This window comes from Trichocoleus sp. ST-U1 (genome assembly GCF_039961835.1).
In the GTDB taxonomy this organism is placed as follows: domain Bacteria; phylum Cyanobacteriota; class Cyanobacteriia; order Cyanobacteriales; family FACHB-T130; genus FACHB-T130.
In genome coordinates this window covers 1-115,343 of record NZ_JAMPJZ010000007.1, presented here as the reverse complement: position 1 = coordinate 115,343, position 115,343 = coordinate 1, and the positions used below count along the sequence as shown (strand labels likewise).

At 45.6% G+C, this 115,343-nt stretch carries 80 protein-coding genes and 1 pseudogene (1 of these 81 running past the window's edge); 47 read left to right on the top strand and 34 right to left on the bottom strand.

The window, feature by feature from the left end:
• Both NDA06_RS04845 and NDA06_RS04840 read left to right on the top strand, forming a co-directional pair.
• Nucleotides 1-1,839, top strand: partial view of a PAS domain S-box protein gene (locus tag NDA06_RS04845; protein WP_190984807.1) — the 3' portion only. 957 nt of this gene lie to the left of the window's left edge; the window shows 1,839 of its 2,796 coding nt (coding positions 958-2,796); its start codon lies off the left edge, out of view; the stop codon is at nucleotides 1,837-1,839.
• A 212-nt stretch (nucleotides 1,840-2,051) separates the two neighbouring features.
• On the top strand, nucleotides 2,052-2,528 hold the full coding sequence (locus tag NDA06_RS04840) for a hypothetical protein (protein WP_190433538.1): 477 nt from the start codon (nucleotides 2,052-2,054) through the stop codon (nucleotides 2,526-2,528).
• 362 nt (nucleotides 2,529-2,890) lie between these two features.
• Here the strand turns inward: NDA06_RS04840 and NDA06_RS04835 are convergent, their stop codons facing one another.
• Nucleotides 2,891-3,730 carry a hypothetical protein gene (locus NDA06_RS04835; RefSeq protein WP_190984808.1) on the bottom strand — a complete coding sequence of 280 codons (840 nt, stop codon included), beginning with the start codon at nucleotides 3,728-3,730 and terminating at the stop codon, nucleotides 2,891-2,893.
• A gap of 554 nt (nucleotides 3,731-4,284) precedes the next feature.
• Here NDA06_RS04835 and NDA06_RS04830 point away from each other — a divergent pair.
• Nucleotides 4,285-6,681, top strand: coding sequence for a PhoX family phosphatase (locus NDA06_RS04830; protein ID WP_190984809.1), 2,397 nt, complete (start codon nucleotides 4,285-4,287; stop codon nucleotides 6,679-6,681).
• A gap of 366 nt (nucleotides 6,682-7,047) precedes the next feature.
• A complete protein-coding gene (locus NDA06_RS04825) occupies nucleotides 7,048-8,292 on the top strand; it encodes an RNA-guided endonuclease TnpB family protein (protein WP_190984810.1) in 1,245 nt (414 codons plus the stop codon).
• Here NDA06_RS04825 and NDA06_RS04820 read toward each other — a convergent pair.
• Genes NDA06_RS04820 through hisG form a run of 3 tightly spaced genes read right to left on the bottom strand, consistent with a single transcriptional unit; the run spans nucleotide 8,281 to nucleotide 11,075 of the window.
• A complete protein-coding gene (locus NDA06_RS04820) occupies nucleotides 8,281-10,155 on the bottom strand; it encodes an ABC transporter ATP-binding protein (protein ID WP_190425955.1) in 1,875 nt (624 codons plus the stop codon). The genes NDA06_RS04825 and NDA06_RS04820 overlap by 12 nt on opposite strands.
• Before the next feature lie 27 nt (nucleotides 10,156-10,182).
• Nucleotides 10,183-10,416: a hypothetical protein gene (locus NDA06_RS04815; protein ID WP_190531446.1), complete on the bottom strand. Its 234-nt coding sequence runs from the start codon at nucleotides 10,414-10,416 to the stop codon at nucleotides 10,183-10,185.
• A 14-nt stretch (nucleotides 10,417-10,430) separates the two neighbouring features.
• Complete coding sequence (gene hisG / locus NDA06_RS04810) at nucleotides 10,431-11,075, bottom strand: ATP phosphoribosyltransferase (RefSeq protein ID WP_190414808.1); 645 nt, start codon at nucleotides 11,073-11,075, stop codon at nucleotides 10,431-10,433.
• Nucleotides 11,076-11,161: 86 nt separating this feature from the next.
• On the opposite strand from hisG, the gene rppA reads away from it, so the two are divergent.
• Nucleotides 11,162-11,869 carry a two-component system response regulator RppA gene (rppA, locus tag NDA06_RS04805; protein WP_190425964.1) on the top strand — a complete coding sequence of 236 codons (708 nt, stop codon included), beginning with the start codon at nucleotides 11,162-11,164 and terminating at the stop codon, nucleotides 11,867-11,869.
• Nucleotides 11,870-12,400: 531 nt separating this feature from the next.
• Here rppA and NDA06_RS04800 read toward each other — a convergent pair.
• Nucleotides 12,401-13,804, bottom strand: a complete 1,404-nt coding sequence (locus NDA06_RS04800) for a hypothetical protein (RefSeq protein WP_190984811.1) — start codon at nucleotides 13,802-13,804, stop codon at nucleotides 12,401-12,403.
• Here NDA06_RS04800 and NDA06_RS04795 point away from each other — a divergent pair.
• Nucleotides 13,803-14,036 (top strand): hypothetical protein, encoded by a 234-nt coding sequence (locus NDA06_RS04795; protein WP_348251686.1) that lies wholly within the window; start codon nucleotides 13,803-13,805, stop codon nucleotides 14,034-14,036. The genes NDA06_RS04800 and NDA06_RS04795 overlap by 2 nt on opposite strands.
• A gap of 103 nt (nucleotides 14,037-14,139) precedes the next feature.
• Here the strand turns inward: NDA06_RS04795 and NDA06_RS04790 are convergent, their stop codons facing one another.
• From NDA06_RS04790 to NDA06_RS04755, 8 genes are all read right to left on the bottom strand, one after another.
• Nucleotides 14,140-14,922 carry a DUF72 domain-containing protein gene (locus tag NDA06_RS04790; protein ID WP_190984813.1) on the bottom strand — a complete coding sequence of 261 codons (783 nt, stop codon included), beginning with the start codon at nucleotides 14,920-14,922 and terminating at the stop codon, nucleotides 14,140-14,142.
• Between the two features lie 229 nt (nucleotides 14,923-15,151).
• Entirely contained in the window at nucleotides 15,152-15,697 is a 546-nt protein-coding gene (locus NDA06_RS04785) for an NUDIX hydrolase (RefSeq protein ID WP_190984814.1), read from the bottom strand.
• A 190-nt stretch (nucleotides 15,698-15,887) separates the two neighbouring features.
• The gene (locus NDA06_RS04780) at nucleotides 15,888-16,283 is read right to left on the bottom strand and encodes a hypothetical protein (protein ID WP_190984815.1); all 396 of its coding nucleotides are present in this window, start codon (nucleotides 16,281-16,283) and stop codon (nucleotides 15,888-15,890) included.
• Nucleotides 16,284-16,484: 201 nt separating this feature from the next.
• Entirely contained in the window at nucleotides 16,485-18,185 is a 1,701-nt protein-coding gene (gene hflX / locus NDA06_RS04775; protein ID WP_190531460.1) for a GTPase HflX, read from the bottom strand.
• 499 nt (nucleotides 18,186-18,684) lie between these two features.
• Nucleotides 18,685-20,310 (bottom strand): glycosyltransferase family 39 protein, encoded by a 1,626-nt coding sequence (locus tag NDA06_RS04770; protein ID WP_190984816.1) that lies wholly within the window; start codon nucleotides 20,308-20,310, stop codon nucleotides 18,685-18,687.
• A 654-nt stretch (nucleotides 20,311-20,964) separates the two neighbouring features.
• Nucleotides 20,965-22,533 carry a response regulator gene (locus NDA06_RS04765; RefSeq protein WP_190984817.1) on the bottom strand — a complete coding sequence of 523 codons (1,569 nt, stop codon included), beginning with the start codon at nucleotides 22,531-22,533 and terminating at the stop codon, nucleotides 20,965-20,967.
• Nucleotides 22,533-28,559 (bottom strand): hybrid sensor histidine kinase/response regulator, encoded by a 6,027-nt coding sequence (locus NDA06_RS04760; protein WP_190984818.1) that lies wholly within the window; start codon nucleotides 28,557-28,559, stop codon nucleotides 22,533-22,535. Before NDA06_RS04760 ends, NDA06_RS04765 begins: the two co-directional genes overlap by 1 nt.
• 334 nt (nucleotides 28,560-28,893) lie before the next feature.
• Entirely contained in the window at nucleotides 28,894-30,348 is a 1,455-nt protein-coding gene (locus NDA06_RS04755) for an NCS2 family permease (RefSeq protein ID WP_347276999.1), read from the bottom strand.
• A gap of 90 nt (nucleotides 30,349-30,438) precedes the next feature.
• On the opposite strand from NDA06_RS04755, the gene NDA06_RS04750 reads away from it, so the two are divergent.
• A complete protein-coding gene (locus NDA06_RS04750) occupies nucleotides 30,439-32,049 on the top strand; it encodes a phospholipid carrier-dependent glycosyltransferase (protein WP_190410422.1) in 1,611 nt (536 codons plus the stop codon).
• An 82-nt stretch (nucleotides 32,050-32,131) separates the two neighbouring features.
• On the opposite strand, the gene trmB is transcribed toward NDA06_RS04750, so the two are convergent.
• Nucleotides 32,132-32,767 (bottom strand): tRNA (guanosine(46)-N7)-methyltransferase TrmB, encoded by a 636-nt coding sequence (gene trmB / locus NDA06_RS04745; protein WP_190984819.1) that lies wholly within the window; start codon nucleotides 32,765-32,767, stop codon nucleotides 32,132-32,134.
• A gap of 283 nt (nucleotides 32,768-33,050) precedes the next feature.
• Between trmB and NDA06_RS04740 the strand changes: the two genes are divergently transcribed.
• The 4 genes from NDA06_RS04740 (at nucleotide 33,051) to NDA06_RS04725 (ending at nucleotide 36,504) form a co-directional block, all read left to right on the top strand.
• A complete protein-coding gene (locus NDA06_RS04740) occupies nucleotides 33,051-34,151 on the top strand; it encodes a metallophosphoesterase (protein ID WP_190984820.1) in 1,101 nt (366 codons plus the stop codon).
• Nucleotides 34,152-34,292: 141 nt separating this feature from the next.
• A complete protein-coding gene (locus NDA06_RS04735) occupies nucleotides 34,293-34,421 on the top strand; it encodes a hypothetical protein (protein WP_277877460.1) in 129 nt (42 codons plus the stop codon).
• Between the two features lie 415 nt (nucleotides 34,422-34,836).
• Nucleotides 34,837-35,592 (top strand): acyltransferase, encoded by a 756-nt coding sequence (locus tag NDA06_RS04730; protein ID WP_190984821.1) that lies wholly within the window; start codon nucleotides 34,837-34,839, stop codon nucleotides 35,590-35,592.
• Between the two features lie 117 nt (nucleotides 35,593-35,709).
• Entirely contained in the window at nucleotides 35,710-36,504 is a 795-nt protein-coding gene (locus NDA06_RS04725; protein ID WP_190984822.1) for an acyltransferase, read from the top strand.
• 116 nt (nucleotides 36,505-36,620) lie between these two features.
• On the opposite strand, the gene NDA06_RS04720 is transcribed toward NDA06_RS04725, so the two are convergent.
• On the bottom strand, nucleotides 36,621-37,871 hold the full coding sequence (locus NDA06_RS04720) for an FIST N-terminal domain-containing protein (protein WP_190984823.1): 1,251 nt from the start codon (nucleotides 37,869-37,871) through the stop codon (nucleotides 36,621-36,623).
• 411 nt (nucleotides 37,872-38,282) lie between these two features.
• On the opposite strand from NDA06_RS04720, the gene NDA06_RS04715 reads away from it, so the two are divergent.
• The 10 genes from NDA06_RS04715 (at nucleotide 38,283) to hpsP (ending at nucleotide 50,506) form a co-directional block, all read left to right on the top strand.
• Nucleotides 38,283-38,504, top strand: a complete 222-nt coding sequence (locus NDA06_RS04715) for a Calvin cycle protein CP12 (RefSeq protein ID WP_190410417.1) — start codon at nucleotides 38,283-38,285, stop codon at nucleotides 38,502-38,504.
• Between the two features lie 457 nt (nucleotides 38,505-38,961).
• A complete protein-coding gene (locus NDA06_RS04710; RefSeq protein ID WP_190410416.1) occupies nucleotides 38,962-39,561 on the top strand; it encodes a DUF3177 family protein in 600 nt (199 codons plus the stop codon).
• Nucleotides 39,562-39,653: 92 nt separating this feature from the next.
• Nucleotides 39,654-39,953, top strand: coding sequence for a hypothetical protein (locus NDA06_RS04705; protein WP_190531479.1), 300 nt, complete (start codon nucleotides 39,654-39,656; stop codon nucleotides 39,951-39,953).
• Between the two features lie 153 nt (nucleotides 39,954-40,106).
• Nucleotides 40,107-42,080 (top strand): ATP-binding protein, encoded by a 1,974-nt coding sequence (locus NDA06_RS04700; RefSeq protein ID WP_190984824.1) that lies wholly within the window; start codon nucleotides 40,107-40,109, stop codon nucleotides 42,078-42,080.
• 73 nt (nucleotides 42,081-42,153) lie between these two features.
• Nucleotides 42,154-43,617 (top strand): phosphoglucosamine mutase, encoded by a 1,464-nt coding sequence (gene glmM / locus NDA06_RS04695; protein ID WP_190410413.1) that lies wholly within the window; start codon nucleotides 42,154-42,156, stop codon nucleotides 43,615-43,617.
• 103 nt (nucleotides 43,618-43,720) lie between these two features.
• Nucleotides 43,721-45,403, top strand: a complete 1,683-nt coding sequence (hpsL, locus tag NDA06_RS04690) for a hormogonium polysaccharide biosynthesis protein HpsL (protein WP_190410412.1) — start codon at nucleotides 43,721-43,723, stop codon at nucleotides 45,401-45,403.
• Between the two features lie 67 nt (nucleotides 45,404-45,470).
• Nucleotides 45,471-46,448 carry a hormogonium polysaccharide biosynthesis glycosyltransferase HpsN gene (gene hpsN, locus NDA06_RS04685; protein WP_339380834.1) on the top strand — a complete coding sequence of 326 codons (978 nt, stop codon included), beginning with the start codon at nucleotides 45,471-45,473 and terminating at the stop codon, nucleotides 46,446-46,448.
• A gap of 2 nt (nucleotides 46,449-46,450) precedes the next feature.
• Nucleotides 46,451-48,046 (top strand): glycosyltransferase family 39 protein, encoded by a 1,596-nt coding sequence (locus tag NDA06_RS04680; protein WP_190984825.1) that lies wholly within the window; start codon nucleotides 46,451-46,453, stop codon nucleotides 48,044-48,046.
• A gap of 49 nt (nucleotides 48,047-48,095) precedes the next feature.
• Nucleotides 48,096-49,271 carry a hormogonium polysaccharide biosynthesis glycosyltransferase HpsO gene (gene hpsO, locus NDA06_RS04675; protein ID WP_190531486.1) on the top strand — a complete coding sequence of 392 codons (1,176 nt, stop codon included), beginning with the start codon at nucleotides 48,096-48,098 and terminating at the stop codon, nucleotides 49,269-49,271.
• Between the two features lie 35 nt (nucleotides 49,272-49,306).
• The gene (gene hpsP / locus NDA06_RS04670) at nucleotides 49,307-50,506 is read left to right on the top strand and encodes a hormogonium polysaccharide biosynthesis glycosyltransferase HpsP (RefSeq protein ID WP_190531488.1); all 1,200 of its coding nucleotides are present in this window, start codon (nucleotides 49,307-49,309) and stop codon (nucleotides 50,504-50,506) included.
• An 84-nt stretch (nucleotides 50,507-50,590) separates the two neighbouring features.
• On the opposite strand, the gene chlG is transcribed toward hpsP, so the two are convergent.
• From chlG to NDA06_RS04655, 3 genes are all read right to left on the bottom strand, one after another.
• On the bottom strand, nucleotides 50,591-51,583 hold the full coding sequence (gene chlG / locus NDA06_RS04665) for a chlorophyll synthase ChlG (protein WP_190410408.1): 993 nt from the start codon (nucleotides 51,581-51,583) through the stop codon (nucleotides 50,591-50,593).
• A gap of 90 nt (nucleotides 51,584-51,673) precedes the next feature.
• The gene (locus NDA06_RS04660; RefSeq protein WP_190531490.1) at nucleotides 51,674-52,771 is read right to left on the bottom strand and encodes an ArsA family ATPase; all 1,098 of its coding nucleotides are present in this window, start codon (nucleotides 52,769-52,771) and stop codon (nucleotides 51,674-51,676) included.
• 6 nt (nucleotides 52,772-52,777) lie between these two features.
• The gene (locus NDA06_RS04655; RefSeq protein WP_190531546.1) at nucleotides 52,778-52,972 is read right to left on the bottom strand and encodes a DUF2862 domain-containing protein; all 195 of its coding nucleotides are present in this window, start codon (nucleotides 52,970-52,972) and stop codon (nucleotides 52,778-52,780) included.
• Between the two features lie 438 nt (nucleotides 52,973-53,410).
• On the opposite strand from NDA06_RS04655, the gene NDA06_RS04650 reads away from it, so the two are divergent.
• The 15 genes from NDA06_RS04650 to NDA06_RS04580 all read left to right on the top strand — a co-directional run bounded on the left by NDA06_RS04650 (nucleotide 53,411) and on the right by NDA06_RS04580 (nucleotide 74,270).
• Nucleotides 53,411-54,256, top strand: a complete 846-nt coding sequence (locus NDA06_RS04650; RefSeq protein ID WP_190531492.1) for an ABC transporter permease — start codon at nucleotides 53,411-53,413, stop codon at nucleotides 54,254-54,256.
• Nucleotides 54,257-54,297: 41 nt separating this feature from the next.
• A complete protein-coding gene (locus NDA06_RS04645) occupies nucleotides 54,298-55,668 on the top strand; it encodes an ABC transporter ATP-binding protein (protein WP_190984826.1) in 1,371 nt (456 codons plus the stop codon).
• A 56-nt stretch (nucleotides 55,669-55,724) separates the two neighbouring features.
• Complete coding sequence (locus tag NDA06_RS04640; RefSeq protein ID WP_199323979.1) at nucleotides 55,725-59,303, top strand: glycosyltransferase; 3,579 nt, start codon at nucleotides 55,725-55,727, stop codon at nucleotides 59,301-59,303.
• Nucleotides 59,300-60,106 (top strand): methyltransferase domain-containing protein, encoded by an 807-nt coding sequence (locus NDA06_RS04635; protein ID WP_242047360.1) that lies wholly within the window; start codon nucleotides 59,300-59,302, stop codon nucleotides 60,104-60,106. The genes NDA06_RS04640 and NDA06_RS04635 overlap by 4 nt, the downstream gene beginning before the upstream one ends.
• A 127-nt stretch (nucleotides 60,107-60,233) precedes the next feature.
• A complete protein-coding gene (locus NDA06_RS04630) occupies nucleotides 60,234-61,160 on the top strand; it encodes a glycosyltransferase family 2 protein (RefSeq protein ID WP_190531496.1) in 927 nt (308 codons plus the stop codon).
• Between the two features lie 19 nt (nucleotides 61,161-61,179).
• The gene (rfbC, locus tag NDA06_RS04625) at nucleotides 61,180-61,722 is read left to right on the top strand and encodes a dTDP-4-dehydrorhamnose 3,5-epimerase (RefSeq protein ID WP_190984850.1); all 543 of its coding nucleotides are present in this window, start codon (nucleotides 61,180-61,182) and stop codon (nucleotides 61,720-61,722) included.
• Nucleotides 61,722-62,621 (top strand): dTDP-4-dehydrorhamnose reductase, encoded by a 900-nt coding sequence (rfbD, locus tag NDA06_RS04620; RefSeq protein WP_190531498.1) that lies wholly within the window; start codon nucleotides 61,722-61,724, stop codon nucleotides 62,619-62,621. Before rfbC ends, rfbD begins: the two co-directional genes overlap by 1 nt.
• A complete protein-coding gene (locus NDA06_RS04615; RefSeq protein WP_190984827.1) occupies nucleotides 62,593-63,666 on the top strand; it encodes a glucose-1-phosphate thymidylyltransferase in 1,074 nt (357 codons plus the stop codon). Before rfbD ends, NDA06_RS04615 begins: the two co-directional genes overlap by 29 nt.
• Complete coding sequence (locus NDA06_RS04610; protein ID WP_190984828.1) at nucleotides 63,663-64,508, top strand: glycosyltransferase; 846 nt, start codon at nucleotides 63,663-63,665, stop codon at nucleotides 64,506-64,508. Before NDA06_RS04615 ends, NDA06_RS04610 begins: the two co-directional genes overlap by 4 nt.
• 2 nt (nucleotides 64,509-64,510) lie before the next feature.
• Nucleotides 64,511-65,584 carry a glycosyltransferase family 1 protein gene (locus NDA06_RS04605; RefSeq protein ID WP_190984829.1) on the top strand — a complete coding sequence of 358 codons (1,074 nt, stop codon included), beginning with the start codon at nucleotides 64,511-64,513 and terminating at the stop codon, nucleotides 65,582-65,584.
• Nucleotides 65,585-65,748: 164 nt separating this feature from the next.
• Nucleotides 65,749-66,639 (top strand): lipid kinase, encoded by an 891-nt coding sequence (locus NDA06_RS04600; RefSeq protein ID WP_190984830.1) that lies wholly within the window; start codon nucleotides 65,749-65,751, stop codon nucleotides 66,637-66,639.
• Between the two features lie 65 nt (nucleotides 66,640-66,704).
• Nucleotides 66,705-69,551: an HAD-IC family P-type ATPase gene (locus NDA06_RS04595; protein ID WP_190984831.1), complete on the top strand. Its 2,847-nt coding sequence runs from the start codon at nucleotides 66,705-66,707 to the stop codon at nucleotides 69,549-69,551.
• A gap of 106 nt (nucleotides 69,552-69,657) precedes the next feature.
• Complete coding sequence (recF, locus tag NDA06_RS04590; RefSeq protein WP_190433608.1) at nucleotides 69,658-70,818, top strand: DNA replication/repair protein RecF; 1,161 nt, start codon at nucleotides 69,658-69,660, stop codon at nucleotides 70,816-70,818.
• 197 nt (nucleotides 70,819-71,015) lie between these two features.
• Nucleotides 71,016-71,498 carry a hypothetical protein gene (locus NDA06_RS04585; RefSeq protein ID WP_347277000.1) on the top strand — a complete coding sequence of 161 codons (483 nt, stop codon included), beginning with the start codon at nucleotides 71,016-71,018 and terminating at the stop codon, nucleotides 71,496-71,498.
• A gap of 483 nt (nucleotides 71,499-71,981) precedes the next feature.
• Nucleotides 71,982-74,270 carry a CBS domain-containing protein gene (locus tag NDA06_RS04580; protein ID WP_190984852.1) on the top strand — a complete coding sequence of 763 codons (2,289 nt, stop codon included), beginning with the start codon at nucleotides 71,982-71,984 and terminating at the stop codon, nucleotides 74,268-74,270.
• Nucleotides 74,271-74,326: 56 nt separating this feature from the next.
• On the opposite strand, the gene NDA06_RS04575 is transcribed toward NDA06_RS04580, so the two are convergent.
• Both NDA06_RS04575 and NDA06_RS04570 read right to left on the bottom strand, forming a co-directional pair.
• Entirely contained in the window at nucleotides 74,327-76,951 is a 2,625-nt protein-coding gene (locus tag NDA06_RS04575) for a CHAT domain-containing tetratricopeptide repeat protein (RefSeq protein WP_190984832.1), read from the bottom strand.
• Between the two features lie 158 nt (nucleotides 76,952-77,109).
• The gene (locus NDA06_RS04570) at nucleotides 77,110-78,717 is read right to left on the bottom strand and encodes a HAMP domain-containing sensor histidine kinase (RefSeq protein ID WP_190984833.1); all 1,608 of its coding nucleotides are present in this window, start codon (nucleotides 78,715-78,717) and stop codon (nucleotides 77,110-77,112) included.
• Between the two features lie 60 nt (nucleotides 78,718-78,777).
• On the opposite strand from NDA06_RS04570, the gene NDA06_RS04565 reads away from it, so the two are divergent.
• From NDA06_RS04565 to NDA06_RS04555, 3 genes are all read left to right on the top strand, one after another.
• Nucleotides 78,778-78,921, top strand: a complete 144-nt coding sequence (locus NDA06_RS04565; RefSeq protein WP_190410387.1) for a hypothetical protein — start codon at nucleotides 78,778-78,780, stop codon at nucleotides 78,919-78,921.
• Nucleotides 78,922-79,098: 177 nt separating this feature from the next.
• Nucleotides 79,099-79,263, top strand: coding sequence for a hypothetical protein (locus NDA06_RS04560; RefSeq protein WP_190426155.1), 165 nt, complete (start codon nucleotides 79,099-79,101; stop codon nucleotides 79,261-79,263).
• Nucleotides 79,264-79,325: 62 nt separating this feature from the next.
• Complete coding sequence (locus NDA06_RS04555) at nucleotides 79,326-80,747, top strand: general stress protein (protein WP_199323981.1); 1,422 nt, start codon at nucleotides 79,326-79,328, stop codon at nucleotides 80,745-80,747.
• Between the two features lie 99 nt (nucleotides 80,748-80,846).
• Here the strand turns inward: NDA06_RS04555 and bioF are convergent, their stop codons facing one another.
• From bioF to NDA06_RS04525, 6 genes are all read right to left on the bottom strand, one after another.
• On the bottom strand, nucleotides 80,847-82,019 hold the full coding sequence (bioF, locus tag NDA06_RS04550) for an 8-amino-7-oxononanoate synthase (RefSeq protein ID WP_190984834.1): 1,173 nt from the start codon (nucleotides 82,017-82,019) through the stop codon (nucleotides 80,847-80,849).
• A 304-nt stretch (nucleotides 82,020-82,323) separates the two neighbouring features.
• Nucleotides 82,324-83,007 carry a DUF2834 domain-containing protein gene (locus NDA06_RS04545; protein WP_190984835.1) on the bottom strand — a complete coding sequence of 228 codons (684 nt, stop codon included), beginning with the start codon at nucleotides 83,005-83,007 and terminating at the stop codon, nucleotides 82,324-82,326.
• A gap of 180 nt (nucleotides 83,008-83,187) precedes the next feature.
• Nucleotides 83,188-83,871: a hypothetical protein gene (locus tag NDA06_RS04540; RefSeq protein WP_190410383.1), complete on the bottom strand. Its 684-nt coding sequence runs from the start codon at nucleotides 83,869-83,871 to the stop codon at nucleotides 83,188-83,190.
• 14 nt (nucleotides 83,872-83,885) lie between these two features.
• A complete protein-coding gene (locus NDA06_RS04535) occupies nucleotides 83,886-84,572 on the bottom strand; it encodes a DUF2834 domain-containing protein (protein ID WP_190984836.1) in 687 nt (228 codons plus the stop codon).
• 119 nt (nucleotides 84,573-84,691) lie between these two features.
• The gene (gene hrcA, locus NDA06_RS04530) at nucleotides 84,692-85,804 is read right to left on the bottom strand and encodes a heat-inducible transcriptional repressor HrcA (protein WP_190984837.1); all 1,113 of its coding nucleotides are present in this window, start codon (nucleotides 85,802-85,804) and stop codon (nucleotides 84,692-84,694) included.
• Between the two features lie 124 nt (nucleotides 85,805-85,928).
• On the bottom strand, nucleotides 85,929-86,120 hold the full coding sequence (locus NDA06_RS04525; RefSeq protein WP_190410380.1) for a hypothetical protein: 192 nt from the start codon (nucleotides 86,118-86,120) through the stop codon (nucleotides 85,929-85,931).
• A 114-nt stretch (nucleotides 86,121-86,234) separates the two neighbouring features.
• Between NDA06_RS04525 and NDA06_RS04520 the strand changes: the two are divergent.
• A pseudogene (locus NDA06_RS04520) lies at nucleotides 86,235-86,942 on the top strand (IS1 family transposase).
• Nucleotides 86,943-87,066: 124 nt separating this feature from the next.
• On the opposite strand, the gene NDA06_RS04515 reads toward NDA06_RS04520, so the two are convergent.
• From NDA06_RS04515 to dxs, 3 genes are all read right to left on the bottom strand, one after another.
• Nucleotides 87,067-87,447, bottom strand: a complete 381-nt coding sequence (locus NDA06_RS04515) for a type IV pilin-like G/H family protein (RefSeq protein ID WP_190986902.1) — start codon at nucleotides 87,445-87,447, stop codon at nucleotides 87,067-87,069.
• A gap of 294 nt (nucleotides 87,448-87,741) precedes the next feature.
• Complete coding sequence (gene mtnA / locus NDA06_RS04510; RefSeq protein WP_190986903.1) at nucleotides 87,742-88,800, bottom strand: S-methyl-5-thioribose-1-phosphate isomerase; 1,059 nt, start codon at nucleotides 88,798-88,800, stop codon at nucleotides 87,742-87,744.
• Between the two features lie 250 nt (nucleotides 88,801-89,050).
• On the bottom strand, nucleotides 89,051-90,958 hold the full coding sequence (gene dxs / locus NDA06_RS04505; RefSeq protein ID WP_190986904.1) for a 1-deoxy-D-xylulose-5-phosphate synthase: 1,908 nt from the start codon (nucleotides 90,956-90,958) through the stop codon (nucleotides 89,051-89,053).
• 219 nt (nucleotides 90,959-91,177) lie between these two features.
• Here dxs and NDA06_RS04500 point away from each other — a divergent pair, with 219 nt between their 5' ends.
• Together NDA06_RS04500 and NDA06_RS04495 are read left to right on the top strand one after the other, a co-directional pair.
• Nucleotides 91,178-92,773 carry a serine hydrolase domain-containing protein gene (locus NDA06_RS04500; RefSeq protein ID WP_190986905.1) on the top strand — a complete coding sequence of 532 codons (1,596 nt, stop codon included), beginning with the start codon at nucleotides 91,178-91,180 and terminating at the stop codon, nucleotides 92,771-92,773.
• Nucleotides 92,774-92,965: 192 nt separating this feature from the next.
• A complete protein-coding gene (locus tag NDA06_RS04495; RefSeq protein ID WP_190524616.1) occupies nucleotides 92,966-93,718 on the top strand; it encodes a peptidylprolyl isomerase in 753 nt (250 codons plus the stop codon).
• A 531-nt stretch (nucleotides 93,719-94,249) separates the two neighbouring features.
• Here NDA06_RS04495 and NDA06_RS04490 read toward each other — a convergent pair.
• On the bottom strand, nucleotides 94,250-94,486 hold the full coding sequence (locus tag NDA06_RS04490) for a hypothetical protein (RefSeq protein WP_190426718.1): 237 nt from the start codon (nucleotides 94,484-94,486) through the stop codon (nucleotides 94,250-94,252).
• A 37-nt stretch (nucleotides 94,487-94,523) separates the two neighbouring features.
• Between NDA06_RS04490 and NDA06_RS04485 the strand changes: the two genes are divergently transcribed.
• The 5 genes from NDA06_RS04485 to NDA06_RS04465 all read left to right on the top strand — a co-directional run bounded on the left by NDA06_RS04485 (nucleotide 94,524) and on the right by NDA06_RS04465 (nucleotide 111,294).
• Nucleotides 94,524-98,120, top strand: coding sequence for an endonuclease/exonuclease/phosphatase family protein (locus NDA06_RS04485; RefSeq protein WP_199324217.1), 3,597 nt, complete (start codon nucleotides 94,524-94,526; stop codon nucleotides 98,118-98,120).
• A 538-nt stretch (nucleotides 98,121-98,658) separates the two neighbouring features.
• Nucleotides 98,659-106,638 carry an esterase-like activity of phytase family protein gene (locus tag NDA06_RS04480; RefSeq protein ID WP_348251685.1) on the top strand — a complete coding sequence of 2,660 codons (7,980 nt, stop codon included), beginning with the start codon at nucleotides 98,659-98,661 and terminating at the stop codon, nucleotides 106,636-106,638.
• Between the two features lie 108 nt (nucleotides 106,639-106,746).
• Nucleotides 106,747-109,620, top strand: a complete 2,874-nt coding sequence (locus NDA06_RS04475) for a right-handed parallel beta-helix repeat-containing protein (RefSeq protein WP_190987141.1) — start codon at nucleotides 106,747-106,749, stop codon at nucleotides 109,618-109,620.
• A 404-nt stretch (nucleotides 109,621-110,024) separates the two neighbouring features.
• Complete coding sequence (locus tag NDA06_RS04470) at nucleotides 110,025-110,294, top strand: ChaB family protein (RefSeq protein WP_190411133.1); 270 nt, start codon at nucleotides 110,025-110,027, stop codon at nucleotides 110,292-110,294.
• A 448-nt stretch (nucleotides 110,295-110,742) separates the two neighbouring features.
• Complete coding sequence (locus NDA06_RS04465) at nucleotides 110,743-111,294, top strand: hypothetical protein (RefSeq protein ID WP_190987142.1); 552 nt, start codon at nucleotides 110,743-110,745, stop codon at nucleotides 111,292-111,294.
• Nucleotides 111,295-111,343: 49 nt separating this feature from the next.
• Here NDA06_RS04465 and NDA06_RS04460 read toward each other — a convergent pair whose 3' ends face one another.
• The 4 genes from NDA06_RS04460 to sufU form a co-directional block, all read right to left on the bottom strand.
• A complete protein-coding gene (locus tag NDA06_RS04460; RefSeq protein WP_190987143.1) occupies nucleotides 111,344-112,561 on the bottom strand; it encodes an aspartate aminotransferase in 1,218 nt (405 codons plus the stop codon).
• Nucleotides 112,562-112,698: 137 nt separating this feature from the next.
• Nucleotides 112,699-113,883 (bottom strand): iron-containing alcohol dehydrogenase family protein, encoded by a 1,185-nt coding sequence (locus NDA06_RS04455; protein ID WP_190426732.1) that lies wholly within the window; start codon nucleotides 113,881-113,883, stop codon nucleotides 112,699-112,701.
• A 205-nt stretch (nucleotides 113,884-114,088) separates the two neighbouring features.
• Entirely contained in the window at nucleotides 114,089-114,610 is a 522-nt protein-coding gene (locus NDA06_RS04450; protein ID WP_190987144.1) for a Ycf51 family protein, read from the bottom strand.
• 6 nt (nucleotides 114,611-114,616) lie between these two features.
• Nucleotides 114,617-115,099 (bottom strand): Fe-S cluster assembly sulfur transfer protein SufU, encoded by a 483-nt coding sequence (sufU, locus tag NDA06_RS04445; protein WP_190426735.1) that lies wholly within the window; start codon nucleotides 115,097-115,099, stop codon nucleotides 114,617-114,619.
• Nucleotides 115,100-115,343 lie beyond the last annotated feature (244 nt).

Genomic DNA, 115,343 nt, shown 5'->3' with positions numbered 1-115,343 from the left:
TTAGAAGGAATTTGGGTGATCGACGCTGAAAACAAGACGATTTTTGTCAATCGCACACTGGCAGAAATGCTTGGCTACAGCATTGAGGAGATGCAGGGTAAGTCGCTATTTGATTTCATGGATGATGAAGGGAAAGCGATCGCGGCTCGCCAAGTCGAGCTTCGCCGCCAAGGTATCGAGGCCAAGATTGATTTTAAATTATGTCGCAAAGATGGCTCGTTTCGATGGGCAATTGTTTCGACCTCTCCCATCTTCGACTCAGCAGGGAATTATGCTGGAGCCTTTGCGATGATTACGGATATCACCGATCGCCGACAGGCAGAAGAAGCACTGCGCGAAAGTGAGGCGCGACTAAGAGAGCAAGCAAGGCGGGAAAACTTGCTCAACCGTCTCGCTAGCCAAATCCGTAACAGTCTTAACTTAGACAAAGTTTTGGAAACAACCGTGCAAGAGATCCGCAATTTGTTGCAGATTGAGCGGTGTCATTTTGCCTGGTATTACCCTGACAGAGAGGAACCCGGTTGGGCAATTGTCAAGGAAGCTCGCAATTCGGAGCTTTCCGATCTCAGAGGTTATTACCCGATTGCTGCTGTCGGATCGATGGGGCAAAAACTTTTGAACCTGGAAATGCTGCGGATAGATGATATCGAGAAACTGAGCCAGAAGCCGCGAAGCGCAGCTCAGCCAAGCGAGAAGCCGCGAAGCGTGGCATACGCTAGCGATCGCCTGTGGCGTAAATTTCTTCGTTCGATGGGCTTCGCCTCTATCTTGGTGCTGCCCATTCAAACTCGATCGGGTACCATTGGTATCCTGAGTTGTTGCCAGAGTTCTGCACCCAGACCTTGGAGAGATTGGGAAGTCGAACTGCTGCACGCTGTAACCGACCAACTTGCGATCGCGATTAACCAAGCCGAACTCTACGCCGCCACCCGCACCACTGCCAAACAATTCCAAGAACAAGCCGCCAAACTCGAACAAACCCTCTCCGAACTCCAACAAACCCAAGCTCAACTGGTACAGACAGAAAAAATGTCGAGTTTAGGGCAGTTGGTTGCCGGTATTGCCCATGAAATTAATAATCCCGTTAACTTTATCTATGGCAACTTAGCTCACACAGACGAATACACCAAAGACCTCCTGAATCTACTACAGCTCTACCAACAGCACTATTTCCATCCAGTCCCTGAGATTCAAGATGAAATGGCAGCTATCGATCTAGATTTTCTGATCGAAGACCTTCCTAAGATGCTAACTTCCATGAAAGTAGGTGCTGAGCGTATTCGTCAGATTGTCTTATCGCTGCGGAACTTCTCCCGCCTGGATGAAGCAGAAATGAAGGCGGTTGATGTTCATGAAGGGATTGAGAGCAGTCTCCTGATTCTACAAAATCGCCTGAAGACAAAACCTGACCATCCTGGCATTCAACTAATAAAGGAATACGGCGACTTGCCGCAGGTAGAATGCTATGCCGGACAATTGAATCAAGTCTTTATGAATCTACTGACGAATGCAATCGATGCCTTAGAAGAGAGAATAGAGCGTGGGGAAGAAAATACTAAGTCCTACATCCCTAAAATTTGCATTCGCACCTCTGTTGTCAACTCCGATCGGGTATTAATTAGCATTGCCGATAACGGTCTAGGGATGACGGAAGCCATGCAAAAACAGCTATTCAATCCCTTTTTTACAACCAAACCCGTAGGCAAAGGTACGGGGTTAGGTTTATCGATCAGCTATCAAATTGTGGTAGAAAAACACGGAGGTCAATTGCACTGCCTTTCCGAACCGGGGCAAGGTACAGAGTTTGCGATCGCAATTCCCATTCAGCAGCACAGTTAGGCTCCATTGGAGAAGATTTTTACTTAAATTCACTATACCTAACTACCCGCTTCTATTTTTCGTCTTTACTGAGAATTAACCTTCGCTTAGTGGCTGATTAATTCTACGAGTGTTAGTCTGTTAGTGCTGAAGTGCGATCGCAAAGATAAGCTGTGTCAAAAAGGACTTTCAGTAGAAGGAATAAAGCGATAAAATTTTAACGAGTAACAGCAATGGGTATCCATCGCGGCATCGTTTCAGCCACATTTTTAATTTTTACAGGATTGAGCGCGATCGCTCCCCCTGTTTTCTCTCAAATTCAGGAGTTTACAACTCAACAACCGGAACGCCAACAAATCGATCTAATTTTTAGCCCGAACACCAATCAAAGTTTTGAAGACGTGCTTGAGCAAGCAGAATCGATTGCTAGCAATTCTGTCGAGCAGGGATTCGCACAAAATCCGGAGGTTACACAAATTTATATCAGAATTTTCGGTGATGTCAAAGGACAAGTAGCCCCGCTTCTATTTTCAAAAGTGTATCGTTCTGATTGGCAGACAGAACCTAAAATTGATCGTTGGATTCGATATTTTGATAATTCTGGATTGCTACTAGGCTTTTATAATAATTCATCTAATTCCTCGTCACCTCCGATTCCACCGACATCCACTTTCAGCCGCGAAGACGATCCGGGTTTTCGGGATGATTAATCTACAGGTAAATATACACGGCGCAATTATTCGCGCATCTAGTACATTTCAGTTAAAGTTTGAAGACAAAACTTCAGCATCTCTCAATCTTGCTCTTCCCAAAGTGCAAGAAAACGTAAGAAGTTGCTTCGATCCCCTTAGCCTCCCCTTTTCAGCGGGAGAATTTTTTCAAAGTCCCCCTTTTGAAGGGGGATTTAGGGGTATCTCTACTGTTTCAGCGTCTCGATTATGAATTTTCAGACATCCTCTAAGCTGCTTCTTTGCTCCCACTTAATGAGCCTTGGAGAGAATCTAAGAATTACAGAAATAACCGAAAATTATTCATTGCGTCTCTAAGTATAAAAAACGCTAAAATAATCTTTTTAAGACAACAAACCTGAATTTTTCTTTCTACCCTTTAACCTGGTTACTGCTGCTAAAGTTCCAAAAAGAAGTATACCCAATGTAGGAGTATTTTCAGGAACAACTGCTGCCTCTGCCTCATCAACCACTAAGGCAGAAATCCGTGTTCCATCCCCAACATCCACAACCCCAATCCCTAAAGTATATTCCCCTGAGGCTGGAAGAATATAAGAAAAAGCTTGCCATCCAGTTTCTTTATTAAAGACACTTGAAGAGTTACTGAATTTTGAAATCGTATCCGCTAAATTAAAGAATTGAGTACCAGAATCTGACTGAAGACTTACAAAAGCAAAGTCATTAAAATCAGGATATGTAAAGTCATCAACCGCAGATTGCTCAACAGCCTCATTCGTGAGGAAGTTCCAAGAAAAAGATAACTTTTGCCCAGCACTGCCTTTAAAAGTTTGCTTAATGGCAGATCCCTCAATCGGCTCTGCGGTCGCTAGAGCGTATAAAGATTGATCGCCCAAGAAAGTTGAGAAACCCAAGAATCCTTCTAAAGTTTCTTCTTCAGCAAAGCCAGAAATGAAAGTGACGGGAGCAGCATTACCGCCAATAATCGGATTAGAATTATTGTCGAGACTAAAAGTTTCTTGGTATGCAGTTGAGAGAAAAGCCTGGTTTTTTCCTTGGAATGGCTTAATTCCAAAATCTGAAGTTTCTATTCGATAATCGCCTAGGGCTTTCCAACTCTGAAACCCTTGTTCAAATCCTTTATTCAGAACAGCAGCCTTTACTGTAGATGGAAAAACTACACTTACACTGATAGCCAGTGCTGCAAGACTAATTGTTTTTATCATTAAGTTAACTCCTAATTTTTTTTGCCAAAAAGGTCATTTTAAAGTTCTGCTAATTTTTAAAAGCAGGCTTAGTTTAGCTTTTTAAGTATTTTCACTGATATCTCTATTAAAAGCATTTTTGGTTAAGCGAACATTAATAGAGGAATAAGACCTGCTAAAATTTTGCTTAACAATCTTATTGACAACTTCTTGATAAATTTATATTTTATTAATCTTTTATTAACCCAGAGATTAAAGAAGCTTAATTCTACGTCAGTAGTATTCCAGAGGGTGCGTAGAAACACTCAGATTTGGCGGTGGAAGTCGAGTATGAGGGAGCCGCCCATTCGACTAAAGAGAACAAAAAGCAGGCAGGATGCTACAGGTATAGATACTTATGCCGATGGCTTGAGGTAATGCTGCGTTGACTAGCCGTTGACATGAATGCTGTGGCTTAGCTGTCGCAGCATTTTTGGTTGACTGTTTAAGCTTTATAGAGGTTAGCTCGGCTAAATTCCTGTCAAATAATGACTCAAAATTTTTGATTATTGCGATCGCAAAAAGAGAGGAATTTAATGTCTAAGTTCAGTCGGAGGCAGCTACTAATTTTTTTTGGGGCGAGTGCGGGTACTGCTGTACTAGCTCCTACTTTGGGGAGACAGCATTTTGGCAGCAATCCTAACGTTGCCCAAGCGGTTCTACCACTGAAATTTACCCCAGTGCGATTGCCGCATCCTTTACCGATTTATCAAGAGCAAAAAAGCTTCTACGCCACAGCCATTAATTATCAAGGAAGCGTAATTAATGCTTCTACCGATACTCGGTTAAGCACCTACAACATCGTTGATGATGTAGTGGTGCCCCCAGAGTACGAACGTTATGTGATTGTACGTTGGGGCGATCGCGTTTATCCCAACCCAGAAGAATACTTTGGCTACAACAACGACTACACCGGCTTTGTTCCCCTGGATGGCAGAAATCCCAACGACGGCTACCTTTGGGTAAATCACGAGTATGTCTCCTACCCGTTTACTTTTACACTCCCTGAAGTCCCAGAGGATTTAGCAGGATTACCTGAGTCTTATCCCTTAGTCGTTGGGCAGAGTTTACCGGCTGACAAAACCGATCTTCTCCTGTTGGGCGAAATCATGTACAACATGGGCGGTTCGGTTCTGCGGATGGCACGCCAAAATCGCGCCGGACGCTATTCGATTGTGAAAGATCCCAACAATCGACGCCTTCATGGTCTTTCCGGTTTAGGGATTAACAGCCAGCGTTCCGATCAGTATAAAACTATTACTTCTTGGGGTTCCAAGAGCTACCAGAAAGGCGATCAAAACTACCTGTTGAGTACGGGACCCGCTGCCACCCAAGTATTTCCTCTCAGCGTAGATGGGCTGGGTAACAAAATCATTGGCACTGCCTACAACTGCTCTGGCGGCACTACTCCCTGGGGAACCATCCTCTCAGCGGAAGAAAACTTTCAGGCAAGCACAGCCTTTTTTGTAGGAGTCACAGAATCTGTAAAATCTGATGGCACTCAGACTAGCTACACCGCCGGTACCAGCGGGGAAAAATTTGGTTTAGTCGGGGAAAAATACGGCTGGATGGTGGAAATCGATCCCAGTAACCCAAATTTCCGCCCGCGCAAGCACACTGCATTAGGTCGTTATCGCCATGAAAACATCGCCATGCGGGCGGAAGCTGGGAAAAAATTAGTTGCCTACATGGGTGATGACCGGCGCGGCGGACACACCTGGAAATTTGTTAGCAAAGGCACTGTTTCTGCCCCGAATAGCAAGAACAACAGCGCTTTATTTGAGGAGGGGACGCTGTACGTCGCCCGTTACAATCCTGACGGGACAGGAACGTGGATTCCCCTGGATTTGAATGCTGCTACCAATCCGATTCCGCCCTCCGTCCTCGGTTCTCAAGAAATTGCCGCTTTGGGCAAAGCGAGCCGGAATGGTTTGATTAAACTACCCAGACGGAACGGTGTTGCGGGTCAAACTACAGATGGCGGTGCATTCAACCTAGATACCACCAATGAAGCCACAGCTCTGCCAGGTTATCAAGGTAAGAAGCTGTCCAACTTCTATACCAGCCAAGGGGCTGTCCTCGTGGATGCCTTCTTAGCTGCCAACCTCCTTGGCGGAACTCCTACCGCACGTCCCGAAGATATCGAAGTTCATCCCCGCACCAAGGATGTATTTATTGCTTACACGGATGGTGCGGCGGGAAGCGATGGCTACCCCGATTCTCGAATCTTTGTGGTTTCTAAGTACAGCCCTGCCGTCAACGCCGGACAGCCTTCGGGTGAGCTGTTCAAGATTATGGAAAACAGCTCAGATGCTACGGGTACAACTTTCCGCTGGCAGCGATTTGCTAAAGGTGGGGAAGCGGGAGCAGAACCGGGTTCGGGTTTTGCCAATGTAGATAACTTGGCATTTGACCCCCAAGGAAATATTTGGGGCGTCACGGATATGTCTACTAGTGCTCACAATGGTTTCGATGTTGGTGCTGCCGCAACGCCATTAGCGATAGACCACAGGGTCGTGGGTTCTAACTCTCCTAGTGTGGATGATTCTAATCTCAATGTTCAAACTTCTAACCTGATTGGGGTTTTTGGCAATAACTGGCTCTTTTTCATTCCCACCACTGGCCCGGATGCTGGAGAAATCGTCCCCTTTGCCTACGGTCCTCCACGTTGCGAGTTGACAGGGCCTACTTTTATCGGGGATACGCTGATTATTTCGGTGCAGCACCCTGGTGAAGATTGCCCGTTCAATCCTCAGCAAACTCTGAGCCGAACGATTGAGATGCTGGACTTAAATGGCACTCTCTTTAACCAACAACGCACGGTTCCGCGTGGTAGTAATTGGCCTAGCAATATTGAGGGAAATCCTCAAGGACCACCGCGTCCTTCAGTGATTGGCATTCAACGCAAGCAGTCAAATGGCACGTTTGTTTAACTTATATCTTCCACCAGGCGGTAGAAACCGCCGCTACACAAACGAAACCTGCCTACGCAGGTTACAAAACTCTTGATTTTCGGTTAGTACGCTCCGGCGGACTTCGTTTATGTAGCCCCAGAATAGAATTCTGGGGGCTTGGTGCAAGATATCAGTTTAATTAGATCGGCGTAAGTCCCCCACGCTCATTTGGTACTCCGAATCAATGGCGGGATATAAGGCGGGTGGTGACGATTGTATTTTTTGCCAATGCCGTGAGGCGAGGAAAAAGATGCACGAGGAATCACCCATTATTTTATTTGATTGAACTACTTTGCCACAATATTGATTGATGGTAAAGTATTTTTGCCAAGGAGGTGATGCTGAGTGTTACACAAAGCGGTCCTTGTCCGTTTATATCCAACCAAAGAACAAGAAATACTATTAGCGCAAACATTTGGATGTTCGCGTTGGTGGTGGAACTATGCTCTGAATAAATCTATTGAGACTTACAAGGAGACGGGTAAAGGACTTGGACGTGCAGCACTCAACGCATTTCTTCCAACACTCAAAAAAGCTGAAGATACAGCTTGGTTAGCTGAGTGTTACAGCCAAGTTTTACAGGCGACAACGCTTAATCTAACCACAGCGTACAAAAACTTTTTTGAGAAACGTGCGGGGTTTCCTCAGTTCAAATCCAAGCATGGCAAACAGTCAGTTCAGTATCCTCAAAACGTCAAAATTGTAGACGGCAATATCAAGCTCCCCGGCAACATTGGGATAGTTAAAGCCAAAATACATAGACAAATTGAGGGGAGAATCAAGACGGTTACTGTGAGCAAAACACCATCAGGGAAATACTTCGCGTCTATCCTGACTGAAGTTGCAGGAGAGAAACCACCTACATCGGAAGGTAAAATTTACGGAATTGACTTAGGATTGAAACATTTCGCGATTGTTACTGACGGCGAGAAGGTTTCTAAATACGATAATCCTAAGCACCTCGCCAAACATGAGAAAAACCTGAAACGCAAGCAACAAAAACTAGCCCATAAACGAAAAGGGAGTAATTCAAGACACAAGTATAGAAAAGTTGTCGCCAAAGTGTACGAGCGAATCACTAATTCGCGGCAAGATTTCCTACATAAACTTAGCCATAAGTTGGTCAGCGATAGCCAAGCTGTCATCGTAGAGGATCTTCATGTTAAAGGCATGGTACGCAATCATAAATTGGCGAAAGCAATCTCTGATGTTGGGTGGGGAACATTCACCAACTTTTTAGCCTACAAGCTAGAACGCAAAGGCGGAAAGTTGATTGAGATTGATAGATGGTTCCCTAGTTCCAAACTTTGTTCCAATTGTTTCTATCAAATAGGTGAGATGTCATTGGAGGTGAAGGAATGGACTTGTCCTCACTGCAATACTCATCATGACCGTGATGGAAACGCAGCGATAAATATTAGAGCAGAGGGGATCAGAATGCTAAAGGCGGAAGGTTCAGCCGTTTCTGCTGTAGGAGGGGAGATAAGACCAAGGTTAGGGCGAAAGTCCAAGCTGCGGCACTCCCCTGTGATTACAGAAGCCCACGCTGACTTGGAGTTCCAAGTCAGCGTGGGTAGTTCACGCGCCTAACATTTGCAACTGATACAAACTGGCGTAGAGTCCGCCTTGGCGCAACAATTGATCGTGGCTGCCCGACTCTACCAGTTGCCCTCGCTTCAGCACCAAAATCCGGTCTACATTGCGGATGGTTGAGAGACGGTGCGCGATGATAATAGCGGTGCGTCCCTCCAGCAATTTGTCGAGGGCATCTTGAATTAAGGCTTCTGTACCTACGTCTAGACTGGCTGTTGCTTCATCTAGCACTAAAATACGGGGATTGCGGATAGCAGCACGGGCAAATGCTAAGAGTTGCTTTTGTCCGCTAGAGATATTAGTGCCTCGTTCTCTAAGTTGGGTATCGTAGCCTTGAGGCAGTTGTTCGATAAAACTGGCAACATTGGTTTTTTCGGCGGCTTGTCGAATTTCTTCAAAGGAGTAAGTATCTCCTAGAGTAATGTTGCTCTTCACGTCACCGGCAAACAGAAAGCCATCTTGAAGGATGACGCCTAGGTGTTCCCGCAGTTCTCTTTGGGGTAAGTCCCGGACATTGACACCATCGAGGAAAATGCGACCTTCGGTGGTTTCGTAAAGGCGACACAGCAGGCGAATAATCGAACTTTTACCGGCACCTGTGGGGCCAACGAGAGCGACTTTTTCGCCGGGATGGATGGTGAAGTTTAGGTCTTTGAGGACGTATTCATCATTTTTGTAGGCAAAGGAGACATTTTCAAAGCGAATTTCACCTTTGGCGGTTGGGGATGGGGAATGGGAAATTCTCCTGGGTTCCTCTGCTACAGACGGGATAATTCCCCTGTCTATAAGCTGTTTTTGTGTCCCTTCAGGATCGCGAATTTCAATTGGTTCGTTGAGAATATCGGTGATGCGTTCGACGGCGGTGAAACCAGATTGCAGGGAGGTGAATTTTTCAGCAAATTGTCGCAAGGGATCGAAGAGACGCTGGGCATACAGGATAAAGGCAGAGAGGGTGCCAAAACTGAGGGCTTTGCCCATGATCATTTGTCCGCCTAACCAGAGTACGCCCGCGATCGCTACCAGTGCAATCCACTCCAAGGTGGCTGATACGGCTGAGTCGTGAAAAATGGTTTTATCCACTTCCTCGATGTACCGCTGATTCGTCACCCGAAACAGTTCTGAGTTGAATTTCTCTCGCCGGAATAGCTGCACGACGTTCACCCCTACGATGTTTTCTTGCAGCGTTGAGTTAAGTGCAGACAGTTCTTCTCTGGCTTTGTAATTGGCTTTGCGATACTGCTGTTGGAAGTAAATAATCAAAGCCGTGACTGGCACCAACATCAGTGTCAGCATCAATGCCAGCTGCCATTGCAGCAAAAACATGGTGACAGCGATCGCTAAAATCGATACCAGATCGCTGACAATGCCAATGGCACCTGTGGAAAAGACATCCCCCAGTGCTTCGACATCGCTGGTGAGGCGGGTAATCAATCGTCCTACAGGGGTGCGGTCAAAAAATCGCACCGCCAAGGAAGTGACATGATGAAATAAATCAGTGCGAATCTCGGCGGTAATTTGCTGCCCCACCTTCTGCACGGTGTAACCTTGGGCGGCGGTGAACACCATCCGAACGATCATCGTTAGCAGGAGTAAAACGGCGAGAAGATTGATTCCTTCCAACAAGCCTTTACCTTGAAGAAAAGACCAGACTTCTTCCCCGCGAATCAGCGAAATTGCTTGCCCCACGATGATCGGTTGAATTGCCCCGGCGACTGACAGCGGCACCAACAACAGGATGGAAATTATCAGCAGACGACTGCTTTTCCGCGCGTAGGGGACTAAGCGCAGGAAGAGTCGCCAGTCGCTTTCACGAACGCGCGATCGCTCTCTAGTTTCCGTCAGAGGCGGGGATTGAGTCATGCTGCCACTATCTTCTTTCTACTTATTTCATTGTTCCCCTTTCACCAGTGCTGTAGCAGCTGCCTGTAGAGATAGGTAAGCTGTTTCAGGTTGCCCATTGATGTAGGATTTGCCATCTACCGATTCGCACAGAGTTCCGACTTTCTCGCCATCAGCGCCATATACTTCTAGCACATCTTGGAGAATATTCGGGTCAAAACCTTGCACAATTGAACTCCAAGCATTTTTATCAACCGAGCAAATCCTAATTGTTTCGTCCATTTGATCGCCTTGCGCTAGCAATTAATTAGAACAGCGCTTCTGATATCTTCGACCCATTGATGGATATCGCCCGTATTCAGGCGATAACTCCGAGGGTGGGCAATTAACCGCGCTGTACTTTCAAATAGTGTATCAATCTCGATCAAGCCATTTTCGCTCAGGGTGCGACCTGTGGAAACTAAATCCACAATCGCCTCGGACATCCCGGTAATCGGCCCTAGTTCTACGGAACCAGACAAAGGCACAATTTCTACGGGTAAATCTAAGCTTTCAAAGTATTCGTAGGCACAGTGAACAAACTTAGACGCGACTCGACCGTGGGGCGGTAGTTGTAAGACTGACCGATAAAGGCTAGAAGACTTTACCGCCACTGACAGCCGACAAGAACCAAATCGGAGGTCAGCTAGATGAGCAACCTGGGGGTTTTTCTCCCGCAGAACATCGTAACCGACTATCCCTAAATGTGCTTGCCCATATTCCACATAAACTGGGACATCTTGCGCCCTTACCAGTAGGGCTTGGGCGGTGCCGGTGGGGTCTTGTATTTGCAGTTGGCGGTTGCCAGAATCTTTAAAGGCGCTAAAGTCGAGTCCGACACTTTGCAGTAGACGAATGCTATCAGATAGGAGTGCGCCTTTGGGCAATGCAACGGTAAGCATAGAATAGAGTTCTGAGTGTTAAGTATTGAGTTCTGGATGTCACAAGGTAACTCATAACTCATACCTCATAATTCATAACTTTTGTGATGCGAATTCTCTTGGTGGATGATGAAGTTGAGCTGACTGAACCGCTGAGTCGCGTGCTAAGTCGTGAAGGCTACAGCGTTGAGTTGGCTTATGATGGGGCGTCTGGCAACCAGATGGCGCTGCAAGGAGGCTATGACTTGCTGATTTTGGATTGGATGCTGCCGCAGATCAGCGGGTTGGAAATTTGTCAGCAGATGCGATCGCGCAAAGATGCTACACCCGTCCTCTTTCTCACTGCCAAAGATACCCTAGACGACCGCGTGCTGGGTTTGGACGCCGGTGCGGATGACTACCTAGTGAAGCCGTTTGAATTGCGAGAGTTACTCGCACGAGTCCGCGCCTTGCTGCGTCGTTCCGCGACTGATGCGCCTGCTAGCGCGACGATAGAAGCGCACTACCATCCTCACTTACTTCAGATTGGAGATTTAGAACTAGATTGTGAAAACCAGCTAGCCTATCGTCACGGACGCACCATTGAGTTATCGGAGAAAGAAACTCATCTGCTGGAATATTTTATGCGTCACGCGGGGCAGTTGCTCACTCACGCCCAAATTCATCAACATTTGTGGAACCCAGACGAACAACCCAGCAGTAACGTTTTAGCCGCTTTGATTCGCCTTTTGCGGCGCAAAATTGAGGCATCTGGAGAGACAACTTTGATTCACACTGTCTATGGCAAAGGCTATCGCTTTGGAGATGGCGGCTAAGGCGGCTTTCTGACTTGCTTTCTAACTTTCAGTGGCGATATTCAAAAGGCAATCTTTTGATATTTGTCAACTATCATTAGTAGTATTTCAACACCATTGTCTATATTCGCTTTCCTAACAGTAGCGATCGCTTGGTATCGTCTACACAAAACTATGTGTTTAGCTGTTGAGCTGTCTATTGATATTGCTTAGAATAAGCCTAAATTACAAGGAGCTATTTTATATGATGCTTGGAGATTTGGAAGACCCCTTGATAGCTTGGGATTTAAGAAACTTACAAAGAATTGCTACTACTATTCTTTTTCTCCTTTTAGTATTCTTCTTTAGTTGGTTGAATCGAAAAAATCGATATGTTTTATGGGCTATTTTTTCTGGTGCTATCTTGACATTTATCTTCTTATTGGTTACGCGCAATAATCACGGATTAGCTTTTTTTACTTTTAAATTTTAATGATCAGCATATCGCCTGTGCTTGGGAAGAGATTGTCAGGCGATATTTGCTGGCTATTCTTTTCTGGAAGAGAAACCACTTTAAACAGAGAATTGCAACTCTAACGGCTGGGATGGAATGATGTACATTAATTCTGCACCGTCGGGTTTAGATTCTGTAGAGGGAGCTAATTTTAGCCAGTCATGGAAGCTAATGCCCAATTGCGCGATCGCTTGTATTTCTGTCTGATACGCTTCAAAACGGCGATTGGTTTCCACCATAGATTCCATGACTTCCAGCACTTCGGGAAGCCGTTTATCAGCCTCCCGCTTCAAATCTCCTGCATTTGGCCCAAACCAACCTCCTGCAACCTCAACGCGACTTAGAATTGCCGCTGGTAGAGATTCAGCCCATTTATCAGGATCTTGCGCTATCTTGAGCAAATTCTCACGTTGAAGCTCAAACACAGCATTTTCATCCAAAGCTGGATCGATCCACTGGTAAATCCGGGTTAGCCGCCGCAAATCTATCTGACCTTTAAACTGAGGCTGTAAATAGGCTGCTGGGTTAGAAGTAAGTAGAAGATCAACATATTTCTGAGTACGAGAACGGACAACTTTCGCGCCTTCTTGGAAGCGACTTAGTGCTGTTTCGGGTTCTCCTAACTCAAGATGACAGCGTGCTTCAGCAATATAAGCTAGAGATAACGTCAAAAGATATTCATCAGCAATCTGGCTACCTTGCTCAAGTTCTTTGTCTGTGTAGTCAGTGTAAATATGTTCAGCTTCTAGAAAACGGTTTATAGCTTCAATCGCCATCCGTTCTCTGTTTTCCACTTTGGTCATTGTAAAGGCATTCATCGCCAGACCAATAGCAGCTTTGAAGTTAGCATAATATCCAATGTCAATTTTGCGATTAATTTTGTTTAGCAGTTCCTCACTTTGTTTTAGGCGTTGTTCCAGTTCGTTGAGACGCTGGTTTAATACAGCAAATCCCATCACCGCAACACCTAGATTCAGTACGCTAGCAGCAGAAGCCACTTGCAAAATTCCTTGAGCTTGTTGCAAACCCTGGTGGATATTTCCTACTTGCTGCTCAATTCCACCTAGCCGCTGGTTCACATCAGCTAATCCTTTCCCTGTAACAGCGGCGTTAGCCACTGAAGCGACCAAAGTTACCCCTGAAACAGCGAGATTACCGAAACTGGCTTGTTCAAGTCCACCCAGACGCTGGTTAACAACACCTAATCCTTTCCCTGTCACTGCTGCATTAGCAACTGAACCAGCTAGATTTGCCCCTGAAAAAATAAGGTTGAGTAAATTGGGAGAAGAACCTGTTGGTGTTGGCATTTGAGAAGAATTTGCTGTTATATCCTTTAACCAAGTAACAACGTGTTTCGTCCCTACTTCCCGGATCACACCTCCAAACCGCTCAAAGGTTCCATCTGCAAGTCCTTTGGCGATCCAATCAGCAAGCATAAATGTTGCTGTAACTGTTAAACTCATGATTTTCTCCTGGTTGCTAAAACTTAAGCAGCGCGATCGCATCCTTTCTCAGTATTCCCACGACACAGCTAGCGCTAACAATTTAGCTGCATCACAGAAAACGAGCGATCGCATTCTTTCTCAGTATTCCCACGACACAGCCAGCGCTAACAATTTCCCTGCATCACAGAAAACGAGCGATCGCATCCTTTCTCAGTATTCCCACGACACAGCCAGTAAAAAGGGCGAATAGAATTCGCATCTACACAGACTAAACCCGCCTATGCGGGTTTCAATAGTCCGCGAAGGCGGACTTTGTTTGTGTAGCCGCGATTTCCAATCGCCAGGTATATTTGCTAAAAGGTTGAGCAATTCATGGACAGTAATGCTTTCAGGCGTTCAGCATCGTGGATAGCATGACCATCTGGGTCGTTGTTGAAATACACGTACACGTCAATCTTTTGTTGAAGAAATGAGCGGATATGGGAAGCCCAGGTAGACAATTCTTCATCGCTGTAGCCAACGCCCCATTGCCCGCTGTGCATCCGGATATAAGTCCAGGGCGCAGTCAAACGAATATCTAGCGGAACCGTGGGACTGACTGGCAAACAAAGGGCTGCACCCGCACGCTCTAATAGTTCGTACACCTGTGGAATTAGCCAACTTTGGTGTCGAAATTCAAATGTATAACGTTGTTCTGGATAAGAAGAAAGCAATTCTAAAAATGGCTGAAGGCGCTCCATATTAAGGGGCCAAGTATGAGGAAATTGGAACAGAATTGGGCCTAGTTTTTCTTGCAAGCCGCTCGCTCGTTCCATTAAGCGAGATAGCGGTTCATCTGGCTCTTTTAACTTTTTCATGTGGGTAAGGTAACGGCTACCTTTCACAGCAAAAAGAAATCCTTCCGGCGTTTGTTCTCGCCACGTTTCAAATACAGACCGCTCTGGCAGACGATAGAAAGAAAAGTTGATTTCTACAGTTGGAAAGTGCTGTGCGTAAAATGGTAGTTGTTGGCTTCCAGGCATCTGCGCTGGATAGAAGATTTCCATCCAGTGCTTATAAACCCAACCGCTAGTACCAATTTGCAGCAGCGGAGCTGCCGTAAAAGGTTGAGATTCCTGCTCTTGTTCTTTACTCATTCAGTTGTTCCATTTGAACTGAATCATTATCTCTTGCAAATCACCAAGCCCAAGTGACTAAAAGTGCTTGAAAAGGAAGCCGCAACCAAAGTCATAGCTACTATTGCGAGTCACATTTGCCAGCCACATTTGCCATTAGCTGAGTTTGAGTACGTCCCAACCGTGAGACTTATTCATAAGTTCCAAAGTTTTTGGTGATATGTTTAGCCAGTGTCAGCGGGATCGCCTATTATTCGCCAAGTACCTTATTCGCTTTCAGAATCAGCACACAGCTTGGCGCGTGTGTGATTACGCTATCCATGACCATTTGCACCGCTTCACTTAAGGGAATCCGAACTGTTTCTATCGTTTCCGTTCCTTCTTGATGGGATTGGGTGAATGTTAATTGCTTTGCTAGAAATAGACGCACTGGACAACAGACAATTGATGTATCTAAATCAAAAACTCCTAGATCGAGCCATTCTGAGGCTTTAATTCCCAGTTCCTCTTCAATTTCTCGTTGTGCAGATTCTAGGTGCGGTTCATCCTCTTCAACACCACCAGCGACAACTTCAATGCTTTCTTTGCCAAGCGCATAACGAAATTGCCGGGTAAGATAGACTACGCGATCGCTATCGATTGGCAAAATAGCAACGCCAGATTTCATCGTGACGGTAGCATACGTACCCGGTTGTCCATCAGGTTGGAGAACTTGGTCTTCACGAACATTGATAAATGAATTTTGGTACTTTCGATTCGTTTCTTGGATTGTCCAAGGGCCATGTTTTTGGGTCATGTTGCGTTCTCTCCTATTTGAGTTGTCAGATGTGAGATTCAGATACCCGACTTCTTGGAGAAGTCGGGTATCTTGCGTTCAGGAATTATTTATGACTGCTATAATTTCCCGTTGACATAGGAAGGTAAGATTTCTCCTTCCCCGTGAACGGGTAGGGGTGGGGTTCTAAGTTACATATACTCGACTCTAATTACTCTAAAGCTGGTTTAATCCGCTCATAAGAGGAGAGAAATAAACTAAAGAGAATCGCAAAGGTAAGGTCAATGACACCCGGAACTAAATAAAATGGGTGAAGACCACCGATTAAGGTGTGATAAGCCAAAACGATAAAGACAGAAACTTGGGCGCAAATTCCAAATCTTATAAGATCGTGATTTCGAGAGATATCCTTACCAACCCACCAATAACCAATCCCGATTGTAAATACCAATGCGCCAAACAGATGTAAATATTCAGGATTGGTGAGCGGTTCTTGACCTAGCATTTGGCGAATCCATTGGTCAGATAACAACAAAGCTATAGATTCGATCCAGTTAATGATAGCTTTGGTTGGAAATACGTACTTCCACGTTATTGGATTGTTCATGATTGCAAATAGTGTGTGAATTCTTGTTTGCTTAGCTTGCTGGTTCTTGACTTAATTGGGCGTCCTATACACTCGATCCCCCTCTCCCCAGAGGAAACCCCGAATCCCCCTTAAAAAGGGGGAAAATGCTTATAACCCCTTTTTAAGGGGGACATTGCCAAAAATAGACACCGTAATTACTGGCTTCTTGTCACATTTTTATTAGTGCGGTTGTGAAACTGCTTCATCAACCAGTTGCACCATCCGCTGGCGTAGGGTCTCTAAACCTAAGCGTTGAGTAGCTGAAATAAACACAGCTTCGGGATACTGTTGTTGAGCGAAGGCTAGCGTTTCGCTATCTACTTGATCGACCTTGTTAAAGGCAATCAAAGCTTTACCTGGAAGGGCAGGCATTTCTTCAAGCACTTCCATGACCGACTGGATGTGGCTTTCCCAAGCGGGATGGGATAGATCGACGACATGAAGCATGGCATTCGCCTCCGTTACTTCCTCCAGGGTGGCTCGGAAGGCATCCATGAGCGGTGGCGGGAGTTCGTGAATAAACCCGACCGTGTCTGTCAGAAGAATCGTCCGCCGCTCTTGGGTTTCGGGGTTTGTAATGACTAGCTTTCGAGTTGTGGGGTCGAGGGTGGCAAATAGTTGATCCGCCGTATAAACTTCGGCGTGGGTTAACACGTTCAGCAGGGTGGACTTCCCAGCGTTGGTATAACCAACCACGGCAATCGAGGGAATTTCTTGCTCTTGCCGTTGTTGTCTAATCCGGGAGCGATGCGCTTGTAATTGGTTGACTTCCTGCTGGAGTTGGGCAATTCGGCGCTGAATGGTTCGCCGCTCTGTTTCTAGCTTGGTTTCACCCGGTCCTCTCGTACCAATCCCGGCTCCTAGTCTGGACATTTCCCGACCCCGACCCCTCAGTCGAGGCAGCATATATTCCAGTTGCGCCAATTCCACTTGCAATTTACCCGCTTGGGATTGAGCGCGTTGAGCGAAGATATCGAGAATTACTTCAGTCCGGTCTACGACAGGGATACCGATCTCGGTTTCTAGGTTACGAGCTTGAGAGGGAGAGATATCTCGATCAAAGACAATGATATTGGCTCCCAGTTGATGAGCGCGTTGGGCAATTTCTTCAACTTTTCCATGACCAACGACCGTTTGAGGATGAGGACGCGATCGCTTTTGTTGCATTGTCTCTAATACCTGTCCTCCAGCACTTTCAACTAAGCGAACGAGTTCCTCCAGACCATCTTGAAACCGCTGCGGAGAGACGTCTTCTGTCATCAATCCAACCAGCAGAACGCGATCGCCTTTTGAGTTATTCTCGTGGAATTGCGATGTTTCAAAGCCTGACTCGGAGAACTCACTCTCCCATTCATCTACTAAGTCGTCAAAGCCTTGCTCTGTCAGGTCATCTAAGCTAAGGGGACGAGAAATAACCCAGGGCTTTTCTGCTTCGGGAACCAGGTGAGCAAGATAAGCTTCCTTGACATCGCCTGCGGCTTCACCATTTCGTCGCGCTCCATCGCCCTTTGGAACTAACACTGCTAAGGCGTCTAGGCGCTGCTGTGCCATTGCCCTGAGTGCCGCTGTATCTGGTGGATCGGATTTGAGTTGAGTGGCAAGACAGCGAATTCCACTCAAGTGTTCGCCCTTATGCCGGGGCAACTCTTGGGGCGGAATTTGCGTTTGGCTGGGAGTACCGACGGCGATTCGGATTGGGTGTCCGCGTCGATTGATGTAACAGCATACAGGGTGATGAATGGACGTACTAATTTCGGCTAGCGCTTGAGCGAATTCCGGAGTCGTCAGGCGATCGCTTGGTTGGCGCTGTTCGTAAAGCCGCTGTAGTTGCTTGATATGGCTCGATTGTAATCCTTGAAGATTTCCGTAAATAGTTTGCATAAGACGCGCTAAAAACTAGCGTATTGAATCCTTTGCTTCAATATTTACTAATCTTCCTTTTTGACTTAATCTCCCTTTTGGACTAAGTAGAGGTTAAGAAGCGGCAATCGGCAAAAATGGGAGATGGGTGGACAACCCTAGAGGTATCAGCCTTTAAGCGCGAACGCCCAACCCAGTTGCTGCCAGATTCCGGTAGCAGGTGTGCGACTGATTTTGCGACTGATTCACAGTATCTAGGATCAGAGCGATCGCTTAAAGTTTGAGCATGAGGATAGCGGCGTTGGAGATTGCGATCGCTAGTTATCTTGTCGGCGCTCTTGAGGTAAAAAATGCAACATTGACAAGGGTTTGAGGTAGAACGACAAACACTTTCTTCAGGCTATAAATAATTTAGTTCGTCCGTTTACTGAATAAGGAATAGATTATTGAGTTTTATCCTAATCCCCAATTACCAATTATTCACAAATTCTTGTTTAGGCATAAAATAGGATTGCCTCCGCTATTTTTTTGCTTCCCAAAGTTCAAACTTGTAGCCTTTGAAAGCTATTTTTAAGTTGTAACCCTGTGTTTTCTCAAGTTGGTTTCGTAAAGTATCTGAGGAATCAAATAAAAATATCTCGCTGAAACCATCAGCAGCTAGAAATGTTTTTGGTTGGCTCACCAACTGTAGCTGTACTTTCGGACTGAGTAGGCGGCTGAGAGATAATACACTTCCCGGAATCTTAGTATCGCTAATCACAAGTGGATGAGAAGCTTGGTTAACGATGCGAGCCACTTGAGGATTATAAGTGTCCATAAACTTGTTCCACCATACGTCTGCTGGAAAGCTGATTGCACAGGACAAAACTCCGCACGAAAGTAGAACAACTATCACAAACTGCCACAGTTTTTGTTGCCGGATGGAATTAAAACTCCAAGTAATTTTACTAGCCAGGAGGTAAGCAATAGCTATCTGGATTCCTAAATAAGATGGGATCAAATATCGCGGTGCTGTAGATAAAAATCCCCCAGTCATTAAGTCTCGTAGCATGAGGGGGATAACCGCCATCCCAGTAAAAGTAAAAATAAATAGCCAAACTTTCGCTGGGGTATGGCGATAGAGAAAATAAATCGAATAACCAACTAAGATTAAACTAAGAGGAATAGAAAAAGGATCGTCATAACCAATCGGATCGAACCAGTAACCGCTAGGATCTACATCTAAGAAAATGTTGCTGAGATTCCGAGTCCACCATTTAACTAAAGTAAATAAATTGGGTGGTTTTGGAGCTGATGCCACTCTGTCAATGATGCGATCGCTACTTAAAACCACCCAAACCCAGGGTACGAAAGTTAGAAACGCTGCTATCGATGCCACTAAATAAGCAATAACTGTTTTATTTTCTCGATGGGCTTTAGTTAAGATGACATAAATCCCATGACCGATTAAAGTCAGCCCAAAAAATAAGTTTGAATAGAGTCCCAATGCCGCAGTAACTGCATAGATCGCCCAACTTAGCTTAGTTTTAACCCGGATAGCTCGTAGTAGTGCTGCACTCGATAGCAAGACAATTGCCGTCCACAAGCTATACTGCCGCGCTTCCTGCGCGTACAGTACGTGTAAAGGTGAAATAGCGATGATAGCGATCGCTATCCATCCCGTCAACGATGACTCAAATAATTCTCTGCACAGCCAATAAATGCCAGGAAATGCTAGTAAACTAATTAGGGCACCCAAACTTCTTGTCACTGCCACCGAGCTACCAAAACACTGCACCCAAAATCGTGCCATCACGTAATATAGCGGCGGATGTTCTGGGTATTGCGCTAGCACCTGCATAGTATCGATTAAGTCTTTTTCTGAATTGGGACGCTGATACCTTTGTAAGTCTTCAACACTGATGACACGACCATCAAAAAGTTGCTGTTGCACTTCTGGTTTGGAATAGCCAGAAATCCGCATTGAGGTAAAAGCTTCGTCGTGTTGGTAAACTTTTCGATCCAAATTTGCAAATCGAAAAAATATGCCTAAAACCAGTACGCTGATGACTAAAAATTGTAGCCAAGTTGGAGGAAGTTCCCAGGAGTGGGAACCTCGGCTATTTAGTTTAGTATTAGTTTTAGCCTGAGTCCCAGTTTTTGGCATATAGATTTTCCTATATCCTCTTCCAATCCACAAATATCAAGTACTTAAACCCAGTTTCAAAAGGCTCTATGTTCTTTTGATTAGCCTCTGCACGCTTTTCAGAATCACAAGCCATCTAATTTTGTAGATGAAAATTTAAGGTTCTCGTAAAAACACGTAACTTGTGGAAATCAGTTTCTTGCTCGTTTTCTAGATATAAGCCAAAAATTAAGTAAAAATACCCAGCTTCTTAGGAGTACTTCCGCTATATCCTAAGCAATCCCTAGGGGAAATACTGACTCTCCAGAGAGTCTTTACAGAATCTTTACAGAAAATTCATCTTTTCCTAGCAAATAACAAAGACTTAGTGAAGTGTTGTCTAAGCTACAGGCAGGTAAGGGATTTAGCAGTATGTACGCCAATCCATCTTTTATTAAATCTCAGTAATATTACGGTTTAGCGTTGAAAAAGTGGAAGTTGGATAGTGTTTAATTGAAGATACTGCTAGTTTTACTGAACCCCTAGCGACTGGAAGCCACGGCTAAATAAACTAAGTCCGGCTTGCGGGGACTCATGGAATCATAAGTTTTGAACCGGAGAAGGCAGGTTTTGTCTGTATCGCGGTGGTTTCAACCGCTAAGCCAATCTTAAGTTGACACCTGATGGGTTCTGATATTAGACCGAATTTCCGCTTTCTTCCAAAATGACGCATTGGCAACCTAATTCTGGAGGGCACGACCGAACCGGAATTTTAATCATGAACTCCGCCCCCTGTCCTGGTGCTGAAATACACGTCATCTGACCACCATGTTTGTTGACTACAATCTGGTAGCTAATCGATAATCCCAAACCCGTACCTCTACCCTCTGCTTTCGTCGTAAAGAAGGGATCGAATAGGCGATCGCGTACTTCCTCTGCTATACCGGGGCCAGTATCCCCAATCCAAATTGTCACAAACTCATTGTCCGTTACTTCGGTGCGAATCCGAATCGTACTGCGGCAAAAGAAAATCTCCTCAGGCGATCGCTTTTTGTCATACTCCTCCAAAGCGTCAATTGCATTCGCCAGTAGATTCATAAACACCTGGTTGAGTTGACCTGCATAACACTCCACCAGAGGCAGATTGCCATATTCTTTGACAAGTTGAATACCTGGATGGTTAGCGCTATCTTTGAACCGACTATGCAAAATCAGCAGCGTGCTATCTAGCCCAGCATGAATATCCACAGGCTTCATTTGGGTTTCATCCATGCGGGAAAAAATCCGCAACGACAAAATAATCTCGCGGATGCGGTCAGATCCAACTTTCATCGAACTCAGCAATTTGGGCAGGTCTTCAATTAAAAATTCTAAATCTATTGCCTCAGCGTGTTCCTTAATTTCAGGTGGCGGTGCAGGAGTGTACTTCCTATAGAGGCTCAAGAGGTCGAGCAAATCTTGGCTATAGTGATCGGCGTGAGTGAGATTCCCATAGATGAAGTTAACGGGATTGTTAATTTCATGGGCGACACCCGCTACTAGTTGTCCCAAACTAGACATTTTTTCACTATGAACCAGTTGGCTTTGAGTTTCTTGAAGTTGGCGGAAGGAAAGTTTAAGCTGATGCGCTTGTTCTCGATAGCGTGCTTCTGACTCCTGTAAGGCTGCTTCAGTAGAAATACGCTCTTGGATCTCCTGTTGCAGATGCTGATTTGATTGGGTCAACAGCTGATTGGATAGGCAAAGTTCAGCCGTCCTTTCTTCTACCCGCCCTTCTAACTCAGATGTAAGTTTTAAAAGTGCTTTCTCTGCCTTAGTTCGCTCCTCAATCTCCTGTTCCAGATGCACATTTTGTTTCTGCAATCTTTTAGTCAGATTTCGCAAGCTTAAATGGATTTGAACGCGGGATAAAACTTCTTCATACTGAAGCGGCTTAGTAATGTAATCAACCGCCCCAAGATTCAATCCCCGGATTTTGTCCACCGTCTCAGAAAGCGCCGTCATAAAAATTACGGGAATGTCTTTCGTTGATTCCTTCGCTTTCAATTGCTGACAAGTTTCAAACCCATCTATACCGGGCATGAGTACGTCTAATAAAATCAGATCGGGCGGGGAATAATCAACCTGAGCAATTGCATCCTCGCCATCCTGCGCTACCAATACTTGAAAGCCTGAATTCACTAAAAAATCGAACAACACTCCTAAATTTGTAGGGTTGTCATCAACGATTAAAATTACCCCATTTTCAATATTTGAAGGATTCATTAATTTTTTCCTACAGCCCTTAAAAATTCGCGGATCTTTTTAACTTGAAAGCTTTTAGCTAATTGACGCAATTCGCCTAAAAAAGGTGCATATTTTATATCAAATTTTTCTAGTTCATCGCTTCGATCCAGAATGCCTTTGAGATCGCCCTTCATTGCTAAATCAAATAAAGCTGCAATTTCCTCTGCTGATGGAGTAACTAATGAATGCTGATTGCTTCGGTTTTTGGGCTGATAATTTTCTTCTTTATTGTCTTTTTCTAGTTGATTTTCGTTTTCTTCATAAACCCACTCCAGCCCTAAGTGAAGTCGTAACTTTTCTAAAAGCTCTGGTATTCGGATTGGCTTGGGTAAAAAATCATTGCAGCCTGCTTCCTTACTTTTGTTCTGATCGAAATCAAAAACGCTGGCAGAAGTTCCAATCACTATCACATCTTTTAGTTCGGGCGATCGCCTAATGCGCCGAGTCGTTTCAAAGCCATTCATTTCAGGCATCATCAAGTCCATTAAGATGCAATCGGGATTAAATTCAGCCGCTTTCTTCAGGCAGTCTTTGCCATCTATCGCTTCCAAAATTTCAAACCCTAAAGGCAATAGCATCTTGAGCAAAATTGAGCGATTTTCTCGCTTATCGTCTGCTACGAGGATTTTCCGCTTATAGCCTTTAAATCCTACGATATTTTTTTGATCTTGTTTGACACCTTCAGCATATTGAAAAACTTCAGGCAAATCTAAATCAAAGAAGAAAATACTGCCTTTTCCTAAAATACTTTGGACTTGAATTTCGCCACCCATCATCTGAACTAATTGGCGGGTAATTGCCAATCCTAATCCGGTCCCCTCAGATTTGCGATGGTTTTCTCCCACCTGCTGAAACGGCAAAAATATCTCTTCTAATTGCTCTGGTGCCATGCCAATGCCTGAATCTTCCACATGGAACCGGATTTTGCCTTTGTAATAGCCGACTTTAAAAGCCACGCCTCCAGTTTCAGTAAATTTGACAGCATTGCCGAGTAAGTTTAGCAAAGCTTGCCGCAATCGTTTCTCGTCAGCCCTAACACCTGTGGGAAGTTGAGTAATCTGCTCGTAAATTAAAGAAATGCCTTTTTGTTCGGCACGGATATTACAGATTTCGGCAATGCCTTCTAGAAACTCTGGAAAATGAAAATCTGTTGGGTGGAGTTCCATTTTCCTAGCTTCAATTTTGGAAAGGTCTAAAATATCATTAATCAGGTTTAGCAGATGGTCACCGCACTGGTGAATAATATCTAAACCTTCTTTTTGTAAATCGGTTAAATTTTTGTCTCGCTTGAGGATTTGAGCATAACCTAAAATGCCATTGAGCGGTGTTCGCAATTCATGGCTCATGTTGGCAAGAAAATCACTCTTGGCGCGGTTGGCTGATTGGGCGATTTCCTGAGCTTTTTGCAAATGGACATTCTTTTCCTGCAACTCCAGCGTTCGCTCTTCTACTTTCGCCGCCAGAGTATTGCTGTATTCTTCTAGTTGTTGGTTGGCAGATTCTAAATGGGCATAGAGCCGTGCATTCTCTAGAGCGATCGCAGCCTGTCCCGATAACATCCGCAATACTTGCACCCGTTGCTGAGTGAAAGCTCCCACAACCAGATTATTTTCTAGATAAAGGATAGCAGCGAGCTTACCTTGATTGAGAATCGGAGTACAGAGCAGTGACTTGGGTTGATGTTGGCTAATGTAGGGATCGGCGTTAAAGATTTGCTCGTGGCTGGCATCATTTAAAACAACATCTTTTTGGGTTCTAGAAACATAATTCAGTACCGAAATAGGCAACTGCTGACTGGTTAATTGTGCCTGGGATTCCAGCACTTGGATCTCATCTTTAGTCCCCAATGCTTCTAAGAAGAATTGACCGTCTCTTGATAAAATCAACGCTCCAGTTTCTGCACCAGCATTCTCTATCAAAATTTTCATCAACTTATCGAGCAAGTTGGCTAGCACAATTTCGCTAGAAATCGCTTGGGATGCTTTCATCACTGTTGCCAAATCTAGAACCTCTGAAACACCGGAAGTGCTAGAACTAATGGTTTTCTGGCGCGTCTGTTTAATCGTAGTGCCTGTCTTTTTGCTCAATTTTTGGTTAAGGACAGAGGCGAGTAATTGGGAGTAGTGTTTTGCTAAATCCTCAACTTTGGCTGTTGCTCCCCAGCGCATATAAGCGTAGTAGGCATTTGTCATGTAAGTTTGAGCAATAGTTTCTTTACCCCATGACAGATAGAATTTAGCAGCTAGTTCGTGAGCCAATGCTTCTTCGTTGATATACTCGTTTTCTTTAGCGAGTGCGATCGCTCGATCGTACATCTCCATCGCTTCTATTTTTCCGCCTAAAATCCGAAGCCGCTCTGCCTCTACTAGATAGAATTTGTGCAGATGATTGATTGGGGCATGATGCGCCCATTTTTGCATTTTTTCTTGATTAGCTTGTACTCGATTAAGAATATCCTGTTGTTCAGACTGTGAATCAGAATATACAGCTAGCCGTACTAGGGAATCATAGAAATAGAAGATAACAACAGTTAGCTGTCCTGTAGACGAACCGAAAGAACTTTCTATCTGAGCAATAGTTTTTAAGGCTTCCGCGTAATTTTCAAAAACATAACTAAGCGCAAGCTTGTGCAAGTATAAGTAATGAATTGCTAGTTGGTTGTTGGTTTGCTGATATAGCGGTAGCATTTTATCTTCGTCATAGGCTTCCCCCTTTAACTGGTATACATTTTGGGTTATTCCCATCATGTTTAAGACGGCTTGCCAACAAATTTTTGTATTATTAAGTGCTGTTTTTTGGCTAATTTTATGAAGGGCATCCGTGTAAGTTGCTATCTCTCGTTCGAGTTGCATTAGTTCCTTGCCAACAAAAAACGAGTAATGACTCCACACCATGATGGCATAGCCAGCATATTCTAAATCTCCGGTTTCCAACCCGCTAGAGAAAGTTGACAGGAAAAGTTCTAGAATATTCCTGACGTGTTCCTTCCAATGTTGAACGGCAGCATAGACCAAGTGGCACGTCTTGGCCTCGATTTCTTTAGCATTTAACTTAGATACTAAACGCAAAGCTAATTGACCGAATTCATAACCCCCTTCAATATCTCCTACAGCCCCGCAAAGAAGAAGACTATATACGGCATATGCAAAGGGAGACACAGAAGCATTGCCATATTGAACGGATAAATCGACCTGTTTACATACTGTTAAAGGCACCAGTGAGGGCATCGCAGAATAGCAAGCAGAAAATATACTTGACAGAATCCTTATCGCTGCTAGTTGATGAGGATCGGTCATTTCAGGGAGATCGATTAATTCCTCAGTTCGCTTTCCGCTCAAAATTGCCGCAGTTTCCCCCAGCGCCTGCCCAATATCAGACGGGTTTGGCGAGTCAGGAAGCTCTACCCCCAAATGCTTTAAGACTTGCAGCCCCGTATTCAGTGCTTCCAGCAGCTTGTTCTGCCCCATATAAGCTTGAATCTGGACTTCGGATATCTTCACTTTGTCCAATAGCGTTTTGGCGCAGTTTTGCACGATTTCAGCCAATCTCTGCATTTGAGCAAAGTCACCGCTTAAGTATGCTGCTTCTGCTGCTTCGGTATGCAGCGCTAATGTTAGGTCATACTGACTCTTCCAGCTAGAATCTGCCAACAGTCCCAAACCTACTTGCAAGTATTTAACAGCCGAGTCATACGCTGTAGCTGCTTTGGCTCTCTGACCTGCAATCAGGTTGAGTTGGGCTAGTTCATATTTTTTTGCTTCAGTTTTTAGTAAGTCAGTACCGTAATTGAGTTGGTTAACTAAAGCGAAGATATTTTCTTTTCGTTCTTCTGGCGTTGTGGAGTGTAGCAGTAATTGACCAATCCTCAAGTGTGTTGCTTTCTTCTCTTCATCTGGAATCAAAGAATAGGCAGCTTGCTGCACTCTGTCATGTAAAAACTTGTAGTCAACTTTGACATCAGTTAAAGTAAATTCCCCAGATTCTTCTTGACTAAATACCAACGGAATTTTGTACTCATTGCTCAAAGGTAAAATTAAACCAGCCTGAAGCGCTGACCACAACTGTGCCGCTGTAACCAAGGAGGATTCTTCATTGATAACGCTCAAAACTTCTAAATTAAAAGTGTTGCCAATACAAGCAGCCAGTTTTAACACTTTCTGGGTGTCTGAATGCAGCTTGCGAATATTTCTAGCGATCAGTTCGACAACATTATAATCGGTGATGCCGATCGCTTGAATTTGCTTAATATTCCAGCGCCATGCTCTAGAATATAAATCATAAGTCAATAAATCTTCTTGATAAAGGGTTTTGAGAAGTTGATTTAAGAAGAAAGGATTTCCCTGAGTTTTGTTGAAAAGTAAAGAGGCTAAATTTCGCGTCTCTACTGATTCATTTAAAGTATCGGCAATTAATTCTTCGACATGAACCAGTTTTAAGGGTTGAAGGACAATATCATTTACTGCCGCCCCAGTTTTGCGGATCTTGTCAATCGTTTGAATTGTTGGATGCGTGGGGAAAACTTCGTTATCTCGATATGCCCCAATCAGCAATAAATACTTGTTATCGGTATCTATCATTAGCAGTTCGAGCAATTTCAGCGATGCTGAATCCGCCCACTGCAAGTCATCAAGGAAGATAACTAGGGGATGTTCAACAGTTGTAAATACGCCGATAAATTGTTTAAATACACGGCTGAAACGATTTTGAGCTTCAGTCGCCCCTAGTTCTGCTACGGGTGATTGTTTGCCGATAATCAGTTCAACTTCGGGAATTACATCAACGATTATTTGCCCGTTAACGCCTAAAGCACCTAAGAGTTTCTCTCTCCAAAGTTGAATTTCTGCTTCGCCTTCGGTTAGAAGTTGTTGAGTTAAGGATTGGAATGCTTGAATCAAGGAAGCATAAGGAATATTGCGCTTAAACTGATCGAATTTACCTGCAATAAAATATCCCCGTTGTCGAACGATAGGTTTGTGAACTTCATTGACTAAAACAGTTTTACCAATGCCGGAATAACCGGAAACAAGCATCATTTCCCCAGTACCATCGGAGACGCGCTCAAAGGTATTTAACAGGGTAGTAACTTCCGCCTCACGACCATAAAGTTTTTGAGGAATCAGTAATTGACCTGCTTTGTCAGCACTACCGGGAATAAAGTCAGAAATTCTTCCGGTAGTCTGTAGCTTCATTAGACAGATTTCCAAGTCAAACTTTAAACCCTCTGAACTTTGATAGCGGTCTTCAGCATTTTTAGCTAACAGTTTCATTACAATATTGGAAATTGCCTCTGGAATTTCCGAATTTAGTTGATGAGGTGGAAGTGGCATTTTAGCAATATGGCTGTGTACCAATTCCAGAGGTTCGGTAGCATTAAAAGGCAATTCACCTGTGAGCATTTCATAAAAGGTGACACCTAGAGAATAGAAGTCGGTGCGGTAGTCAAGCGACCGATTCATTCTCCCGGTTTGTTCCGGTGACATATAGGCGAGAGTGCCTTCGAGTAAGGTGGGGTTGCCAAGGGTTTGGTTTTCTCTTTCTAGACGCGATGCAATGCTAAAGTCGATGATTTTAACTTGCTTTGTCTCTGGGTTAATGATGATGTTGTGAGGTTTAATATCTTTATGAATAATCTGGGATGAATGCAGTTGAGCAAGCGTGGATGCTAGCTGAATGGCGATGTTTAAAAATTCGCTTAAGTCTAAAGAGCGATCGCTAATATAATTTTTTAGCGAGATTGCCCCAAAATCTGACAAGATAAGTGCTAGACCATTCTGATAATTTTCTAAAGCTAGGGACTTGACAACTCCTTCTATATCTACTAGGGTTTCTAAAATTTTATATTCATGTTTTAGCCGGGTCAGCTCTTCTAGGGTGGGATACTCGGCTTTGATCGCTTTAACGATCGTTGGTGTTTTATCCAACTGCCTAGAAGCACGATAAATAACGGTATCGGTGCCTTCATGTAGGGCTTCAACGAGTTCGTAACCGGGAAGGGGAAGAATCATTTTTATAAGAGTGTGGGTAGCGTTAATTGGGAATAAATTTATGGGAATCCCTAAAAATAAGGATAATTCGCCAGTCGATTTATCGTTCCCAAACCCCCCTACAAATTCTCGAATCCTAAATAAAGCTCAATATTCAGACATACAAGTTAGTATTTCCACACTACCCAGCTTGATGACGCAAATGATTGGATAAGATGAACCACAAAGCTACTTAGACATTCAGGAAACACGAAGTTCTTCATCTTGGTGTCTGAGTGCCTTTGTGGTTTAAAAAAGCAATTTTTTGGCAAAAGGATTTAGAAATGGAGTTTCTGCTCGCTTCTAAGTCGTTACTTTACGTAGCAGAGTTTACCGCCATAAATACAAATCTCAGTACAAATACTCCAGCTAAAATCCACACAGCTAAACTGACTTCGTGCGCTTTTCCTTGAAATGTTTTTACCAGTGGATAAGTCATAAAACCAATTGATAAACCTTCGGCAATTGAGTAAGTCAAAGGCATCAGGAGAATCGTCAAAAAAGAGGGAATTGATTCGGCAGGATCGTCCCAACGAATTAGACGGACATTTCCTGCCATCAAGACGCCAACAACGAGCAGTGCGGGTGCTGTAGCAAAGGCGGGAATTGCTGCCAACAAAGGGATAAAAAATATCGACAAACTAAATAAAGCGGCGACGACAACGGCAGTAAACCCGGTGCGTCCTCCTTCCGAGACGCCAGCGGCTGACTCGATATAGGTGGTGACGGTGGAAGTTCCCAGAATTGCCCCTACGGTGGTTCCCACGGCGTCTGCCATCAGCGCTTCACTTGCGCGGGGCAGTTCCCCATTTTCATCAATGTAGCCTGCCTGGATGCCAACACCGGCGAGAGTGCCGATGGTGTCGAAGAGATCGATGAACAGAAAGACAAAGGTGACAGCGATCAAATTCCAGATGTTGGTTTGGTTAATCTGACTCAACCCCTGAAAAGCTTGACCGAGCAAATCTCCAGGCCATTGGGGAAGTGCGATAATTCCAGAGGGCGGGGGTGTAATGCGAAGAATCCATCCCAACAAGGCAGTCGCGAGAATTCCCCATAATAGCGCTCCTTTAACCCGGCGAGCGACAAAAGCAAAGGTGATGAGAATCCCCGCGATCGCTACCAGTGTTTGTGGCTGTTGCAAGTTGCCCAAGGCTGTTTTCGTGACTGGGTTCGCCACAATAATCCCTGCACCCCCCGTTTTCGGATCGCCAGCTAAGCCAATATAAGCGATAAATAAACCGATTCCCGCTGCTGTCGCTTGTTTGAGGCATTCGGGAATGGCGCGGATAATTTGGCTGCGAATACTTGATAGCGTCAAGGCAATGAAAATTAGCCCCTCGATCAAAACGGCGCTGAGGGCAACTCGCCAATCAATTTTCAGTGCCAAAACGACAGAAAAGGCAAAAAAGGCATTGAGTCCCATTCCCGGTGCCAAAGCAAAGGGATAATTTGCGGTTAATCCCATCATCAAGGTCGCAATTGCGCTGGAAATCGCGGTTGCGATCGCCAACTCCCCAAATAAATCTTGCGGTTTTTCCAGAAAAATGGCATTTGACAAAATTCCCGGATTGACTGCCAGAATATATGCCATTGTCATAAACGTGGTCACGCCTGCCAACACTTCGGTGCGAAAGTTGGTGTGGAATTCCTCAAATTTAAAAAATCGCGCGATTGCACCCTGCCACCCGGTCGGTGGGGGCGAAGATCCTTGACTGGCAACGACTTCACTCTGGCTCAACTCATCCTTGTTCATTTTTTTGTCTGACACGCACTCTACTCAGAGTAAAGTTTTATTGAGAAATTTTTGGGATGATGCTACACAGTTTGGAAATGCCTTGAAGCGTTTGAGCAGGTTTTTATGTTCTTGTTTAACAAACGTTCTATCAGCCAACGGTGGTTCTGGATTGGAATGGCTGGCGTATTCTTGGTTTCGCTTGCCCTGCGTTTTTGGGGGCTGGAACGATTTAATACTTTAGTGTTTGATGAAGTTTACTATGCAAAGTTTGCCAACAACTATTTAACCCGGACTCCCTTTTTTGATGGGCATCCCCCTTTGAGCAAGTACATCATCGCTGTGGGGATGTGGATAGGCGATCGCTTACCCTTCGGGAAAGATACGATGAACGGGCTGACGGGTTCTCTACATTCGCCTTGGAGTTACCGTTGGCTAAATGCGCTGACTGGCTCATTTATTCCCTTAGTGCTGGGGGGAATTGCCTATCAACTCACTTATCGGCGCAGCTATGCGTTAATCGCTGCTATCTTTGCTGCCGCTGATGGTTTATTTCTGGTAGAGTCGCGCTATGCCCTGAATAACGTTTATCTGGTTATTTTTGGACTGCTGGGGCAGTGGTTTTTCTTATTAAGTCTCGCGAATCAAGCGATGCGACGCTGGTTTTGGCTAGCACTAGCCGGTATTTTTTTCGGGGCGTCAGTGGCTATCAAGTGGAATGGCTTGTGGTTTCTGTTAGGTGCCTACTTTATGTGGGGTTTTGCCTGGGCGATGCAATGGGTGCAACAGGCATCCGACAAAGCGAGCAAAAAAACCGGAGAACCTGGGAGTCAAGGATCGGAGGAGCAGAGGCGATTTTTTCCTGATTCCTCAGTCCTGACTCCTGACTCCTCAGTCCTCAGCCCTCAGTCCTCAGTCCTAAATCCTAGCTCCTCAGCCCTGACTCTGACCCCGTTACAAAACCTGACGCAGCTAAATTTACTGCACATATTAGTAAATTTAGCAATCATCCCATTCCTTTTTTACGCCGTTATTTGGATTCCTCACATTCAACTCAACCCAGAATTTGGATTTTGGGAGGTGCAAAGGCAAATTCTGGCATACCATCAACGAGTGGGTGATGGGCCGAAAATTCATCCTTACTGCTCCAGATGGTATACCTGGCTGTTGATGCTGCGCCCGGTGGCGTACTTTTACCAAACGGCTCAAAATACGAATACGGCGGTACCCGCACTTCCGCCTTTACCGAAAGGGGTGGGTAACGTGATTTACGATGTCCACGCGATGGGAAATCCAGTGCTGTGGATTCTTTCAACGGCGGCAATTTTACTGCTGCTGTTTTTGCTAGCTCAATACTTCTTGACTGGGAAAGGATGGAAATTTACTCCAAGCGTTTCAACTTGGATTGCCTTGTACTTGGTTCTAAACTGGCTGGCGAATGTGCTGCCTTGGGTGCGGGTAACTCGCTGCACGTTTTTGTACCATTACATGGGAGCGTCTGTGTTTGCGGGGTTGGCGCTTGCCTGGATTGTTGATAGGTGGCTGCAAAGTCCGGCGCGTGAATTAAGAGCGATCGCGCTGACAGTAATTTTTGCGATCTTGGCAGCTTTTGTGTTCTGGATGCCAATCTATTTAGGTTTGCCCTTATCTCCCAGAGATTATCAAATCTTGATACCGCGCTTCAATGTTCGGTCTGTGCCACCTTGGTTACGCCAGTGGGTGCCGAATTGGATTTAGGAAAGTCTGGAAGGTTTAGGGTTGAGTAATGAGTTTGAAAATGCTCTCTTTTTCTAATCATTAAAAACTCAACCCTCAAAATTCAACTTCTGATAAATAAAGCGCGATAAACGGGTTCGCCGCGAGAAAGGGTACTGATTTCGCGTTCGGTTGGCACTGGCAGGGGATTTGTGTCTAACCAGTCATCGCCTCCCTGTCTTTGAAAGGCTGGGGAACAGGAGAAGCGATCGCGCATTTCCACTGCGATCGCCTCAACATCTGACTGAACAAAAACCACTCCTCCAGTAACCAGGTACTTTGCCAAAACTTCTAGCATTTCTGGCTGCACCACCCGGCGTTTGGCGTGTCGATTTTTAAACCACGGATCGGGAAATTGAATGGTCACGCGCTGCAAGGTGCCGACTGGCAAGGAACTCAAAATAGGATTTAATGAGTTATTGGCATTACAAAATAAGTAGTAAAGATTTTCTAATTGCGCCTGCTGTCTCCATTCATTGGCTTCTTCTACCAACGTTTCTCGAATTTCTAAACCCAGATAATTCCAATCGGGTTCTACAGTCGCCATTTTCAATAAAAACCGCCCCTTCGCACACCCAATATCTAAATGCAGCGGCTTTGTCGGATCGGCATAAATATTCTGCCAGTCGGGAGGATTTACCGGCGTTTGATACTTGGCGGAAAGTGGATTAACGTGTTGGCGAACTCGGACGGGTGACAATATGAAACTCCTTTTTTGGATGTTAGCGATTCAGTAACTAATATCATTCAACACAAAGTTTTTCCCTCTCCCTAACTCTCTCCTACAAGGAGAAGAAACAGGCATATTTTAGCCTCCAGAGCGCATTTCGCTCCCTTTCCTGGTAGGGAAGGAGGTTGGGGGTTAGGTTTTGATGCGAACTTGGCGCACTAACTGCTTCGCGTGCGGAAGAGAATGTACCAAAGGTTATGATCGACGGGGATCGCTATTATCACATTCCCTCATCCATTTTTGCGTTGGCGCTATGAGTCTCAATTTTCGTTTTGCTGTCATCAGCGACTTGCACATTGCACTTCCGGACACGATTACGGATCATCCCAGCCGTTTTCACATGGTAGAAGTCAGCATCCCAGCATTGGAGATTGTACTGAGACATCTGGAACAACTCAACTTAGATTTTCTGTTGATACCGGGAGACTTAACGCAGGATGGGGAACCAGAAAATCATGCTTGGCTGCAAAAACGCCTCTTGAAGCTCCCTTTCCCCGCCTACGTGGTACCGGGGAATCATGATGTACCCAGTTTACTCCCTACTGATAGCGCCATTGGACTCCAAGAGTTTCCCCGCTATTACGAACAGTTTGGCTACGAGCATCCGGAGCAACTGTATTACACGACTCAAATTCTACCCGGAGTGCGTTTAATTGGGCTGAATTCCAATAATTTTAGCGATCGCGGGAAACAGATAGGGCGTTTGGATGATGCTCAGTTGGCATGGCTGCAACAACATCTGAAAGAGATTAATAATGAGTTAGTGATGGTGATGGTGCATCACAACGTCGTCGAGCATCTACCCGGACAATCCACCCACCAGCTAGGGCGTCGGTATATGTTAGAGAATGCGCCAGTGCTGCTGCAAATGCTCCGCGAGGCGGGGGTAAATCTAATTTTTACAGGGCATTTGCATATTCAGGATATTGCTTGCGATCGCGGTGTTTACGAGATTACCACAGGTTCTCTGGTTAGCTATCCTCATCCCTACCGGATCTTGAACTTCCGCACCGATAACCAAGGCAAAAAATCCTTGCAGATTGAGTCGCATCGGGTGGAATCTGTCCCCCATTTCCCAACGCTGCCACAATTCTCAAGAGATTGGATGGGCGATCGCTCGCTTCCCTTCATGCTCAAGTTGCTGACTGAGCCACCCTTAACTATCCCGATGACAGAGGCAGAGATACTCGCACCCAATTTACGCTATTTTTGGGCAGATGTTGCCAAGGGGGATGCTTTATTTGATTTCTCCCACTTTCCCCCAGTCGCAAAGCGCTATTTCGAGTCATTTGGCGCGATCTCTCCTGATGGCACCCCCGCCCTCATTGACAATTACACAACTTTATCTCTATAACCTAATTCATCAGCTCTTTGATCTATCTTTAGTAAGATGCTGTTCAATCTTTACCTTCAGTAAAGTGTCTCTAAAGTGCCATAGCATTGCTTAAGCTCATCCTCAGTCTAGATACAAGTCTCTAAATCCACGCTCTACATCGTGACCTTAGTAGTAGACCAACGAAACTGGATAGAAGAAAGTCGTCATAGCCATCGCGGAAGTGCCATGTTGTTTGCACCGATGGTGGAATTTAATGTGATGGCTGAAGTTGGAGATACTCCTCCTTAGTTAAGGCGGTTTAGAGGCGAAGCCAGACGATTAGGCGATCGCAGTGAAAAGAAACTAAGCTAGTTTCCTAAAATTTTCAGGATTTTGGCAAGCATAAGTAAAAATTTTGCTTGCTCATAGTAACTATCTTTAAAGCCTATAGCTTAGGCTTTTAAGCTTCCTTGGGTTTGGGGGCATTGAAACTAACACGAGTAAGAGTCTGTTGTATCGAACGGGTATTACTTTTGAAATGACTGTAAGTTAACAACAACTCCAGCTTTTTTGGAGAATCTTGCCTCTAATCGTTGCCTTAGGTTGATGGCTTGAAGTCAAAGACAAGCTTGCTGAAGCTGTACTGATTTCGTTCAAGAGATAGTTACTCCTACAAATCATCAAATGTTAGTTTTTCTTAAGATGATTTTGGAGTGCATTTACCATGACTAACAACATAAGTGCGGAAAAATCCCAATCTTTATCACAAAAATATTTAGAACCTTCCCGATGGTCGCGGATGAACGAATTCCTCTTAATTACCTTAATAGGAGGAATTCGGCGACCGTTGGGTACGATGCTGCGAAGACTACTCTACCCAACAATTTTAGGTCGGGTAGGTAAAGCTCTATACATTCAAAGTGGAGTTGAATTGTTGAATGCTTCTTCTATTGAAGTTGGAGACAATGTCAAAATTCTTCGAGACGTTCGCCTAAACGCTAGCGGCGAAAACAGTAAGATTTCTCTGGGAGATTTAGTATGCCTCGATCGAGGCGTTGATATTAATGTTACCGAACGAGGTAACTGCAATATTGTAATTGGGGAACGAACGCATATTTCTCCCTATACCTGTTTAGGCGGTCCAGGTAATATCAAAATTGGCAAATTCTGTTTAATCGCATCACACGTAGGAATTTATGCCAATAATCATAACTTTGCAGATCCTACAGTTTATATCTGGAAGCAAGGTATCACTTGCAAAGGAATTGTGATTGAAGATGACTGTTGGCTAGGCAGTGGAGTCAAAGTCCTCGATGGAGTCACCATTGGGAAGGGAAGCGTCATCGGCGCAGGCGCGGTTGTAACCAAAGATATTCCCCCTTACTCAGTTGCAGTTGGCGTTCCTGCTAGGGTTATTTCTCAGCGAAATAGCGTTTGCGAACGCGAAATAAAACAGGAAATTTTAGTTGCGGACTCTTAACAATTTAATAGAGAAGGCTATTTTAAATAGTCTTCCTGCTGCTGAGCAAAAACTCAATTCCTGTTACAGATCGCTTGATATCTGTTATTACCAAAATCAGATTTGACAGAAACAGCCATGGACATTCAAAATTACCGCTATCCTTCCCAATGGAACCGTCAGAAAGAATCTTTATTCATTACATTTTTTGGGTGGTTCCCCTTATCAATCGGTTTAAGACTGCGAAACTTTTTTTATCGGAGTATTTTAGGACGTATAGGTAAGTCTGTTCTGATTCAACCAGGTGTTGAGTTTATTCGCGCTTGTTGTATTGAAATTGGAGATAAAGTTAAAATTTTTCGGGGAACTCTCTTAGAAAGCGGCGATCAGAATAGTCGAATTTATCTTGAAGAGGAGGTGTCCCTAGGCAGAAATATTTATTTATATGCTGGTGGTCAAAACAGTAAAATTTGTCTGAAAAAGCGGGTTAGGCTCGACCGTGGCGTTGATATCAAAGTTATGCCTGGAGGTTGCATTGAAATTGGAAACAATACGTATGTTGGTCCATACACTTGTTTATCTGGCAGTCAAATCAAAGTTGGCAGAGACTGTTTAATTTCTTCGCATACCACCATTTATGCTAGCAATCATAACTTTGCCGATGCCACAAGTCCGATTGTCAGCCAAGGTGATACCTGCAAGGGAATTGTGATTGAAGATGATTGTTGGCTGGGAAGCAAAGTAACCGTCGTGGATGGAGTCACGATTGGTAAGGGTAGTGTCATCGGTGCAGGCGCAGTCGTAACTAAAGATATTCCTCCTTATTCGGTTGCTGTAGGTGTACCGGCTAAGGTTGTTTCCAAACGCAATGGTACGGCTGAGAATTTAGTAAAAGTTGGGGGTCTTAAACTTACCGATTCCAGCAACATTTAATCTAACTGTGCCGGAATTGTGAAACAAATAGTTCGGGAACTGGTAATCGGTAATTGTTTTTTCAGGAATTACCTGTTCCCCGTCTTGAGGTATAAAGTTTCCAAACTGTAATCAATTTATTTTTGGCGACAAATACCAAAGACTGAAGTGTATCCATGCAGGAAGGTACTTCCTCCTACAGGGCCAATTTCACCATTACAGAAGAAACCCGCCAGGGGGATGTCTTTTAGATAGCGACGAAATAGCTCGGAGTCAAAGTTAGGCTGCCCATAAAGCCCTTCTCCTCGCCCCAGGCAGGAGAACATCAAAGCACCGGCAGATGGAGAATCGTTAGGTGCCTGTTTTTGATAGCGCTGGAGGAGGAGTTCTAAGTCTTCTGCGGAGGTTAGGGCGTCTCGGAGGTGGAATTGGATGCGCTGACCGGGGCGGACGCGATCGCCAATTGCGATCGCCCCCACTCTAGGATCTACGCCCAGTAAGTTGCGGATCAAAAAATCTCCCGGCTCCAGGTTTAACTTAAATTCGTCCCGCACTAAGCCTACAAACAGCGAATGCTGTGCTAACTGTCGGTCTGCCTCGCTCAAATTCTCGATTAAATCCTGTAAGATTTCCAGAGGCGTCCCAGACTTTCCGACACAGTCATTCACCTCGGCACTATCCTCTTGGGGAGCCAGTTCCAAAAGAATATTCCGTTCTCCTTTCGTGATTCGATAAGGCTTCCCAATCGGGCGACAGCCCTGTGCCACAATTGTTTCCAGTACAATATTGCCACTTAAAGCGACGCCAACCGTTCCTTCGCGGTAGAGCTGGTAGTTACAAAATAAACCCGTGTTGTTACCCAAACTGCCAGTGCTAGCCAGTCCCCCCACTTTCACCGATCCTGGATAAGCAAAATCCAGTCCTTGAAGTAAGTCATTAATCTTGGAAGAGAAAGGATCGGCTAACAAGATGAACTGGGGTTCATCAGCGGGTGATACGCCAATCAGGTCAACCCAATTATCCGGTGAGCTATCTAGGTCGGGCAGAGCATTGCTAGAAATCTCAAATGCGCGAACATTGACTCCAGGAAGATGAACCAAGCTAAGGCTTAATGCGGGTTCTTGTTCGACTTCTTCCACTTCGTCCTGCGAATTCATGCCAATGATGCCGCCGCCACCACAGCCAATCAGCGCTTTGATATTAAGTTGTTCTTGCAACAATGGCATCAGCCGTGAATATTCACTCGCATAGGCAGACGAGATGAACACCAGCCCCAAGTCAGCCGATGCCTGCAACGCCAGAGTCGTACGTTCAACCACTTCTGCCACTGCCGCTTCCAAAGACGGACGGGTTGATAAGGCGTTCGTCCACTTGATCTGCTTAGCCATAGGGATTACACAAAAATGCGCTTTTGTAAGCCAATGCTCTTGGGCGGATTGGCAGGGTATCAAAGCCTTATCATTACCCTAACACTCGCAAGGCACAGGTTGTAGAGTCCCTTACTTCAACCCTAGGGGAGGAGTTGGCGAGTGGCAGTAGCGCCTTAACATTAGTTAATATGGTGAAGATAACCATAGATTAGCCGGTTAAGTGTATACTGGCACCTCGGTGAGTCAGAAACGACCAAATCTTAAAAGATAAAGATCGATCCTGTTCAGGTGCTGTCACTTGCTGATATGACAAAGAAAGAACGACTGAAAACTTAGAGTCAGCGAGCAGAACACCTGATTGGAGATTACCGATAACGGTCGAAATTCACCAGGTTTCCTGAATTAAAACAAGAAACGGGGACGAGAATTATGAGCAACATCCAAGACCAAATTGAACAAGAGCGCGAGCAAGCCCGGACTGTGTGCGATACAAAGGGCGCAGGTTCCGGTGAGTGTGCCGCTGCCTGGGATGCCGTTGAAGAATTGCAAGCAGAAGCATCCCATCAGCGGGAAACCAAGCCGAAGAATTCTCTGGAGCGGTATTGTGACGCTAATCCAGGAGCCGATGAGTGCCGGGTCTACGAAGAATAAACTTAATTCAGTGCTAAATGCCGCCAGTCCAAGCTGGTTTTCGCTGCACGAATTCACCGGATAAATTTCTGGCACTTACAAGCAACAAGAACCTGATTGAAGTCGTTCGAGTTGCTTGTTTTTTCGTTTTGCGTAGCTATCTATACCGATATTTGTTTTGATGCGACAGATGCGATCGCTCTGAAGCGGCTTCTCGCGTAAGCCAAAAAAGTAGCGCAGGGGTTTCCCTACCCCTACTGAGCAATCGGGAAACGAATCTAAGCTCCCTGCCCCCACAAGTGAAAAAGAAGCAGTTTTGGAGCGGGAAAGTAAAGATAAGGGAAAGAGAAAAAATTCCCTTTCCTCAAGTGTAGGGAGCTGTTGCAGGCAATTAGAGCAACGAGATTCGTTGAGTGGCAGTTGCACCTAGACAGTTAAAATGAGTGGGTAAAATTCCCCTTTCTGCCATACACAGCCAATGGACAATGACAACCTCTGGTTTCGACCGTTAGTTTGGATGGACTACCGACTAGCGCTACTATTTACTGTTATCATTCCGCTGATTCTGCTGATCTGGGCTTTTATCCAGAAAGCCGATGCAATGGTGCGCTTGTTAATCATCTACTGGCGGGTTTCTAGTCTACTGGCGATTACAATTTACTTGATGATTGCTGGATGGCCTATTTCCTACGTGTCGTCTTTCTTTGCCCGCCTGTTGATTCCCATATCACTCTGGTTTTGGGTAGATATCAACGATGAAATTGACGATCAACCACTGCGTCCTCTAAAGCTAGTGCTAACAGCGTGGCGTTGGGCTGTCAGTGTTTATTTAACATTGGGCGCTTTAGCTTTCCTTCCTTTCCTGTCTTGTGCATTTTCCCCAGGAGCAATCCAGAAACCATTTTGTGACGTTTGGTTAGAAGCACCTAGGATGTACAAACAGTATTTCCATCCCAGTTATACACCTCGATTTTTAGGCTTTTTGGCGATGGTGGGATTGGTGATTTATGTACTTTACTTGAGTTATTTTGTCTTGATCCGGCTGGGCAAGGAGGGACGCTCAGCAATGGAACAGTAAAAACAATTAAAAATTAAAAATTAAAAAATATTGATTTTTTAATTTTGGCTTTTTAATTGTTTGTCCTTAACCTTTTACACCCCGCATCAAATATGAGTAATGCTGTTGGGCAGCGTCTAGAGCGATACACCGCCAAGCGCCCTCATGAAGTCCTGGTTGTCACGGCTGAAATTGCTGGAGAAGAAGACAAAATTGCCATCTTTAAAGGATATTCTAGTTCTTTGATGCGCCCAACAGCGTTCGATCCGGATGTGCCGGTGCTACCAGATAAGGCATCGATTATCTCTATTGATAGAGTTCTTTCCCCTTACAATCCGGAAGCTCCCCATTATATAGAGCAAGGATTAACTTGGGAGGCAATTCAACCCTTGTTGTTAGAGGCGGGAGTTTAATCAACTAGTTAGTTTAGGTTTGCGAAAGCTAAGGAAGTAGGTAAGAAATAAACATTAGCGGCTTAGGTCAGACAAAATCTAATATTTATCTATTGTTAGATTAAATATTTTTAAGGGAAAACTATCATTGAGTATCCCACTGGAATTTCGACTATGCCATCTCCAGACGCTAGCTTTACCCCACACGAACGGGTCGTTGCTGCTAAGTCTGAGCCACAAAGCCAACTCAGACCCCCAGAACCTTCTCCAGACTGGGCAAACCGATTGCTCCATCGTCTCAGTATCCGAAAGAAAATTGGTTTTGGATATGCCCTAACTCTGGCTGTGGCGATTGTAGGAACCGCCATAGGACGTACGGTAGGAGATTATTACTATGAAGATCAATCTAGGGAGAATCTAGAGAGGGTACATAAGGAAACACTTCTTTTCAATGACTTGAGGTTTAACGTCCTAGAGGCACGAAACCACCAGCAACAATTTATTTCTTTAATATCGCAACCAGAGGTATTTAGGGAACACTATGCTCATTTCATGGAGCATAAAGCGGAGGTTGAGAATCGGCTATCTGAAATCAGAGCTTTAGCAGATAGGACTAATCGCCGGGATTTGAAGCAATTTCTTCAAAATAACCAGAATCCGGTAGAAAGTTACTTTCAGCAAGTAGAATCTCTCCTTAAAAAAATTAATGAGTTGAATTTAAAAACGCAGGATGTTTCAGCCGCACAGCAGGTACTGATCGCTTTTACGAATAATAAAGTAGCTACTGAGTTTGACAACTTTTCAGAAGACGTAGAAATCTTAATTACAAACGCTCACAAGGCAGAAGAAGAAGCCTATGAGGGTCTAGAAAAGGCAGAAAAGGTAGGAACCCAGGTTACGATCGCTGCCATGCTACTGTCGAGTGCGATCGCAACCGCGATCGCCATTTATACCAGTCGCGCGATCGCTCATCCGATTGAAGCAGTTACTAAAGTAGTGACTCAAGCGAATGAGGAAGCTAATTTTGACCTGCAAGCTCCTGTCCTTACTCAAGATGAAGTTGGAGTATTAGCGATTTCCTTCAACACCCTCATTCAACGAGTTGCAAATTATACTCAAGAATTGGAGTTCGCTCGCCAGACTTTGGAAAGACGGGTAGCAGAACGGACTGAAGAACTAGAGGGCAAAAATGAGCAGCTAGAAGCAGTTCGTGCTCATTTGCAAGAACTGAATGCTGAGTTAGTGTCTCAAGCTGGTGAACTCAGCCATACTTTGCACGATCTCCGGCAAACTCAAGCCCGTTTGATTCAAACGGAAAAAATGTCTAGTTTGGGTCAAATGGTAGCAGGAGTGGCTCATGAAATTAATAATCCAGTTAACTTTATCTACGGCAACTTGAGCCACGTCAGCGAGTACACGCAGGATTTACTCGCTCTGGTCGATCTTTACCAGCAACATTATCCCAACAGCGCCCCGGAAATCCAAGCTCAAATTCAAGCATTTGACCTGGAATTTGTCGCTGATGATTTGCCGAAAATACTCTCTTCGATGAAGATGGGAACTGAGCGCATCCGTCAAATCGTGCTGTCTTTGCGAAATTTCTCTCGCCTAGACGAAGCGGAAATGAAACCTGTTGATATTCATGAAGGAATTGACAGCACTTTATTGATTCTCAACCATCGCCTTAAACGCGGCATTGAAGTAACTAAGCAATATGGAGAGTTGCCTTTAGTTGAGTGTTATCCAGCACAACTTAACCAAGTATTTATGAATATCTTGAGCAATGGAATTGACGCCTTGCTTGAGCAAAGCCAGCAAACCAGCCCGCAGATTTTGATTCAGACGGAAATAGAAACAGAAAATCCCGGGTTTGTACGAGTGCGGATTAGAGATAACGGTCTCGGTATTCCCCCAGATATTCAAAACAAACTGTTCGATCCCTTCTTCACGACTAAGCCTGCGGGAAAAGGTACCGGGCTAGGACTGGCAATTTGCGCCCAAATTATGGAAAAGCATCAAGGCAAAATTGAGGTGAATTCGCAGCCGGGGAAGGGAACTGAGTTTGCACTAGTCTTGCCCAGCAAACATCCGAATGCGATCGCACTCAGCAGCCGCCTTGAGCTAGAGCAAGCCAACGGCAGACCCTAAGAGAGGTTTGGGTTATTCCGGAAGGTGCTATCCTCCACTGTAAGTGTGTTGTGTGTTGGAGTGGTTTAAAAATATGGTTTCATCCCCAAGCCGTCCTCAGCTCTCTAGTCCTGTGACTGAGGTAGAGCAACCAGGCATCCGGATTGGTAATAATCCTGCTTCCAGTTTCCTCGCGTTGCCAACGACTCCCCTGTTTGGCACCGATGGCATTCGCGGAAAAGCTGGAGAATTGCTGAGTGCATCCCTAGCCTTGCAAGTGGGCTTTTGGGCAGGTCAAGTGCTGCGGGCATCGGCAACCACCTCAGGGCCGGTGATTTTAGGGCAGGATTCTAGAAACTCCAGCGATATGCTAGCAATGGCGCTTGCCGCTGGTTTAACGTCAGCGGGACTGGAAGTGTGGAATCTAGGGCTATGCCCGACTCCCTGCGTGGCTCATCTCACCAGCGCCTCCCAAGCCGTAGGCGGGGTGATGATCTCTGCTAGCCACAATCCGCCAGAAGATAACGGAATCAAGTTTTTTGGATCGGATGGTACAAAGCTACCCCCCGCGTTGCAGCAGGACATTGAAGCGGCTTTAAGAGGAAGGGCGAATTTCGCCACGTTGAATGGTAGCTGGGGACAGCATTATCATCGACCGGAGTTAGTGACAAATTATCTGGACTTGCTGAAGCGATCGCTCGCACCAGGGATCGGGCTAAAAGGGTTGCGAGTCGTGCTGGATCTGGCTTGGGGCGCAGCGGTTCATCTAGCACCAGCGGTGTTTCAAGAGATGGGGGCAGAAGTCATCTGCTTGCACGATCGTCCCGACGGCGATCGCATCAATGTAAATTGCGGTTCGACTCACCTCAGCTCCCTCCAGTCAGCCGTCAAGCAGCACGGTGCCGACTTAGGCTTTGCTTTTGATGGAGATGCCGACCGAGTCATGGCAGTCGATGCCCAAGGTCGCGTCGTTGACGGCGACTATATCCTCTATTTTTGGGGCAATACCCTGAGGCAAGCTGGACAGTTGCCTGGAGATTTGATCGTGGCGACCGTCATGGCAAATTTAGGCTTTGAACGCGCCTGGAAACAGCTAGGCGGTTCTTTCGTCAGGACAGCCGTTGGCGATCAGTACGTACAGGCGGAAATGCTCCGGACTGGGGGAAAGCTGGGCGGTGAGCAATCAGGACACATCCTCTGCCACCATTACAGTCTCACTGGAGATGGCTTGCTGACCGCTTTACATATAGCAGCACTGGTGCATAGCACTGGGCAATCCCTCTCGGAACTGATCGATGGAAGCTTCCAGACTTATCCGCAGCTGCTGCGGAATGTGCGAGTGGAAGACCGCGAAAAGAGACGGCGTTGGCAAGAGTGCGACGCTGTGACAAATGCGATCGCTCAAGCGGAAGCAGCGATGGGAGACCAAGGAAGAATTTTAGTTCGCGCCTCTGGCACCGAACCCGTCATCCGAGTTATGGTGGAAGCCGCCAGTGCCGACTTAACAAATCACTGGACAGAACAGCTGGTTCTCGCCGTCGAACAACATCTGGCGTGATTTTGAGAAAGAGATGCGTGGATAGGTGGATGCGATCGCTAATCCACGCATCTCAAATCATGTATGCCAAAATCGATGGGTACCGGCAGCTTCAAGCTCCCCCATGCCGAAATCAAAGCTAAAATCCAAAAAGTCTAAAAATACAAAACAGCAGTCTCAAACGCCAACCCTAAGTCTTAAGGAGCAGTTAGCCCAAAAGCGCAAGGCGCAGCAGGCGCGAAAAGAATTCACTCAATTTGCCTTTGCCAGCGTGGGGATTGCCGCCGTTCTTGCTATCTTCCTGTTTCTCGCCGCTGGACCAAAAGCTGCCTTAGCCTCTTTAGCAATTCCGGCTCTGGGATTTTCCTACAAATACCCCCGTAAAGCCCTATGGGCATTCCTCCTTTACCTACCGATTAATGGCACTGTCACCTATTGGATTGGTGGCGGAAATCCTGTATTCCAGCTGGCTAAAGATGGAATCTATATTCCCGCATTGATTGCTCTAGTAAAGGACTGCCAAAGGAAAAAGCTACCCATCCTGATTTCTAAAGAGATCAAGCCGAGCTTGTACATTTTATTAGTCTTTTCTGGGCTGACGCTATTTCTTGTTAACGGCTTCCTACAATTTTCGGGCGGTAGGTCGGGACAACCCTTTTTGCAGGGAGTTTTGGGTCTAAAAGTTTTTCTGGGGTACGTTCCCCTGGCTTTTTGTGCCTACTATCTGATTCGGACAAAAAAGGAATTGCTCTTCCTGACGCGAATGCATCTGGTTCTCGCCATCATCTGCTGTATCCTTGGCTTTATTCAGTACTCGATGCTGACTAGCGGTAGATGTGCTGGTACCAGAGGACTGGTTGCTGATGCTTTGTTTAAGGCAACCCTGGATGCCAAGTGTTTTGTCGGTGGCGCTTTGGTTTACAGCCCGGAAGTCGGGATGATTCGCTTACCAGGTACGTTTGTCTCTCCTTGGCACTGGGCATGGTTCCTGATTTCCAACGCCTTTTTTACCTTTGCAACTGCCTTCTGTGACACTTCGTTTTTCTGGCGGATTGGTGGTTTAGTCGGTATGGCACTTGTCTTTGCCAATGCGGTGATTTCCGGTCAAAGAATTGCCCTGTCGCTGGTTCCCGTTGTCTTCGTACTGCTGCTGGTGCTTACAGGACAAGTAGCAAACCTCAAACGGTTTATCCCCGTTGGAGTCGGGCTAGGTGTGGTGTTGAGCATCGCCGCCGCCGCCAACCCAGCTTTAATTCAGGAGCGGATCGATAGTTTTGTCAGCCGCTGGAATGCTTCACCTCCCCAAGCATTTATTGTGGAGCAATTTAATTGGGCAATGAAGAAACAGCGGGGATTTTTGGGACGCGGTTTGGGAACGGCTACCAATTCCACCCGAATTTTTGGTGATGCAGCGCTGGTTGAAACTTACTACCCTAAGGTTCTATACGAAATTGGCCCGGCAGGCACGTTGGCGTTTCTAGTTTTCGTGACTTGCTTGACAGCGATTACTTTCAAAATTTACCGCTCGGTGAAAGACAAAAGTTTACGCAGTTTTGGTGCCAGTTTTTGGGTTTTGATTTTAGTGCTAAGTTATAACACTTACTGGTATCCCTTGGATACCGAGGTGGCAATTTATTACTGGTTTTTTGCCGGTGTTATTTTTAAATTGCCAGAAATAGATAAGCAGGAACAAGAGAAGCGATTGGCAGAGGAGGAAAATGATGAGGCTAAAACGAAGAAGAAAGGACGCCGCAAATCATCTGGAAGGCGTACTATCGGCAAAACAAGCCCGGTACCTGCCACATAATTACGGCAGCGATCGCTCAGTATTCAGCGATCGCTCACTATTCAATTGCATTTCGGAGCAGTAAACCGTGAAGCCTTTGATTTCGGTTATTATCCCCACTTACGGACGTGAAGAACCTTTGCGAGACACGCTCAAAGATGTCTTGCTGCAAGACTACCCAGCCTTTGAAGTGCTAGTGGTCGATCAAACCGCCACGCACCAGCCCGAAACTCAAGCGTATCTTGAGGAGTTGGCAAACAGCGGTAAAATTCGTTGGTTTCGCGTAGATTGGGCAAGCTTACCGGGTGCCCGAAATTATGCGGTACGGCGGGCAGTTGGGGAAATTGTGTTATTTCTGGATGATGATGTTCTGCTAAAGCCTGGATATTTAGAGGCTCATGCTCGCAATTATTTAGAGCGTCCGGAAGTGGGTGCGGTGGCAGGGCGAGTATTTGACCGGATGAAGTTGGAAGATTCCGGCAATAAGTTGACGATTGAGGATTTGCCCCCAGAAGCGATGGACCCTGGAATTGCCTGGTACCACATTGACTTAGTGCATACCGTGAAGCCGCAGCGCGTTCTGACTGCCAGAGGCTGCAATATGTCTTTCCGGCGAGAAATTTTTACGAAGCACGGACTGCATTTTGATGAGCGGTTTCGAGGGAGTGCGGTGCGCGAAGAGTCAGATTTTTGTCTAAGGTTGCGGCAGACAGGGTATCAGATTTGGTACGACCCCGATGCTGATTTAGTTCACCTAGGAGAAGAAACTGGCGGCTGTCACGATATTAGTACGCGATCGCTCCAGTACCAACTTACCTTCTATCACAACCACTTTCTATTAGGCTTCAAAAACCTCACCCCAGCTCAATGTCTGCGATTCTTTGCCAAGCTATTTGACTGTCACGTTTTAGGTCATCCCCCTTGTTACAAAAGCGGTTCTCCCATCAAAATCCTTAGTCGCGGTGTTTCCTACACTCTCGGATTCTTTAAAGCATTGGGTACAGTTATTCAATCTAACTGGGCAGATGGTCAAATATACACCCAGCTCGACAAAAAGGAGGCGTAGCTATGGAAAATAAAACAACACCCGATCTTCATGTGCTTCCCCTTTTTCTAAAAGCTTTGCTCATTCTCTCTTTGGTTTTAGGCATTTTTTTGAGGTTTTATCACCTCGACCAAAAAATTTATTCAAATGATGAGACTTTTAGCACCACATACATATTCGGTCAACGATTCTTAGCGGTTGATGATTCGGTAGTTGGAGTTGACGAGCTACAGAAGTATCAGTGGATAAATCCTGATATAAGTTTCAAGCAATCTATTCAAAGATTGGTAGTAGAACCCTATGTATTTCCACCTGTTTTTTCAGTGGGAATGCGAATCTGGTCAGAATTGGGAACCCATATATTTAGTAATCCGTTAATCATTCAAAGAAGCTTTTCAGCATTTATTAGTCTTTTTGTTTTAGTAAGTATTTATTGGCTATGTTGGGAATTATTTGAATTTCACCTTGTCGCCTGGATCGCCACAGCTTTAGTCGCTGTCTCTCCATTTCATTTACAATATGCTCAAGTGGTGCGACCGTATAGTTTACTGGCAGTCGTCACTTTATTATCCAGCGCGGCTCTTTTGAGAGCGATGCGAACAAAGACAAAACTTAGTTGGGTAATATATGGAATAACTGCTATTGGTGGTTTATATTCTAATGTACTATTTGGATTTGTTTTAATTGCACACGGGGCCTATGTTTTTCTTATCGAAAGATTTCGATTTAACAGAAATTTAATATGTTATCTACTTGCCTCGGCTTGTAGTGGATTAATTTTTTTGCCATGGTTTTATCTTTTTATGGCATCGGGTATGTCTTCGTATTCAGTCGATCAGGTATCAAGCCGCATCCCTTTGCTATCACTGATTAAGGTCTGGATAGACAATATAGTAACTACTTTTGTTGATTTTTACGATCCTTGGGCTGGTCTTACTCAAAGTTTACGATATTTACAATTATTTTTTATTCCTTTAATCTTAATAATTACTGGCTTTTCTTTTTATCTATTTTTCAAAAAAAATCCAGAACGGGTATGGTTATTTATTTTGACATTAATTGGGATGACAGGGATCCTACTAATGCTCAAGGATATAATTACCGGAGGTTCTATTACGACCCGTTTTAGATATTTAATCCCTACCGTTTTAGGTTTAGAAATAGTAGTTTCGTACTTTTTAGCTAATTGGTTAAGTTCCAAACAATCTTGGCAAAGAACATTTGGAAAAGTAGCAGCATCAGCCGTACTTCTAAGCGGAATTATATCTTGTGGAATCATTGCTCAAACTCCTTCCTGGTCGGCTTTTGGAAGCCCACACTATCCAGCGGTAGCTCGTACAATCAACCAAGCAACTCGTCCTCTAGTAATTACTGATAATTTAGGCCGTGCATTCACGATTAGCTATCTACTAGATTCAAAAGTACAGTTTAAAATACTGACTAAAAAAGCTAGCTCAGTCAATGTACCAGATGGTTATAGCGATGTTTTTTTATTGGAAGTGTCTAAAGGACTGCTTCAGAAACTAAAGCAAGAGCAGAACTATAAAATAGAACCTGTTTTGGTAGCACAGAATAATTCACCTAAAATACAGGATATTTGGCGTTTAGAAAAAAATTAAAGCTAATAGCCGAAACCTAAAAATTCAAAAATAGTTCTTGATATTCGCAATGAAAATTTTAGTTGCCAGTCACACTTATATCGTTGACCTCAACTGCGAGAAACTAAGGGCGTTAGCTCAACTGGAACCCGGAATTGAAGTAACTGTCGTTGTGCCGCGCCAGTGGCAACCTGGGGGTGTTCAAAATAAGACGATTGAAACTCAGCTGCGTCAAGAAGGCTCTTTTCAAATCGTGCCAGTTTCTAATTTCAGCCAGAACAACCAGGGAATGCTTACCTTTGGGGCTGACTTGATTTCTTTGTTGCGCCAGTTTCGACCCCAGATTATTCAAGTGGAACAGGGTTCAAAGGCTTTAGGGTATGCTCAGCTGATTACGCTTAATCGACTGTTAGGGCTGAAGGCCAAAAATGTGTTTTTTACCTGGTGGAACTTACCCTACGAACTAAAATTTCCGGTTTCCTTGCTAGAAGCTTATAACCTACGACACACTCACGGAGTGATTGCCGGAAATCAAGATGGTGTGGATATATTGCGGCAGCGTGGCTACGACGGCCCTAGCAAGGTGATGCCGCAGCTGGGTGTAGATGAAAGATTGTTCTCACCAACACCCCAGCCAGAATTGGCAGCAAAACTGGGGATTCAACCGGATGAATTTGTGGTCGGGTTTGTGGGGCGGTTTGTGGAAGAAAAAGGTCTGCTGACGCTGTTGCAAGCGTTGAAAGGCTTGCAGTCACGCCCCTGGAAATTGCTTTTACTCGGTCGCGGCCCATTGCAATCGGTACTACTAGAACAAGCCGCTGAGGCGGGGATTAAAGATAAATTGATTTTGGTGGAAAGCGTTCCTCATGACGCAGTTCCCTGCTATATCAACCTGATGAATACGCTAGTGTTACCTTCAGAAACAACTTATAAGTTTAAAACTTTGACTGCCGCTGGTTGGAAAGAACAGTTTGGTCATGTGCTGATTGAAGCGATGGCTTGCCAAGTTCCTGTAATTGGTTCTGATTCCGGGGAAATTCCGCACGTCATTGGAGATGCGGGGTTAATCTTTCCAGAGAAAGATGCAGTAGCTTTGCAAAATTGCCTGGGGCAATTGATGGAACAACCAGATTTAGCCCAGAAGTTGGGTAAGCTGGGTTATGAACGAGCGATCGCGCAATATACAAATACTGCATTAGCTAAGCAGCAATTAGATTTTTATAAACAGTTAGTCAAGAGTCAGTAGTGCTTACAACTGACAACTGACAACTGACAAACAAAATGAAAATTTTACAAATTGTCCCTTCAATTTCTTTAGTTTATGGGGGTCCCAGTCAGATGGTTCTGGGGCTATCAGAGGCACTGGCGTCTGAAGGGGTAGAGGTGACGGTACTAACAACAAATAGCAACGGTGATGTCGGTCAGCCACCCTTGGATGTGCCTCTCGACCGTCCGGTGGAACAAAACGGCTATCAAGTGCGTTATTTCCCCTGTTCCCCGTTCCGACGCTATAAGTTTTCCCTAGATTTGTTGCGCTGGTTAGCGGGACACGCGACTGAATTTGATTTAGCTCATATTCATGCTTTATTTTCGCCTGTAACCACAGCAGCGGCGACTGTGGCGCGATCGCGTCATTTACCGTATTTAATGCGTCCTTTGGGGACGCTAGACCCCGCAGACTTACGCAAGAAGAAGAGAATCAAGCAGATTTATGCGGCGTTGCTGGAACGTCCCAATTTAGCAGGTGCGGCGGGAATTCACTTCACCAGCCCCCAAGAAGCTAAGATTTCCGAACGCTTCGGAACTTCAACGCCGGATGTGGTAATTCCCTTAGGCGTAAAGCAGCCAGCAATCCTACCGAAAGGTCAAGCTAGAAGGAAATTAGGCATTCCGGAGACTCAGCCTTTGCTGCTGTTTATGTCTCGGATTGACCCGAAAAAAGGGCTAAATTTACTGATTCCAGCCTTGGAAAAACTTTTAGAAGAGGGTGCTGATTTTCACTTTGTGCTGGCAGGTGGAAATCCGCAAGATCCAGCTTATGAGAACAAAATTCGAGAACAGTTGCAAGCGTCACCTTTACGCGATCGCACGACTATAACCGGATTTGTAACTGGTGAGTCGAAAACTGCCTTACTACAAGATGCCGATGTATTTGTCCTCCCTTCCTACTACGAAAACTTTGGCATTGCTGTGGCAGAGGCAATGTGCAATGGAACCCCAGTGGTAATTTCTGACCAAGTTTATATCTGGGAGGAAATTCAACAAGCGGAAGCTGGCTGGGTTTGCACCTGTGATGTAGATAGTTTAACTGAACAATTGCGCGAGGCGCTGGCTGATGCTTTGGAACGACAGCGGCGGGGAATCAATGCCCAAGAATACGCTTTGAAAAATTACAGTTGGAAAGCGATCGCTCAAACAACGATTAAAGCTTACCAACAAATTCTTACAAGCAAAAGTAGTAGCGCGTCCAGTCTAATTTAGTGGGCTTACTCAGACCTGAAAAGCTTGAAATGTAAGCTTTCGGGCATTTGTTTAATCAAGCATTCTAGGCTAGACGCGCTACTACTAATAAGCGGCGTGACCTAACGCCAAACCAGCAACAAGCATTCCTAGAACTAGGAAAGGTTGAGCGCTTGCCTGATATTTCACATCATTTTTCAGGGGATCGCGCAGAAAATACATATCCTGAAAAGTGATTTGGGGGATGATGAGTAATATCAAGATTGCCGCATAAAGATTTTGGTGGATGCTAATTAAATACGCGGCAATTCCAGCTTGAAAGATATCAATCATCAGCACGCATATCCAAGCAGCCGTGCCAACGCCAAACATCACCGGAAGCGATTGTAGACCGAGTTGGCGATCGCCTTCAACGCTCTTGAAGTCATTCACTACGGCAATTCCTAACCCCGCCAAACTGTAGAACAGCGTCAGAAGCATAATCGTAGGGTTTAACTCGCCAAACAGCGCGTGACCTGTCCACCAGGGGAGAGCAATGTAACTCGCACCAAGGGCGTAATTGCCCAGCCAGCCATTTTTCTTCAGCTTCAGCGGTGGCGCAGAGTAAATATAGGCGAGAAACGTACCGCCCAAGGCAATGCAGGTGATGGTAGGAAAATCATGCCCCGCCCATCTATCTAAAACGTAGGAAAGCCCTAACCCCGCAAATAACAGTACCAAAATTTGCGTCACCACTTGGGGAACAGAAATGGCACCAGAGGGAATCGGACGGTAGGGTTCGTTAATCGCGTCGATATCGCGATCGTAAAAATCATTTAAAGTTTGGGTATACCCAACTAAAATAGGTCCCGACAGCAGCATACAAGTAGCGGCTTTCAGGACATTTTCCAGCGTCCAAGTGTATTCACCGGAAGAAGCCGCACCGCAGACAACGCCCCAAATCAAGGGAATCCAGGTAATCGGCTTCATCAACTGCAAGCGAATTTTCCAGATAGAAGTCTCGCCAGGAGCCGCACCTTTCATGCCCAGCAGTTGACGAGTTTTCGCACTCCGCTCAGATGGGTTGTTATCGGTTGTTTGTTGTTTGTCGGTTGTCATTTGCTAATGGGTAATAGGTAATAGGTAATGGGTAACGGGTAATGGTCATTATCAAGTACCCATTACCCATTACCAATTCTCAATGACCAATTAGAACGAAATCGCCAAGTAACTATTTTGAAATTTAGCGCCTTTGACGGGTTGACCGCTCAACTGGGGGGGTAAGGAGATATTGCGCCGCTGATCTCCGGCTTCGATGGTGACTTCAGGGCCGTATTGGGTGAGTTTTACCTGCTTTTTATCAAAACCAGGCAAGAATAGACGTACCTGACGACCTGGAATGTCAATCTCGATAGGTTTGGGCAGCCCCGATACTTGGCGCAAATCTGGGAGGGCGTCTATCAGTGGTTGCCAGTCACCCAATGGCGAGCTGGGAAGGGCACTGACCGCAAGTGGAGTAAAGTTTTCCGAAATACCTTCTGCGACCGATTCTTGGTTGAGCAGAACGCCTCCCACGGTCAGCCCGACTTGTTGGGCACTGCCCCAAAAATACTGAGCAGTTGCAACAGCAGTTGGCGCACCCGTCGTTACCAAATAGGCGGCAACGCGGTTGGGATCGGCGACTGCGGCTCTCCCTCGCTCCAGCAGATTGTTTACCTCATTCGTGGGCTGTTGGGCAAAATTATCCCCAGTCCATGACACATTGAGAACAGCGCTGCTGATGGGTTGAATAAAAGGCGAAACGGTTCTCCACAGGTCGGAATCTTCCACCACTTTCCGGAAGCGGCGAATATACCAGCTGAGGATCTCTGGCATCCCTAGCATCCGCAACGTGGTCTGGTCGCCGCTGCCGTCGTAGATGATGACGTCGTACTTGCCACTGGCTTCGTACTCGCGGATGGCGTTGAGAGCCAGGGCGCTGTCCATCCCTGGCAGAACGCCCAACTCCTGACCGTAGACATTTTTCAGCAGAGGCGTCCGTAGATACTGCGCTTCCAGTTTTTTGACTTCTTCCCAGCTGCGTTCGAGTAGCACGGCAGACTGGAACTGGACTACCTGTAAGTTTTGCTCCAGTTCCTGGGGGTCAACGCTAGGGGACGCCCCTAGGAGCAATCCGAGAGTGGGGCCGGGGTCTTGTCCGGCAAGTAGCACTCGCGCTCCCTTGCTTGCCAGTTGTTTGGCGGCTGCGATCGCCACTGTGGTGCGACCCGTGCCGCCTTTGCCCAAAAACGTTAAAATCAGGGCCATCTGTTCTTACTGTACGGGTTTCAGTTCATCTTCAAAAAACCAAGTGGTCGAGTTGTCGTCAAATTGCACAACGACCCCAACGCCACTACCATCTGTCATTTTGTAGCCTTTGATGCTGCCGACTTTCCCCAGTTTATTAGCAACAGCGGGAGAAACCCTGTCTCTGAGGCGGTATACTTTAACTTTTTGACCGATCTCCATTACTGCTCCGATGCAATGAACCATTCCAAATCATTCCACAGTTTAGGGCAAAACCTCGCAGATTGGTTTGATCGAGCGGTGACGAACCGAAGGGCGTCCTCTTAGGCATCGCTTTTTTCCGGTTCAGATGACCTCTTCCCAATGCCCATAGAAGGTATTTACGCCCATACTCGTTGCTCCGCTGCTTTGTTGCTCTAGCATCCAGATGACCAAGAGCCTGCTACCCTCGACTCTTGGCCTAAACTGTAACTCGTAAAACTTCTGCTTGTATTAGGGCAAATTTCTTATATTATCTTTAACTTAAATAGACTAGACTTGTTACAAAAGCCAACAAATGCCAAGAATCGGCAATGGGAACTCTAATGTTTAACTCAGCTTCATAGGAAAAAGTGGATTCGTGTTTCGGTTGTGAGAGAGTAGCAGGATTTGTTGAAGTCGATGAAAGCAGTTGTTCGCAAGGCTGGCAGGGTGAGGCGTTGGCTTCCGGTTAATGACCTGTGGTGGGTCAAGTTTGATTTATTAAGGACTTTAGTCCGAAGGGATTTAGAGGCTCGCTATAAAGGTTCAATTTTAGGCAATTTATGGCCGCTCCTAAATCAGGTATCGCAATTAGTAATTTATACCTACGTATTTTCCATTGTTCTTAAGGTCAAGCTCAATCTCAAGGGATTGCCAGCCGATAGTGCTACCTTTGGCTTGTGGCTTTTTGCTGGATTGTTGCCATGGATTGCCTTCACAGGCGGATTTTTGCAGGGATCTGTATCTGTAGTATCACAACCAAATTTAGTCAAAAAGGTAGTATTCCCCTTAGCTTTATTACCCCTTGTGCCTGTACTATCAACATTCATTGAGAGTGCCTTTGGCTTAATGGCGTTGATTGTGTTAATAGCATTATCCTTTCATACCTTACATACTACATTAGCTTTACTGCCTCTGATCTGGTTACCACAGTTGTTATTAACTGCTGGTTTTGGGTATTTGGGAGCAAGCATAACAGTATTTTTACGAGATGTGCCACAAACCCTAGCAGTGGTATTAAATTTTTGGCTTTATTTGACACCAATTCTTTACCCAATATCAGCTATTCCAAAAGAGTGGCAGAATTGGGTTCTTTGGGCAAATCCTTTAACGACACTTGCGGAAGTGTATAGAGACTTAGTCTTAGTAGGAAGCGTGCAGCATGGGGCAGAATGGGGATGTTTATGCGTAGTATCTCTATTACTATTCCTTGGGGGGTTAAGCGTGTATCGAAAATTACGTCCAGCCTTTGCTGATGTTCTCTAAATTTAGATTAATCTGCTAGTTGTGTCTTTAGTAGTGGTGTGATGAGTGAAATAGCAATTTCGCTGAACAATGTTTCAAAATGCTTTAAGCGTTATGCTCATCCTGTAGACAGGTTGCAGGAACTGTTGCTCCCAGGCAAGAGTAAAGCTGATGAATTTTGGGCTTTGCGAGATATTAATTTGGAAATTCCTAAGGGACAAACAGTAGGGATTGTAGGAAAGAATGGCTCTGGAAAAAGTACCCTGCTACAAATTATTGCCGGAACACTGACATTAACTACAGGCAATGTCCAAGTCAATGGTCGTGTTTCAGCTTTGTTAGAGTTAGGTAGCGGATTTAATCTAGAGTTTACAGGTCGGCAGAATGTATTTTTTAATGCCAAGATTTTAGGATTAAGTAAAAAAGAAACAGAAGAAAAATTTGATGAAATTGCTCGATTTGCAGATATTGGGGATTTTATTGACCAGCCTGTTAAAACTTACTCAAGTGGGATGTTTGTGCGTTTAGCATTTGCAGTTGCCACTAGTATTGATCCGGATATTTTGATTGTCGATGAAGCTCTTTCTGTTGGTGATGAGGCTTTTCAGCGCAAATGTTTTGCTCGTATTCAGGCAATTCAGGAAAAAGGCGGAACAATTTTATTTGTCTCGCATTCAGCCTCTTCGATAGTAGAACTTTGCAATACTGCTGTGTTAATTGATAAAGGTGAATTACTACTACGTGCAAATCCTAAGTTAATAGTTTCTAGCTATCAGAAACTGCTTTATGCCCCACCAGAAAAACAAAGTAGTTTACGAGATGAGATTCGCAATTTAAATAACCAGAATATCTTAAATATCAACTTACAAAACAATAATCCTATAGAGAGAAAAAATAAATATTCTCAAACAAAGGAAAAGAATATTTATGACCCAAACATGCGGCCTCAAAGTACTGTTTCCTATATAGTACGAGGTGCAGAAATTAAGCAAGCTCATATAACCACCTTATCAGGTGAACGCGCTAATATCTTACAAAGACGGAAAGGATATATATACACATACTCTGTTTGTTTTCATCAAACAGCTTATAAAGTAAGATGTGGTATGTTAATTAAAACTACAAGCGGCTTGGAACTAGGTGGAGCCACATCGCATACCTTTGATAATGCAATTGCTTGTGTAGAAAAAGGAAGTGTTCTTCAAGTTCAGTTTAAATTCCATTGCTGCTTACAACCAGGAGTTTATTTCTTGAATGCAGGAGTTTTGGGGATATTAGATACAGAAGAAATATATTTACACCGATGTATAGATGCAGCTATGTTTAGAGTACAACCAGAAGAAAACTTGTTAGAGACTAATTTTGTGGACTTTAACACAGAAACCTATGTATCGTTAGCCCAACCAAACTCTGATTTGGAACAAGTTGTTTAATAAGTATTGGTGTTCTTTGAACTTGCTTTAATAATTTTTAATCTTAATCTTTGCTAATGCTACCCCAAGAAGTAAAAAACTTAACATTAATCATTGCTGGAATGCATCGTTCCGGAACTTCTTTAACAGCTTCTCTACTGCAAAATGCTGGAATAAACATTGGTCAAAGATTGATGGAAGGTAACCCAACAAATGCTAAAGGACACTTTGAAAATCTAGATTTTGTAGACTTTCATAAAGAAGTTTTATTTTCCCAAGGTATTAGTCCCGAAGGTTGGACTTTAGAAAACAATATTAAAGTCCAAGAGCAGTTTATAAAGAAAGCAAAATTAATAGTTCAGAAAAATTCAGAAAATAATCTTTGGGGTTGGAAAGATCCACGCACAACTCTCTTTCTTCATTTTTGGGCAGATTTACTTTCTGAAGCTAAGTTTTTATTTGTTTATCGCGCTCCTTGGGAAGTAATTGACTCGCTATATCGAAGAGGCGATGAAATATTTCAGCACAACCCGAATTTTGCCTTAAAAGTTTGGATTAACTATAACCAAGCAGTACTAGATTTTTATTCTCAGTTTCCTGAGCGGTGTTTATTATTCAACCTTAATATTTTATCTAGCCATCAGGATATATTAACTAAAGCAATTGCTGAAAAATTTGGGATTTCTTTACAAGTTAAAGCAGCAGATATTTACGATCCAAAATTGCTTAATACTCAAATATCTAAGTCCCAAAGACCAACTTTAATAAAGAATTACTTTCCAGAAGCATTAGCTCTTTATGAGGAACTAAACATTCAAGCAGACACAAACAAATTATTTCCAAATTTGCCTTTAATTGAAGATGTTCAAGAGCAATCTTCCTTAGCATGGGTTCTGCAAGATTGGTTAGATATTCGCTGGCTACAAAAAAGTTTAAAGACTAATTTAGGTAATTTACAGCAATCCCAATCTCAGTTGCAACAAACGCAGACACAATTTGAGCAATCCCAATCTCAGTTGCAACAAACGCAGACACAATTTGAGCAATCCCAATCTCAGTTGCAACAAACTCAGGCACAATTTGAACAATCTCAATCTCAATTGCAACAAACGCAGGCTCAATTGCAGCAATCTCAATCTCAATTGCAGCAATCTCAATCTCAATTAGAGCGAGTGAAATCTCAATTAGAGCGAGTGAAATCTCAATTGCAACAAACTCAGGCAGAACTAGAGCGATCGCAATCCCAGTTGCGAAAAACTCAGACAGAATTTGAGCGATCGCAGTCTGACCTAGTATATGCTCAGACTTTAGTGACTGCAATGCAAACCAGTAAGTTTTGGAGGCTAAGGGTCGCTTGGTTCAAAATTAAGGGCTTCCTAAACTTGGTTCCCGCCTCAGAAATGTTTACACCTAATACTAATAAAGTATTAAATGTAGTTCATAAAATAGAAGATAAACAGATAAATTCTGAGTCTAGTCAAGTAAATTCTAAGTCTAGTCAGGAAGAAACATCCACTGATGACAGCTTAAAAATGTTTGCTTTTATTAGTGGCTGTCCTGGAGATGCTTATCGGTATCGGTGTCATCATCAAGCAGAAATTTTAAAATACCTTGGATATTCAGTTGATGTTTATGAACCAATGGTATTTTTATACGATCGACTTCTTTCTAAATATAAAATAGTTGTTGCTCATCGGGTTCCGCATACTTACGAATTTGAACAGTTTGTTATTAAAGCTAAACAACTAGGCATAAAAGTAATTTTTGATACTGATGATTTAGTATTTGATCCATCGCGTCTTTCTCAAATTGATGCTTACAATAGAATGGATAAACAAGAAAAGGCGCTGTATGAAGATGGTATTAAGCGCTATCGTAAATCCCTATCTTTATGTGATTACGTCACAGTAAGTACCGCTCGGCTCCAGCAAGAAATCAAAGAAAAATTTCCTAATAAAGATTCAATAATATTACGTAATCGTATTAGTGATGAAATGGAGCAAGGAGCAATTGAAGCTCGTAAAAGCTATGTTCCTAAGGATGGGATGCTTCGGATTGCGTATTTTAGCGGCACTAAAACTCATGCCAAAGATTTCGCAGAATGCGTTTTAGCTTTGAAAAGTATTTTGACTAAATTTTCTCATGTTCGTCTCCTAGTAGTTGGACATCTAGATATTCCCGAAGAATTACAGGAAGTTAGCTCACAGATAGAGTTTATTCCGTTTATGCCTTGGAGGGATTTACCAAAAATCTACCGAAAAGTTGATATCAATCTTGCGCCACTGGAAAAGAATAATGCTTTTACGGAATCGAAAAGCGAACTTAAATATTTTGAGGCGGCGCTTTTATCAGTCCCAACTATTGCCTCAGATACAACTGCTTTCCGTGTCGCTATTCAAGATGGAGTTAATGGACGACTATGTAAGACTTTAGAGGAATGGGAAACTGCTTTATACAAACTTGTAACTGACGACAAAATAAGACAGCAAATGGGGCAGAAAGCCTTTGAGGATGTAAATTGTCGCTACCTAACACGAGTTTCAGCCTTAGAAAATTTGAAATTATGGAACACTTTATTAGGTGGAAGTTTAGCAGCCAATAAACCTCTTTCAATTGCTTTTATTCTACGAGCGCCAATTGCTCAAACGGGTGGAGGTTATAAGCAGATTTTTTACCTAGCCCATTATTTAGCCGCACAAGGTTATCAAGTACATATTTATGTTGAACCTATCGCGCATCTAGCAGGTTCTACGCCTGAACAAGTTCAGAAATTTTGCGAGGATAATTTTGGCAAGAGCAAAGCAATCATTCATTGTGGTCATCAAGGTATTCTAGACTCTGATGTAGCAATTGCAACCAATTGGCCTACAGCCTATGTTGTCGAGGGGTTAATTAATACAAGATTTAAAGCATATTTTATTCAAGATTACGAACCTCATTTCTACGATCCAGAGGATATTTGTTTTAAACAAGCAGAAGCGACTTACGATTTACATTTGGGAATGATTTGTATTGGCAAGTATTTAGCCGAAGTTTTGAGTAAAAGAAATCGCATCAAATACCCCTATATAAACTTCTCATTGAATGAAGCTTTCTTAGCAAAAGAGCCGATTCTGGAGCGGCATTTAGATACAAATAAATCCTGCTCAATTTTATTTTTTGCTCGTCCTTATATCCCTAGGCGTAACTTTGCCTTAGGGGTTGAAATATTAGATAAATTGCATAAGCATAATCCTAATGTGCAAATTAAGTTGTACGGACTGGAAGAAGCTTTAGAACTGCCATTTCCTTACGAAAATTTAGGTGTTTTAACTCAAGCAAAAGCAGCAGAAGCAATGCGCTCATCTGATATACATCTATCTTTTTCTATGACCAATATCAGCACAGTAGTGTTTGAAGCAATGGCTTGCGGTTGTGCCACAGTAGAAGCAGATGTTCCTCCAGTGAGAGCAATGGTTGATGATGAAGCTTGTATTTTATGCGAGCCTAATGTAGGATCTGTTTTTCAGGCATTAACAAACCTTGTAGATAATTCTGGACTAAGACACAAAATTGCAACTGCTGGTTATCACTCTGTCAAAGACTTAACAGTTAAAAATATGTGTTCTCAATTTGAGAAAATTATTAGAGAATATAGCTTTAACTTTAGAAGTTGAATGAATATACACAGATAAAAAAGAGAAAATTGATTTTGTTTAAAAAATTTAGAATTCAGAGTAAAAGAATGATTACTAGAGCAGATTATCAGTTAAACCGCTTACAATTTTTAAATAATTTAGTTGACTTAGAAAAATCAGAAGGTTTAGAAATAGGAGCTTGCGACTTACCAACTGTCTCCAAAGAGGTTGGCAATTGCGAATTTGCAGACTTTCGTTCAGCAGAAGAAATGATTCGTCTCTGGAACCTGCCGCCAGAGACAGTAATGCCTGTCAAATACATTCTCCAAAGATATAGTGAGGTTCACACTCAAATTAACAAAAAGTTTGATTTTGTAGTTCTATGCCACGTTATTGAGCATATTCCTAATGTCATTGGCTATATTAAGGATTTACACAATTTGCTCAAACCAGGAGGGGTAATTATTATTGCCTGTCCAGATAAGAGAAGAACTTTTGATGCCTCAAGACCTTCAACTACAATAGAACATCTGCTAGACGATTATTATAATAATTGTAACTATCCTTCATTAGAGCATATCTTGGAATTTGCCAAGGCTGCATCTGACGATTTAAGGCAGAAAAGCATAAAATCACCTAAAGAGTTTTATGAATGGGGATGCAAAAATTTTGAATCGGGAATGGCAGATGCTCATTGTCACGTTTGGACAGATGAAGAGTTTTTTAACCAAATTAGCTATTTGATTGAAGCGGGTATGATTGAAGGGTTGGAAATTGTTGATAAACAATACAATAATATTGTTTATAACGAATTCTTGATTGCTCTAAAATCTGCCAGATAAATTCAGCCTGAACTATAATAGTCAAAAATAATATTTATAGTGAATGTAAGGGTTTTCATTACTAATTAATTGAATATATTTCAATAGTGTTGTCTTTACATCGCTTTGCTGGAGTGATACTACATAAATGAGCGAGCAATACAAGATAGCAGGTTATATAACTGCTTATGAAAATCCAACAGCAGTTATAGATTGTATCAATGCTATTACTTGCCAATCCTTGCCCGTTGAGAAGTTACTAATAGTAGATAACTCCAGCACGAAGCCTTTATTACATCTTACTAATCAAGAAAATATTTTAATCAAATTTCATCCAGAAAACATAGGAATTGGGGCTGGTTTAACTTGGGCAATTGCATGGGCTATTAAACAAGGATATGACTTTTTATGGGCTTTCGATCAAGATAGTGTCCCTGAATATAACTGTCTTGAAATTCTTCTAGAAGTTTATAAAAAATTTTCAAGTAATAAATATAAAATTGGTATTACTGCACCTACTCCTATAGATAGTAGAAACAATAAAATAGTCCAAGGTGCTGTTTTTAAAAAAGATAGTTTTAGAGGGTATGGCTCAGAGAGCCTAACTAATCCTTATGATTGTGATGCACCAATTACTTCTGGTTCTCTAATCTCTATCGCTGCTGCTAAAACTATCCCACCGCCACGTAGCGATCTATTTATTGATGGAATAGATTTGGATTATGGACTAAGACTAAAACAAGCAGGTTACCATAATTTAATTGTTCCTAATGCTTTTATGAAGCATAATTTTGGAGAGCCTTTAAAAATCAAGTTTATTAATAAAGAAATTATTATCCAAAAATACTCGGCGTTACGTCATTATTATATTTGTAGGAATCATACTTATTTAGAAACTAATTATGCCCAAGGTGTATATAAGTTTATAAGCGTTTTAAGAAGAGTCAAGTATTTAATTTATACTATTATTAAAATAATAGTATTTGACCCTAAAAATAAATTTTTCAAAATGTGGGGTTGTTTAATAGGAACATTTCATGGTTTGATAGGTAAGCTTGGTAAAACTTGGAATTGATATTCAAATTAGTATACTGATGAACATCATAACTACTGCAATTCCTGATGTATTAGTGATTGAGCCGCAAGTTTTTGGTGATAGTCGCGGTTTCTTTTTTGAGAGCTACAATCAAAACAGCTTTATAGAGAAAGCTGGAATTTCAGCTAACTTTGTGCAAGATAATCACTCACGTTCAGTTAAAAATGTTTTACGTGGGTTTCACTACCAAATCCAACAACCTCAAGGAAAGTTAGTCCGTGCTGTTGTTGGTGAAATTTTTGATGTCGCAGTAGATATTCGCCAAAACTCTCCGACTTTTGGTCAGTGGGTTAGTTGTATTCTTAATGCTGAAAATAAAAAGCAATTCTGGGTTCCTGCTGGTTTTGCTCACGGATTTTTAGTTATTTCAGAAGTAGCGGAAGTTCTTTACAAAACTACTGATTATTACGCCCCTCAACACGAACGTTGTATTCTTTGGAACGATCCTGATTTAGCTATAGATTGGCCTTTAGATGGGACACCAATACTATCTGTAAAAGACCAAGCTGGTAAAACTATAAAAACTGCTGAGGTTTTTTGATGACAAAAATATTACTTACTGGTAGTGCAGGGCAAGTAGGTCAAGAATTACAGCAAGTATTTACTAATGCAGAAGTAATAGCTGTTGCACGTGAAAGAGTTGATTTTACACAGCCAGAAACCCTGCGTCAGATAGTCCAAGAAGTTCAGCCGCAGGTAATTATTAATGCTGCCGCTTATACGGCAGTGGATAAAGCCGAAAGTGAACCAGAACAGGCTGACGCTGTAAATGCTTTAGCGCCTGCTATCCTAGCCCAAGAAAGCCAAAAATTAGGCGTGTACCTAATTCATATTTCTACAGATTACGTTTTTGACGGCAAAAACGGTTACCCTTATCAAGAAACTGACAATACTAACCCTGCAAGCACTTACGGTCGCACAAAATTAGCCGGAGAGCAAGCAGTTCAAGAAAACTGCAATAACTATATTATTTTGCGGACAGCTTGGGTATACGGCACCTACGGCAAAAGTAATTTTGTCAAAACCATGCTGCGACTGGGTGGGGAACGCGAGGAAATCCGCGTTGTTGCCGATCAAATTGGTAGCCCGACTTGGGCAAAACATTTAGCACAAGCGATCGCGCAACTCATTCCCCATCTGACACCAGAAATCGCCGGAACCTACCACTACACCAATAGCGGTGTCGCCAGCTGGTATGACTTTGCTGTTGCCATCTTTGAAGAAGCCAAACACGTGGGGTTCCCCTTAAAAGTCCAGCGCATCATCCCCATTACTACTGCTGAATATCCCACTCCCGCACATCGTCCCGCCTATTCTGTCCTTTCCTGTGGGAAAATATCTGCGGTTATGGGAACTTATCCCCCCCACTGGCGACAGGGATTGCGGCAGATGTTACTGGAGTACATAGGCGATGAAAGCTTTAATTCTCTCCGGCGGTAAAGGCACGAGGCTGCGTCCTCTCACCTATACGGGGGCAAAACAACTCGTGCCCGTCGCGAACAAACCCATCCTCTGGTACGGCATCGAACGCATCGTTGCCGCAGGCATTACCGACATTGGTATTATTATCAGTCCCGAAACCGGCGCAGAAGTTCAAGCCAAAACTGGCGATGGTGATCGCTTCGGTGCCAGAATTACGTACATTCTCCAGGAACAGCCAGCAGGACTTGCCCACGCCGTCCAAATTGCCCAACCTTTCTTGGAAGATGCACCCTTCATCATGTACCTGGGCGATAACCTGATCCAGAACAATTTAGATCCATTTCTGGACACCTTCAAAGCCCAAAACTTGGACGCGATGATTCTCTTGCGTCCAGTGGCTAATCCCAGCGCCTTTGGTGTCGCCAAAGTGGATGAGAAGGGACGAGTATTGTATCTGGTAGAAAAACCCCAAGTTCCTCCCTCCAATCTCGCCTTAGTGGGGATTTACTTTTTCGATCGCAGCATCCATCACGCCATTGCTTGTATCCACCCATCTAAGCGAGGCGAACTGGAAATTACAGATGCCATTCAATGCTTGATCGACCAGCAAAAAAGCGTAGAAGCGTGTCAATTAGAAGGCTGGTGGCTGGATACTGGTAAAAAAGACGATCTTTTGTCAGCCAATCAAATTATTCTAGATAGTTATCTTGTCGGCTCAGTTCAAGGTGAGCTGGATGACCACACTCAAATCATTGGACGAGTGGAAATTGGTACAGGGTCAAAAGTCGTTAACAGTACCATTCGGGGTCCCGCGATTATTGGTCGAGACTGCCATATCGAAAACTGCTTTATTGGACCCTATAGTAGCATTGGCGATTGCAGCATCCTAATCGACGCCGATCTTGAGCATAGTGTTATCTTACAGGGCGCTCAAGTGGTGGGAATTCATCAACGAATTGTGGATAGCCTGATTGGGCAACGTGCCCAGCTAACCGCTGCCCACCGCCGACCCAAGGCCCTGCGTTTTATGATTGGTGATGATTGCCACGTTGAACTGACGTGATCTATTTCGTTACAGTTAACTATTATTCAACAGATTTAGTTACTCAACTCATTAGATCGTTTCCGGAGGATAGCGAGGTTCCCTATCAGGTTGTTATTGTCAATAACTCTCCAGATGATGCTTCAATTGAGCAAGTCAAAACTGATAATATTCTAATTCTTGAAGCAAAAACTAATCTAGGATTTGGCAGAGCCTGTAACTTAGGTTTAAATTGGGTTTACGAGCAAGATAATGAAGCAATCGTTTGGATTATCAACCCGGATAGTTACCTTTTAGAAAAATCTCTAGAATACGTGCCAGCCTTTTTTAAGACTTATCCAGAACTTTCTATTGTTGGCACTCTTATCTATACACCGACACGAGAAGTTTGGTTTGGTGGAGGACGGTTTATTCATGAAACGGGAACAATTCTCTCTGAAAATCTGTTATTGAGGCATCCAAAATTAGCCTATATACCATGCGATTGGGTTTCGGGATGTAGTCTGCTGGTCAATTTCCGAAAGTTTCCCAGTTGTCCTGAGTTTGACCCGGCTTACTTTCTTTATTATGAAGATTTTGATTTTTGTAGACGCTATTCCCTAGAGGGGCATTTAATCGGTATTACCTCTCTGATTCGCGTCGGACATCAACCATCTTCGATTACAAACAGAAACATTTTTAATAAAATTAAGCACAGTACCTATAGCTACTTGCTAATTTTGGAAAAATATGCAAGTTTAACAGTGCGATCGCTACGGTTTCTCCGTCTTATTTTCCATGCGTTTATGTTACTTGTAGTAAAACCGTCGGTAGCCCTTGGTAAACTTTACGGCGTCTTCCTCTATTTAAAAAAGCGATACTAACCTTGCTGTCTCCACTCCTAGTCAATCTTTCCTTCATTTTTTCCCAACCGACTGGCATCAGCACCTATGCCATAAATCTTTTTCCGCACCTCCAGCCTCTCGAACCAACCTTACTGACAGCCCAAAATTTTCCCAACTATCGCTGCTATCCAGTTCCGTCGGATCTAACCCCCGCCCAAGGGTCAAAAGGGCATTTTCGCCGTCTGCTGTGGACGCAGTGGCAGTTGCCCGAAATTTACAAAAAATTGAATTCTAGTTTAATCTTTTCCCCAGTTCCAGAAGCGCCGTTGTATGCGGGTTGCCGTTCAGTGGTGATGGTTCACGATCTTATCCCGCTGAGGTTTCCCAAACGCTTTTCTCCCCTAACGCCCTACTTCCGCTACTACATTCCCCAAGTTTTAGCGCAAGCTGAGCATATTATTTGTAACTCTAGGGCGACCGCTCAGGATATTATTTATCTTTTCGGTATCCCAGAAGATAAAATTACGCCAGTTCATTTAGCTTATGACGTCAATCATTTTCGGTTTCTAGATATTCCTACTAGGAATTATTTCCTCTACGTCGGTCGCCAAGATCCCTACAAAAATATTGCTCGGTTAATTGACGCATTTGCTACTTTACCAAGTTGCCGTGATGATGAATTATGGATAGCCGGAGCTAGAGATAAACGTTATACGCCTGTGTTGATGGCGCAGGTGGAACAGCTAGGTATAAAAAATCAAGTAAAGTTTTTAGATTACGTTTCCTACGAGGAATTGCCGACGCTAATCAATCAAGCGATCGCTCTCGTCTTCCCTAGCCTCTGGGAGGGCTTTGGACTGCCCGTTTTAGAAGCAATGGCGTGTGGCACCCCCGTGATTACTTCCAACCTCTCCTCGCTGCCAGAAGTCGCGGGTGACGCCGCCCTTTTAGTCAATCCCTACAACGTGGGAGAAATTGCCGAAGCGATGCAGGCAGTCGTAATAGATTCAGGATTGCGATCGCGTCTTCGTCAAGCTAGTCTCGCTAGAGCCAGTCAATTTAGCTGGACAAAAACGGGACAAGCAACTGCCCAAGTCCTTCAGCGATATTTATAAACACTGCGAAAATTATCAAAGTTACAGGTGGCAAATTGTCAAGTTAAGATTGGGAGCCAGCTCAAGATTCGCCTTCAAGCTTCAATTCCTCTTGCCTCCCCAGGTAGATTTCTTTTTATCAAAGGTTTGTCAAAATAATTGACAATTAATGGAAGAGGCTCAGCATGAACCGGCGAGCATTGTTGCTACTAAATCGCCACGCACGCCGAGGAAAAGAAGGTCTATCAGAGGCGGTTGCCAAATTGCAGGAGTTAGGCTTTGACCTGCAAGAAGAGTCCACACAAAAGCCCCAGCAGATACCAGAAATTATCCGTCGTTACCGCGATCGCGTCGATCTCGTTATCATTGGTGGCGGAGATGGCACCCTAAATGCCGCCGCCGAGGGTCTGATTGACACGCAACTCCCGTTGGGCATCTTGCCTTTAGGAACAGCCAACGACCTGGCACGAACCCTTTCAATTCCTGTCTCCCTCCCCGAAGCTTGCGAGGTAATTGCAACAGGTCAAAAACAGCGAATTGACTTAGGTTGGGTGAATGGAAAGCACTTCTTCAATGTTGCTAGTCTCGGATTGAGCGTGCAAATTACTCAACAGCTAACCAAAGAAATTAAGCAACGCTGGGGAGTCCTCGCCTACGCAGTCACCGCCATCCAGGTGATTGGGCGATCGCGTCCTTTTCTAGCAAAAATTCGTCTCAATGGCGAATCTATTCAGGTGAGAACCGTTCAGATTGCCGTAGGCAACGGACGATATTACGGCGGTGGCATGACCGTTGCTGACGATGCTACCATTGACGATCAGCGCTTGGATGTGTACAGCTTGGAAGTTCAAAATGCATGGCAGATCGTCCGATTGCTACCTTCCATGCTAAAAGGAAAACAAGCAGAATGGCCTGAGGTGCGAAGTCTTCAAGGGCGGGAAATTGAGGTATCCACGCTAAAACCTCTCCCGATTAATACTGATGGTGAAATCACCACTTACACCCCTGCCAAATTTCGCCTAATTCCTGAAGCGATATCGGTTTTAGTTCCACAATCACCCCTACGCACTCCTTAAAATACCTCCCAGTCACCGGATTTAAGCCCTATGATTAAGTGCTAGTAGGTGTTAAAGCATTTCCCGTGACCCCATCTCCTTCACATTCAAAACCCGATCTAGCAAGCGTCTGGCATACTCTACCAGTGGACAAGACACTGGAGCAGCTAGCAAGCGACCCAGAAGTTGGTCTGACGACCCAGGAAGCCAAACAGCGGTTGCAGCAATACGGACCCAACGAACTGCAAGAAACTGCGGGTCGAAGTACCTGGGAAATCTTGCTCGATCAGTTCAAAAACATCATGTTGTTGATGCTGATTCTAGTAGCACTGATTTCCGGGATTCTAGACCTGGTGGATTTACGCGCTGGCAGATTAGCCCCTGGTGAAATTCCCTTCAAGGACACAATTGCAATTTTACTGATTGTCATCCTTAACGGCGTCTTGGGCTATCTCCAGGAAAGCCGCGCCGAAAAAGCACTTGCCGCCCTCAAGAAGCTTTCCTCTCCGAAAGTGCGAACGATCCGCGATGGCAGACAATTAGAGGTGGACGGCAAGGATCTTGTTCCAGGAGACATCATGCTCCTCGAAGCAGGGGTGCAGGTTTCCGCCGACGGGCGTCTAATTGAAGAGTCAAATCTGCAAGTGCGGGAATCGGCACTAACCGGCGAAGCTCATCCATCAAGTAAGCAGGCAGCGGTGCATCTGAGTGAAGAAACCGCGTTGGGCGATCGCATTAACTTAGTCTTTCAAGGCACTGAAGTCGTCCAAGGGCGCGGCAAGGTCATCGTCACCGGCACTGGTATGAAGACGGAACTCGGCAAAATTGCCGATATGCTGCAATCCGTCGAAGCTGAAGACACCCCGTTGCAACAGCGAATGACCCAGCTGGGCAACGTGCTGGTGACGGGTTCTTTGATCTTAGTTGCCATCGTCATCGTCGGCGGAATGCTGCATAATTTCTTCAGCCAGGGGCGTTGGAACTGGAATGTCTTGCAAGACCTTGTGGAAGTTTCTCTATCGATGGCAGTGGCGGTAGTGCCAGAAGGCTTGCCAGCAGTCATTACAGTGACGTTGGCACTGGGAACCCAGCGGATGGTACGCCGCCACGCACTGATTCGCAAACTCCCAGCGGTAGAAACCCTCGGTTCTGTCACAACTATCTGCTCGGATAAAACCGGCACCCTCACCCAAAATAAAATGGTGGTGCAGCGGGTAGACACGGCAAACCATACCTTCCGCGTTACCGGCGAAGGTTACATCCCTACCGGAGAATTTTATCTCGACGAGCGGCAGGTAGCCGCAGAGCAGTATCGGGATCTGCAAATCCTGATGCTTGGCTGCGTGCTTTGTAATGACGCAATGTTACAGCACGACAAGAATGAGTGGGCAATTCTCGGCGACCCCACAGAAGGGGCATTAATTGTCCTGGCTGGGAAGGGAGGAATTGATAAGGAACCGCTAAGCCGCCAAATGCGCCGCGTTGCCGAGTTTCCTTTTTCCTCCGAACGCAAGCGGATGAGCGCGATCTGCGAAGCGGGCGCTTGGATTCAAAACACGCCTTTTTCTAGCAGCCACCTGATGTTTACGAAGGGTTCTCCAGAGTTAATTTTGGAGCGTTGTACCCAAATTCAGGTAGGCGACCAGAGCGAAGTTCTGCGCGATGAGCAACGAACTCAAATTCTGGAGCAAAATAACCAGATGGCAAGTAAGGGCTTGCGGGTACTGGGATTTGCTTACAAGCCTTTAGAGAGCGTTCCGCCCGAAGGATCGGAGGAAACAAACGAGCAAGAATTAGTTTGGCTGGGTTTAGTCGGAATGCAGGATGCTCCGCGTCCGGAAGTGCGGGATGCAGTCGCTAAATGCAAAGCCGCTGGAATTCGAGCCATGATGATTACTGGCGACCACCAGCTAACAGCACAAGCGATCGCCCAAGATTTAGGGATTGCCCAAGAAGGCGATCGCGTCCTCACAGGTCAACAACTGCAAAAGTTTAGTCCAGAGGAGCTAGATCAAGTCGTTGACGAAGTTAGCATCTACGCCCGTGTTGCCCCCGAACACAAACTCCGCATTGTTCAAGCCCTCCAGCGTCGCGGTAGATTTGTCGCCATGACCGGCGATGGCGTCAACGATGCCCCAGCACTCAAACAAGCCGACATCGGCATCGCAATGGGCATTACCGGCACCGATGTCAGCAAAGAAGCCAGCGATATGGTGCTGCTGGACGACAACTTCGCTACCATCGTCGCCGCTACCGAAGAAGGGCGAACGGTTTACAGTAATATTCGCCGCTTTATCAAATACATTCTGGGAAGCAACATCGGCGAAGTGTTGACCATTGCCGCCGCACCTCTGCTTGGCTTGGGGGGCGTTCCGCTCTCGCCCTTGCAGATTCTCTGGATGAACCTCGTCACGGATGGTTTACCCGCTCTCGCCCTTGCTGTAGAACCCGCAGAACCCGATGTGATGCGCCGTCCTCCCATGAATCCCCGCGAAAGTATTTTTGCCCAAGGGCTGGGTTCTTATATGGTTCGGATTGGGATTATCTTTGCGATTATCAGTATTGCTTTAATGGCATGGGCTTACAACTATACTCATGCACCAGGCTATCAGGGTGATCCAGAGGTTTGGAAAACGATGGTCTTTACAACCTTGTGTCTCGCTCAGATGGGACACGCTTTGGCGGTTCGTTCTAACAGCCGACTGACGATCGAGATGAATCCCTTTACCAACCTGTATTTGTGGGGAGCAGTGGTTGTCACCACGGCGTTGCAGCTAATGCTCGTCTACGTACCTCCTCTGCGTTCTTTCTTTGGAACTCACTACCTGAATCTTACTGAACTCGGTATTTGCATCGCCTTCAGTTCCTTAATGTTCGTTTGGGTTGAGATGGAAAAACTGTTTATCCGTTTTTTTTACAAAGGCAGACGGTAATGGGTAATAAGTAATGGGGAATTAGGGACTGGTTATTGGAAGAATCTAGGCTGAAAATAATCACCCATGCCCCATTACCCATTCCATTACTAATGATCCATTAGCTATGTATCTCAAAACCCTCCACTTGCGCCAGTTTCGCAACTACTTGGATTGTGGAGTTGATTTCGAGGCTCCTAAGACGATTTTGGTGGGGAATAATGCCCAAGGAAAATCCAATCTTTTGGAAGCAGTCGAGTTACTATCAACCCTCAAAAGCCATCGAGCCGGACGCGATCGCGACCTGATCCGCGAAGGCGCGGCGGACGGTAAAATTACAGCCACGCTGGAACGCGCTAACGGCTTAGTGGATCTGGCTTTAACCCTCCGCACTCAAGGGCGTCGCACCGCAGCCATTAACCAAGAAGCTTTGCGACGCCAAATGGATTTTCTCGGCGTCCTCAACGCTGTAGAATTCTCCAGTTTAGATTTAGATCTAGTGCGAGGTGCCCCCGAACAACGCCGCAACTGGCTAGATTCCATCCTCACCCAGTTGGAACCCGTCTACGCCCACATTTTGCAGCAATATAACCAAGTATTACGGCAGCGCAACGCCTTATTAAGACAAGAAGCGAGAAAAGCCCAACCTTCTTCTAGTAACAGGCAAGAGGAAATTTCCACCGATGGGGACTTGAATCGTGACTCAGAATTGGCGTTGTGGGATGTCCAATTAGCGATCGCGGGTTCTCGCGTTACCCGTCGTCGAGCCAGAGTCCTGACACGGCTGGCACCTCTCGCTCAGGCTTGGCACGCTAGCATTAGCGGTAGAGCTGAAGTGCTGGAATTAAAATATGCCCCCAATGTCACCCTGGAGAAGGAAGAACCCGAAGCGGTGCAACAAGCTTTTCTAGAGAAAATTCAACAGCGTCGGGTCGTCGAACGTCACCAAGGCACAACCCTCGTCGGCCCTCACCGGGACGAAGTTGAGTTTACCATCAACCAAACACCGGCAAGAATTTATGGCTCCCAAGGTCAGCAGCGAACCCTAGTCTTGGCACTGAAACTGGCAGAGCTAAAGTTGATTGAAGAAGTCGTTGGAGAACCGCCACTGTTACTACTTGATGATGTTCTAGCCGAGTTAGACCCAAACCGCCAAAATCAACTGTTAGATGCCATCCAAGACCGCTTTCAGACCCTGATTACCACTACTCACTTAGGTTCCTTCGATGCCCAGTGGTTGAATTCTTCTCAAATTCTCTCTGTTCAGGCAGGACAAATAAAACGATGAAGTTTGTTAGTTGCATAAGGACGGATTGAAGCCAAATATTTGTAAATAGCCAACTAGATGGATAAACCTGCACCTACAACAAGTCGTTCTTTCTCTTTTAGTGTTAATCGCTGGCTTGCAGCCTCTAACCTTATTCTCAAATCCGGAGTCACCCTCAGAAGTCTCGTATCCACCAATATGTTCTAAAGAGAGAATCCGTGCCTTACTTATTTAACGAACTGTCAACCTACGCCCAGATTGATTGTGACGTAATTAACCTTGCTGCTATGCGAAAAATGGATATGGCTATGGATCGGGATGAGATTGCAGGACTGGGCGCTTCGTTGCGACGGATCAATCAGAAGCTATTGACCTCAGCCAAGGGAGATGGCGTCAAAAGAGTATGGTATCAGGGTGGAGAACCTTATTTCGATCTGTTTATTGACCTGCGAGAAGATGATATCGAGTGGTTTCAGTTGACTTTACGTGGGAAATCGCTGTCGTGGAATCGAGCAGGTTGGCAAACAGGGATAACGAATGAAGGCATTGTCAATGACATTACTTTTTATCCTGCTAGCAAACTGATTAAAACAGACAATCGCCCTGATTTTGCGTTCATTGAATTAGCATATTCCATCCTGCAAACCCGCGCTGGTGATGCGATTGTTGATAAAATACTGGTGCTGTTGAAGCCTGAATAACGAATGGCTAGTCGCTAATCAAAGCCCTTTTTTGCCCAATTAGCAATTAGCCTATACCCTAATCATTAAGCTTATTTGTAAATTATTTTAGGTGCAATATACCAGCACGAATTTGGGTTTAATGTATTTGTTCTTGCTCGTTATCCTAATTTTGAGTCGTTGCTGGAGCCTTTTTATTATTCTTTTTTGATAAGAAAAATAGCCCTCGATTCCTCATTTTTGAAGAGCTAAGAACCATTGGACTCATTGGACTCTCTTCTAGAAAGGGAAATATTTGCTCTTAGGATACTTGTGCTGATTTTATATAGACAATTTATGAATTAGCCCTCTATCTAGGGATTTATTTTCTTTCATAAAACATAAATATTTATTGCAATCAAGTAATGATTTATTGCACATAACTAAGAATTAGCAGAAGTTTGGGTGTATCACAGTTTACAATTGCCAACAGTACCCCTGTGGAAATTACTGGATGGGTTCACAATGCAGCCCAACGCCCTGCCGCTTCCTTGCCTATCTCTAGACCCTGCTATTGACCGTCAGCCTCTGACTGTAGCGCCTGACACACCTCTCCTTGATGTATTGGCGCTAATGAGCCAGTTACGGAGTAGTTGTGAGTTGCCCAGAGGAACCCAAGCCAGAGGGACACAAGCAGACACCAGTGCAGCGTCAGAAGACCCAAGCTGGGAGGCGAGCGAGGGAATGAACGCCGCCTTGCCGCACCCTGCATCCTGTTGGTTGTCACAAGAGGAGACCGATTTTGACACTGCCGATGCCGCAGGTCATTGTGTCTTAGTCATGCAAGGATCGCAGCTTGTGGGAGTCTTTACAGAGCGCGATATTGTTAGACTGACTGCCGCCAGAGCTTCCCTAATTAACGTCAAAATTGCCGATGTCGTCACGCAACCAGCCATTACCCTCAGACAATCAGAAGCTCACGATGTTTTCACGGCTCTTTCCTTGTTTCGTCAGCACCGAATTCGCCATTTGCCAATCATTGACGATAATGCAGGGGTAGTCGGAATTGTCACGCACGATAGTATTCGCAAAGCGTTGCAACCCGTTAATCTTCTAACGCGATTGCGATACGTTGCGGATGTGATGACATCCCAAGTCGTTCATGCGCCTATAACGGCTTCTGTTCTCGATTTAGCCCAAATCATGGCGAGTCAGCTAGTCAGCTGTGTCGTCATTACAGAACAGAGGGAAAACAAAATTGAGAACAAGCCAATAAAGACGCTTAATTCTCAATTCCCAATGCCCGTAGGCATTGTCACCGAGCGAGATGTGGTGCAGTTTCAGGCGATGGAATTAGACTTGTCGAAATTGCAGGCAAAAGACGTAATGAGTACACCCTTATTTTGTCTGCAACCCTCAGATTCCCTATGGGTTGCCCATCAAGAAATGCAGCGGCGGCGCGTGCGACGTCTGGTAGTTGCTAGCAATCAGGGCGAATTACTCGGCATTGTCTCCCAAACCAGCCTGCTACAAGTGCTGAATCCGGCGGATATGTACAATGTCATTGAGGTATTGCAGCAGGCAGTAGAAGAGCGTACCAAAGCATTAGAAAATAGCAACGAGCGATTGCGTTGTGAAATTGCTGAGCGCAAACGAGCTGAAAAGGCATTGCGACAAGCGCACGATAACTTAAAAAAACAAGTAGAGGAACAAACTGCCGAATTGGCTCAAGCGAATGTGCTTCTCAAAAAGGACATTATTGAGCGTGTCGCAGTAGAGGCGGCTTTGCGGAAATCAGAGGCGCAAAAGACAGGATTAATCGCGTCTCTACAACAACAAGCCGAACATCTGGAACAAACTTTACACCAACTGCAAAAAACCCAAGCCCAGCTGATTCAAACAGAAAAAATGTCCAGTTTGGGGCAACTGGTAGCTGGTATTGCCCACGAAATTAACAATCCGATTAATTTTATTTACGGCAATCTCAGCTATGCCGGTCAATATGTCCAGGATTTGCTGAATCTGCTGCAACTTTATATCAAACATCATCCTCAACCAGAACCGGAAATTCAAACAGAAATTGAGGCAATTGACCTGGATTTTTTGAAGACAGACCTCCCGAAACTTTTAGGCTCGATGAAGGTGGGAGCCAACCGTATCCGGGACTTGGTACTGTCCCTACGAAATTTCTCCCGATTGGATGAAGCGCAACAGAAATTTGTGAATATCCACGACGGGATAAATAGTACTCTTCTGATATTACAAAATCAACTAGAAGCAAAAGCGGGACGCTCTGGGATTAAAGTTATTAAAGAATATGGCAGCCTCCCTGCTGTGGAGTGTTTGGGGGGGCAGATTAACCAGGTATTTATGAATATTCTCAGTAATGCCATTGATGCCCTCGAAGAGGTCTTTGCTAAAGAATCATGGGGGATGGCTCATGGAGAGGACAGTATCGATTCCCAACCCCCGACAATTTGGATACGCACCGAATTAGTCGGTAAAAATCAGGTAGCTATCAGGATTGAAGACAACGGAATTGGGATGACGGAAGCGGTACGGCGTCAAATGTTTGACCCTTTCTTCACAACGAAACCTGTGGGTAAAGGTACCGGCTTAGGATTATCAATTTGCTATCAGATTGTGGAAAAACACGGCGGTCAGATGAAGTGTATTTCCGCACCCGGTGAGGGAACTGAGTTTGTAATTCAGATTCCAATCCGACAGACAACTCATGCCGATTCTATGTATACATCCCGTCGTCTAAAGCCTGCCATTGAGCGAAATGAAGAGCAACAGCTACACGGAGCTTAGCGAATGGGAGAAGGAATTAAAAACCGAAGAATTTCTATCTTTCTGTTTTAATTTAATTATTGTGCTTCTCCAATAAGAGTAAAAGCCGCCCAGTCTTTCGGATCGGGGTGTTGCTTCATTGTTGTCAGCATCGCCTGACGCATCGCTTGCGCTTTGTCGGGATTCTTTTGAAGGTTTTGATAAAATTCGGTCATTAAGGATGCTGTAGGGGCGTCTGGAACCGACCAGAGGGACACAATTACACTGGGTATACCCGCAGTAATTAAGCTGCGAGATAGTCCGATAACGCCATCGCCGGTAATTTTGCCTCTGCCAGTGTCGCAAGCACTCAGCACGACTAGCTCAGCATTCAGTTTCATGTCTAGAATTTCGCTAGCAGTAAGTAAGCCAGTATCCTGCTCAGATGGAGCGAGAGCGATCGCACCCGGTACACCCAAACCTTTGAAATCATCCAGCAATCCATGTGTCGCCAGATGAATAATCTTCGCTTTGGGCATCTGTTGCGCGATCGCTATTTTGGTCGCTTGCTTGCCAATGAGCGGTTTGGTTTTGAGGAGGGAAGCGATCGCTTTTGCTTCCTGTTCCGCACCCGGTAGCTGAGATAACGGCTCCGGTTTCTCCCCAATTTTAGGAGCAATTTTAGGCATTGTAGGATTGCCTACCACTAGCACTTCCTTTCCCGATACACGTTGCCGTTGCTTGTGGGTTAGCTCCAGAACCTGAATAGCGGGTGCTGTCACAATAGTGTGTTGTTCGATGAAGTATTTGCCACTGGCATCTTGGAGTGCTGGGAAGGGAACTAGGAACAGTTCACGTTGAGGGATGAAAATAATTCGGTCGTTGGGGTCTTTTGGCAATCGGTCAGCAATCGGTTGAATCAGCAGTTGATGCAGTTGCTGTAATCGTTTATTAGTGCTGGTTTTATCCACTTTAGAGGCAACGGCAAGGCCACGACCTCTAACGCCGATGGAATCACGGCTGCTAGTAACAAGTTCTTCTAGAGAAATATTTTGTTTTTGCCACAGAGGTTTCAGGTCAGCTGTGCGAAACGTTACTTCACCTGTAGGCTTGATGACCCAAATATAGAGTTCTGATTCTTGAGCTTGTTGTTTACCTTGAACTTTGAATGTGTCGTAAATAATCGAATATTGAACAAGAGTGGAGGCTTGCGCTTTAGCAATTTGTTTAATTTGCTCAATGGTAAGAGGTTGAAGGTTAGAAGGTGGAGCTGAACCTTCAACCTGTAACCTGTCATCCTGCAACCTATCAGCGAGTAATTCCACAAAGGCTCGTGCCCTTCCCCGCTCCGCAATTTCCAGTGCTGGCTCAGTTTTACTCTGGGCAATGAGGACTTTTTGTAATGTCTGGTACGTACCAACTTGCCTTTCAAAGATTGACACTTTATTCGCATCGTTACTGCCTAAGCCCGCTCGAATAGATTCCAGAACCTTAATTGCATCCATTAAAATTGGCTCTGCGGTTACGAAATTGCCTTGTTTATAGAGAGTAAAACCTAAATTGTGCAGAGCTATGCCTTCGCCTTCACGGTTTTGAATTTCCTGCGCGATCGCTAACTGTTGCTGAGAATATTCAAGCGCTTTAGCATAGTCTCCAAGGTGACGGTAAGCCACTCCCAGATGACCCAGTAAAGCTCCCTCATTGCGTCGATCTTTGATTTCTCGTGCGATCGCCAAACTCTGCTGAGTATAATCAATCGCCTTGGTATAGTCATCTAAAAAAATATAACCTCTTGCCAGATTGGCTAGTGCCAACCCCTCACTTCGTCGATTTTTTATTTCCCGAACAATCGCTAACTGCTGCTGAGTGTAATCAATCGCTTTAGCATAGTCTCCAAGGTTACTGTAAGCCACTCCTAGATTGCCCAGTGCCGCCCCCTCGCTTCGTTGGTCTCCTATTTCCCGTGCGTTGGCTAACTGCTGCTGAAGGTAGTCAATCGCCTTGGCATAGTCTCCCAGGGAAACGTAAGCTGCTCCTAGATTGGCTACTGCCTTTCCCTCAGCTTGTGGATCTGGAAATCCATCTGCTGCAACGAGCGCCAATACCTGCTGAGAATACTCAATCCCCTTAGGGTAGTTTCCGAAGTTAAGGTAAATCCCTCCCAGATTGGCCAATGCCGCCCTCTCATTAAGTGGGTCTTCTATTTCTCGTGCGATCCCCAACTGCTGCTGAGTGTAATCAATCGCTTTGGCATAGTCACCTAGAGAGTCATGAACCAGTCCTATCCCTCCTAGCGCCAATGCCTCGCCTTTTCGGTTTTTGATGTTCCGGTAGATTAAGAGTGACTGTTCCAAAGACTGTAATGCCGCTGCCCATTGACTGGTAAAATACTGCCCAGCTCCTTGTTTACGTAGGCGATCTGCTTGAGTCTCATAAACCATGTCGATCTTTTCTAGCACCAACTCCTCGCCTCGGCGGTCTTTGAGTTCCTGGTAGATCAAGAGTGCCTGTTGCCAAGACTGTAATGCCGCTTCCTGTTGATTGGCAAGATACTGGTCAAATGCTTGCCCATCCAGTCGCTCTGCTTCCGCTTTCCTTGCATTTGGGGTTTGAGCCAAGGCTTGGGGTGCTGTTAAGGGTGCTGGAAAATTGGCAAAAACCGGCGTCGCGGCATTGGCAACAAGCATGGCGAATAGCATCAGTCCGATTTTTGGGCGTCGCATGGCTGGGTCAACAGGTGTAGATGTGCGGCAGTAGCTACACTGTCATAGCCCAGACACAAAGATACTGTCCAGCGATCGCGGCTGTAACGAAGAGCGGATGCTAGATATTAAGACTTGCATTGGTGGCGGGATAGCGATCGCTATCCCGCGATTACCAATTAAGCATTCCAAATGCCGGAACCATCCACATCTAACGGTAGGAAAACCGTCATGACCTCACCTTGCTGGGGTCGTTGCCGTACAATCAGTTTTCCTCCTAACGCTTGGAAGAGATTTTTGGTGACGTTGAGATTGAGGCTCAAACATCCGGTTTCTGGCTGAAACATCAATAGCTGACCAATTGACTTGCACGTTGGTGGGTTGTTGTCTGCGGCTAGCGAGTTGCCGCTTTCGTCAGGTTGGTTTTGAGACTGGAGTTGCAATTTTAGCTGGTCTCCGGCGGGTGTCACCTCCACCTGAATATGACCGCCTGCGGGGATGCTGCGAGTGAAGTTTTCAATTAACCCAGTTAGTACCTGATCCAGCATGGCGGGATTACTGACAACAGCGGGGAGCTTTTGCGGTAATACCACCTCTAGGGTTAAGTTGCGACGATTTGCTTGTTTTTGCCAGCGAGGAATGCTGTTTTGGAAGACCTGCGCTACCGACATCGCAGTCAGGTGAACGGGCGAGCGCTTAACGGTTTCTGTTTCTAATTCCACCGCCCGGAAAAACAACTCCATGCGGTCAATTTGCTCGGTACACTCGCGATCGATCGCTTCCAAACGCCTGATGATGTCCGGTGCTAATTCGTTGCGGCGCTTCAGCAACAGCCGCGTTAAGGTGCGTATGGTACTCAGGGGCGTCCGTACTTCGTGGGCAAACGCTTGAAGTAATTCCACATCATTAGAATTTTGAATTTTAAATTTTGAATTTTCAATTAATTTAGGATTCAAAATTGGCAGTTCGGAATTATCTTCTAGCTCTTTACCTTTTGCTTCTTGCCCACACCCAAGACGGGATAAATCGGCGTCTTTCCGATCGCCTCTGATTTCTTCGGGCAAATGTTTCAACAGCAACCGGCTAAATTGCATAACGGTTCGATAATCGGGCGCTTGGGGTGCAAAGCGTTCGACTAAAGTTTCTAACTGACTCACTTGATGAAGGCTAGCCAGCAACAAGCGCGATCGCAAAGTTTGCCACGCTTGCTCCACCACTTGCGGATCAAAAGAATATTGGAAAGCTGGGGCACCTGTAATATCTTCTCCAACAACCATCACCAAACTAAACCGTGGTGTAAAAATTACGCAAAACTGTTCGCTTGTTAAGGGATCGGCAGGGATTAACGGGAAGTTGGAAGTGGATTGAGGTTCGTTTTCCTTTTGCTGAGTTGTTGCGGGAGGCAGCAGAAATGGCATTAATGCCAGAGGATTAAATCGCTCTGCTGTAAAAATTCCGGTATGTACGCGAGTCATTACCGCTGGGTGGCTCAGAACCGGCACAGGACCCGCTAAAACTAAGCCCAAGGTTTGTGGCGCATCTTGTAGCGAATCAGTGGCAGGTTCTAGAACTTGCAGCAACAATTGTTCCAAGGCAGCGATCGCTCCACACCACTCCCGCGAGGCACGGGCGTACTCTCGTGCCGTCCGGCTGGCAGGGCGCAATCCATGCGCTTTTTCTGCTGTCTGCTCTACAGAAGGCATAACAGAATTTGCCCCAGTTTGTTCGCTGTGTTCGCTCTGGGCTAATATTTCACTGATGGTTGGTAGTAACCACTTCTTTTGCACAAAGATCCACCCCTTTAACGGCAATCAACTGGCGGTGCGTCTTTTAAACTACTTCTGATTATGAGCGTACCGATAGTTGCCCTCTATCGGTGGTGGTATAACCGAACGAATCAGTGGCAATTCCCGCGCTCTGTTCGGAAAAATTTCTCAGGGTCATCGGGGCACAATCTCCCCATTCATGCTCTAGGAGCCGGTTCTCCCTGATAAATGTCCGTTAATCTCTTGGCAACTCCTCTCCTTATAAAAGTAAGTTCATAAAAGATAAGTTCTTTCCCCTTCCCCGAAACAGAAGCAGCTTCGGGGTTAAGTTTACTGTATAAGACAAAGTATAAGTGTCTTTCCACTCATGCTAAGGGGCAAGGAATAAAGGCATACAAAAAAATGAGCAAAAACCAAAAAGAGTTTTTCGTCAAAAAAACTGATGCAAAAAATGCATTAGGAGCTGATAGAAGAATATCTTTTACCCATCTGTTGATAGAGAAAATTTTACATCTCCAGGCTGATGAAAAGTGTAGAAAAAAACAGAAAGATAAGCAAAGTGCATAAATAAAAAATTGATTCTGTATTTGTGCTGACGGAAGTTATTGAATACTTCTAGGAGGAAAAAAATGACCCTCGACCAAAACAAGCGAGCTGTCGGCGTATTTTCTACACCTGAACAGGCGGAATATGCGCTCAACGAGCTTAGGGACTCTGGTTTTGCCATGAACACAGTTTCTGTGGTGGCACGGGATAGCACTCGGCAAGATGAGGTAGCTGGTGTTGAAGTCAACCCTTACGGAGGTGGCAATGAAGCCGGTGGGGGTGCAGCGGCGGGTGCCTTAGCAGGCGGTGCGGTCGGCGGTTTAGTTGGCGTCCTAGGAGCCTTAAGTGCGTTGGCAGTTCCGGGATTTGGTCCGGTTATCGCAGGAGGTGCGATCGCTTCTATTCTGGGAGATGCTTTAATCGGGGGTGCGGTTGGCGCTGCGACAGGTGGCATTGTCGGCACACTGATGGGTTTAGGAATTCCTGAAGAACAAGCCAAAGTTTACAACCACCGAGTCTCCCAAGGAGATTATTTAGTAATTGTCGAGGGTACGCAAGACGAAATTAATCGTGCTGAATCGATTTTGAACCGGCAAGGTATTCAGCATTGGGGTGTCTACAATGTGACTGGGGTTTCGGCGGTTCCTGACAATTATGGCGCTTCTTCCTCAACCCCCTTCGATCCGATCAGCAGCACGTATCCTTCCCCATTGGGACTCGATCCCCTGGCGACGGGTTATTCCTCTTCGTTAGGAATGAATCCGCTGGGTGCCGCCTCTCCCATCACCTATGTTCCTACAGAAGATAATGTCAATGACAGCGATTTCCGCCGACACAAGCGAGCCGTTGGTGCCTTTGTCAGCCGTCGGGATACGGAAGATGCACTTCACGAGCTGAGTAATTCTGGCTTTCCGATGAGTAAAGTTTCCGTCGTTGCCAGAGATGCAGACCCCCAGGATCAAATCGCTGGCGTTGAAATGAGCGATCGCGTTGATGACAATAACGTTGATGAAAGCGCAACCACAGGGGCGATCGCAGGGGGTGCTTTAGGCGGTCTGACTGGCTTATTACTCGGTTTGGGTGTATTGGCGATTCCCGGAGTTGGCCCGATTTTGTTGGCTGGTGCTACCGCAACTGCGATCGCAACCACCCTGGCGGGGAGTGGAATCGGCGCAGCCGCAGGTGGCTTGATTGGCGCACTGCTGGGTTTAGGAATTCCTGAAGATCGAGCGCAAGTTTATAACAATCTTGTGGCTCGCGGTGATTATCTGGTTATGGTAGATGGCACCGAAGACGATATCGAACGTGCCGAATCAGTTCTGAGCAATCGCGGCATTCAAGAGTGGGCTATCTACGATGTACCGCCTTCTACAACTTCGAGAAGCGATTCCACTAACCGCATCGTCGAACCTCAGGAGAATCTGACGGCTGTGAATGAGATTAAGTCTCAGGATAACGTGACCCAAGTAAGCGATCGCGTTACCATCGTTGACCATCGGCAATAGTTTTTCCACCTGGAACCCCACCCCCAACCCTCCCCGCGTACGGGGACGGGAACCGGAGCCGCAGGCGATGGCAGGGAGGGGTTCTTATATTACGGGGAATCAACCAGGCTGAATATTACCCATTACCGCCTCCACCAATCGTTGAAGATGGGCAGTTTCATGGGTTGCCATTACCGAGAGCCGAATTCGACTCGTAGGCACCGTGGGAGGACGAATCGCTGGGGCGAAAATGCCGGATGTTTTTAGTTGATGTCCCATTTTTAGCGCTGCTTCTGCACTTTCCAAGGGAAAGCAGAGAATGGGTGATTCAGAAGGCAGTAATTGTAGTGGTAACTTCTGGGCAATCTGCTGTTTGAGAAAATTGACATTACGCCACAGACTAGCGAGGCGTTCCGGTTCTTTTTGGATGATGCGAACTGCTTCCAATGCCGCAGCGGTATCCGCGGGGGAAAGAGCCGTTGTATAAATCCAACTAGGTGCCCGATTCCGCAAAAAGTCAATCACAGCCGAGTTGCCTGCGACATATCCACCCAAACTGCCTAAAGCTTTGCTGAGAGTGCCGATTTGAATCAACGGGACATTGCTACAGCCAAAATGTTCTACACACCCAGCACCCGTTGCTCCGAGTACCCCTGTGGCATGAGCTTCATCAACGAGCAGCATACAGCTAAATTCCTCCGCCAGCTTTAACAGTCCCGGTAAGGGGCACAAATCGCCGTCCATACTGAAGACGCTGTCTGTGAGAATCAGGCATCGACGGTATTTTTCCCGGTGTAAATTCAGTTGGGTTTTTAACTCCTCAACATTGCAGTGAGGGTATTCAATAACCATTGCACCGCTAAGAATCGCCCCATTTTTCAGACTGGAGTGATTGTACCCATCAGACACAATCAGATCGCGTTTTCCGACTAAAGCAGCGATCGCACCTAAGTTTGCCAGATATCCAGAACTAAAAACTAAGGCATCTTCAGTTTGTTTGAGGGATGCGATCGATTTTTCCAATTCCCGATGCAGTTCCCGATGTCCGCTGAGTAACCGAGAACCCGTGCTACCCGTGCCAAATGTCTGAGTAGCCGCTACTGCGGCTTGGATGAGGCGTTCATCCCCCGCGAGTCCCAAGTAATCATTACTGGCAAAATTGATGACTTCACGCCCCTCCAGCAACACCGCCGCACCCGGACGACTAGCGATCGCTTGCACCGACCGATACCAATCTGCGCGGTGAATGGTGGCGAGGGATTGCTCTACCCAAGCGTAAGGATTCGTTGGCATTTCGATCGGTTATCGCACCTTTAACTTTGCCTGTATAGCAGTTCTCACATTGTTGCAACACACTCCTAGCCTCACCCCCAACCCCTTCTCTCCACTTTTCGGTGAGGGGACAGTATTGAACCTCTTCCTGCTTGCGGGGAGGGGCAGGGGTGGGGTTAAACGGTACTGCGTCCAAACGAGAATTGCTATAAAAGAAAATACAGGAAAAGTGGCAATCATGCTTTCCACCTCCCAGAGACGCTACAGCACCCCTCTATATTTTCATTTTCTCCTTTCTTCACATTCTCCTGGCACAACTCGCAAGCTAAGCTGTCAAATTAGACGCTTGAAAGCTGACGTCAGCACTTGATTCTGGCAAAGGTGGACGCAGGCAAAGATAAGCAAGTGGTCCAAATAAAGGTACTAGCGCCACCGCCCAGAAAATTCGAGCCTCCTTTATGCCCCGACGAGCCATATCATCGTCAAACAGTGACGTTAATGGAAACACCAGGCACATCAGACAAAAATCCAAACTGATGAGGTGAACGAATTCCCTAGTTTTAAACTGTTGAATATAATCTCCCCAATCTCCAGCAAATATTGCGTAGGCAAGTAAGCCAATCGTTGTTAACAGTAGGAAAATTCCTGTCCAACGGGAATCTAGAATTTTTAGTAATTTATCCTTCGGTCCAGAAAATTCTTGATTTGATTTTCGGAAAATTAAATAGGGGATAAAGCAAATCACACCCGTTCCATTTGCCCCAATGAAATAAGGCCATGAGCGAAACGGTTGCGTTGTGCCATCAGCAAACATTAGACAAGCATAAATCATAGGCCAAACGCCCATGAGCCAGAAGATAGCCACAAGAATTGCATTCACATCTGCCAACTGGAATGTTAATAACTTCCAAACCAGCGAAAACGTCTCTGGTTGAGCAAGTGGATCTAACCATACGGTATAGACAAGAAATGTAATCCATATCAAGAACAAGGCAATTTTTCTGCCCATAATCTTGACCCATAACTTTATACATCAATTATTTAACTTTAAAAGTCCGATAACAGCACTTACCTCCGTCTTAAGTCACACCAACTTGCATTCAAAAGAAAGCCACAGCCTCTCCTTTCTTTCCTCCGCGTCCTCTGCGACCTCCGCGGTTTGTTCTTTCCTAAAAACCTCGAAAATTGTTCACACTCGTGTAGTGTTCGCAACAGACTCTGGTGCCGGTTCAGCACCAGAGTCTGGTAAAGGTGGACGAATACAGAGATAGGCAAGGGGTCCCAGTAGAGGAACCAGCGATACTGCCCAAAAAACTGGGGGAATATTGAACCCTCGACGCACCATATCATCGCCGAGAACGCTCGGAAACAACAGACAGAACAGGCAAAAAGCCAAACTCATGCCATTGACAAAGCGATCGCTTTGGAATTGTTGAATAAACCCTGCCCAATCACCCGCAAGCAAGCCAAATGCTAGCAAGAAAAGCGTGCTGAAATTGAGGATAATACCCGTCCAGCGAGAATCAAAAACTTTCAGCAAGGTATCCTTTTGCCCGGAAAACTCTTGATTCGGTTCCCTCAATGCTAAATAAGGTATTAGGCTAATCACTCCCGTTCCCGCTGAACCCAAAGCAAAAGGCCAGAAACGAATCTTTTGCATCCTCCCATCGACGAACAAAAGACAGCTATAGATGAGTATCCAGATGCCAATCAGGGAAAATATAGAAAGGATAATTGGGTTGACCTGTGTCCACTGACCCGTCAATATATTTTTAATGAGCCTCAGCGTGTCTGGCGTAATTGGCGGTGCCAGCAGCAAAACATAGGAGATAAATCCAGCCCATAATAACCAAAGTGCTGTTTTTCTAGCCATATTTCCATCAAATTTTAATTTCTAGATTGTGCGGGTTGGCGTTCCGTGGAGAAAGCTTCGGCATTAGTTTCTGGTAAGGGAGGACGCAGGCAAAGATAAGCTAAAGCCCCAAACAAAGGAATCAACACGACCATCCAAAAAAGTGTAGAATTCTTGATTCCCCGACGCGCCATATCATCTCCCAGAAGTGCGGGAAATATTAACCACAGCAGGCAGAAATCCAAACTCATGACATGAACGAAGCGATTTGTCTGGAACTGCTGAATATAATCTGCCCAATTCCCGCCCAATAAGCCATATACAACCAAACTCCCAGCGCCGAATGTTAGCAAAAAACCAAGCCACCGGGAATCGAGTATTTTTAGAAATAAATTCTTTTCTCCGTGAAATTCCTGGTTGGGTTCTCGCAGTGCTAAATAAGGCAACAAAGCAAATGCTCCGACTCCAAAAGAGAACGCCGAAAAAGGCCAAGCTGCTACCTTTTGCTGTTTGCCATCAATGAGCATCAGACAGGCGTAAATCATCGGTACGATGCCCAGAAGATTGAATAGCGTGACGACTAGGGGGTTAATCCCTGTCCATTGACCTGTGGAGAGATTTTTGATGAGTTCAAATGTGCCTGGTTGTTCAGGAGGTGCTAACAGAAAGGCATAGGTAATAAATGCTGCCCAAAGCAACCAAAAGCCAATTTTTCTAGCCATATCAGTGAAGAATGAAAAGCAAAAATTAGAGCTAATCGCAATTAGCCATGTTTATCGTTCGTGGTTCGTGGTGGGCGACCCAATCGCTAATCGCGATTAGCGATTAGCGATTTTCTAAATTAAGCAGGTTGCGTAAGAGCATCCGAGAGATAATCGGCGGCGGCTTCAACGAGTGCGATCGCATTTTCGTACACCATCCGCGTTGGCCCCAAAACACCTACACTTCCCACAGGTACTGAACCCTGCTGATAAGTTGCAGAAATCAGCGTACAGGTACGCATCGGTTCTAAAGGATTTTCCGAACCAATCCGCACCGTCACTCGCGAACCAGAGGTGACATCTGAAATAGCCGTGACATCTGGTCTAGGCCATTCAAAGATTAAAGGCCACAACTGGTCTTGTTCCTCTTCCAATAGGTGTATAAGCGTCTGCACTTGCTGTAATTCGGAAAATTCTGGCTGACGCAATACTTCAGCGACGCCACGAACCATAATTTGAGTTGTGGCAGGTTGGGAAGTGCGACGGATCAAGTCGGAGAGCAGATTTCGCAAAGAATCAACATATCGTTGAAATTCTCGGTCTAGTTCGCTCCAGTCTAAAGTTGCCAGTTCACTGAGCGATCGCCCCCGCAAGTGGCTATTCAGAAAATTCGATAAAATTTGCAACTCCCGATCTACAATTTCTGCGTCCGGTTGCTCATCCTCCGATTCTGAGAGCGGTAACTCCATTAAGACGCTAGTCGTCTCATAAGAATCCGTCACCACAATCAGCATCACCCTTCCCGGATCGAGCTGCACCAGTTGCAAATGCCGCAAACGATTAGTTCGAGTCTGCGGCATCGTGATCAGGGTAATATAACCGCTGAGCGTTGCCAGAATTTGCGCTGCACCCCGCAACACAGTCTCGAAACTCTGATGTTCCAAGTTCAAACGGTCTGTGAATAACTGCTCTACCCGACGCCCCAAGGCTTCAGAAGGCTTAATTAATTGATCGACATAAATTCGATAGCCAGAGTCAGAGGGAACTCGCCCAGCCGAGGTATGGGGTTGATAGAGCAACCCCGCTTTCTCTAAGACGCCCATTGCATTGCGAATCGTCGCTGGACTGACGCACAGATTATACTCGTCTACCAAAGCTTTTGAGCCGACTGGCTCAGCCGTCGCAATATAGTGACGGACAGTTGCCCAGAGAATACGTTGTTGACGGTCAGTCAGACTTACTTGCCTAGCCATTTAAACGAAAGCCGAATTGGATAGGGTTTTAAAAACAATTGGAAATTCCTGGACTTCTGATGATGAATTTCTCAATAAGTCCGGCGCTCTTGTCAAGCAAGCAGCCGATTAAATATAGGATAGGTTAAAACAGAATAGCAGATGCTGCCTTCTGCCTGCCGGTTCGCCACACCCAGCCAGTAGAAGCATAACAGCCGCCGAACTTCAACCTTAGACATACCATGACGATCGATCGCAGAGTTAGGACATTATCGCTACCCGTAACTCTAGAGTCCACAGTCTCTATCAGGATTGTCTGTAGTCTACTCGACTGCATCGAAGTTTGTCAGCCAAAACCTCTAAATACTTATTTCGCTAGTAAAAATTAGGTAGTCATGAATAGTAATGGTAGGCTGGTACTCAAGAGACATCAACCATTACAAACGGCGCAATGAACTGTCCCAAGTGCCAATTAGCTCAAATCATCAAATACGGACGTACCCATTACGGCAAACCGCGATTCCGTTGCCAGGAGTGTGGGCGACAGTTCGTCGAGAATGCAACCCGACAACCGATTGATGAGGCAACTCGTCAATTGATTGATAAGTTGTTGCTCGAACGCCTTGCACTTGCCGCAATTGCACGGGTAACGGGTGTTTCTGAGCGTTGGCTGCAAATGTACGTCAATCAGAAGTTTTATCAAACTCCAAAAACTGTCGAAGTCACCCAAAAAAACCGGGTCGGCTGATAATTCAGTTGGACGAGATGTGGTCGTTTGTTGGCGCTAAAACGAATAAACAATGGATCTGGCTGGCCATTGATGCTGGTAGCCGTGAGATTGTTGGCGTATTCGTTGGAGATCGTTCTCGGCAAGGCGCAAAGGGGCTTTGGCAATCCTTACCAGCTGTTTACCGCCAGTGCGCGATTTGCTACACCGATTTTTGGGAGGCGTATGAGCAGGTACTACGCCCGAAAGCGGCATCGCGCAGTCGGCAAAGAAACGGGAAAAACTAGCTATATCGAACGGTTCAACAACACCTTACGGCAACGAGTGGGGCGCTTAGTTCGTAAAACCTTATCTTTCTCCAAGAAGTTGAGTAATCACATTGGTGCGATTTGGTATTTTGTGCATCATTACAACGCCTCCCTTCGCTCTTAACCATTACTATTCACCACTACCGCTTTAATAAGTATTCACTGGTAGAATGAGAAATTCCTGAAAAGGTTAGATTTGGGATTGCTTAAGTGTCAATTCCCAATCTAACCTTTCTTCCGAGTTAGCCTTAAGGCGAATAACGGTAGATTTCTGTGGTGTTGGAGCCGCATGCAACTGCGCCATTTTGATAAGCTGGCTCTACAGGTTTGATTGCGCCAGGGGAATCCGCTTGGCACAAAATCGTTACTGTTGTCTCTCGATTAGCAGCTTTAGATTTAGCCTCAGTAGCTGGTATTACAAACACAGCCCCAACGTAACTGTTATTTCCTTTACTTTGGGATATCCCGTAACTAAAGGCAGCCGAAGAAGTGGCACGGGTTGAATATTCGTAGTCGTCACCCTGCTTTTGAAGGCGGATTCCTAACTTATTAAAGTCGTTAGCAAAGGACTTTTTTTCAGAAAAATGGGCTTCTTGAGCTAAGTTAATTGACTCAATATTTTCTTCCACTGTTGATTGCTTAACTGGGCCACATTTCAACATAGGGGGAAACCCGAGTGCGAAAGCAATGGGATTACCTACCAATACCAAACTCCCTATCGTTATTACACCCGTTGCGAAAAAGAGTATGTTTCTTCGCTGTTTGAGGGAATCTTGCCAATTGTAAAGAGACGGTGAATCTGTTTGTGTAGACGCCGCAAATTTACGGATTGGTTCGGTTTTAAAAAGATGTTGTTTGGTTTCGGCTGTGGTCTTTCCCAAGGTTCGTTCCTTTTAATTTTTCTGTTGTATTGTTGCGCCCTTCTAAACCAATTGTTTGGTCTGAAACTGTTTTAACTCACTGGGAGCGATCGCGCCATACTCGGTAATCACTGCTGAAATTAATTCAGCGGGAGTGACATCAAATGCTGGATTGTAAAACTCCACGCCAGCAGGGGTCAGAAGCGTATCGCCAACTTGGTAGATTTCCGAAGCGTGGCGCTCTTCAATCGGAATTTTGCTGCCAGAAGACAACTCAAAATCAATCGTAGAGAGGGGTGCGGCAACAAAGAAAGGAACATTGTGAGCCTTGGCAACCAGTGCAAGACTGTAAGTGCCAATTTTATTAGCAGTGTCACCATTTGCGGCTATCCTGTCAGCACCGACAACGACTGCATCAATTAAACCCTGTTTCATACAGTGAGCTGCCATACTATCGGTAATCACCGTAACTGGAATGCCTTCTTGGACGCATTCCCAAGAAGTCAGCTTCGCACCTTGCAAGCGGGGACGAGTTTCATCAGCATAGACTCGCTCCAGACGCCCATCTCGCCACGCCGAACGAACAACACCCAAGGCGGTGCCATAGCCAGCGGTTGCCAAAGCTCCAGCGTTGCAGTGAGTCAAAATAACCAGTTTATGGGGCTTGGAGGGTAAAGCTTTTAAACCGTGATCGCCGATTGCCTGACAAGTTTGCAAGTCTTCTGCATTAATCGCCTTAGCAGTTGTCAGTAAAATAGATTTGATTTCTTCTACCGTTCCGAGCGACTCATAGGCAGTTCGCAACATCCGCGCGATCGCCCAAAATAAATTAACCGCAGTTGGACGAGTTTGCCGTAACATCTCGGCAATTTGTTCCAACTTGCTCAAAAATTCCTCACGCTTGTCTGACTGAATCTCCCTTGCCCCTAGGTACATCCCATAGGCAGCAGCAACACCAATCGCCGGTGCCCCCCGGACAATCATCGTTTTAATCGCCTGCGCCATATCTTCGCAGCAGCTGATCTCAACAAACGTGTACTCCGTAGGCAGGCGGTTCTGGTCGATGAGCAAAACGCGGTCTTGATTCCAAATAACCGGATAAACTTGAGTTTTGGTAGACATATCGGCGGTGAGTTGCTAGTTATCAATATGATAGTTTCTAACAACTTAGCCGATATTTACCCGACTAACTGCTTTTTTACCTCGTGCTTTCTCCCGAAAACTTAGGGTGATTTTGTCTTAACGCAAAAGAACACCAAGGAAAGCTCAGACTACACCCAAAGCGCAACCGATATCATTGCGTACCTCTGCGTTAGCGAAGCGGCGCGATCGCGCTTACCTGTGCGTACCTTTGCGTTAAAAAAACCTACCTTTAACTCATCACTGCTGACAGCTGAGGACTAAAAGATTTCCTCACTCGCTCGGCAATTTGAGCCGGTGTCAGACCCAGTTCCGCCATCGACTGTTCTGGCGTAGCATGATCCACTAATACATCAGGCACGCCAATCCGCGTAATCGGCACCATCAGATTATGATCCAGCAGACTTTCTGCCACAGCCGAACCAAAGCCGCCGATGATGCAGCCTTCTTCCAGCGTCACCACCCGACCAATCTGCTGAGCCAGAGGCAAAATTAACTCAGTATCCAGCGGCTTAGCAAAACGGCCATTCACAACAGTCGCTTCAATCCCATGCTCGCTCAAAATCTCCGCTGCCTGCATGGCGGGATATACCATCGAGCCATAACCCAGGATCAAAACATCATCGCCTTGGCGCAAAATTTCTGCTTTGCCAATGGGTAGTTCTTCCCAGCCTTCTTCCATCAGGGGCACCCCGTAGCCATTGCCGCGAGGATAGCGCATGGCAATCGGACCATCGGTGTAGTTAACACCAGTGACGATCATCTGCTGCAATTCAGCTTCATCTTTGGGTGCCATCAGCACCATGTTCGGGAGACAGCGCAAATAAGCGATATCGTACATCCCTTGGTGCGTGGGACCATCAGCACCGACAATCCCGGCGCGGTCAAGACAGAAAAAGACGGGTAATTTTTGAATGCAGACATCGTGAACGATTTGGTCGTAGCCGCGTTGCAGAAAAGTAGAGTAAATCGCGACAACGGGTCGCATCTCTTCACAAGCCAAACCGGCGGCTAAAGTAACCGCGTGTTGTTCGGCAATGCCGACATCAATGTATTGCTTGGGCAGTTTGCTGGCGAGTTTGTCTAAACCCGTGCCAGTCGCCATTGCTGCTGTGATGCCGATAATTTTGGGATTATTCTCAGCGAGTTTGACCAGCGTGTGGGAAAACACCTTGGCATAAGAAGGAGGTTTGGGTTTGCTGGAAGGAACCGCTTTCCCAGTTGCGAGGTTAAAGGGGGATTGTGCGTGGTAGCCGACTTGGTCTTTCTCCGCTATTTCGTAGCCTTTCCCTTTCACTGTTGCTACGTGAACCAGGACTGGCCCCTGCATCTTGTGTGCTTGCTTAAAGGTGGCAATCAGTTCCTCTAAATTGTGACCATCCACTGGTCCCATATAAGTAAAGCCGAGTTCTTCAAATACCGCCCCTACCTTAGGAACTGCCAGACGCTTCATCCCTTCTTTCACCCGTTCCAGTTCTGGGGTCAGGGATTCACCCACAAAGGGAATATGCTTAAATTGCTCCTCCAGATTATCTGTAATAAACTGCATCGGCGGACTGAGACGCATTTTGTTCAGATAGCGAGGAATCGCGCCGACGTTGGGCGAAATTGACATTTCGTTATCGTTCAGCACCACTAGCAGGTTAGTTTTGGGCAAGTGTCCGGCATGGTTAATTGCTTCCAACGCCATGCCGCCAGTGAGTGCCCCATCGCCAATCACTGCCACGACTTTGAAGTTCTCACCTTTGAGGTCTCGCGCCATCGCCATACCCAAAGCCGATGAAATACTGGTGGAAGCATGACCAGCGCCAAAGTGATCGAATTTACTTTCACATCGCTTGAGATAACCGGCGATGCCATCTTTTTGGCGCAGTGTGTGGAAGCGGTGATACCGCCCGGTGAGCAGCTTGTGCGGATAGGCTTGGTGCCCAACATCCCAGGTCACTTTATCGCGGTCTAAGTCTAGCGTTTGATACAAAGCGATTGTCAGTTCTACGACCCCCAATCCCGGTCCCAAATGACCGCCGCTGGTGGCTACAGTTTGGAGATGCTTTTCCCGAATTTGACGGGCAATTTGCTGAAGTTGACGAATTGATAGACCGTGCAACTGGTTGGGATGAGTAATTTCACTCAAATGCATTCCAGATTTCCCTATAAGCTTAAGGATCGGATTTTAGTTATCTCTTTAAACTGTAATGGATTTGGGGGAACGAACCGAATGATTACGGTAGACAAGGCGGGTTTAGTCTGCGTAACCGTTAGGGACACGGAAGCCCCCTCGCTGTTACCCGGATTGTTAGCGGGATGCACAATATCCGATGAAATCCGTTAATTACAAAAATTCTGGATGTAGAGACCAATGCTTAACTTTTATCAATTAGAACAGCAAATTGAAGAACAGATGAAAGCCTCCGCTATCCCAGGCGTGGCGCTTTCGGTTGTCCAAAATCGGGAAGTCATCTATGCCAGGGGTTTTGGTGTCACTAGCGTGGAAGATGGCTCAATCCCCGTGACGCCGCAAACTCTGTTTCGGATTGGTTCTGTCACCAAGCCGCTCACTGGTACTGCGGTGATGCGGCTGGTTGAAACGGGCAAGCTTGACCTCGATCGGCCCATTAAAGATTACATTGATTGGTTCGCCCTCAGCGAGGAGGGAGCTGCTGAACGCATCACCCTACGGATGCTGATGACGCATACATCTGGACTCCCTACGGATGCCCAAAACTATGGTCGGCGCGATCCAGAGGGACTTGAGGCTTACGTCCGAGACCAGATCCCGAAGTACCCGATTATTGCACCTCCCGGCAAGCTGTATTCCTATAGCAATCCCGGCATTATGGTGGTTGGTTATATTGCTGAGGCTGTCAGCGGTAAGCCCTTTACACAACTGATGCAAGAGTTAGTTTTCGACCCTTTGGAGATGCAACGCACGACATTCGATCCGACGGTGGCGATGACTTATCCGATTGCTCAATCGCACGACCAAAATGAGGATGGGACGTTAAGGGTGGATCGCCGTTTTGCTGATAATACAGCTGGCTATCCGGCGGGATTTATCATTTCCACGGTGCTGGATTTGGCAAACTTTGCGATGATGCACATGAACGAGGGTTGTTTTCGCGATCGCCAGATCCTCTCACCCCAGTCGGTTGCCCAAATGCAAACACTTCATGCAGACTGGTATACGGCGGAAGGGGCGGGATATGGACTGACTTTCATGGTTGATCCCTACAAGGGGATACGTCGAATTGGACACAATGGTGCAATTAGCAGCTTTGGTAGCTGGTTCCTCATGGTTCCGGAGGCTGATGTTGCAGTTTCGCTGGTGTTCAACCGTCGTGCCCCTGACTTTGCTGCTTACAAAATCGTCAACCGAATCTTTGACGAACTCCTGAATCTGCCAAAGCAGGCACCGAAGCCGCAAGCGATCGCGCCCGATACCGCGTTATGGTCGCAGTATACAGGATTATATTTGGGACCTCAGACGGGTTTGCTCAAGATTCAGGTGGTGGATGGTCAGCTGATGCTTGAATTAAACGAGCAGGTAATGCCTTTACAGGCGCTCAAAAAAGACCTTTATTTTGCACAAAAGCCAGATAGCCAAGATAAAATTCCTGTCGGTTTTATCCTCGAAGCAACAGAACCGACACGGTATATTATGGTCAACTCTTCACCCTGCGAACGCATCGAACTCGATGCTTCGTTTGTGCCGGATTTCTCGGCTTGGGCATCTTATGCGGGCAGCTACATGTCATATCTAGATACGCTGACTATCCATGTTGAGGCAGATCGCGTGTTCCTCCACACCAAAATGTTCAACCAAGATGTGCCCTGCATCCTGATAGATAACACCCACTTTGCTTGCAAATTCGGTCTAATTGAAGTGCAAGTTGCGGAGGATGGCGTTGCGCGATCGCTTAACTTAGGAAATTATTTCATCTTTACCCGCTGTTAAATCATCCCAATTGCTCTGTTGATTTCAGCCAAAACAATAGTTGCGTCATCTGGCAATTCTCTAGTTCAATCCACACTTCTGTAAAGATAACGACCGAATCTGCTATAAGATTTGGTCAGTAGCAAAGAGTTAAGAACCAATCCGAGTGACTCATGCAATCGGGGAAAACCTAGGCGGGTAGCTGCGTTTGAGATGGCGGAAATTTTTCAAGTTGGCAGCCAGGTAATTCAGGCACATGAGATTCCGTCTTTGTTGAGCCGTTATCAGTTGCTGCCCCAGTTTTTGCAAGGGATTATTATTGACGAAGCGATCGCGCTCTATTCTTGCACAGATATAGAGCGTCAATTGGCTGTAGAGCAGTTTGCCGCGCAACACCAACTCACCTCCCCAGAAACGCGAAAAGCTTGGGCGGTATCCCAAGGCATGACCTTAGAACAACTGGAAGACTTAGCTGTACGACCCTTGCTGCTAGAGAAGTTTAAGATGGCTACTTGGAGTTCAAAGGTCGAGTCTTATTTTATCGCTCGCAAAGCGAGTCTCGACCAGGTAGTGTGTTCCTTAATTCGTACCAAAGATATGGGAATTGCCCAGGAAGTCTACTTTAGAATTCAGGAAGGAGAGCAATCTTTCGCAGAGTTAGCTAGAGAATATTCCCAAGGAACAGAAGCTCACACTGGGGGAGTCATTGGCCCGGTAAGTTTGAGTGCTTTGCATCCAGCGATCGCAAAAATGCTATCCATTAGTCAGCCGGGACAGTTATGGCCTCCTACTCGTCTGGAAGAGTGGTATGCAATCGTTCGACTTGAAAAGTTCTTGCCAGCACAGCTAGATGAACAAATGCGCCGTCGATTGATTGACGAAATGTTTAATAACTGGCTCAAAGAGCGGATGCAACAAGTCGGTTTATTACAGTTTATCGAGTCTTCAGTCTCGGATTCAGCGTGACTTTAAAGGCAAAGTTGATGTAAATTGATTGCCCCCCAATTTAGCAGGGGTTGGGGGATCAAAACGGGACTTGCAAGTTCAAGAAGACTTGTATATACACGGTAGCTGTGGACGGGGAGCGGTAGCAGGGTGGTTTCATTTATTAAAAGAAAATTCTGTAACGTTGATTTTGGTTGGCGGTAGGGGCTTTTTGATTGCCATATCCCTACAAAATGTCGCAATGCCTCGAAATTTTCTAAGGATTGTATGAAACCACCCTGCTGTAGACGGGGTGGGGTCTCCCTGTCTGACTTTAAGGTAGCCCCGCAGCAGGGTTCGCCCTCCCAAGATAGAGGGTGGTTGCCGACAAGTATTAGCCCACATTTTGCCGCTCTCAGTATATCTACAGAGATAGCGATTTCTTAGTACCAGGATGGTTTATGAAGATTGCGTGAATTTACGGCAACTTCATCCCAGCTTAATTTATACTTAGAATTAATTATCAGGGTTTGTTAACATCAACTGAATATCTTTAGGGTGGCGCTATTTAGGCTAAGGAAAGTTTGAAATCCTGCCCTTGGCACTGAGATAAGTGCTGATGATGTTGGCTACAAACAACCAATTTTCTGGAGAGATAGATTTTGCCAAAGTATCTGTTTTACCACAAGTAGGTTGGCTCAATTTGACCTGCCGAGGGAAAGAGTAATCTCTGTGAAGAAACAGTAGTATGGCGATCGCTCCTGAAAATTGGAATTTAGCGATCGCCATACTACTCCCACTTGACTTCACAGTTCTAGACAACCATTGAAAATGAAAAGAGACTTATATGGCTCCGACAACGCTTGCTGCTGGTGACATCGCCATTATCGGTTTCAATTTTGACGATCCCGATCAACTTGCCTTTGTTTTGCTAAAAGATATTGCTTCTGGAACTGCAATTCACTTTACAAATAAAGGTTGGCAAAGCAGCAACGAATTTAGAAAGGGTGAAGGAACCCTGACTTGGACAGCAAATAGAAACTACTCGGTTGGCGAAATTGTCAATCCGGGCGTTGGTTCAATGAAACTTTCAAGTGATGGAGATCAAATCCTTGCCTACCAGGGTTTGGCAACAGCTCCCACTTTTATTTATGCAATTAATAGTAACGGTTCGGAATGGGCAGAGAATGCGACCAGTAACAATAACTCTGCATTACCGCCAGGATTAACAAACGGATTAACGGCGGTATCTATCCCAGAAATTGATAACGCAACTTATAACATTACTAACGGCACTTTCGGAACTAGAGCAGAGTTACTTGCAAAAATCAGCAACCCAGCGAATTGGACAGGCAATAATACCCAACGGTTGACGATGCCCAGTAGTGCATTTACAGTGACAAATACTGGCAGCGAAATAACAGAATCCCTTAGTTTGACGGTTGACTCCGCTACCTTCTCAGAAGCTGCGGGTGCAGGTGCTGCCACTGGAACTGTTACCCGAACCGGAGACTTATCAAAGTCACTCACGATTAACTTACTCAGCAGCGACACCAGCGAAGCTACCGTTGCGACAACTGTAACCATTCCAGCAAATCAGGCATCAGCAACCTTCGCAATTGATGCGGTGAACGATCCGTTTGTAGAGGGTTCTCAGACAGTGACATTAACAGCTTCTGCAACCCAATATATTAGCGGCACAATTACCGTAACCGTAACTGACGACGAACTAGAAGCTGGTAATCTTCGCATCCACGATATTCAAGGTGCTAGCCATACATCGCCGTTGGTGGGTCAGTTGGTTTCCAAAGTCCCTGGTATCGTCACCGCAGTAAAGTCAAATGGATTTTATCTGCAAGATCCCAATCCGGACACGAATGATGCTACCTCCGAGGGGATTTTCGTCCTCACTTGGATAACCCCCAAAGTCAGTGTTGGGGACTCCATTCTGGTTAGCGGGATTGTTGATGAATTCATTCCTAGCGGTTCTGATAGCAGCAGTCTCTCTACAACTCAAATTATTGTGGGGAATGCAGGGATTGCAACAATTTCCAAGGGCAATCCTTTACCTAGTAGCACTATTTTGGGTGAGGGCGGACGCACGATTCCAACTCAAGTGATTGATGATGATGGATTAGGTATATTCAACCCGACGCAAGACGGCATTGACTTCTACGAAAGCCTAGAAGGAATGCGGGTGCAGGTGAATAATGCGGTAGCGGTAGGGCCTACCAATGATTTTGGTGAAATTCCCGTCCTGGCTGACAATGGTGTGAATGCTAGCACCCGAACGGACAGGGGCGGTATTGTAGTTCAGCCGGGGGATTTTAACCCAGAACGGATTATTATCGACGATGCCATTATTAACGGTGAACCTCAAGTAAATGTGGGCGACACCTTCACTGGTTCCATCACTGGCGTCATCGACTACAGCTTTGGCAATTATAAGCTTCTCAATACTGCACCTTTACCTAACGTCATTTCTGGAAATTTAGCACGGGAAACAACTGCATTAACAGGAAGTGCTGACCAGTTGACGGTTGCTAGTTTTAACGTCGAGAATCTCAATCCTGCTGATGATAACGCTAAATTTAGCAGCCTTGCGAATATTGTTATCAATAACCTCAAATTACCAGACATTATTAGCTTGGAGGAAATCCAAGACAACAATGGTGCCACAAATGATAGTGTCGTTGATGCTAACCAAACTTACCAAACCCTAATAGATGCGATCGCATCTTTGGGTGGTGCAACTTACCAGTACCGTCAAATTAACCCGGTAGACGACCAAGATGGCGGTCAACCGGGGGGGAATATCCGCGTCGGCTTCCTCTTCAACCCGAATCGCGTTGAGTTTGTAGACCGTCCTGGCGGCACCTCCACGACTAACACCACCGTAAATAGCGGAACAGATGGCCCAGAACTTTCCGCTAGTCCGGGTCGCATTATTGACACTAACCTTTCTAATGGTGACGCCTTTGCCAACAGTCGCAAGCCTTTGGTTGGGGAGTTTCTCTTCAAGGGCAACCAAGTATTTGTTATCGGCAACCACTTCAACTCCAAAGGTGGCGATCAACCTCTTTTCGGAAGTTCTCAACCGCCAATACTCACTTCAGAAGCGCAACGTCTACAGCAGGCCGCTACCGTTAATAACTTTGTCGATAGCCTACTGGCAATTGACCCCAATGCCAATGTCATAGTACTGGGGGATTTTAATGATTTTCAGTTCTCGAAGCCGTTAGAAGTATTGAAAGGAAACGACCTCACGAACCTGATTGATACTTTGCCGAAAAACGAACAATATTCTTACATTTTTGAAGGGAATTCTCAAGCACTTGACCACATCTTGGTCAGTAAAAATCTCAACACAACGGCAGAAATCGATGTAGTACATCTCAATGCCGAGTTTGCAACTCAAGATAGCGACCACGATCCGCTAGTCGCCCGTTTTACCTTACCAATCAATGGCAGCGCAAGTTCTAATACCTTGGTTGGCAATAATAGTAATAATCGCATTGATGGGAAAGCGGGGAACGATACCCTGATCGGACTGCAAGGAGATGATATCCTCACCGGCGGTGGTGACCAAGATATTTTTGTGATTCGCAGTGGCGATGGCACCGACACGATTACAGATTTTGGTAGCGTAGGAACGGGAAATCATCCATCCGCAGAAATGATTTCCGAAGTCGATACCCTCAAATTTGAAGGTACTGGTTTAATTGCCAGCAATCTACTTTTAACTCAAACGGGTAACGATCTAGCGATCGCATTCGATGGCGTTGATAACACGAAGGTTATCTTGAAAAATTTTACCCTCCAAGATTTCAATAACCTCCAACAATCTACAGGTGCGTCGGTAGACATCGGCAATATTCTCTTTAACGGACAAACGCAGATTCAGAAAAGCTTTGAAATTGCTAACGCTAACGAGGATCTCAAACAGATTTTCAACAAAAATACCGTCGCTTTCCTTAACGATTTGGATAACAACACCCAAGGTTTTGATGCTTCTAACGATGTTATTAACGGTCAAGGTGGCAATGATACGTTAGAAGGATTGGGTGGTGATGACTTGCTGCGTGGCGGGATTGGCAACGACACTCTATTAGGTGGAGAAGGAAACGATTACCTCGCCGGTGGCGACGGTGATGACTGGCTTAATGGTGGGATTGGTCAAAATACACTCTTCGGCGGTAATGGTAGCGATCGCTTTGTTGTATCGAATAACAGCGGCACAAACACGATTCTTGACTTCACGGATACTCAAGACCTCATCGTATTCTCCGATGGTTTGAAGTTGGAGTATCTAACGATTACCCAAGGTACAGGTGCGAATGCAAACGATACTTTAATCGGTCTTGCGAACACAGGGGAACTATTAGCAACACTTACTGGAGTGCAAGCAAACATCCTGACCAGCGATGATTTCACCACGATCTAGTTAAGTGAAAATCAATTGGTAATCGTCTGTTGACCGTAATCGGACATCGTTCTGGTTAGGGTTTACGGATCTAAACCTCTATAAGAAAAAGTTATATAAAGCAGAGATAAAGTGACAATGAATTTCTTATAAAGTTTTTGTCAAAATTTTTTCATCTTCCTAAAGTAGTAAACAATTAAAGTGTCAAATAAGTACAGAAAGAATTGAAATGTGCTAAAGACTACACTATAACTTTTCCAAGCAATGCAATTTTGAGATTGTTTGCATTTGTCCTTGCTCGATACACCTTTATCAACAAAATGTCCTCTCTAGCCAGATATTTGCAGGAATTTCGATAATTGAGGCTAAAAACGCTAGTTTATCAAAATTTCTGGAAACTATATGACAGCATCTACTGAGATTAATTCAGTTCACCAGCTATTGGCGACCTGAATATCTACAAACTGACGACTTTCTCTACGTTATTGAGCGACACGCTGGCGATCGCTCTGGTGTCTCTACTAATCTCAACCATTGATATTTACACCCAAACCTCATCATGCAAGACTTTTGGAATCATTCCTCCTCAAATCAACAATCAAACCAAGCTGGTCAGGGCATTGCTGGTGAAAACTCTTCAGTGGTAGAGACTTCTCCCACCCAGCGAGTACAAAAGATAGTCTTCATTGACTCTACAGTTGAGAATTACCAGAGTCTCGCTGCTGGTGTGGAACCGGGGACGGAAGTATTTATCCTGAACCCAATGCAGGATGGAGTAGCGCAAATTGCACAAGTGCTGGCGGGACGCACCGACATCGCCAGCGTTCACATAGTTTCCCACGGCACACAAGGCAGTTTGCAACTGGGGTCAACCCAACTTAATTCAAGCAACCTAGAAGCATACACTAGCCAGTTACAGCAGTGGGCAAATGCTTTAACCCCTGATGCTGACATCCTTCTCTACGGTTGCAATGTGGCACTTGGCATCTCTGGTGTCACCTTTGTCGAAAAGTTGAGTCAGCTGACAGGAGCAAATATTGCCGCTTCCAATAATCTTACTGGCAGTGCAGCCTTAGGCGGTGACTGGAATCTGGAAGTCAAAACCGGGTCAATTACAACCTCCCTAGCATTCGACTCCTCAGTCTTGCAGGAATACACCTCGGTTTTAGAAATTTTCAAGTTTATCGGGCAATCAACATTTAATTCAAATTACAACTATTCAGGAACCACAGTCGGCGGTTTATCAGGCATTACCTACAATGCAGCCACTAATACTTACTACGCTATCTCTGATGCTAAAAACGATGCTAACGGTCCAGTTCGTTTCTATACCCTCAACATTGATCTGAGTTCGGGTTCCTTGGGAACAATTAATTTCACAGGTGTCACAACCCTAAAAGACTCAGGCGGTACCCCTTTTGCTGCGAACATTTCTGATACAGAAGGCATTGCCCTTACTAGCGGCGGGAATGCCTTCATTTCTTCAGAAGGAATATTTTCTACTAACGCGCAGCCCTTTATCAACCGATTTAACCTAACAACAGGAAATCAAAATCTCTCGCTGCCTGTTCCTAGCCCCAAATTTGACATATCAGCATACACAACTCAAGGTGTTCGCGATAATAAAGCTTTTGAAAGCTTAACAATTACGCCTGACCAACAGGTTCTATTTACAGCAACAGAAGTTGCTTTAGAACAAGATGGTTCTGCTCCAACAAGCACTGCTGGCAGCCCTTCCCGCATTTTGAGATATGACTTATCCACTGGTTCAGCAAATGGAGAATTCCTATACAACACTGACGCTGACAATGGCATTTCTGAACTATTGGCACTGGATCAAAATACCTTACTCGCTATAGACCGCAATGTATCTCTTGGAGTTGGCAAGCTGTATCAAGTGTCTCTGCAAGGAGCGACCAATATTCAAGACAATAACGGTTTGCTCGCTTCCGGTCTTAGCGGTATTACAGCCGTTCAAAAAACTTTTTTGTCAAATTTCCCATTGGGTACCAATTTTGAAGGCATGACGCTTGGTGCCACTTTGCCCAATGGGAAACGCTCTTTAGTGCTTGTCAGCGACAACAACTTTGGTGCAAATTTTGGCATACCCACCCAGTTCGCCGCTTTTGAAATTAATAGCGCCCCCGTCCTAGATAACAGTGGGTTGCCCATCCTAACAACGATTAACGAAGATCCCACCAGCAACCCAGGCACCTTAATTTCCTCGCTTATTGGCACTTCTGTCACAGATTTAGATACTGGGGATGCTAAAGGAATCGCCGTAACGGGTGTAGATAAGACCAACGGCACTTGGGAGTTCTCAATCAACGGGGGCAGTTCTTGGGCACCCTTCACGCCATCAGAAAGCGCAGCTCAATTGCTAGCAGCAAACGCTGACACCCGAATCCGTTTTGTCCCCAGCCTTAACTACAATGGCACCGTCACCGCAGGTATTACCTTCCGCGCCTGGGATCAAACGACCGGAACTAATGGCGGTACTGCGGATATCACCACTAGCGGTACTGGTGGCTTATCTTCCTTCAGCACCGCGATTGAGACGGCTAGCATTACCATTAATCCGGTCAACGACGCCCCCACCTTTACGCCAGGAAGTAATCAAATTGTCACCGCAGGCGCAGGGGCACAAAGCGTCACTGCATGGGTGACAGGGTTCAATCCTGGCCCAACGAACGAATCTAGCCAAACGCTTCTCGGCTACCAAATTGTCAGCAATAGCGCCCCCAGTCTATTCAAAGTTGCACCCACCATTAATGCTGCGGGCAACCTAATCTACACTCCATCAACCAGTCTTGGCAGTAGCGCCACAGCTACCATTGATGTCACCGTTCAGGACAATGGCGGCACTGCTAACGGCGGTGCAGACACCTCTGCTATTAAATTTTTCAATATCACCGTTAATCCCAACATCGCACCGTTAAACGTAGTCATTAACGAAGTTGCCTGGATGGGAACTAACGCTGATTTCAACGATGAATGGATTGAACTCTACAACCCCACTGCCAAGAATATTGATTTGAGTGGCTGGACGCTAACATCTGGCGATGGCACTCCCAGTATCACTTTCCCAGCGGGAAAAATTATTCCCGCTGGTGGATATTTTCTGTTAGAGCGCACGGATAATACAACTGTCAACAGCATCCCATCTGACTTAATTTATACAGGTTCGCTTGGCAATGCTAGTGGGGAGACGCTGACACTCAAAACACCAGATGGCGTTGTGATTGATACAGCCAATGGAAATGGCGGCGCATGGCCTGCTGGGGCGAATGTCACAGGTACTCCCACCGTCCGCCTGACAATGGAACGGACGAATCCCCTCGCCGCCGATACTGATAACAATTGGCACAGAAATGATGGGGTAACTTACAACGGCATTGACGTTGGCGGAAATCCCATTTATGGAACACCCAAAGCTGCTAATTCGGTTCCCGTTCCTGCTGGTGTCACCGTCACTCCAATTACCAATGTGACTACAGAAGCTGGAGGAACTGCGACTTTTACCGTCAAACTAAATACAATTCCTACCGCTAATGTCACTATCGGTTTAACTAGTTCCGATACAACGGAGGGAATTCTCTCTACTTCATCCCTATTTTTCACCCCTAGTAACTGGAATACTCCTCAAACTGTCACCATCACAGGCGTAGATGACACGATTGTTGATGGCAACATTGCTTATTCCATCATCACTGCTGCAACAGTTAGCACTGACAGCAACTACAACAACATCAACCCAGCGGATGTGGCTGTAGTTAATAATGACAATGACACGCCAATTGTTATTAATATCACCGCGATAGATGCTGATGCAGCAGAAGCGGGTGCAAATACTGGAACCTACCAGATTACCCGGACTGGCAACACAACGGGCAATTTAACTGTAAAATTTGCCGTCAGTAACAATAGTGCCAGCAGTGGTGACTACACCCTAACAGATAGTAACGGCAATGCGATCGCTATCTCCAATGGAATTGCCAGCGTTACCCTATTAGCTGGGCAAACATCTTTCAATATTACTCTTACCGCAGTTGATGACATCCAAGCGGAGGCAGCTGAAACACTAAAGTTAGATTTAGTCGCTGACGCGGCATATGCGATCGCATCTTCTCAAAATACCGCAACCGCCACCATCCAGCAAAATGACACCGTAGTAATTAACACCAACGACAGCGGCGAAGGTTCGCTACGACAAGCAATTATCAATGCCAACGCCTTTAGTGGCACCGATACCATCGGTTTTCAAATTGGCACTGGCTTACAAACAATTACACCCCTTTCAGCTTTACCTACCCTAACCGGTTCCGTAATTATTGACGGCACTACTCAGACTGGATTTTCTGGTACTCCGATTATTCAATTAAGTGGAAGCGGGACGGGTACTGGACTGAAAATTACTGCGGGTAACAGTACAGTACGCGGCTTAATTTTTAATGGTTTTCAGGATGGGGTTGAGTTAAGTGGCGGTGGCAATAATGTTATTGCAGGCAACTTTATTGGGACTAATGCGGCGGGTAATGCAGTAGCAGGTAACTCCCGCTGGGGCGTGTTTATTAACGGTTCCTCTAACAACATCATCGGGGGAACGACGGCAGGGACGCGCAATATTATTTCCGGTAACAGTGTCGGTCTCTTCGTCACTGATAGCGGGAATCAAATCCAAGGGAACTACATCGGGACTGATGTTACTGGTAATGTTGACTTGGGTAATACTGCTGACGGCATCAGCATCCAAGGAACTAACAACATCATTGGCGGGACGACAACAGGCGCACGGAACGTCATCTCCGGCAATAATCAGAATGGTGTCAGCATTAGCCAAGTCGGTTCCACCGGAAACCAGGTATTAGGGAACTACATTGGCACCAATGCTACTGGTACTGCCGACTTAGGCAACACTCAGAATGGTGTAGAAATTCAATACGCACCCAATAACATTATCGGTGGGGCAACCGCAGGTGCAGGTAATGTTATTTCTGGTAACAACAATAACGGTATCTGGATTACAGGCAACACGGCTACGGGAACTCAGGTATTAGGTAACTACATCGGCACTAATGCTTCCGGAAAGGTGGCGATTGGCAACTCATTAAGAGGTATCACTGTATCTGCCCCTGACAATACCATTGGAGGTACAGCGGCGGGTGCGGGTAATGTTATTTCTGGCAACGTTGAGGGGATTGCTATCCAAGGTACTGAGGCAACAGGAAATCAGATACAAGGCAACTACATTGGAACCCAAGCAGATGGCACTAGTGCTTTAGGGAATACTTCTCACGGTGTGGTAGTAAGAAGCGATGCCAAAAACAACACGATTGGCGGAACCACGGCTGGTGCAGGCAATACCATTGCCTTTAATAATGGCGATGGAGTGTTTGTTGATACCAACTTCGGCACTGTTATTAACAATGGCATCCTAGCCAACGCCATCTTCTCTAACTCTGGTTTAGGAATCGATTTAGGGACTAATGGAGTAACCGCTAACGATGTTGGCGATGGTGACGCAGGGGCGAACAATCTACAAAATTTCCCGTTGCTTACTTCTGCGGTTTTAAATGGTGCCAACACAACAGTTACAGGAACGTTCAACAGCAACCCCAACGCTACATTCAGGCTGGAATTTTTCTCTAACACAGCCTTAGATCCGTCTGGTAATGGAGAGGGTAAAACATTGCTTGGCTTTACCAATGTAACCACTGATGCCAGCGGTAATGGCAGCTTTACAGCGAATTTGGCGACGATGGTAGCGTTGGGTAACTTTATTACCGCAACAGCAACCAATTCCAACAACACCTCCGAGTTTTCCACCGGAATCCCCGTTACCACACTCGTCAGTATTAGTGCCATCGATGCTACCGCTGCTGAATCAGGCACAGATACAGGCATTTACCAGATTACTCGTACTGGTACAACAGGCGATTTGACAGTAAATCTTGCTGTCGATGGTAGCAGCACTGCTAGCGGAAATGACTATACGCTGAGTAGCAAGGGTTTATCGGTGGTGATTCCGGATGGGAAGAGTTTTGTCAATGTTACTCTTACTGCTGTTGATGATACTTTGCCGGAGTTAGCGGAAACGCTGCGGCTAAACTTGGCGACGGGTGCAGGTTACACCATTGATACTGCTAAGAATAATGCTACGGTAGCGATCGCATCCAACGACACGATTCAATACGCGATTACTACTGCTTCCCTAGCTTTAAAGGAAGGTGACACTGGTAAGCAAACCGTTACCTTTACTGTCACGCGCAGCGGCGGAATTGGTGTAGCCAGTACCGTTGATTATGGAATTGGTGGAACCGCAACCAATGGCATTGACTACAACAACATACTGGTTACAGGTGGGACAACTGCCCTTTCCGGCACGCTTAGCTTTGGAGTTGGCGAGACAACCAAAACAATCAACCTAGATGTTTTGGGTGACACAATATTTGAGCAAGATGAAACCATCAATGTCACCCTGAGTAAACCGAACCTAACACTTGCCCCCGCAAGTTCGACGATTACTACAGGTACAGCACAGGTAACGGTTATTAACGACGATGCCAAACCCACCGTCTCCATCACACCAGCCACTGTTACTCAAAGCGAAGGCACCACAGGAACCAGCGCCTACACCTTCACCGTGTCCCTCTCCAACCCCAGTGACCAGCCAATTACGGTCAACTACAGTACCAACGACGGCACCGCCACCACCACAGACGGCGACTACATCGACAACGACGGCATCCTTACCTTCAATCCGGGCGACCCCTTAACTAAAACCATCACGGTTAACGTCAAGGGTGACAACAAGTTTGAGAAAGATGAAACCTTCAGCGTCAAACTCAACAATGCTACCAACGCCACCGTTAACCCAGAGGCGAACGCCAGTACCGCCATCATCACCAACGACGATTCTCAACCCATCGTCTCTATCGCACCAGGCACCGTTACTCAAAGCGAAGGCAATACTGGCACCACCGCCTACACCTTCACCGTGTCCCTTTCCAACCCCAGCGACCAGCCAATTACGGTCAACTACAGTACCAACGACGGCACCGCCGCCACAACCGACGGCGACTACACCGACAACGACGGCATCCTTACCTTTAATCCGGGCGACCCCTTAACCAAAACCATCACGGTTAACGCCACGGGTGACAACAAGTTTGAGAAAGATGAAACCTTCAGCGTCAAACTCAACAGTGCTACCAACGCCAATCTAGGCAACACTACTGCCACAGGCATCATCAAAAACGATGACACCCCTGGATTCACTATTTCCCCGATCAGCGGCAACACCACCGAAGCTGGAGGTACTGCCACATTTACAGTTAAACTCAACAGCCAACCCACCGCTAATGTCACCCTTGGCTTAACCAGTTCCGACACCACCGAAGGTACCGTCTCTAGCCCCAGCCTCACATTCACAGCCAATAACTGGAATATTGCTCAAACCGTTACGGTCAAAGGAGTTGATGATGCACTGGTTGATGGCAATATCGCCTACAACATCATCACCGCCCCAGCCGTCAGTACCGATGCCAACTACAACCAACTCAATCCAGGTGATGTCGCTGTCACCAACATCGACAACGACGCCGCCGGATTCACCATCACCCCGATTAGCGGCAACACTACCGAAGCCGGAGGCACTGCCAACTTCACCGTTAAACTCAACAGTCAACCCACCAGCAACGTCACCATCGGTTTAGCGAGTTCCGATCCGACAGAAGGCAGCGTTTCCAGCCCATCGCTGACCTTTACTTCAAATAATTGGAATATTGCTCAAACCATTACGGTGAAGGGAATCGACGATGTACTGGTAGATGGCAATATTGCTTACAATATCGTCACTTCTGCTGCGATTAGCACCGACGCTAAATATAACGGACTCCATCCTCAAGATGTTGCTGTTGTCAACATTGACAATGACACTGCACCTCTAAATGTCATTAACGGTACTTGGCTTTCTGAAACCTTAGTGGGAACCTCTTTAGACGACCGGATCAATGGCTTTGGCGGTCATGACACGATTGTAGGGGGTTTGGGAAAAGACCGGATTTACGGCGATGACGGCAACGATACCCTAATCGGCGACCTCAACAATAATCTCTTGACTGGGGGTTCGATGGGGATGGATGACCTGATCTACGGTGGCACAGGCAACGATCGCATCAACGGTTGTGGCGGCAATGATACCCTGTACGGCGAGGCAGGCAGCGACCAAATTTGGGGAGATGGTGGCGATGACCGACTCTATGGAGGTTTGGGGAATGACATCCTCACCGGAGGATTGGGGCGCGATATCTTCGCCGTTTCCAAAGGGGAAGGTACTGACACCATCCGCGACTTCCAGATTGGTCAAGACTACATAGGGTTAGGCGGGGGTTTGAAATTGAACCAGTTGTCGATTATTCAGCAAGGAAGCAATACCAGCATTATTGACAATTCCAACAACCAGACTCTGGCAATATTGGCTGGGGTGAATGCTGCTACGTTTATGAGTAATGCAGCTTCTACTTTTGTAAGTATCTAGTATAAGGAAGCAGCTTTAATTAATATTTAAAGCTGCTGATTTGGCAACTATTGACAATGAGTTGCTGTGGATATGAGCCTGAAGCCAAAACAGAATCTAATAGAGAAAATGCTTCTAAGAACATCAACACCGTACATCTACACAATTTTGCTGCTGTTAGGAACGCTAACTTCAACTGCTACCGCCCAAACACCTAATTTAAAACCCAATACATCAAGCTCGACAACAGACTTTACAGGCGTTACAATCCTCCAGCTACCTGATGGCATTCCTGAATTAAATAACGATACTGTAGGCTCATCCTTTGGCGATACCCTTGATGTAGCAAAACACCCACCAGGCGCGTTGGAACCCGCAGCCTTAAGCTTCGAGGACCAGAAGTCTTTAGCCAAACCGTCTTTTTACACGCTAAAACAAGGGCGTTTTCTTGCCCAAATATCTAATGTAAAAACTGCACTCCCCACACCAGAATCTAGTCCCAAAGCCGTACCTTCCCCAGAGACATTGGAGGTTGAGATTTCTCAACCTTTAGCAGAAGTAAAAACACCTCCTCGGACTTTGCGCGAAGCAGGGTTACTCCAAGAAATACTAACCCCAGAAAACGCCGCTCCTACAGAAGAGATTAGGGCTGCCACTAAACAAACAGCACCATCAGCTCGAGTTCGTTCTCAACGATTTCTGCCCCGGATCGGCGCTGAATTTACCACTGGTTCTGGTGTGGGTTATGAAAGTTCTTTTGGTAGCATTGGAGGCTTTGTTCCCCTATGGCAAAACTCAGACAACCTCACCTTCTTAGAAGGTCGATTGCTGTTGTCAACGGAAGATTCTCATATAAGCAGCAATATTGTTTTAGGACATCGCTTTTATAGTGCCAAAGATAACCGGATCTTGGGCGGCTATGTCGCCTTCGATACCCGCGACACGGGTAATAGCAACTTTAATCAACTGGGTGCTGGGTTTGAAAGCTTAGGAGAAAACTGGGATATTCGCGCGAATGCTTACATTCCGGTTGGAGATACCCGCCAACTGACCCAAGAGAGGGTTTTTTCTACAGGTTTATCGTTTTCAGACCCTTTCTTTCAGGGTAATTTCTTGGGTCAAACTAGAAATCAACAACTTCAACGCGATCGCAATTTTGAAGCGGCGATGGCAGGATTTGATGTTGAAGCTGGCGTGAAAATCGCCCAGCTAGGTCAAACCGGCGACCTCCGAGGTTATGCCGGACTGTATTATTATGATGCCCCAGACAGTGCGGAGATTTTGGGCTGGCGGACTCGGTTAGAAGCGCGTCCTACTGACACTTTCAGGCTGGGACTATTGCTCTCAAATGACGCCACTTTTGGTACGAATTTGGTGCTGAGTGTGGGGGCGAATTTTCCCGGCACTCGTCCCAGAGGGATAAGAAAAGAAGATCGAGTTCTGGCGCGTCTGGGGGAATCTGTGACCCGAAACGCGAATATCGTAGTCGATGAACAATCCGAATCTGAGTCTTTCAGCGTGCAGGATACGGTATTTGTTACGAATCCCGCGACGGGTCAACCGTGGAGATTTCGGCACGTCAATTTGGGAATTGGAACCGGGAACGGCACGTTCGAGAATCCGACTGCAACGGTTGCGGAAGCTTTGGCTGTGGCTCAATCCAATGATATTGTCTACGTGCAACCAGGGACAAATCTTGGGGTTCCTGCTTTCAAGATTCCCGACCAAGTGCAGGTGTTTTCAACTGGCCCTGTGCAGCGTATAGATACCGTGGAACTCGGCAATCTACAATTACCCTTATCTAATGCAGGGGTACTGCCAGACGTGACAGGAACAGTCACGATGGGGAATATGACAACGCTTTCGGGTTTCGCCATTAGCGCAACCACTGGTTCTGGCATCGCTGGAAGCAACATCAGCAATGCAATTATTCGAGACAATGCGATCGCGAATTCTGCCAGTGAGGGCATCTTACTTGAGAACGTGACTGGTCAGATACTAATTCAAGACAACGCGATCGCAAATTCTGCTTTGGAAGGCTTTTCCCTCAGCAATAATCAGGGGCAAGTTAACCTAATTCTTGTCAAAAACACGATCGCCAACAATGGTGCTTTAGCTAACGAAGGGGACGGCATCAATCTTGAACTTCGCAATACTGCAACTGGAACCTTTAATATCTCAGAGAATACGATTACTGGCAGTAACAGCTTCGGGAGCATCGCCGACGGAGTCGAGGTAAAACTGTTCGAGAGTGCTTCCGGAACCTTTACTCTGACTAATAACCAAATAACCGCAAATCAATTTAGTGGCATTAATATTGAACTTGAATCCAATACTTTGGGGACATTTGAGATTGCCAACAGCACAATCTCAGGCAATCAATTTGATGGAATTTCTATCAAGCTAAACGATAGCGCGACTGGAACGTTTAATATCACTAATACTCAAATTTCTAAAAACGGGTTTTATGGGATTGGGATACTTCTCTCAAATAACACCTCTGGAACCTTCAACATTACCAATAGCACCATTGCTGAAAATCAAGATAATGGAGTGAATATCGCACTTTCCGATGCAGCGATAGGAACAGTCAATATTTCTAACAATCAGCAAATTTCTAAAAATGGATTTTACGGAATTTTTACCAGCATCAATGGAAACGCCCAACTTCAATTCCTCAGTGAATCAAATCAAATTATAGATAATGCTTTTACCGGGCTTTCCCTCAACAGCTACGATACTGCTAAAATCTTTGCCGGAGTCCGGCTTAACACCATAACAGGCAGCGCAATCGGCGATCTCGAAGCAATAACCAGCGGTTCTGGCGATACAATTTGTCTCCAACCCCGCAATAATACGATTGGAAACTTTTTCTTAAATGACAGTTTTGGAGGAGCGATCCAGATAGAAACGGGAACGCTGTCTACAAATAATATTTCTACCAGTGACCTCAGCAATTGGTCTGGAACCACTGTACCGGCTGGAACTTGTGGTTTCCCTTAGTCGGTAAATGATACCAGTTCACTTTTGTGGAATTACACATTAGATCCTCCAACCCCCCTTTTCAGGTGAGATTCGAGCCATAAAGTGAATTGGTATTTGTTTGCTTCCAAGCTTTGAACTCGCTTTAGCAGCGAACTAGGTAGCGGCTCCATCTCATCTATAGCAATCCTCAATGATTCGTGAATCCGAGTCCACTGAGTTCTCTAACAAGTCGGAGAGCTAAACCACTGTATTTGCAAGCAGATGATTTGGGGCAAAGTTTTGTATATGTAAATACAAAATTACTTTACATAAGATAATACCTCAGATAGGTATATCGAGCAGCCATAACTACATCCTGGGAAGAGGAATTCGTACATCTGGCTTTCTAAGATGATCCCAGGCAAAAATAATAGGAGTAGTTTATGACCGAGCAACCAGATCAACAAGTTAATAACTTACCTTCAGAAGTACAAGCACTGCCTGAGGCAGCTCAGCAGATTTTCCAGGCTGCATTTAAGAGTGCCCAAGAAGACGGGATGGACGAAGAATCTGCCCGCAAAGTTGCGTGGAATACCATCAAAAGCGAATACCGTCAAGGTGAAAATGGCGAGTGGGAGCGGACTCCTGAAATGATAAACGAAGACAATTCAAATCCCGTAACTCGCGCCGCTGTCCAGTCTGGCGGCAATTAAACGCCTTTAAGTAAGTAGCAATACTTTAGATTGATTGACAATGGAAGGCGGTCTGTGCAGGTCACAGACCGCCTTTTGCCTATAGGTCTACGCTTAATTTGCAGTAAAACGAATCGTTCCAAGTGTAGCGAACGATGTAGAGATGAACACCATCAGATGGAACCTCACCCCTAGCCCTTCTCCGTGGGCGGAGAAGGGAGAATCTTTAATCCCTGTCCCTCTAGGTTCACAAGGTGCGGTTAAACCGGAGTGCATTCAATAGAGAATTACCAAAGTGCCGTCTGAAAGCAATTGTTCGCGTCGCTAGTTGCTAAAGCCACTACGCCCAAAAGATAAATTTGAATAAATTATGATAATTTATGGTTGTAGTTAGCTCAACTGTGTTAACTACCTCAACTCATCGTTTATCAAATAACTAGGTTCAAAAAAAATCAACAGGGAGAACATTATGAAAAAAACATTAAATAATGTATTGTTAACAGGTCTTGTCGTGTTTCCAATGGCGCTGGTCAGTGGTTGTGGTGGAGGCGAAAAATCCGCTACATCTCAGGCTTCTGCTTCTCCAAAATCTACTACATCTCAGACTTCAACTACCTCTACACCGACTTCCTCTCGACTGACTTTTGAAAAATCTTTCCTTGTCAGAAAAACTCCCGATAAAAAAGTTGTGCCGGTCAATGATGGAGTTTATAAAAGAGGGGAAGATGTTCAGCTAGTCTTGCTTAATGTTGGCAAATTTAAGAAAGGTCAGGATGGGAAAAACTGGCTAGATATGGATATGGAAGTTAAAAATGCCAAGGGTGAAGTCATATTGGTAAAAAAGAGCCTAATTGGAGAAAAAGGACATACAGCTTTAAAAGATGATGTGGCAGCCTCTCCCAATGGGACTGTTAATACAACTCCTAAAATTCAACCTGGCACTTACCAAATTCAGCTAACGGTTTATGACAAGGTAGGTGGTGGTAGGGTAACAGAAACCAAAGCGTTTACTTTGAAGTAGAGACATTTCCAAATTAAAGATAAAATCCAAGAATTGAAGCTTGAATGTTTTATCCCTGTTTGATAAACGCGCCCTCATTTTCGGATGAATAGCGGATATTAGCTTCTTTGAAACGCCGCAAAGCTTCAGCTAAGCGATCGCATTCGGCAATCAAACTCACCCGCACATACCCCTCGCCACCCAAACCAAAGGCATTTCCGGGAGTCACGACCACGCCCGTCTGCTGCAAGACAGAGAGGGCAAAATCCGTTGAGGTCATCCCTACCGGACACGGAACCCACAGGTACATGGTGGCTTTTGGCTTGGGAACTGTCCAACCCAACTCAGCAAATCCCTCGATCAGAAAATCGCGGCGACGGCGATAGCGATCGCAGACCTGATTTACATAAATATCTGGAAGTTGTAAGGCGGTTTCGGCGGCAGATTGCAAGGCGGCAAAGATGCCATAATCCAGATTGGTCTTGAGTGTCCGCAACCCTTGAATGATGTGTTGGTTGCCTACAACAAAACCAACGCGCCAGCCTGCCATGTTGTAAGTTTTAGACAAGGTATGAAACTCGACGCCGATTTCCTTCGCCCCTGGAATTTCTAACAAGCTGGTTGGTTGATAACCATCAAAAGCTAATTCTGCATAGCACAAATCATGCACCAGTAAGATTTCGTGCTTCTTGGCAAAGGCAACGATATCTTTGAAGAACTCGCGGGGTGCGGTTGCGCCAGTGGGATTGCTGGGATAGTTGAAATAGAGAATCTTGGCTTGTTGGGCTACGTCATCGGGAATGTCACCGAGATCGATCACCCAGTCATTTTCGGGTTTCAGAATCAGCGGGTGAATTTTGCCCCCAGCGATCGCTGGCCCGCGAAAATGGGGCGGATAAGAGGGACTGGGTACCAGAATCACATCGCCTGGGTTGATATAGGCAAAGGCGAGGTGAGTCAGCCCTTCTTTAGAACCGAGTAGCGGCAAGGCTTCGCTATCTGGATCGAGGTCAACATTATAGCGACGCCCGTACCAGTTAGTGATGGCGCGGCGGAAGCTGAGAGTCCCTTCAAAGGGGGGATAGCCGTGATTTGTCGGATTTTGCAACGCTGCGATCGCGGCGTCTATCACTGGCTGAGGCGCTGGGCCATCTGGATTCCCCATTCCCAAGTCAATTAAATCCAGCCCTTGTTCGCGTGCCCTGGCTTTCAGTTCATCCAGACGGGCAAATACATAAGGGGGCAGTGATTGCAGGCGTTCCGCTGGGCTAATCCAATCTAACGTCATTGGTTAAGGCAGGAAAGTTGGCAAGGAAAGCAGGTTGGCAGGCAGGATTGCAGGTTGGAGATTGGCAGGTTGATTAAAACTTTCAACTTTTGAGATTCTTCAACCTTCAATGCGTTTAAACCTGCAATTTTTGAAATTCAAACATCATTATGATTCGCCGCTGAGGTCAGCCCCAGATTTGGACGCCCTACCTCAACGGGTGCGGTTGTCGACACCATTGCCGCCATCAGCTGTTCGGGCACCACCCGGAAGGGTAGCCGGTGGATATCCGAGTTAGGGGCACAGGCAATTTCAGCGGCTTGCCGAAATTCTCCCAGTGTAATATTTCCCAAACCCAAATCATCCAAAGTTTGAGGCAGTCCAATTTCGGCGTAAAACTTCAATAACTGTTGCCTTGCGGTTGCTGCGAGTTGGTTGCTTTGCAGCATTTCTTCTAACCGTAACTGGACGAGAATGCCATAGGCGACTTTCTCACCATGTATGGCACCGTGGGCGGCGGGGATATGGGTCAAACCATTATGGACGGCGTGGGCGGCGACGGTACGGCACTGGGCACCACCTAAACCACCAATGACCCCGGCAAGTAAAACTGAGGCATCTACGACTTCTCGCCAAACTTCACTGCCCGGTTCTTTCAGCGCTGCTGCGGCTTTTTGGAAGAGAATATCCCGCAGCACTCGCGCTTGTTGCACGGCGGCAATCATCAAAGTTTGGTCGGAGTGACCGCTGCTGACAGAAGCTTCGTACCACTTCGCCAAGGCGTCGCCAATCCCGGCAATTAAGGTGCGTTGCGGTGCAGTCTGAATTAACTCGTAATCCAGCACTAGCAAATCCGGGCACCGATCGAGACTGACATCATAGAGAAATGCCCCTTCGTCGGAATAGACGTTGGAAAGGGCTGTCCAAGCAGCGCAGGTTGCCCCTGAGGTGGGAATTGTGACGACTGGCAACTGGCATTGATGAGCCAGTAGTTTTGCGGTATCTAATGCTTTGCCACCGCCGATGCCAATAATTACGTCGGCTTGATGGTCGGTGACAGCTTTCCGCAGAGATTCGAGCGATCGCGTACTGCAATCTGGGCTGTAAGATGCCTGGGCAATGTCTGTTTTTTGCTGTTTTAGGGCAAGCTGCAATCGGGGTAGCGTGACGGACAGCGTGCGATCGCCCCCGACAACCAAGGGACGCCGCCCAAAAGTCGCGATCGCGTCTCCCGCTTGTTCCAGCGCCCTCTGACCGCGCAGCACCCGACCGGGAGCCACCATCAGCGAAAATAACGAAGGAGCGGTTTGAGTAGACAACTCTGGTAAGGATTGATTGGGCATAGAATCAACCATTCTAGTTTAAAGAAGGGAATTGCTCAATACTGCTTATGAAAGAATTTATAACAAATTTCTCTAATAACTTTACTTTAGTAATTGAGGGAGGCAGCAGCCTATTTAATACTCGTTTCTAGGCACTCGTTTCTAGGCTCCGCCTCGCTTTGACTCTGAAAGACCCAATCTAGAGAAAATAGAGAAAGATCCGTAATTACGCGGTAGACTTTGGCAATTGTGCCAGGTTTTCTGGGAAGACTTGGATGTTAAGCTGTTCATCATCCCGGATGGCTAGCGATCGCTTCACCTCACCCAAGTAAAGCGGTTTAGAAGTGCCAGGGGAGGGATGAATAACGGTACGTACCCGAATGGTCAGTAAATTGTCTTTGGCCCGACCTAAACGACCATAAGAGTACAAATCGCTAGCAGCTTGACGCATCGTTGCATCTAATTGGGCGTTGGAAATCGTCGGCGGTACGGAAATCACCGTTTGCGCCCCGCCGGTGTCATAAACCAACTTATAGCGAACCGAACCTGGAACTGCTGTATGGGTAAGCGGTACCAAACTCAAAGAAAATAAACCGGCTGTTAGCACACCCATAAATCCAGTGCTACCCACCAGCCTAAACCGAATACCCCATTGGAAAATAAACCCCAGCACGGTTACAACTGCACTGGCGATGGTAAGAACCGCCGACCATTTGGCTAGTTCTAGAAAAAAAGTAGTCGTTAACATGGCAACTTAAGCGTCTTCCTTTTCATTACTGACGAACCCATTTGGCTGATTGCCATTGGGTGATTCTAAGGCAGCTTTTAAAGTATGCCAGGTGAGGTTAGCACATTTGATCCGAACTGGAAACTGAGAAACGCCTTGCATCACATTGAGCTTGCGTTGCTCTTTGGGGAACTCGGCTTCCCCTTTCATCATGTTTTGGAAACGTTCCACCATTTCCAAGGCTACATCTACTTTCTTTCCCCGCAAAGCATCCGCCATCAAGTCAGCAGAAGCCATTGCGATCGCGCAGCCTTCTCCTTCAAATTTCACATCTTCTATGACGTCGCCTGCTGCATTCATCTGCAATGTCAGCTCAATGGTATCGCCACAAGAAGGATTGTGCCCTCTCTGAGACCGATGCACGGGATTGGTTTGACCCTTGTGCCGTGGCTTCTTGTAGTGTTCTAAAATGACCTGTTGATAAAGGTCGCGTAGATTGCCCAAAGTCATGGCGAGATTGATAAGACGATATTCATCCATCTCGATCCTATCAGTGTCGCTTGATTTCCGGAGGGCTGAAAGCCGAGCATTGACTTCCTAACGCTGAATTTAGATAAAATTTCTAGCCGCGCAGCTCAGGCTAGGGCGTGTCATCAATTAGATAAGCTAGAGCAAGAGAGAGAAGAAAAGGCTGAGCAATGACACGACGGTATGCCCTGCGCGATGACCAATGGGAGCGGCTCAAAGACTTGTT

Bases quoted from the DNA above. Each gene is read 5' to 3' on its own strand.
- NDA06_RS04840 (WP_190433538.1), top strand. From the start codon at position 2,052: ATGGGTATCCATCGCGGCATCGTTTCAGCCACATTTTTAATTTTTACA.
- NDA06_RS04835 (WP_190984808.1), bottom strand. From the start codon at position 3,730: ATGATAAAAACAATTAGTCTTGCAGCACTGGCTATCAGTGTAAGTGTA.
- NDA06_RS04830 (WP_190984809.1), top strand. From the start codon at position 4,285: ATGTCTAAGTTCAGTCGGAGGCAGCTACTAATTTTTTTTGGGGCGAGT.
- NDA06_RS04820 (WP_190425955.1), bottom strand. From the start codon at position 10,155: ATGACTCAATCCCCGCCTCTGACGGAAACTAGAGAGCGATCGCGCGTT.
- NDA06_RS04815 (WP_190531446.1), bottom strand. From the start codon at position 10,416: ATGGACGAAACAATTAGGATTTGCTCGGTTGATAAAAATGCTTGGAGT.
- hisG (WP_190414808.1), bottom strand. From the start codon at position 11,075: ATGCTTACCGTTGCATTGCCCAAAGGCGCACTCCTATCTGATAGCATT.
- rppA (WP_190425964.1), top strand. From the start codon at position 11,162: ATGCGAATTCTCTTGGTGGATGATGAAGTTGAGCTGACTGAACCGCTG.
- NDA06_RS04795 (WP_348251686.1), top strand. From the start codon at position 13,803: ATGATTTTCTCCTGGTTGCTAAAACTTAAGCAGCGCGATCGCATCCTT.
- NDA06_RS04800 (WP_190984811.1), bottom strand. From the start codon at position 13,804: ATGAGTTTAACAGTTACAGCAACATTTATGCTTGCTGATTGGATCGCC.
- NDA06_RS04790 (WP_190984813.1), bottom strand. From the start codon at position 14,922: ATGAGTAAAGAACAAGAGCAGGAATCTCAACCTTTTACGGCAGCTCCG.
- NDA06_RS04785 (WP_190984814.1), bottom strand. From the start codon at position 15,697: ATGACCCAAAAACATGGCCCTTGGACAATCCAAGAAACGAATCGAAAG.
- NDA06_RS04780 (WP_190984815.1), bottom strand. From the start codon at position 16,283: ATGAACAATCCAATAACGTGGAAGTACGTATTTCCAACCAAAGCTATC.
- hflX (WP_190531460.1), bottom strand. From the start codon at position 18,185: ATGCAAACTATTTACGGAAATCTTCAAGGATTACAATCGAGCCATATC.
- NDA06_RS04770 (WP_190984816.1), bottom strand. From the start codon at position 20,310: ATGCCAAAAACTGGGACTCAGGCTAAAACTAATACTAAACTAAATAGC.
- NDA06_RS04765 (WP_190984817.1), bottom strand. From the start codon at position 22,533: ATGAATCCTTCAAATATTGAAAATGGGGTAATTTTAATCGTTGATGAC.
- NDA06_RS04760 (WP_190984818.1), bottom strand. From the start codon at position 28,559: ATGATTCTTCCCCTTCCCGGTTACGAACTCGTTGAAGCCCTACATGAA.
- NDA06_RS04750 (WP_190410422.1), top strand. From the start codon at position 30,439: ATGTTCTTGTTTAACAAACGTTCTATCAGCCAACGGTGGTTCTGGATT.
- NDA06_RS04740 (WP_190984820.1), top strand. From the start codon at position 33,051: ATGAGTCTCAATTTTCGTTTTGCTGTCATCAGCGACTTGCACATTGCA.
- NDA06_RS04730 (WP_190984821.1), top strand. From the start codon at position 34,837: ATGACTAACAACATAAGTGCGGAAAAATCCCAATCTTTATCACAAAAA.
- NDA06_RS04725 (WP_190984822.1), top strand. From the start codon at position 35,710: ATGGACATTCAAAATTACCGCTATCCTTCCCAATGGAACCGTCAGAAA.
- NDA06_RS04720 (WP_190984823.1), bottom strand. From the start codon at position 37,871: ATGGCTAAGCAGATCAAGTGGACGAACGCCTTATCAACCCGTCCGTCT.
- NDA06_RS04715 (WP_190410417.1), top strand. From the start codon at position 38,283: ATGAGCAACATCCAAGACCAAATTGAACAAGAGCGCGAGCAAGCCCGG.
- NDA06_RS04710 (WP_190410416.1), top strand. From the start codon at position 38,962: ATGGACAATGACAACCTCTGGTTTCGACCGTTAGTTTGGATGGACTAC.
- NDA06_RS04705 (WP_190531479.1), top strand. From the start codon at position 39,654: ATGAGTAATGCTGTTGGGCAGCGTCTAGAGCGATACACCGCCAAGCGC.
- NDA06_RS04700 (WP_190984824.1), top strand. From the start codon at position 40,107: ATGCCATCTCCAGACGCTAGCTTTACCCCACACGAACGGGTCGTTGCT.
- glmM (WP_190410413.1), top strand. From the start codon at position 42,154: ATGGTTTCATCCCCAAGCCGTCCTCAGCTCTCTAGTCCTGTGACTGAG.
- hpsL (WP_190410412.1), top strand. From the start codon at position 43,721: ATGCCGAAATCAAAGCTAAAATCCAAAAAGTCTAAAAATACAAAACAG.
- NDA06_RS04680 (WP_190984825.1), top strand. From the start codon at position 46,451: ATGGAAAATAAAACAACACCCGATCTTCATGTGCTTCCCCTTTTTCTA.
- hpsO (WP_190531486.1), top strand. From the start codon at position 48,096: ATGAAAATTTTAGTTGCCAGTCACACTTATATCGTTGACCTCAACTGC.
- hpsP (WP_190531488.1), top strand. From the start codon at position 49,307: ATGAAAATTTTACAAATTGTCCCTTCAATTTCTTTAGTTTATGGGGGT.
- chlG (WP_190410408.1), bottom strand. From the start codon at position 51,583: ATGACAACCGACAAACAACAAACAACCGATAACAACCCATCTGAGCGG.
- NDA06_RS04660 (WP_190531490.1), bottom strand. From the start codon at position 52,771: ATGGCCCTGATTTTAACGTTTTTGGGCAAAGGCGGCACGGGTCGCACC.
- NDA06_RS04655 (WP_190531546.1), bottom strand. From the start codon at position 52,972: ATGGAGATCGGTCAAAAAGTTAAAGTATACCGCCTCAGAGACAGGGTT.
- NDA06_RS04650 (WP_190531492.1), top strand. From the start codon at position 53,411: ATGAAAGCAGTTGTTCGCAAGGCTGGCAGGGTGAGGCGTTGGCTTCCG.
- NDA06_RS04645 (WP_190984826.1), top strand. From the start codon at position 54,298: ATGAGTGAAATAGCAATTTCGCTGAACAATGTTTCAAAATGCTTTAAG.
- NDA06_RS04640 (WP_199323979.1), top strand. From the start codon at position 55,725: ATGCTACCCCAAGAAGTAAAAAACTTAACATTAATCATTGCTGGAATG.
- NDA06_RS04630 (WP_190531496.1), top strand. From the start codon at position 60,234: ATGAGCGAGCAATACAAGATAGCAGGTTATATAACTGCTTATGAAAAT.
- rfbC (WP_190984850.1), top strand. From the start codon at position 61,180: ATGAACATCATAACTACTGCAATTCCTGATGTATTAGTGATTGAGCCG.
- rfbD (WP_190531498.1), top strand. From the start codon at position 61,722: ATGACAAAAATATTACTTACTGGTAGTGCAGGGCAAGTAGGTCAAGAA.
- NDA06_RS04615 (WP_190984827.1), top strand. From the start codon at position 62,593: ATGAAAGCTTTAATTCTCTCCGGCGGTAAAGGCACGAGGCTGCGTCCT.
- NDA06_RS04600 (WP_190984830.1), top strand. From the start codon at position 65,749: ATGAACCGGCGAGCATTGTTGCTACTAAATCGCCACGCACGCCGAGGA.
- recF (WP_190433608.1), top strand. From the start codon at position 69,658: ATGTATCTCAAAACCCTCCACTTGCGCCAGTTTCGCAACTACTTGGAT.
- NDA06_RS04580 (WP_190984852.1), top strand. From the start codon at position 71,982: ATGCAGCCCAACGCCCTGCCGCTTCCTTGCCTATCTCTAGACCCTGCT.
- NDA06_RS04575 (WP_190984832.1), bottom strand. From the start codon at position 76,951: ATGCGACGCCCAAAAATCGGACTGATGCTATTCGCCATGCTTGTTGCC.
- NDA06_RS04565 (WP_190410387.1), top strand. From the start codon at position 78,778: ATGAGCGTACCGATAGTTGCCCTCTATCGGTGGTGGTATAACCGAACG.
- NDA06_RS04560 (WP_190426155.1), top strand. From the start codon at position 79,099: ATGAGCAAAAACCAAAAAGAGTTTTTCGTCAAAAAAACTGATGCAAAA.
- NDA06_RS04555 (WP_199323981.1), top strand. From the start codon at position 79,326: ATGACCCTCGACCAAAACAAGCGAGCTGTCGGCGTATTTTCTACACCT.
- bioF (WP_190984834.1), bottom strand. From the start codon at position 82,019: ATGCCAACGAATCCTTACGCTTGGGTAGAGCAATCCCTCGCCACCATT.
- NDA06_RS04545 (WP_190984835.1), bottom strand. From the start codon at position 83,007: ATGGGCAGAAAAATTGCCTTGTTCTTGATATGGATTACATTTCTTGTC.
- NDA06_RS04540 (WP_190410383.1), bottom strand. From the start codon at position 83,871: ATGGCTAGAAAAACAGCACTTTGGTTATTATGGGCTGGATTTATCTCC.
- NDA06_RS04535 (WP_190984836.1), bottom strand. From the start codon at position 84,572: ATGGCTAGAAAAATTGGCTTTTGGTTGCTTTGGGCAGCATTTATTACC.
- hrcA (WP_190984837.1), bottom strand. From the start codon at position 85,804: ATGGCTAGGCAAGTAAGTCTGACTGACCGTCAACAACGTATTCTCTGG.
- NDA06_RS04525 (WP_190410380.1), bottom strand. From the start codon at position 86,120: ATGCAGTCGAGTAGACTACAGACAATCCTGATAGAGACTGTGGACTCT.
- mtnA (WP_190986903.1), bottom strand. From the start codon at position 88,800: ATGTCTACCAAAACTCAAGTTTATCCGGTTATTTGGAATCAAGACCGC.
- dxs (WP_190986904.1), bottom strand. From the start codon at position 90,958: ATGCATTTGAGTGAAATTACTCATCCCAACCAGTTGCACGGTCTATCA.
- NDA06_RS04500 (WP_190986905.1), top strand. From the start codon at position 91,178: ATGCTTAACTTTTATCAATTAGAACAGCAAATTGAAGAACAGATGAAA.
- NDA06_RS04495 (WP_190524616.1), top strand. From the start codon at position 92,966: ATGGCGGAAATTTTTCAAGTTGGCAGCCAGGTAATTCAGGCACATGAG.
- NDA06_RS04485 (WP_199324217.1), top strand. From the start codon at position 94,524: ATGGCTCCGACAACGCTTGCTGCTGGTGACATCGCCATTATCGGTTTC.
- NDA06_RS04480 (WP_348251685.1), top strand. From the start codon at position 98,659: ATGCAAGACTTTTGGAATCATTCCTCCTCAAATCAACAATCAAACCAA.
- NDA06_RS04475 (WP_190987141.1), top strand. From the start codon at position 106,747: ATGCTTCTAAGAACATCAACACCGTACATCTACACAATTTTGCTGCTG.
- NDA06_RS04470 (WP_190411133.1), top strand. From the start codon at position 110,025: ATGACCGAGCAACCAGATCAACAAGTTAATAACTTACCTTCAGAAGTA.
- NDA06_RS04465 (WP_190987142.1), top strand. From the start codon at position 110,743: ATGAAAAAAACATTAAATAATGTATTGTTAACAGGTCTTGTCGTGTTT.
- NDA06_RS04460 (WP_190987143.1), bottom strand. From the start codon at position 112,561: ATGACGTTAGATTGGATTAGCCCAGCGGAACGCCTGCAATCACTGCCC.
- NDA06_RS04455 (WP_190426732.1), bottom strand. From the start codon at position 113,883: ATGCCCAATCAATCCTTACCAGAGTTGTCTACTCAAACCGCTCCTTCG.
- NDA06_RS04450 (WP_190987144.1), bottom strand. From the start codon at position 114,610: ATGTTAACGACTACTTTTTTTCTAGAACTAGCCAAATGGTCGGCGGTT.
- sufU (WP_190426735.1), bottom strand. From the start codon at position 115,099: ATGACTTTGGGCAATCTACGCGACCTTTATCAACAGGTCATTTTAGAA.